Here is a 115,343-nt window from a genome sequence, read left to right as displayed (position 1 = left end):
TCGCCCTCGGCCTGGGCCTTCGCCTGTGCGACCTCCGGAGAGAGCTTCTGCGACCAGTCCGCCAGCAGAGACTCGCGGCCGACGACGACCGGGGTCCCCTCGACGATGCCCTGCACGCCCTTGCCCTCGACATTGGCGAAGTCCTCTGGAGTAGGCAGCTGGCCGACTTCCTGGGTCGCGCCCTTGGCGATCGCCTGCGCAATCGGATGCTCCGAAGAGTCTTCCAGTGCACCGGCGAAACGCAGCAGCTCCGTACGATCCACACCGGGCTCAGTGATCACGTCGGTCAGAGTCATCTTGCCGCTGGTGACGGTGCCGGTCTTATCGAGCACGACGGTGTCGACCTTGCGAGTGGACTCCAGCACCTCCGGGCCCTTGATGAGGACGCCCATCTGCGCACCGCGCCCGGTGCCGACGAGCAACGCGGTCGGGGTCGCCAGACCCAGCGCGCAGGGGCAGGCGATGACGAGCACAGCGACCGCTGCGGTGAACGCGGCGGCGACGGGGAACCCGCCTCCCAGCCAGGCGCCGAGGGTGATGAACGCGACGACGATGACGATCGGCACGAAGATGCCGGAGATACGATCGGCCAGACGCTGCACCTCGGCCTTGCCGGTCTGCGCGTCCTCGACGAGCTTCGCCATCTGTGCGAGCTGTGTGTCCGAACCCACACGAGTCGCCCGCACGACCAGGCGGCCGCCGGCGTTGACGGTGGCACCGGTGACCGAGTCGCCCTCGCGGACCTCGACCGGCACGGACTCGCCGGTGAGCATCGAGGCGTCCACCGCGGAGGAGCCGGAGGTCACGAGACCGTCGGTGGCGATCTTCTCGCCTGGACGGACGATGAACTCGTCGCCGACCGCCAGCTCAGAGGTGGGGATCTTCACCTCTACGCCGTCGCGGAGTACGGCGACTTCCTTCGCGCCCAACTCCAGGAGGGCGCGCAGCGCGGCCCCGGCCTGGCGCTTGGATCGCTTCTCGAAGTAGCGGCCGGCGAGGATGAACATCGTCACGCCCGCGCCGACTTCGAGATAAATGTTCGCCGCGCCATCCGACGGAGCGATCGTGAACTCGAAGGGGTGCGTCATGCCGGGAGTGCCGGCAGTGCCGAGGAAGAGCGCATAGAGCGACCACAGCAGCGCGACGGAGGTACCCATCGAGATGAGCGTGTCCATCGTCGCCGCACCGTGCTTGAGGTTCGTCCACGCCGCCTTGTGGAACGGCCAAGCTCCCCAGATGATCACCGGTGCGGCCAGGGCGAGTGAGGCCCACTGCCAATACGTGAACTGCAGCGCGGGGATCATCGCCATCGCGATCACGGGAACAGTGAGCACGATCGCGCCGATCAGCCGATGCCGCAGCGAGGTGAGCTCACTGTCTTCCTCCTCCCCGGCCTCGGTCTCCGACATGTTCGCCGTAGTGTCCTTGGGCTTGGGCAGTGCGGCCGTGTACCCGGTCTTCTCGACCTCGGCGACCAGCAGTGACGGATCGTAGCCGGCAGGCACGGTGACCTTAGCCTTCTCAGTGGCGTAGTTGACGGTGGCCGCGACGCCATCGAGCTTGTTCAGCTTCTTCTCGATCCGGTTCGCGCAGGAGGCGCAGGTCATCCCGCCGATCTCCAACTCGATGTCCGGCCCACCCGTTGGGGGCGCTGATGTGCTCATCCTCTTCCTTCTTTCTCAGCTCTCGTGCGACGCCAGGCCCTGCGGGTCAGTGGCCGTCGGAATGCGAATCGTCTGTCTTCGAGCCGTCACCGTGCTCGGCGTCGATCACGAACTCGGCGGTGTGCACCTGCCCGTCGACCTGGAAGTCCAGGTAGAGCAGGTAACGGTCGGCGGTCGGGGCCTCCGCTGCGAATCGGATCTCGGGTCCGGCCGTGTCCCCGGCCTGGGGCTCGTCGCCCTCGGCGTGGACGTGCAGGTAGGCGAGGTCACCCTCGCGCAGCGCCACCAGGTGGCCGAACGCGCCCAGGTAAGGCTCCAGCGTGGTCACCGGCTGACCGTCACGCTCGACCGAGATGGTGAGCTCGCTTGAGGTGCCCGCAGTGAGGTCGCCGTTGAGGGAGACGGTGTATCCGTCGACCTCGTCGGTGGTCTGCGCCTCGGTCTCGACAGGGGTGAAGTCGCCCGCGACCTCGATTGCGCGGGTGAGAGTGATGCCTTCGGCTTCCTCGCCCGCGGGTGTGAAGTCGGCGTACACGCGGTAGGTGCCCGCCTCGTCCCAGGTCCACGGCACCGACCAGGTGCCTGTGCTCGTGTCGAGTTCGGGGTGCACGTGCTGGAAACCGGCGCCGTCGGTGCGCACGGCGATCAGATGCAGGTCCTTCTCGTGCGCGGTGGTGTACTCGGTCACCGGTTCGCCGGACTCGTCGAGGATCTGGAAGCTCAGGTCTCCATCCTCGCCTGCGGCCGTGGGGGCCTGGACCGGAGAGAGCACGAAGCCGTCCGCGCTTGCGGAGACCCCGTTCAGAGCGGGCTCCGCGGTTTCCTGCGCAGCGTCGCCGTGCCCTTCACCGTGTGCGTTCACGTTACTTCCTTCTGCCCATGCTGCTGCGAAGCTATCGGGAATGACGGCGCCGGCGAGGCCGAAGGCCCCGCCGAACGCCACCACCAACCCGGCCCCGTAGAGCGCGAGCCGTCCTCCGGCCTTCATCAGACGCGCACCGCCGAGTAGCCGGCCTCCTCGACCGCCGCGAGGACCTTGGCGTCGTCGATCTCACCCTCGGCGGTGACGTTGAGCTTGCCGGTCTGCGCGCTGACTTGGATGTCCTGGACGCCGGGGATCTCGCTGACCTCCTCGCGGATCGACATCTCGCAGTGGCCGCAGGTCATGCCCGTCACCTGGTAATCGTTCGAAGCCATCAGGTATCCTCCTTGTATGTCGGTAGTACCCCTACCGGGTACGTGTACAAGTCAACGCTATACCCCTGTCAGGTATTCCGCAAGGAGGGAGGCGATCGTGTGAGCTGCATCGCGCAAGTGCTGCAAACGATGGTTGGAGCGTCCGAGGTGTGCCTTGTGGTGCACCGATGCTGCGGGGCGATCCGCTGGGTTTTGTCGATGCGCGTCGGAGAGTAGTGACCCCTCGGCTCATCAGAACCGTGGACTGCCTTGCCGCATCGACGAAGGCAGCGAAGACTGGTACGAAACCGACTCCCGCCCCACAGCGATCATGCGCTATTGCTGTTGGTTCGGAACTGGCGAGCTCGTCCGGCTCCACAGGCGTTCGAGATTAGTGAGCGGATCAGACAAGAGCCAGCAAGAGTGCGCGGCCACGCCAGAGGCAGCGAGGCACTCCTGTGATGCACATTGGCGTAGCCCGCTGGTCGCCCAGACGCTTGCCGTCCACCGGCCTGTCGGCCCGGTGGTTTACGACTGCCTCAACATCTTGTTCATTAGGTCGGGCTCGGCAATCATGTTCAGCGAGTTCGGTCGTCAGCCGGTCAGCGTGGGCGATGCGATCCTTCTCGGCCCGAACGTATTGTTCAGCTGCGAGCCCGAGTGCCAAGTGTCGGTGACGTCGATCCGTGTCGATACCGATTTCGCTCTCGATCAGTTCTTCTGGCAGCACTCTGCGGTGCTGCACGATCGGCTTGACGCCCCCGGTTTCGCGGAGAAGATCTACTCTGAACCAGCGCAGATCCTGCGACTCGGCAGAGATCGGGCCGGGATGGTTGTGCCGTGGATTGATGAGATGGTCGCGCTCAGCGTTGAGAGACGGTTCCGAGAGAGATTCAACCGACTCCAGGCACTCTGGTTCGCTGTCATGGATGTGCTCGGACCATTCATCCGGGTCTCGCCTGCGAGGCTGACACCATTGCAGCGTGCACGCGCGCGTCCAGTGCTGCCGCGCAGTCGCAGGTTAGCCCCTCTCCGTCCGGAGGCGCTGCTGGCACGGGAGGCACTGCATGAAAACGTCGCCTATAGGTGGACACTCCACGAGCTGTCCGAGAGGGTGCGGCTCTCCCCGCAGCAATTGACCCGTGTGTTCGTCGATGCCTTCGGGAAGACCCCGATCGCGTATCTGACGATGCTTCGCGTGCAGGAGATGGCCAGGCTGCTGCGCGAGTCCGATCTTTCTGTCGCAGCAGTAGGTCGTTGCGTCGGCTGGTCCAGCCGTTCACGGGCGACGGAGGCATTCATCGAGCACGTCGGGCTCAGCCCGAGTCGCTACCGCTCCATGCGCCCGGTTGTCGCGGATAGATAGCAGCAGAGTCGTCCGGGAAATCATCACTTCGTCCGGCGTCCGACCGGACTCAGCTGCTTCCAGCCCTACGCAGGCTCTGAGGCTGATACGCCAGTAGGTCCACGTCAGGTGCCGCCCGTGTCCTGACGGCCAACCTACCGACTGTTCCGTTCGCTGACCGTCTGACTCGCCGGAAGCTCCTGGCTCACCTCGCTGGTGCAAGGCCAGCCGCGACCTCGCGGCTGGCCTGCCGAGAGGAGGCCGACGATGGCGACGAGGGAGGAAGCCCGCCAACAGCGGGAAGCGAAGCTCGACGAGCTCCACGAGAAGCTCACCGGTGCCGTCGAACGGCTGGTCACCGGTGAGGACTGGGCCGATGCGATGCGGTTCGCTGCCCGGTTCCGGTCGCGGAGCTTCAACAACGTCTGCCTGATCTGGGAGCAGCACCAGGCCGCATTCGAGGCCGGCGGGGTGCCCGAACCGTTCCCCACCCTGGTCGCGGGATACAAGCAGTGGCAGCAGCTGGGCCGACAGGTCGAGAAGGGCCAGGCCGGGTATCAGATCCTCGCCCCGGTCACTGGCAGGTTCGCCTCGACGAACCCGGCCGATCCGGACTCCTGGCGGCGTCTGAACCGGGGTGAGAAGCCGAAGCCCGGTGAGGTCGTGCGCTCCCGCATGGTCGGCGTGCGCCCGGCCTACGTCTGGGACGCCTCCCAGACCAGCGGCGATCCGATCCCCGAACGGCCAGCGCCACGGCTGCTCGCTGGCGAAGCCCCCGAAGGTCTGCGCGAGGGTCTGGCGGAGCAGGTCACGGCGGAGGGGTTCGAGCTGCTGTGGGTGCCGCACGAGGGCATGATCGGCGGCGCGAACGGGCTGACGAACTACTCGACCCGGCAAGTCGCCGTGCGCACGAACATGGACGACGCCGCGCAGGTGAAGACTCTCGCCCACGAGCTCGGGCATGTGCTGATGCATGGGCCGGACCAGGAGGAGGCGCGGCAGCATCGCGGGATCGGTGAGGTCGAGGCCGAATCGGTGGCGCTGATGATCGGCGCCGCCCACGGCATGGACACCACGGGCTACACGATCCCGTACGTGGCCGGGTGGGCGGCGAACGTCGACGGGAAGAACCCGGTCGAGGTCGTGCAGGCCGCCGGTGAGCGCATCCGCAAGACCGCGCTCAGCATCCTCGACGGCCTCGACACGAACCAGGTGCCCGACGGCACACCGCCCGGGCTGGAACGCGACGGCCCGGCCCCGAAGAGCCCACGGCAGGACACGCCCGGTCGGCAAGTGGCGCCGTTGCCGGCGCCGGAGCGGGCCGCTGCGGTCGTGTTGGGGCGGGGGCTGTGATGTCCGAGAGCAGGTTTACTCGGGCGGTCCGGCAGATGGATGCGTCCTGGCCGCTGGGGCGGGCCGCGATGGTGTTCGCGCAGTCCGGGGTGCCGGTGTTCCCGTGCGCGCCGGAGGGCAAGCAGCCGATCACCCGACGCGGCTTCCACGACGCCACCACCGACCCGGCGCAGGTGGAGGCCTGGTGGCGCAGGTTCCCGGCGGCGAACATCGGCATGCCCACCGGCCGAGCCTCGGGCGTCTCCGTGGTGGATGTCGATGTGCACGGCGTCAACGGCTTCGACGCGATCCGCGCCGCGCGGCGGGAGGGGCTGGTGCATGGCTGGGAGACGATGGTGCGCTCACCGACCGGCGGCCTGCACATCTACTTCCCGGCCGCCGACAGTGAACAGCCGTCGTGGCAGGCCGGCCGTGCCGGGGTGGATTTCCGTGGGGATCGCGGCTACATCATCGTCCCGCCCTCGCGCCGCCAGATCGACGGCGAGAGCGTGCTCTACCGCCCCACCTCGTTCGCCCCCACCGACGGGCGGGCGCTGGATGCGCAGCGCCTGCGGGAGTTTCTCACCCCGCCCCGGCCCCGCCCGAAGACCGGCCCGATCTCGGATGCAGGGGCGATGGTGGATGCGGGTCGGATGGCGTCCTGGCTGAGCGGGCAGTCCACGGATCGCAATCTCAAGCTGTTCTGGGCCGCCTGCCGCCTCGCCGAGGGCAATGTGCCGGTCTCCGAGGCGCTGGATGCGTTTGCGAGCGTGGAGCAGCCGGATTTCGGGCAGCGGGAGATCACTCGCACCGTCGAGTCCGCCTACCGCACCATCACCACCGGTGTCGGCACCTCGACCCGGGCCGAGTCCGTGCCGGAGAGATTCGGGCCGGTGCCGGCTGCGACGCGGGCGGGCCGGGGGCTGTGATGGGCGGGCTGTCGGGGCGGCGATGGGCGGTGGTCGCGGCCGCGTCGGGGACGGTGCTGATCGGCGGCGGCGCGTTCTGGCTGAGCTTCGTCGCTCTGGCCGATCTCGCGGTGCGCTCGGGCATCACCAGGAACCAGGCGTGGATCTGGCCGCTCTTGGTGGACGGGCTGATCGTGGTCGCGACCGTCGCGGTCGTCGCCCTCGACGGGCATCGGGCGGCCTGGTACCCGTGGGTGCTGCTGATCGCCGGGGCGCTGATGTCGGTGAGCGCGAACGCCGCGCACGCCCTCGTCGCCGCTGACGCCTCCGTGCCGGGCCTGCTCGCGGCCATCGTCGCCGCGGTCCCGCCGCTCGTGCTGCTGGCCTCCACGCATCTGACGACGGTCCTGACCCGCTCCACCAGAACCCCGGTCCCCACGCCGATCACCCCCACCCCGGAGTCAGGATCGGCGCTGGAGGTCTCCGAGACCGCTGGCGCGCAGGCACAGGCCGCACCGCTCCTTCTGCCGGAGCTTCCCGAGCGGCCACGTTCGGCCACGGGCATCGCGGTAGCGACACCGCCGGCCCCGGCCGCCAAGGTGCTGGGCGAGCAGACAGAGCCTGACCGATCGGATGTGCCCGTGCTGGAGGCGGTGGCCGAAACCCCATCGGCTGAGCCCGACCCGCCAACGTTGGCAGGTGCTGGGCGGCGGGAACGGGCGGCAGTGCTGCGGGGGCGGGGCTGGTCGAACAAGGCGATCGCGCGCGAACTCGGCGTGCACGCCTCGACCGTCGGCCGCTGGTTCCCCCGCACCGATCCCGCGCCCGCCGCAGACCAGGAGACCTCGGCAGTGCCCGAGCACCACAACGAATCAGATGAGGAGAAGGAGCAGAAATCATGAACCCCTACGAGCAGAACAACCCCGGCAGGCAGGACACGCCCCCGCCGGAGACGACCCGCCCTGACCGGGCGGAGACACCGGGTGCTCCGGAGGCGATCCAAGCCGCCGACGTCACCCGCACAACCGGTGCCAAGACTGAGACTGCGGATGTTGATCCGGCACTGCGCAAGGCGCGCGGGGTTGACTGGGTACGCACCTCGGACCTGATGGCGAGAGGCACCGGGCAGATCTCACGCCTGGCGATCGACTTCGAGGCGAACCTCGCACACAAGGCCCACGACGGCCTCGCCCGCGGCGTCACGCGCCTGGGTGCAAAGGAGCGTGAGCTGCCCCCGATCTCGGCGTTCGGCCGCAGTACGAGCCGTGACGGGGCCGGGCGCGGCCCGGTCGGAATGAACTGAGGTGACCGGCCATGACCACGACCATGCCCGGCGCCGAACGCCGAGCACCAGGTGTCGGAGAAGGCGAGTGCACCTGCCTGCCAGGAGGTGCCGAACCCATGACGACCACGACTCACACAGGTTCCCCGCAGCGGGGGCCTGAGAACTACACGACCAGCGCCGGGCTGCGTGCCCTGCTGGCCCGGCTCCACGCGGCCGGGCCCGGGGCATGGGCGCGGGACCCGGTCGCCGGCGAGCTGATGCAGTATGCGGCGCAGAAGTACGCCGCGCTGGCGCGCAAGCACTCGTTGGACCCGTGGGAGGCCGCCAGCGCCGCGTTCGATGTGATGCGCACCCGCTCCGCCCGGGAGGCGATCGACCCGTGGGGCGTGGTCACGCACGCGGTGCGGATCACCTGCATCGCCGAGGAGCGCGCCCAGGGGCTGCTGTGCTCGACCCATCAGGCCCGCCGCCCGCACATCTCCGCGTTCCACGACGCCGAGCGAATCTCCGACAGGGAGACGCCGCTGTCGGAGTATCACCCCGCGTTCCAGGTCACCGACCCCGAACCCGATCCCGACGGCACCGGAGACGCCGGAGACGGTGACGGTGGCGGTGGTGGTGTGGTGGGGGTGGCGATGTCGGCGTCGTCGGCGGCTGAGGACGCGATCGCGCTGGTGACGATGCTCGGCTGGGAGCCCGCGACCGCGCGGGCGTCGGTGGAGCACATCTGCGGGGCGCTGGCGAAGGCCGGGGCGCGGCATACCGCGTTCGAGACCCTGCGACGTGACCAGCACGCCCGCGCGCTGCTGGATCTGCCGGGCCGGTCCTGGACCGGGCTGCTCAAGGCGCTGCTGGGCAACCCGCACCCGGCGCTGGCGGCGACCAGCGCGGGCCGCGGGGTGCTGCTGCGGCTGCTGATCGGCGAGACGATCCCGATGCTGCTGCGCGATGACGATCTCGTGCTCACCATCTGCCTGGCCGCCCCACGACAGGCCCGGAAGTAACCGGGGACCACGAAGAGAGGACTGAGAGGGGTGAGTGGTGATGAGTATCGAACTGCAACGCACCGTGGAGTCGATTCAGGTCGGTGCCCGTCATCGCGCCGACCTCGGCGATATCCAGGCTCTGGCTGACTCGATCCGCGAGCACGGCCTGTTGCAACCGATCACGGTCACCCCCGAAGGGGTGCTGGTGTGCGGGCGACGCCGGCTGGAAGCGATCCGGCTGCTGCACTGGCGCACGGTCAGCGTGTGGGTGCGATCGGGTGTCTCGACCCGGTTGGGGCATCTGCTGGCCGAGCAGGACGAGAATGCGCACCGCAAGCCGCTCAACCAGCTGGAGGCCGCCGCCCTGTACCGCGAGCTCAAGCAGCTCATGACCGAGGACGCCCAGCGCCGCGATGTCGTAACCCGCTTCTCGGCGGAGAATCAGCCCGGTGCTGACGGGGGTGCCAAATTGGCACCCCCGTCAGGGGGTGTCGGTGGGAGGAGCCGCGCGCAGGCCGCGCGGATGGTCACCGGCCGCGCCTCGTACACGACGCTGGAGAAGATCTCGGCGATCCAGGCCATGGCCGAGAACCCCGAGAATCCCGAGGCGCTGCGCGAGCAGGCGACGACGGAGCTGGCGGGGATCGAGGCCGGCGGGCCGGTCGACCCCGCCTATCAGCGCCTGCGCGGCCAGGTCGAGCAAGCGGACGCCTCTCGCCAGGCGTCGCTGCGCGCGATGGCCCAAGAGGCCGTCGCCCGTGTCACCGCCGCTGGACGCACCAAGCCCCGCACGCACACCTCGGCCCGGCCGGCGGTGGTGCCGGGGCGGTGGCCGGTGACGGCGTTCGTGCAGACCTGGACCTCCCTGGCGGAATGGTGGACCCACTACGACGTGGACGAGCTCGCCCGCGACCTCACCGAGGAGCAGGCCGGCATCTTCCTCGACGTCGCCGACGGCACCAGCGCCTTCGCCGCCCGCCTGCGCATCTCCCTCGACACCACCGGCCACGACGTCGAGACGACAACCGAGGAGCCCCGCACCGACGAGGACACCGGCCCCGGCGCTGATGCCGAATCAGGCGAGAGCGTCTCTCGGCAGCATCTGCGTGCTCTGTGACCGGGTGCGTGCACCTGGGCGGCATGAAGACTTTCGCTGACTCCCGCCCGCGCACCCGCCTGATCGTCCTGCTCGCCGCCGGCCTGGTGATCGTGCTCCTGGCCGGCATCGGGATCTACGGCCTGATCCTCGGCCCCGACACCAGCCCACCCCACGACCGTGACCCCGAGCCGGGCGCGTCGTCGAGTCCGGTCGAGTCCGGCACGCCACGGCCGGGGCGGATCGCTGCGGTGGTCGGGTCCGGGGACCCGGAGGAGTTCGCCCGCAACGTCGCGACGGCGGTGTTCGCCTGGGATACCGGGTCGGGGCTGATGCCGCTGGACTACACGAGCGTGCTGATGGAGGTCGCCGACCCGACCGGCACCGAGCAGGCCGGCCTCGCCTCCGATATCGCCGCCTATCTGCCCACGCGGGAGGCATGGGTCGAGCTGCGCCAGTACGCCACCACCCAGCACCTGGAGATCACCGATGCGTTCGTGCCCGGAGCGTGGGCGACCGCGCAGGAGCAGGCGCAGCCGGGGCAGCTGGTGGAGGGGACGACGGCGATCACGATCGAAGGCGTCCGCCACCGTGCCGGGGTGTTGAACGACGAACCCGTCGACTCCGCGCACGAGGTGGCGTTCACCGTGTTCGTGGTCTGCGAGCCCGCCTACGACACCTGTCATCTGCTGCGGCTGTCCGAGCTGGACAACCCCCTGCGCTGACCCGAGAGGTCTGGGGAGAAAGGAGGGGCGTGGTGCTCAAGAAGCTCGCTATCGGACTGCTCGCACTGGCGCTGGTAGCACCGTTCCTGTCGATGGTCGGGATCGGGCTGCTGATGAACCCCGCCGCGACCTGGGCCTGCACCGTGCCCGGCGGCGGACTGCAAGTCGGCGAGGTGCCCGACGAGCTCGCCGTCGAAACGCGCGATGGGGAGTCGTTCACGCTGAACAAGAAGCAACTCACGCACGCGGCCACGATCATCGAGACCGGCTCCGGCGTCGAGGGCGTGAACCGTGACGGACTCCAGATCGCGCTGATGGCCGCACTGACCGAGTCGACCCTGCGGCAGCTGTCGAACACGAGCGTCTACCCGGAGTCAGCGGACTACCCGAACGATGGCGATGGCAGCGACAACGACAGCCTGGGGTTGTTCCAGATGCGCCCGCAGGCCGGGTGGGGGTCGGTCCCAGAGCTGATGGCCCCCGAGTATCAGGCGCGAGCGTTCTTCGGCGGCCCGGACGGCCCGAACCATCCCTCGCCGCGCGGGCTGCTGGACATCCCCGGCTGGCAAGACATGGGCAAAGGCGAGGCCGCCCAAGCCGTGGAGGTCTCGGCGTTCCCCGACCGGTACGAGAACTACAGCCCCGTCGCCGTCACGATCCTCGACACCCTCCTCGGCACCACAGGCACGAACGTCGAAACTGACCCTGGTGTGGTGCCTGCTGTGGCCGGGGCGGCGGAGTCTTCGCGGGTGGTGTTCCCTCTGCCCGAGGGCACGTGGACGGCGACCGACCCGTACGGGCCGCGCACCCACCCGATCACCGGGGAGCAGTCCTTCCACACCGGCAGCGACTTCGCCGCCCCGGACGGCACGCCCATCCTCGCCGCCGCCGACGGCACGGTCACCGTCGCCGAGTACACCGATGCGTGGGGCGGGAAGGTCGTCATCGAACATCAGGTCGGCGGCGAGCAGGTCGCCACCGGGTACATCCATTCCTGGGCCGACGGCATCCACGTCGAGGCCGGCGATAGGGTGCGGGCCGGGCAGCACATCGCCGACGTCGGCTCCTCGGGCCAGTCCACCGGCCCGCACCTGCACCTTGAGGTCTATGTCGGGGGCACCGGCGGTGAGCACACCGACCCCGCCGCCTGGCTGAACGCCCACGACGCCGCGGACCTGCCCGAGGCCGAGACCGGCCCACCGGCCGGCGACTGCGACCCCGACAGCAATGGGCCTGGTGGGGAGCCTGACCCTGCCCCGGCCGGTGACCCGGATGAGCTGGTCGACGACCCGACCAGTAACGGGCAGATCACCCGCCGCACCCTGCACCTGTATCAGCAGACGATCGCGGCGTTCCCCGAGACGACCTGGTCGTGCTACTCGCCACGGCCGGGCACGGTCTCGGAGCACCCGCTGGGTCGGGCCTGCGATATCGCGTTCGGCAACGCCATCGGGCAGATGCCCACGCCCGCGCAGATCGAGGCGGGCTGGGAAGTCACGAACTGGATGAAAGACCACGCCGAGACCCTCGGAGTCGACTACCTCATCTGGCAGGACAAGATCTGGTCCCTCGCCCGTGACGACGAGGGCTGGCGCGACTACACGCGCGGCACCGATATCACCACGAGGCATCAAGACCACCTCCACGTCACCCTCGCCGATTCGGGTGGTGGGGCCTGATGGACGTGTTCCCCGATTTCGAGGGCCTGGGCGGCATCGGCGACCTGGAAGAGGTCATCGGCGCCCTGTTGACGTTCGTGCTCATCATCGCGGTGCTGATGCTCATTATTTCCGGCATCGTCTGGGCGATCGCGTCTGCGTCCGGGAACTACGCCGCCGCCGGCAAGGCCCGCACCGGCGTGCTCGTCGCCCTCGGGGCGGCGATCCTCGCCGGCGCCGGGGTCACGTGGATGAACTGGTTGATCGGCATCGGCCAACAACTCTGAACCCCTGCGCTGAAGCTGCTGCGCCCGCCCCCGGTCTTGTGGGGGCGGGCGCTGCTGCGTGTCTGGCGGGGTCGGGTGCACCTGGTCGAGAGAACACCTCTGTCTCATCTGTCGAAGGAGCGCCCTGCCATGACCATCACGACCCTCGCCACCTGGACCCTCGCCCGCTTGGCGATGCTCCCGATGCAGATCGACATCGACCCCAACGACTCGGGGCTGCCCGGCATCGACCAGCTGCGCACCATCGTCGGTGCCGTCATGACCGTCGGCCTCATCCTGTCCGTCCTCGCGCTGATCGTCTCGGCGATCGTGTGGGGCTTCGGCTCCAACTCCAGCAACCCCCACCTGGCCGGCCGCGGCAAGATCGGCGTCTTGATCTCCTGCGGTGCGGCGGTGATCTGCGGTGCCGCGGTCACGCTGATCAATTTCTTCTGGGGCGTCGGCCAGGCCGTCTGAACCCGCCTATCTGTGTGAGGGAGGTCTGTGATGGCGCTGTGCGATGTTCCCGTCATCTCCACGGTCTGCGACTCCGCCGGTGAAGCGGCCGCGTCGCTGATCGCCGCCCCGTTCGACTGGTTCGCGCAGGCCGTCGGCGGGGCGGCGGGCTGGCTGATCGAGGCCATGTGGACAGTGTTTGACACGACCACGCTGGTCGACGTCACCCAAGAGGGGTACGTGTCGGTGTACAACCTGCTGTTCGGGATCGGCGTGTTCATCGTGCTGATCTTCTTCTGCTTCCAGCTCATCCTCGGCCTGATCCGCCGCGACCCCACCGCGCTGTCCCGCGCCGCCCTCGGGGCCGGCAAGGCCGTGCTCGGCTCCTTCGTGGTCATCACCCTGGCCGCGCTCGCGCTGGAGATCACCGACCAGTTGACCATCGGGATCATCCAAGCCGCCGGCGAGACCACGGCCACGATGGGCGACAAGATCATCCTGCTGGCCGCCGGACTGACCGCCATCAACATCTCCGCCCCCGGTGTCGGGGCGATCGTGACGATCTTCCTCGGCGGGCTCATGGTCGCCGCGGTCGCGATCGTGTGGTTCTCGCTGCTGATCCGCAAGGCTCTGCTGCTGATCGCGATCGTGCTCGCCCCGCTCGCGTTCGCTGGTGCGGCGTGGGATGCCACCCGCGGGTGGATCGGGAAGTGGGCGGCGTTCGTACTCGCCCTCATCATCTCCAAGCTGGTGCTCGTGGTGGTGTTCCTCATCGCGATCACCCAGATGGCAACCCCCATCGAGGCGGACCTGACGGCGATCACCGAGCCAATCACCGGCATCGTCATGCTCGCGATCGCCGCCTTCGCCCCCTACATGGTCTACCGGGTCATCGCGTTCCTCGGCTTCGACCTCTACAACACCATGGGATCGGAACAAGAAGCCAAGAACGCCATGAACCGACCCGTCCCGGTGCCCGGCACACCGCAAGGCGAAGGCCCGAAGAAGATCCTCGACACCAACGGCAACGGCGGCGGAGGAGGTGGGGGCGGGGGTGACGAACCGCCCCCACCCGGAGGCGGAAACCCACCCGGCGGTGGCGGCGGCGGTGGGGGCACGCCGCCACCACCAGGCGGCGGAGCAGATGCCGGAGCAGGTGCGGGCGGTGCGGGCGCCGGCGGTTCGGCGGCCGGTGCGGGAGCTGCCGCGGGACCGGTCGCGGCGGTGGTCATCGGCGCGGAGGTCGCGAAGAAGGCCGCGACGGCCGGCCCCGAGGCCGGCAAGCAGATCGGCGCCCAGGCCGAGGCCGCCACCGACGGCGCCAACCAGAACACCGGCAACACCAACACCAGCGGGAACGGTGAGAGCGGTGGGAGTGGGCCGGGCGCGCAGGCACCGCCGCGCAGCACCCCGCAGCCGAACCTGCCGACCGGCCCGAAGCCCGACGACGGGCCCAGTAAGCCGCCGACCGGTGGGAAGGAGTGATCCTCGTGAGCAACAAGCACAGCGCCGAAGAAGCGCGTACGGGCACCGACCTGGTGCCGGTGAAATTCAGCAGATTGACTCGCCGCGGCATCTTGCTGGGATTGTCCGCGACCCAGCTGGCGACCCTCGCCGTCGGAGTGCTGTCCCTGGTGGGCGCGTTCTACGCCGGCGGGATGCTCATCGCCTACACCGCCCCGATCTGGGTGTCCTCGATCGTGCTGACCTGGATGCCCGTCGCCGGGCGCCCGGTCGTGGAATGGGTGCCCGTGGCCGCCTGGTGGCTGTGGCGGACCACCGGCGGACAGTTGGCCTACCGGCGCCGCATCGTCGCTCCGAGGCCGGCGGGCACGCTCGCGCTGCCCGGTGACATGGCGCGGCTGCGCGAGCACGTCGACCCGCAGAGCGGGGCGGGCATGATCCACGACCCTCACCAGGCGACGCTGACGGTGGTGTGCGAGATCCGCCATCCCGCGTTCGTGCTCCTCGATCCCGGCGAGCAGGCCCGCCGGGTCTCCTCCTGGGGGCGGGTGCTGGCCAGCGTCTGCCGGTCCGGGCGGATCGCGACCGTGCAGGTGCTGGAGCGCACCCTGCCGGACTCGGGCACGGGCCTGGCCGAATGGTGGGCCGCCCACGGCAGCCAGGACGACTCCTTCGCATCGAGGACGTATGCCGAGCTGATCGAGCGCGCCGGGCCCGCCGGGGAGCGTCACGCCACCACGATCAGCCTCAGCCTGGATATGAAGACGGCGGCCCGGCAGATCCGGACCGCCGGCGGCGGGCTGCGGGGCGCGGCCGCGGTGCTGCGCCAGGAGATGAGCACACTGACCGCGGCGCTGCGCTCGGCGGACCTGACCCCTGCCGGGTGGCTGAGCCCGGGGCAGATCGCCGTGATCCTGCGCAGCGCCTACGACCCGGCCGTCGCCGCGACCCTGGAGCGGCACGGGGAGATCGGCCAGTCGCTGGCCACCGCCGGCCCGGTCGCGGTGACCGAGACCTGGACGAGGCTGCGCACCGATACCGGCTACCACGTCGTGCTCTGGATCAGCGAGTGGCCCCGCTCGATGGTGTATCCGGGGTTCCTCGCCCCGCTGGTGCTCTCCTCAGGGATCGGGCGATCCCTGTCGCTGCTCTACACCCCGCTGCGCACCGATCAGGCTGCCCGTGACATCCGCAAGAAGAAGGTCGAGCACATCTCCGATGCCGCGCAGCGCCGCCGGATCGGACAGATCGAGGACGCCGCCCAGACCGCCGAATACACCGACGTGCTCCAGCAGGAAGCTGACCTCACCGCCGGGCACGGCGTGCTGCGCGTGACCGGTCTGGTCGCCGTCTCGGCGCCCACCATCGAGGAACTGGACGCCGCGGTCGCCGCGGTCGAGCAGGCCGCCATCCAGGCCTCCTGCGAAACCCGCCGCCTCGTCGGCCAGCAGGCCGCCGCGTTCACAGCCGCGGCCTTGCCCCTGACCCGGCCCGTATGAGCCGGCTCAGTTGTCCTTCGGGGGCTTCTCCTGTGCTAGGAGTTGGGAGAAGTGCGCGTCGTTTGGGGCGATATCTGGTCGGAGCCAGTGCATGACCTGATACGTGTTGTTCACCAACATGAAGCCGTCCGACGCCATCGCACCGGCGGAGAAGACAACCTGATCATCTCCGAGCGCGTCCAGCAATTCGGCGTTGTCATCGCCATGGACGAGGTCACCGTAGAGGAACATACGTGCGATCTCGTTGTCCCAGGCATTGACACGAACCCCGGCTGCTTCTGGGTCGATCGGGGCCTGCATAATCCGCATTCGGCGAGGCGGGTACTGCGCCCAGTTCTCACGCAACTGTGTCAAATGCTCAGAGACATTGGTGGCGTCCGCCGGCCGAAAGTACTCCAACGCGGCAAGAACCGTTACCCATGCGAGCCGGTCGCCCTTCTTCGTGAGCGTGAGTGGACGGATCAGTGTGAGTGCGTAAGCCACCTGCTCTTTGGGAGGAATGACCTGGCGAATGCCTGCCAGAGACGACTGGCCTGTGGCTTGATCGACAACGAAGTTCATGTGCAGCTGTTGCCCCAGGTTCATCGCATCGTCACGACGTGCGAGCTCGCACGAGAAGAGCTCTTCCGCTCGGCGTTTGAACAGTCGCAGGGTCTGAGTGTGCCTCGCTGCGAGCTGATCGCTGGCCCTATCCTCACCGCTCATGTGCTCCTCCGGCTGGTTCGTGCTCTGAATGCGTACCTCTCGATCACCACAGTCAAGGGGAGGAACCGTGCCTACATTCTACGATCCCGTCGCCGACGCCGAGGAGGCATCGCAGGCGCTGCGCGGCCTGGCGCACGCCAGCCGCGACTTCACCCACCCCGAGGACGCCTACGGGGTGATTGGGGACCTGCTGGCCGGGGTGCGCTCGATGCAGCAGTCGATCCAGCAGCTCGCCACCCGCCACGCCCGCCATGACGGGCGCGCCTTCGACGATGCCGGAGACCCCGCCGCCGGTATCCGTGATGCCCGCCTGGCCGCCGGGGAGCTCTCCGAGGCCGCTGCCGCCCTGGACCGTGTCGAGGAGGGGCTTAACCGTGCCTCGCAGGCTGCCGGTCGCATCGCCTGGCACCCCGCCCCGCCCGCACCCGCCGAGACGGAGATGACCAGGGTTCAGGGGCCGGTGTCGCGGTGGGTGAACATCGTCTTCCTCCAGGGCGGTGAAGCCGATGCGGTGCTGTGGCTGATCGACTGTGACGGCCCGGACGCCGCGATCGAGCACCTGGCCGGCTTCGACTACGGCGAGGAGACCACGGACGCGGCCATGCTCAACGGCTACGTCTACGACACCCCACCGATCGGGGCGCTGGACAAGGAAGCACGCACGGGAGAGTACACGCTGACCTACAACCCGGACCTCGGCCACGTCGCCCTCTACCGCCACCACCAGATCGCGCCCGAGGACAGCCTCGACACCGACACCCCCGCACCGACCATGGACCCCGACATGGGCAGTGCCGGCGGTGCCGCCTCGGCCGGGACTGCGATGGGCGCGGCGGGTGCTGCCGCTGCGGCGCTCTCTGATCGCGGGGTACGCGCCACCGGACGAGAAGCGGGCAGTGCCGCCGGGCGTGGGCCGGTGAGCGAGGGGTCCTGGTTCGAGCATCCGGGCGTCGCGGCGGTCAAGCGTGACCGCGGCCTCGGCCTCTGACCCGACTACCTCCCGTGGTGCCGCCGCCCTGTGGGGTCGGCGGCACCGGCATGTCCGTGACCGGGCGGGTGGGGTGCACCTGCACCACATCCCCGTCGTTCTCGTGCCTGGGAGGCCATCATGTCCGCCGTCTACTATCCCGCCGCGTTCGCCACCGAGGCCGCCCGCAACCTGCGCCACCTCGCCGCGGACAGTGAACTGCAGGCCACGGGTCCCGGCACCGCCACACTGCTGGGCGACCTGCGCGATGCGGCCACGGCGATGCGGGAGGCGATCGACCGGATCGCCGTCGCCCACACCCTCCCCGGCGCCCCGGCCCTCGCACGGGATACCGGGCTGCAGATCGGTGACGAGCTCCATCAGGCCGGCACCGCACTGGAGGAGACCACGACCCGCCTGACCGGTGCCGTCACCGCCATCGAACACCCCACCACCGTTCCGAAGCACACGACGCGGCGTTCCCTGCGCGCGGGGAGGCAGGCGCGGGTCGCGCAGCCGGCAGGGTCGTGGTTCGACCCGCACCCCGCCGGGTCCAGCAGAGGTCAGGGGCGGGGGTTGGGACTGTGAGCGAGAAGGAACGCCTACATACCTCCGTGCTGGTCGCCCCGGCCACCGAGCGGCGACGGCTGCGGGCGCAGCGCCGCCAGGCCGCGGCCCGGTTGCAGGCCGAGCAGCGTCGCCGCGAGGTCGCGGAAGCGAAAGCCAAGGCCGAGGTCGAGCGGGCCGAGCGCAAGGCCACTCGGTATTTGCCCGCCGCCGGGGAGCCCGGCAAGCAAACGTTGCGGACGCCGGGCCGGTTCCGGCTGCCCCGCCACCAGGACACCTCCGCGACCCTGTCGGCCCAGTACCCGTTCCTCGCCGAGGGCGGCCTGGGCTCGGCGGGCGTGTTCGTCGGCCAGGACCTCTACTCCGGGGGCTCGTTCGTCTACGACCCGTGGGTGCTGTATCAGACCGGGGTCATCACCGCCCCGAACGTCGTGGTCGCAGGGATCGTCGGCAGCGGCAAATCCTCCCTCGCCAAGAGCCTGTACACGCGCAGCCTGCCGTTCGGGCGGCGGGTCTACGTTCCCGGTGACCCGAAAGGCGAGCACACTGAGATCGCCCGCGCCGTCGGCGGGCGGGCGATCCAGCTCGGCCACGGCCTGCCCACCCGCCTCAACCCCCTCGACGAGGGCTACCGCCCCTCCGGGCTCAGCGATGCGGAGTGGGAGACGACGGTCGCCTCCCGCCGCCGCGACCTGATCGGCGCGCTCACCGAGACCGTGCTGGCCAGGCCCATGTCGCCGCTGGAGCACACCGCGATCGACACCGCCCTCGCCGAAACGGTACGGGAGAACGAGGTGCCGATCCTGCCGATGATCGTCGACCACCTCCTGTCTCCCTCCCACGACCCTGACGGGCGGCTGGCCGAGGACGGCCGCATGGTCGGACACGCGCTGCGACGACTGGTGGCTGGGGACCTCTCCGGCCTGTTCGACGGCCCGTCGACGGAGGTGTTCGACCCGACCCTGCCGATGGTGTCCCTGGACCTGTCGCGAGTCACCGAGAACTCCACGCTGGTGTCGGTGTTGATGACGTGCTCCAGCGCGTGGATGGAATCGGCGCTGCTGGACCCGAACGGCGGGCAGCGCTGGTGCATCTACGACGAAGCCTGGCGCCTCATGTCCGAACCCGCGTTGCTCAAGCGCATGGATGCGCACTGGCGGCTGGCGAGGGCGTACGGGATCAGCAACATGCTCATCTTCCACAAGCTCACCGACCTGGAAAACGTCGGCGACCAGGGCTCGGCCATGCGCTCGCTCGCGAACTCCCTGCTCGCCAATGCGGAGTCCCGCATCATCTACCGGCAGGAATCCGACCAGCTGGGCACGACCGCGAAGACCCTTGGACTGACCGGCACCGAGCGCGAGCTGCTGCCGACGCTGGGCACCGGACAAGGGCTGTGGCGGATCAAGGAACGCTCCTTCGTCGTCCAGCACCAGCTCCACCCGGCCGAGTACGAGCTCTTCGACACCACCAGCCGCATGTCCGATCCCGGAAAAAACCAACCCCGCGTAGGGTAAGAATCCGCGTGATTCCGCGGATCTCCAGACGTTCTGACCTTGACTGTGGGGTCGCATGTTCGTTACAGATGCAACCGTACGAGCGATCGGATCGATCTTTGTCGAAGCGGTCGTGGAGGGCATGAGCGCTCCCTGTGCTCATCGCTTGTGAGCTTGCACGAGAGTGCGGGACGTAGCGCTCCAAGCAGTGGTGGCGAGGACCGCGCCGAGAATGCCGATACCGACGAGGACGAGAGCCACGGCGGGAAGGCCGATAGCGGCGCCGAGAACACCGGCGAGGGGGTACGTGATGAGGAAGCAGGCGTGGGACAGGGAGAACTGCGCGGCGAACACCGCGGCCCGATTCTCTTCCGTGCTGCCTCGCCGCAGCAGCCTGGCGGAGGGGGTGAGGATCGTGGAGGTTGCCGCCCCCATCAGCGCCCACACGCTCAGCAGCCCGACCCACTGGGGCGTGCCATCGGTCCAGGCGAGCACCCCGGCTCCGGCCAGGAGAAGGACGGGCAGGGCGATGCCGCCGGTGAGCATGACTCGCCGGTCCGAGACGGCTTCCAAGAGCTTGGGCATGGTCAGGGCCACGATCATGGAGCCGCCTCCGTAGGCGGCGAGCAGGAGCGCAGCATCGGACTGGGTGCGGCCCAGATCGCCCAGGACGAGGACAGTGGTGTTGACGATCACCATCGCCGTGGTCGTCGCCACGACGAGGTTCAGCGCCATCAGGCCCTGCAGCTCCCGGCTGGCCCAGAACGCACGGGCGCCGCGGGTGAGGCGATCGAAGAACGGCGCCGGAGCGGGAGCCTCGAAGCGAGGAAAGCGGGAGACAAGCACCAGGGTCGCAGAGGCAAGGAACCCGACCACGGTGCCAGCGAAGAGATTGTGGAAGCTGACGACCGTCAGTAAGGCGGCGGCGAGCATCGGGCTCACCAGCGACTCCAAGTCGTAGGCGAGCCGCGACAGCGACAGGGCACGTGTGTACTGTCCCTCGTCCGGGAGCACGGACGGGATCACGGCCTGAAACGCGGGCGTGAACGTCGCCGATGCGGACTGCAACAGGAAGATCAGCACATAGATCTGCCACACCTCGGTCACGAACGGCAGCGAGAGCGCGACCCCAGCCCGGATGAGATCGGTCCCGATGAGTAGTGGCTTTCTCTTGAGACGGGTGGTGAGTGCCGTCGTGAGGGGGGAGACGGCGACGTAGGCCACCATCTTGATCGTCATCGCCACACCCATCACCACGCCGGCGTCGCCGCCGGCGATTTCGAAGGCGAGCAGTCCGAGCGCGACGGTGAGCAGGCCCGTGCCCAGCAGCGCGATGACCTGCGCGCTGAACAGTTTCGCGTAGGTGGGATTGCGCAGGACAGCAAGCATGAGACGAGGCCTAACGAACGAGAGTTTGTGCGACGAACGGGCTACTACTGCCGGGGTGCGTGGTGGTGGGGCGGGATCTGCCCGTTCGCGACCGCGTGCTCGGCCTGCTTGATCGCCTCGACCACCAGGGCGACCGCGTGTTCGTCGGTGAGGCGGTAGAGCACGCTCGTGCCCTCCTGCCGGGTCGTGACCATCCGCGCCATCCGTAGTCGGGCCAGATGCTGCGACACCCCCGAGGGCTTCTTCCCGACCAGTTCCGCCAGCGCGTTCACCGGCAACTCGTCGGCCTGGCGCAGGGCCAGCACGATCCTGATCCGCGTCGGATCGGACAACAGTCCCAAGACCTCCGCGGCGAGATCGACGTATTCCGACGCGGGATCCATGCCGCACATCTGCTTATCTGCATCCATACGCAGATACTAACAGCGGCGTATGGGTGAGGGAACCCTGCCGTCGTGTGCTGGACGAGGCCCGGCAGCTGCGCCAGCAGCAGCCAGGATGAACGGTGCGGGTACGGGATTGTGCACCTGGCCGGCATGAGACGACATGCGAATCTCCCTGAGCCGGTGCCGGTGTCGATGCGCACCGTGATCCTCGATATCCACGCCGACGGGTCGATGACCGTGATGATCGACGGCACCGTGTATCCGCCCGACGACGACCAGCGGCCGTGGTCGCGGGCCGCGTTCCCGCAGATCATCGACCACGCCAGCCAGGAGCGTGCGGTGCCGGTGCGGGTGGAGGTGCACGAGGCCGACGGCACGAGCTTCACCGAACTCGTCGCCGCACAACCACGCCGCGCCGACCCTGCACCCGAGCCGGCCCCAAAGACGAGACGGCCCAAGGCGGTGCCGGCGCTGATCGAGGTCACCGGGGAGGGGTTCGTCGCCGGGGAGGACATCGCCTGCACCGTGCTCGTCTCCGACACCGACGCGGCCGGCGACGGCACTGCACGGGGGCTGCTCGATCCGCGACGGGTCGGGGATGCCGGAGAGGTGCTGCTGGTCGGGCGCGTCTCCGGCACGGTCGTGGCGCGCAGGCTGCGATGAGCGTCCCGCAGGGCCGCCAGAGCGGCAGCTTCGGCGACGAGCTGACCAACGCCGCGATGATCGGGCTGGTCGGACTGTTCGGCCTCGCCCTGATCCTGCGCGGCGCCGGATCGGTGGCCGCGTTCCTCACCGGCACCGACCAGCCCGCCGCTGGGCCCGCCTCCGGCATCTCGGTGCTGTTCCGGCCCGGTGATCCTGCCGCCGCGCTCGACGCGCCAGGGATGAGCGCGGTCGCCTACTGGGCCGTGACCGTCGTGCTGCTGGCCGGGCTGGTCGCCGGCGGCTGCTGGGTGTGGACGCGGCTGCGCCGTCACGCCCGCAAGACCGAGGTCGACCCGCACACAACCGCCGGAGTCGCGACCCGCCACGAGGTGGCCACGGTCGCCTCACCTACGGCGCTGCTCACCCGCGCCGGGAACTTGCGACCCTCTCTCTCCAAGCCGACCCCGGCGGATGTCGGCTACCGACTCGGGATGTGCCGGGGCCGGGAGGTGTGGGCCAGCGTCGAGGACTCGATCCTGCTCATCGGACCACCCCGCTCCGGCAAGGGCCTGCACGTGGTAATCCCCGCGATCCTCGACGCGCCGGGGGCGGTGATCGCCACCAGCACCCGCCCGGACAACCTCACCGCGACCCTGCGCGCGAGAGAGAAGCACGGCCCGGTCGCAGTGTTCGACCCCCAGCACCTGGCCGAGGGCGTCCCGGCGGGGATGCGCTGGTCGCCCGTGCGTGGCTGCGCCGACCCTCTCACCGCGATGATCCGCGCTACCGGCCTCGCCTCGGCCACCGGCCTGTCTGCCGGCGGGGTGGAGTCTGGCGGATTCTGGGAAGGCAAGACGAGGACTGCGCTGCAGGCTCTGCTGCACGCCGCTGCTCTTGATGGGCGTTCCCCGGCGGAGCTGTTCCGCTGGACCCTGGACCCCTCGGCTGCGGCGGAGGCCGTCGCGATCCTCACCAACAGCCCGGACGCGGCCACGGGGTGGGCGGACTCGCTGGAATCCATGATCGACGCCGACCCCAGGACCCGCGATTCGATCTGGCAGGGCGTCTCTCTGGCCCTCGGTGCTCTCGCTGACCCGCGGGTGCTCGATGCCGTCAGCCCCGGCCCCGGGGAGGAGTTCGACCCCGAAGCGTTCATCCGTGATCGGGGCACCCTGTTCCTCCTCGCGACCGGTGCTGGAGCCGGAGCCTCCGCAGCACTGGTCGCCGCGTTGGTGGAGGATCTCGTGGAGACCGCCCGGCGGATCGCGGCACGCTCACCCGGAGCCCGTCTCGACCCGCCACTGCTGCTGGCGTTGGATGAGATCGGCAACCTCGCCCCGCTGCCGTCGTTGCCGACGCTGATGGCCGAGGGCGGTGGCACCGGAATCACCTGTTTGCCCGTGCTCCAGTCTCTCGCGCAGGCGCGCGACAAGTGGTCGGAGAACCAGGCCGGCGCGATCTGGGACGCCTCCATCGTGAAGATTCTTCTCGGCGGGGCTTCGAACAGCAAAGACCTTCAAGACCTGTCCACGTTGATCGGTGAACGTGATGAGTACACCGACTCGATCACCCTCGGTGATCACGGCACTCGCCAGAACCAGCGCTCCGTGCGCAGGGTCGCGATCTTCCCGCCCGACCGGTTGCGGACCCTCCCGTTCGGCACCGCGGTGACCCTGCTGCGTGCGGCCCCGCCGATCGTCACCGATCTGCGCGCCTGGCCCGCTCGCGCCGACGCCGACCAGCTCAAGACCGACCGGGCCGAGATCGAGGCGCTGCTGCGCCGCCCCGACCCGCCTCGGTAGGTCCGGGACAGCTCGTGTGCACCTGCCTGTCACGACGGCCGCCACGACAGGTGGCCGCATCAGGAAGACAGGAGCAGCACGATGGCCGAGCACGAGAACCCAGGAACCGGCCCCGAGACCCAGCCCGAGCAGGGCGCGGATGTCCGCGAGTCCTTCAAGGGACGCATCAAGTCCGAGCCGACGCTGGGCACCACTCAGAAGGGCAAAGCGGCGTTCTACGCGAAGGTCGAGCAGCGTCATTGGGACTACGAGGACGACGGCACCTACACCCGTCTGCCGAACACCTACCACGACCTCGTCGCCTACAAGGGCGTCGCCGTGCGCGCCTACAAGCAACTCGCCAAGAACGACTTCTTCATCGCCGAGGGGCGCATGGAGGACTACCAGTCCAAGAGCACCGGCGAGACGAAGCAGCGGTTCGTCGCGACCGCGCTCGGTCACGACATGGCCCGCACCACCTACGAGGTCGACCGCACCCCGCGCCGCGAACAGGCCCAGCGACCCACCGTCGAACGTGACGCAGCCCAGCAGTCCGCCGGTTCCGGTGTTCCCGAGCAGCCGGAACGGCAGGTGGCGCAGCAGCAGACGCCTGCCGCGTTCGCCGCGCCCGAGTACCGGCCCGACCGGCAGTCGCCGGACATGGGCCTGTGAGCACCGAGGAGTCCCGATCATGACCGACGACCGCGACCACGAGACCCCCGGTGAGCCCGCCGTGGAGGAGCTGCCCGAGGACGAGCTCGACCTCGACGACGAGGGGATGCTCGAAGACGAGGACGAGGAGGACCCCGGCCCGCCGCACCCAGTGAACTGGTACCTGCTGCGCGCCGACGAACTCGAAAAGGAGTGGTACGCCCTGAACCGGTGGGTCGAGACGACACGCCGCACCTACGGGCTGCCCGCCAGCGTCATCCCACCGTTCTGGCACCGCCACGACGAACTCGTCTGGGAGCTCTCAGCGCTGCATCTGCACTGGCTGTGTGCCTACCACCCCGAGCAGAACGGCAGTGCCCCGTTCGGGTGGCATCGCGACTTCGCCGACGCCCGCGCCAGGCTGCGCGAATGGGTCGCCGCCTCCGGTACCCGCCTGGACCGCGACCGGCCAACCAGGCAGACGACCTGGCCCGGCGAGGACCCCGCCGACCCGGTCGAGGACGTGTTCGTCGCCGACCGCGATGCCGACTTCGTCGAGTACGTCGCCGCACGAGTCGCCGAACGCCGCGCCGCCGAGGACGCCTTCTTCGCAGGCGCCGATCCGCGCACCGGGGAACTGCGATGAGTACCGCAGCTCAGCAGACGAGCGCCGAGCTCTCGCGGCTCCAGGAGCTGGGGCGAGAGCTCGGCGCGTCGTTCCTACCGCCGACTGACCGTCAGGGCGCAGCGGTCAGGACGATTCTGGTCGCCTCCATTGATATGTCTCGGGAACCGAGAACCGAGGAGTGATCTTGATCCGTGCCGGATCAAAGCGGCCGCCCATGGTCTTGGCCTTCTCGATCCGGATGTCGAGCAGCATCTTGAGCATGCGGCGCTTCTCGACCAGGTCGAGAGCTTCCCATGCGGCATCCAGATCCTTCGTCTGGATCAGTGCGAGGAGTTGCCTGTCGGCGACCGGGGGAACGGCGGCTTTCGCGGCACGTTCGATCTCGGGCTTGAGGCGTTCCTCGACATCGGCCAGCATCGTCATGCTGATCCGGCCCTGTGCATACTCGCCCGCTGCGTCGGCGAGGCGCCTGCGCAGTGCTGCGACATGGTCCTGGGCTTCGCGGACCCGCTCGTTCCAGTTGTCGTCCGGGCCCAGAATGACCGCTAGGCTCTCAGGCTTGGACAGCCAACCAAGTAGTGCGCCGGTGACGTAAGCGTCCGTGTAGGGAATGTCGATACTGACCTTCCGGCACCCCACTTTCCCGCAGATGTAGTTGTCTCGAGGCATCCCAGTCCGCTTGCGATCCACGGCACCATGAATGCGCACCAAGGGGTGCGAACAGAAGCCGCACCTGGCAATGAATGACAGCAGCCACCTGGGGTGACTATGGTTGCCTTCCTCCACGTACCGAGTACGGCGAGCCCGGTCCGCAAGGATCTGGTTGACCTTCTCCCACTTTTCGACCGGAACGATCGCCGGCCAGTCCGCTTCACCGATGACCTCGCCCTGATACATGCGCAGGCCCGCAATCGTTGGACTCTTGATGAGTTGGCGCAGGGTTGAGCTCATCCAACCTCGCGACTGGTCGGACGTCGGCTTCATCGGGGTCGGCACCCCCGCGCGATTCAGGCGAGTCACGATGTTGTTGATCGAGACCCCGTCCAGAATCTCATCGACGGCCGTGATGATGATCGAGGCCTTTCCCGGGTCGATCTCCTGACGAACCAGCGCACGCGTCTGCTCGTCATACACCCTGCGGTACCCGTAGGGGAGCCGACCGTGTGGGCGACCCTTCTGCGCGTTGAGCCGCACAGTGCGCAGCTGCCGGTCCCGGATCACCGCGGCGTCCTTCTCCGCAGTGAGGAACTCCAGCCCCATCATGAAGCTGTCGTCATGGCGGGAAAAGTCATAGACCCGGCCCTTCGTCAGGTAGAGCACACCGGCTTCCTGACAAGCCGCACGCAGTTGCACGTACGCCAGTAGCTCACGTCCGGCGCGGGAGGGCTCCCACGTCACGAACGCGTCATACTTCTTGGAGGCGATCAGGTGGAGAGCCTCCTCGAACCCCTCACGCTCGCGGGTGCGCCACTTCGATGCAGATCGATTGGCATCGGTGATGACCCTGCCGACATTCCACGTCTGCTGCGCGCACCAGGCGCGGCAGTCCGTCTCCTGATCGTCGGTCGAGCGCATGAGGTAGTGACGATCCATCGAGGCTCGCGTGTATATGAGAGCCTTGATCTCGGAAGCCGGTGGTCGGGTGGGTAGTCGAGTCTCCATGACAGACAGGTGCTCCTCTTGCATCTGCCATCTAGCTGCTGGGTGAGCCGACCAACGACCTCGACACCGACATGCTCGCCGCGCTCGAGGACCTGCTGGACTCGTGGCCCGGCACGCTGATCGTCGTCTCGCACGACCGATACTTCCTCGAGCGGGTCACCGATCAGCAGTTCGCCGTCCTCGACGGCGGGCTCCGCCACCTCCCCGGCGGCGTCGACGAGTTCTTGAGACTCCGCTCGGCACAGGCGAAGACGTCGGGTTCCGGATCGACGTCGGGCGGATCCGGTGCGAGCGCCACAGCTTCGGGGAACGGCGGCGTGTCGGGCTCCACCCTCAGCGGCGCCGAGCTGCGCGCGGCCAACAAGGAGCTCGCCTCGCTCGAGCGTCGGATCGACAAGCTGCACAGCAAGATCGATGCTGCCCGGACCGCGCTCGCCGACCATGATCAGTCCGACTACCAAGGCCTCGCCGCGGAGACGGAGAGCATCCGCAGCATGGAATCCGAACTCGAGGAACTCGAGGAACGCTGGATGGAACTCGGCGAGAGCGTCGAGTGATCGACTCCGCGAGAACCGGTCGGCCCGACCTCAACGGCCGAACGACTCCCGGATCGCGGCCAGCACGTCCGGCAGCGACTCGTCGACGACGCCGCTGTGATCGACCCGCGCGTAGGTCTTGAGGTCCACATCCGTGCCGGCGTCGCGCATCGCGGACCGCAGCGAACGACTCAGCGGGTACGGCAGCACGGGATCGAGAAGACCATGTGCGAGCGTGACTTTCACCGGGTAGCCAGAGACGGGCACCTCGGCGTACTCCCGCAGGGCGTCCCGGAAGTCCTGCTCCGCAGTGAACGACGACGCCACGAGTGAGCCCGGCGGCACCGACCGCAACGCATCCACGAGATCCCCGTTGCACCGGGCACGCGCGCGGTCGAGAAAACGCTTGCCGTCCGACGTCAGGGAATCGGCGACGCGGAGTTCTGGATTCGCGTGGTCGAGGCCGGCGAGGGTGAACAGGAACGGCGCATTCAGCACATTGAGCGCGCCGAGGCCGGGCACGCGGGGACCGAACAGACCGAACAGGTTCTCCAGCGACGAGACCGGGGCGATCGCGATGATGCCGGCGACCGGCAGTTCCGGTGCGAATTCCGCGGCGAGACGGCCCGCGTGCAGCGCAGCGTGGCCGCCCTGGGAGTGCCCGGTCGACACCCAGCGTGATCCGAGCGAGGCGTCGACCGACCGCGCCGCGCGGATCATGTCGATCACCGAGTGAGCCGCCGCGCGACCGCCGAGGTATTCGGTCTCCCCCGCCGACCCGAGCCCCGCGTAATCGGTTGCCGTGACCGCGAACCCGGCGTCGAGCGCCGCGCGCACCGGGGCCTCGACACCGTCGCCGAGCCGGTGCAGGGTCGGCGCGCACTCGTCGGCCAGGCCGACCGTCCCGTGTGCCCAGGACACGACGGGCCAGCCACCGGCGGGCGGCGTACCCTTCGGCACCCAGTACACGCCGCTCGACATCGCCGGGCGGCCGTTCTGATCGCGCGTCGCATAGGTCAGGCGGGTGCCCGAGCCGGCCGCCGACGGGAGTTCGTCGTCGGGGACCTCGATGGTGGTGAAGACGAAACCGTCGGCGGGTGCGGCGGCCGTCGACGGGCCGGCCGTGACGATGCAGAGCGCGAGCAGCAGAGTGACGACGGCGCTGACCGCGAGCAGTGGGGCGACGACGGCGGCGGGTCTGCGGGACATCAGGCAACCGTAGGCGATCAGTGGCGGACGTCGGCTCCGAGGACGCGCGTACCGGCGGCGGGACCGCTCGCGGTGCGGACCGACCGGGCGACGCCGGCGCCGGACAGTTCGGCGGCGACGTTCACCGCGCCGGTCTCGTCGGCGCACAGGAAGGCACATGTCGGACCGGAGCCGGACACGATGCCGCCCAGTGCTCCGGCGTCGATTCCGGCACGCAGGGTCCGGCGGAGGGTGGGTTGCAGCGAGAGCGCCGCCGGTTGTAGGTCGTTGTGCAGCAAGGGCGCCACCGCGTGCGGGTCACCGGACGCCAGGGCCTGCATGAGTTCGTCGGGGCGGCGGAGGAGGTCCCGCTCGTCGTCGGTGGCGCATTCTCCGGAACGGCTGTCGCGCAGCCGATCCAGTTCGCGGTACACCGCGGGCGTGGACAGTCCGTCGCGTGCGAGCGCGAGCACCCAGTGGAAGTCACCGCGGGAGAGGACCTGCATCAGCCGCTCGCCGCGTCCGGTACCCAGGGCGGTGTTGCCGTGCAACGCGAACGGGACGTCGCTGCCCAGGTCCGCCGCGATCGCGGCGAGGTCGTCGCGGCCGATGTCGAGCTTCCACAGGGCGGCGAGTGCGACCAGCGCCCCGGCGGCATCCGCGCTGCCACCGGCCATGCCCCCGGCCACCGGGATCGTCTTGTCGATGTCGATCGCGACCTTGCCGGGACGGTCCGCCCACTCGGCAAGTGCCAGCGCCGCCCGGACCGCCAGGTTGGACTCGTCCGTCGGGACCGACCCGGCGCCTTCGCCACGAACCGTGATGCTCATCTCGTTGGCCCGGGCGACCCTGATGTCGTCGTGCAGGGACAGCGCCTGGAAGACGGTCACGAGGTCGTGGTAGCCGTCCTCGCGGCGCGGACCGACCCCGAGGTGCAGATTGACCTTCGACGGAGCCCGCGCGGTGACGGAGTCCGACACCACCGACAGCGACGTTCGCGACACAATGATCCAGCCTAGCGCCCCGGCGTCGGCCCCGCGCCCACCGATGCGGTCGGTCCGGCGCTCCAGCCGCCGTCGATCAGGGGCGCCAGCCGCGGTCGACGAGTTCGCCGACGTGCTCGACGACCAGCACCGCGCCCGCGTCGCGCAACTCACCCTCCGCGAAGCCACCGGACCGTACCGCCACGCACTCCGCCGGCAGGCGATGCGCCGACGCCACGTCCCACACGGTGTCGCCGACGACGACAGCCTCTCCACCGCCGGCCTCGGCGAGCGCGACCGACAGGATGTCGGGCGCCGGTTTGGACGAATCGGCGTCGTCCGAGGTGGTCACGGCGGCGAAGTCGTTCCGCGACAATCCCATCGACTCGAGCGCGGCGTCGGTGAACTCCGACTTGCCCGACGACGCGAGCGCCACCCGGTAGCCGGCGTCCAGCAGTCCCCGCACCAAATCGGCCGCGCCGGGCAGGGGCCGCACGTCGGGCAGCAGGCCGCGATAGGCCTCCTCCCACTCGTCGCGCAAGGTGTCACCGAGCGATTCCTCCACGTCGTCGCCGAGCAGCTCGCCGACGAGACGGTCGCCGCCCATGCCGATCGCCCGGTGCACCTGCCACCACTGGGGGATCAGGTCGTGAGCAGCGAAGGCCCGCATCCACGCCAATGCGTGGAGGTAGGTGGAGTCGACGAGCGTACCGTCGACATCGAGAAGCACGGCGTCGATCGACCCATCCGCGTTCTGGTCTGGCATCTGCGCCTCGTTTCCGGGGTCGAGAACCGCGCCCCGTCGTCGAACGTCCGTCGTCCGGGCACCACCGTCTCGAGCGTCCCGGGTTTCGGACCCATGACTCATGGCTACACCGAAGCGACCCATCTCGCAGAGGAGACCTCCATGGCAACACGTTTCGGCTACACCCTGATGACCGAGCAGGCAGGCCCGAAAGCGCTGGTGCGGTACGCCGTCGGCGCCGAAGACGCCGGCTTCGACTTCGAGGTGTCGAGCGACCACTACTTCCCGTGGCTCTCGGCCCAGGGACACGCACCGTACGCGTGGACGGTCCTCGGAGCCGTGGCCCACGCGACCGAGCGGGTCGACCTGATGACCTACGTGACGTGCCCGACGATCCGCTACCACCCGGCGATCATCGCGCAGAAGGCTGCGACGCTGCAGATCCTCGCCGACGGTCGCTTCACTCTCGGCCTCGGCTCGGGCGAGAACCTGAACGAGCACGTGGTCGGCGAGGGCTGGCCCTCGGTCGCCGACCGCCAGGACATGCTCGCCGAGGCGATCGAGATCATCCGCAAACTGCACACCGGTGAGCTCGTCGACTTCCGCGGCGAGTTCTTCCAGGTCGACGCCGCCCGGATCTGGGATCTGCCCGACCAGCCCGTCCCGATCGGCGTCGCAGTGGCGGGCAATGCGGGTATCGAGACGTTCGGGCCACTGGCCGACCACCTGATCGCCGTCGAACCCGACGCCGACTTCATCAAGGCGTGGAACGAACATTCGTCGACCCCGACCGTCGACGGGCAGCGGTCCCGCGCGATCGGGCAGATCCCCATCAGCTGGGATCCCGACCGCGACAAGGCGATCGAGCGCGCCCACGATCAGTTCCGGTGGTTCGCCGGCGGGTGGGATGTCAACGCCGACCTGCGCACCACCGCGGGCTTCGCCGCAGCGACGCAGTTCGTCACGCCGGACGACGTCGCGGGCAACATCCCCTGCGGCCCGGACCTCGACCAGATCGTCGAGGCGGTGAAACCCTTCTGGGAGGCGGGGTTCACCGACATCGCGCTGGTGCAGATCGGGGGCGACACCCAGGACGCGTTCCTGCGCGACGCCGCTCCCGAGCTACTGGAGAAACTGCGCGCCGCGTCGAACTGAGTCCGATTGCTCGAGGTCCCAGGACTGCGGGGTGCGGTCCTCGCCCGCCCGCAGCACGGCGGTGTGCACATCGCCGACGTGGCGACCCGACGGGAGCTGATCGATCTCGTCCTCGGGGCGTCGGCCGGTGTAGCGGAAGCCGGCCGACGCCGCCAGCCGCGCCGAGGCCACGTTGTCGACCAGCGCCCGCCAGATCACGCGATCGAACCCTGCTCCGCCGTCGGCGGGGTCGGCGAAGGCGTGGTCGAGGACCGCGGCGAGCGCCTCGGTGAGGTAGCGATGGCCCCGATGCGACGGCGCACACCAATAGCCCAGTGACGCAACGTTTTTCTCGACGGTTCGCAGTCCGATGGTGCCGACGAGTTCACCGCCGGGGATCTCGATCGCCCACACCGACGACCCGGCGGCCGGGGCGATGTCGCGGACGAAATGTTCGGCGTGCGCACGCGTATACGGGACCGGGACCAGTGTGAAGCGCTGGATGTCCGGGTCCTGGCAGGCGCGGAAGATCGGTTCGATGTCACGGTCGGCGGGTGGGCGCAGCCGCAGCCTCGGCGTCGTCAGAGTCTGTGGTGGAACCATGTCGGACCTCGTCGTCGATGCTGCGGATGCACAACACGGTACGAGCTTCTCCCCGCCGACGGCGAGCGGTTTTGCGCCCGCCCCCACGACGAGCCGCGGTCTTCCCGCGATCAGCGACCCGGCGTCGAGATCAGGTCGTGCGAGCGAGGCGGACGAAGTCGTCGACGTCGAGCTTCTCGCCCCGCACACCCGGATCGATACCGGCCTCACGGAGCCGGCGTTCGGCTTCGGCCGCCGAACCGGCCCAGCCGGCCAGCGCTGATCGCATCGTCTTGCGTCGCTGGGCGAATGCGGCGTCGATCGCGGCGAACACCTGTTGCCGCACAACGGGATCGGTCGAGTGGTCGTCGGTTCGTTCGATGCGGACGAGACCCGACTCCACCTTGGGTTCGGGCCAGAAGACGTTGCGCCCCACCGCACCGGCCCGGCTCACGCGACCGTGGTAGCGCGCCTTGACGCTCGGCACCCCGTAGGTGCGGCTGCCCGGGCCGGCGGCGAGGCGGTCGGCGACCTCGGCCTGCACCATCACGAGGGCGGTGGTGATCTCCGGGAAGAGTCCGAGCAGGTGCAACAGGACCGGCACCGACACGTTGTACGGCAGGTTCGCGACCAGCGCGGTGGGGACCACCGGCAGGTCGTCGCGCGTCACCTGTAGCGCGTCGGCGAGGATGACCTCGAAGTTGCCCTGCCGATTCGGGGCATACTCCGCGATCGTCGCCGGAAGACGTTCCGCGAGCACCGGATCGATCTCGATGGCGACGACCCTGCCCGCCGCCCCGAGGAGGGCGAGGGTGAGCGAGCCCAGCCCGGGCCCGACCTCGAGGACGGTGTCGTCGGGCCCGACCCCCGATGCCGCGACGATCCTTCGCACGGTGTTCGCGTCGTGGACGAAGTTCTGTCCGAGAGTCTTGGTCGGCCGGACGCCGACCTCCGCCGCGAGCTCCCGGATCTGTGCCGGCCCGAGGAGACGCGGAGCCGCGTCGGGCGCGCCGTCGGGTGAACCCGCTGTCGAGTCGCTGATCAGCGCAGCCCCAGCTTGGACGAGCAGGACGGCCATGCGCCCCAGCCCTGGACCGCCTGGGTCTTCTTCGCGATGGCGATCTGTTCTTCGCGGGTGGCGAGGTCGGCGCGCGGCGCGTACTCGAGTCCGCCCCAGCGTTCCCAGGTGTTCTGGTCGAACTGGACGCCGCCGTAGAAGCCGTTGCCGGTGTTGATCGCCCAGTTGCCGGTCGCCTCGCACGCGGCGAGCGCGTCCCACACCGATCCCGGCGGCACGAACGGCGCACCCGGCTTGGTGCCGATGCGAACGGTGGCCGCGACGGGCTCGCTGAGCACCTCGCTGGTCAGCTTGTCGCGCTTGACGACCCGGCCGTTCACGGTGGTCACCTTGTAGGTGACACGCGCCTCGCCGGGCGTGCCCTTCTTCTCGACGACCTTGCGGTCGCGGACGAGGGTCGGGTCCTCTTTCTTGACCTCCGGCGGGGCGACCGGTTCGGTGAGCGTGACGTCCTCGGTCTTGATCCGGGTGACGACGATCTTGAGGTTCGGGGTGATCTTGGTGTCGGCGGCCGGGGTGACCTTGTCTTCGGCGCCCAGCGGGGTGCCGAGCGACTCGAGCAGATCCTTGACGGTGTGCGCGGCGACGGTCGGGCGCTTGCGGGCCGGTCCGTCGACGAGGTTCACCGGCTTGGGCAGCGCGACCTCGATCTGACCGCCGTCGACCGGCAGTTCCTCGCCGAAGGCGGTCTCCTCCGCGGCGTGGGTCAGTCCGCGTTCGGCCATCAACTGGTCCACGGTCGAGGCGTTGGTGACGATGGTCTCGCGCTTGCCCTCGATGTCGAGGGTGAGTTCCTTGAGCTTGTTGACCTTGATGGTCTGGCCTTCGCCGAAGCCCGAGTCGGGTGCCGGGCTCACCTTGTCACCGTCGGCGGGCGCCAGCCCCTCCGACTCGAGGAGACTCTCGACGGACATCGCCATGGTGGACACGTGCCGGATGTCGCCGTCCACGTCGATCGCGACGTTCTTGTGCATGCTGACGCCCATGACCCCGCCGGCCGCGACGGTGGCGCACACGGCGCCGACGGCGACACGGACACGCAACGACTTCGAGCCGTTGATCTTGGCGAACACCGAACCCGACGATGTCGGAGCGGACGGCTCCGGGTTCGACAGTTCGGGGTTTTGCAGCTCTGGGTTGGGCAGAGAAGACAAGGGCACGACATCCTGATAGGCAACACTGGCACCACGCCGGCCGAGTGGATCAGCACGTCGGCCAGCTGGATCACAGTACGATAACGAACCGGCCAGATTATGGCAAAGGGATGCCGTAGACGCGCCGTGCGTTCGCCCCGAGGATGCGAGCCATCTCCTCGTCCGCCACGCCACGCACGGCCGCGAGGGCCCGGGCTGTGTACGGCAGACAATAGGACTGATTGGGCTGGCCACGGTAGGGATGCGGGGTCAGGAACGGCGCGTCGGTCTCGACGAGGATCTGGTCGTCGGGGACCAACTCGGCCGCGACCCGGAGCTCATCGGCGTTGGCGAAGCTCACAGTGCCGGCGAAACTGAGCATGAACCCACGCTCGACACATTCGCGTGCAACATTTCGGTCACCGGAGAAGCAGTGCATGATCACGGATTCCGGGGCGCCCTCGGCGGCCAGGACGTCGAGTAGATCCCGGTCGGCCTCGCGGTTGTGGATCATCAGCGGCTTGCCGACCCGCTTCGCGAGGTCGATGTGCCAGCGGAACGTCTCGTGCTGCACCTCGGGCGACGCACAGTCGTCGGACTTCCCGGGCCAGTAGTAGTCGAGCCCGGTCTCGCCCACCGCGACGACTCGCGGGTGACGCACCATCCGCTCGAGCTCGGTGGCGGTCTCGTCGTTCAGATCGCCGGCATGCATCGGGTGCAGGGCCACCGCCGCGTAGACGCGATCGTCCCACTCCGCGGCGGCGACCGCCCACCGTGCATCGACCATGTCGTCGGCGACGGTGACCACATGGCCGACGCCGACGCCCTGCGCGTGGTCGCAGATCGCGCGGACCGTCTCGGCGTCGCGTCCGCCGCATGCAGCGAGGTGGGTGTGCGCGTCGACGAGGCCGGGCAGCGGCGCCGGGTCCGGTGGCGGTTCGCGTCGACGTCGCTTCTTGGCAGCCTTGTTGCTCAGGGTCTCGCCGCCACCGCTCTCGGCATCACCCGGCGCCGAGTTCTCCGGGGCGTCGGTCATGGCACCCACCTTGGCACAGCGCGCCGACACCATCCGGTGCGGTCCCGACACCACTAGAGCGTCACCGTCCCCTCGATCACCGTCGTCGTGTCGCCGCCGATCCAGATGTGCTCGCCGTCGTCGTGGACGTGGATGCGGCCGGCCCGACCGAGCGCCGCACCTTGCGCGGCGACGTAGGACGCCGGCGCCTGCCCGCTGGCTCGCAACCACATGGCGATGCCGGCGTTGAGACTGCCCGTCACCGGGTCCTCGGGTACCCCGATGCCCGGCACGAACGCGCGCACCTCGCCGAAGACCTCTCCGTCCCCCGAGCCGTACCGCCCGAACAATCCGACCTTGTGATCGCCGAGGGCAGGGATGTCCGGGGTCACCTCGAGCACCCGCTCGCCCGATTCGAGTTGCAACACCATCCATTCCGGCCCGTTGTCGACCCACTCGGCCGCGCGGACCTCGGCCGTGTCGACCCGCAGCGCCGCGGCGACCTCGGTGACGACGGCGGCGTCGACGGGTCCGAACCGCCGCAACGGCGGCGCCGCGAAGGCCAGCCGTGCACCAGTGCGCCGCAGTCGCACCAGGCCGACGCCGCACTCCTGCACGATGTCCTCCCCCGCAGGCCGGCCGCCCGTCGTCAGCCAGGCATGTGCCGAGCCGAGGGTGGGATGCCCGGCGAACGGCAACTCGCCGTCCGGGGTGAAGATGCGCAGACGGTAATCGGCGGCAGGGTCGGTCGGCGGCAGCACGAAGGTCGTCTCCGACAGGTTCGTCCAGCGCGCGAACGCGGCCATCCGGTCGTCGGGGATGTCGGTGGCATCGAGCACCACGGCAACCGGGTTACCACCGGTCCCGGTAGCGGAGAACACATCGATCTGAGCGAATCGTCGAGTCATCGGACCATCGTCTCACCTCCAGTTGTCGCCCGGTCAAAGCCTTTTCGGGCGCGCAGGCGTCGCCGGCGGAACCGCTGTCCGGGACGACGCGTGCGATCGCGCGCCCGCGGCCGGCAGAAAACGCCCGGGGTGGCCACGCAAATCGCGCCGGAGTCGCCCGGGACGGGTAGCGTGGCGAAGCGTGTTGGGATTGCCAGATTCGATCACCGTCGCACTGTTCGACCTCGACGGGGTTCTCACCGAGACCGCGGTGCTGCACCGCAAGGCGTGGAAGAAGGCGTTCGACGCCTTTCTCGCCGCCCGTGCGGGCGGCGCAGACCACGCCGACTTCGTCGAGTTCACCGATCAGGACTATCTGGACTACGTCGACGGACGTCCCCGCGAGGACGGCGTCCGGGCCTTCCTCGCCTCTCGCGGAATCGACGATGTCGACGCGCAGACCGTGACCGCGATCGGAGACGGGAAGAACGACATGTTCCTGGTCAGCCTGGCCGAGGACGGTGGGCAGGCCTATCCGGGGTCCGTGCGATATCTCGAGGCGGCGCGCGACGCCGGTCTCCGGATCGCCGTGGTGACCTCCTCGAAGAACGGAGCAGCAGTGCTGGATGCGGCAGACCTGTCGAAATTCGTCGAGGTCCGCGTGGACGGACTCGACATCGTGTCGAAAGGGCTGAAGGGCAAACCCGCACCCGACTCGTTTCTCCTGGGCGCCGAACTGATGGGCGTCGAGCCCGCCGCGGCGGTCGTCTTCGAAGACGCCATCTCCGGCATCGCGGCCGGCAGCGCGGGCGCCTTCGGCTACGTCGTCGGCATCGACCGGGTCGGTGGCGGCCAGGCCGAGGCGATGCGTGCCGCCGGCGCCGACATCGTCGTTAACGACCTCGTCGAATTGCTCCCCGCATGACCGCCGAGCACGGCCACGACTTCGGCTTCGAGATCCATCCGTGGCAGCTGAAGTGGCGCGGCGGCGTCGATCTGGACATGCTGGGCCGAACCGAGACGCTGTTCGCACTGTCCAACGGGCACATCGGTTTACGCGGGTCCTTCGAAGAGGGTGAGCCGGTCGATCATCCCGGCACGTACCTCAACGGCTTCTACGAGCTGCGCGGCCTGCCCTATGCCGAGAGCGGGTACGGCTATCCCGAATCCGGACAGACCGTCGTCAACGTGACCGACGGCAAGATCATCCGGCTGCTGGTCGAGGACGAGCCGATGGACCTTCGGTACGGGCGTACCGAGGAGCACGAGCGGACGCTGGACTTCCGGACCGGCACCCTGCGTCGTCACACGGTGTGGACCTCACCCACCGGCCGGAAGGTCCGCATCAAGTCCGAACGCCTCGTGTCCTTCACCAAACGCACGATCGCCGCGATCCGGTACGAGGTCGAGCCGGTCGACGAGGACATGAAACTCGTTCTGCAGTCCGATCTCCTGGCCAACGAGCCGGTTCCGGCACCGGGCAACGACCCGCGCCTGGCGGCGGCACTCGACGCCCCGCTTGTCTCCGACCTCGCCACCTGTCGCAACTACTGGGGCATGCTGGTCCACCACACCAAGAAGTCCGGCCTGCACATGGCGGCCGGCATGGACCACGAGATCTACTTCCCCGACAAGGCCGACACCTTCATCCGCGCCGACGGCGACCTGGCCCGGCTCACCATCGCGGCCAACGTGCCGAAGGGCAAGAGTCTCACCCTCACCAAGTACATGGGGTACGGCTGGTCGGCCCGACGCTCGGTGCCGGCGCTGCGCGCCCAGGTCGACGCGGCCCTCGCGATGGCGATGGAGACCGGTTGGGATTCGCTCAAGGCCGACCAGGTCCGGTACCTCGAGGACTTCTGGCGCGACGCCGACGTCGAACTCGACGGCGATCCCGAACTGCAGCAGGCGGTTCGCTTCGCGTTGTTCCACGTCCTGCAGGCCGGCGCGCGCGGTCAGTCCCGCGCGATCCCGGCCAAGGGTCTCACCGGCCCCGGCTACGACGGTCACACCTTCTGGGACACCGAGAGTTTCATCCTCCCGATGCTCACCTACACCGTGCCCGCCGCCGCCGGCGAGGAATTGCGATGGCGCCACTCCACCATGGACAAGGCGAAGTCCCGGGCCGCCGAACTGGGGCAACGCGGGGCCATGTTCCCGTGGCGCTCGATCAACGGCGACGAGTGTTCGGGGTACTGGCCCGCGGGCACCGCGGGCGTCCACGTCTCCGCCGACATCGCCAACGCCACCGCGCGCTACCTGCGGGCCACCAACGACGAACAGTTCGAAACCGAATGCGGCGTCGAACTTCTCGTCGAGACCGCCCGACTGTTCGCCGGTCTCGGGCACCACGATGTGAACGGTAAGTTCCGCATCGACGGGGTCACCGGTCCCGACGAGTACACCGCCGTCGTGAACAACAACACCTTCACCAACCTGGCGGCGCAACAGAATCTGCGCGACGCCGTGGCGGCGGTGCATCGCCGTCCGGATCTCGCCGAGCAATTCGGGGTCACGACCGCCGAGGCGGCGCACTGGGAAGCGTGCGCCGACGACATGACGATCCCCTTCGACGACGCGCTCGGCGTGCACCAGCAGTGTGAGTCGTTCACGTTGTTGGGCGCCTGGGACTTCGAATCCTCGGTGGGACGCTATCCGCTGCTGTTGAACTACCCGTACTACGACCTCTACCGCAAGCAGGTGGTCAAGCAGGCCGACCTGGTCTTCGCGACCTACCTGTTCGGGGACGCCTTCACGCCCGAGCAGAAGCTGCGCAACTTCGACTACTACTACCCGCTGACCGTTCGTGACTCGTCGCTGTCGGCCTGCTGCGAGGCGGTCACCGCCGCCGAGGTCGGTTACCCCGATCTCGCCTACGACCTGCTCGCCGAGTCCGTGTTCACCGACCTGCACGACCTGCACAACAACGTCAGCAGTGGCCTGCACATCGCGGCTCTCGCCGGTGCCTGGACCGACTGCGTGGCGGGTTTCGGCGGTATGCGCGACTTCGGCGGGAACATCACGTTCGCACCGCGGCTCCCGAAGCGGTTGACCTACATGTCCTTCCGCATGATCATCCGGGACTCGAAGATCGTGGTGGCCGTCGACAAGGACAATGCGACGTACCGGTTGTTGTCGGGTCCGCCGATCGACCTGGCGCACCACGGCGAGAAGTTCACGCTCGAATCCGCGCCGATGACCATGCACATTCCGGAACTGGAATACCGCGAACCGCCGAAGGCCCCGCCGGGGTGCGAACCGTATCGCCGGGAGATCTAGCTCTCGGAGCTTGACCTTCTCACTGTGTCAAGCGCTCAGATGGGTGGCGAAGGAGGTGGTCGACGATGACCGACCAGACAACCCACGCGCCCGACCCTGCCCTGCTGGCGGCGCTTGCCGCCGACGACGCCTCGACGAGGCTGCGTGCCGCGATGGCGGCGGGCAGCAACCCCCATCCCGGCTACGCCGAGGAGCTGATCCGACGCTGCGGCGTCGAGCCGGATTTCTTCGTGCGGGACATGCTGACCTGGGCCCTCACGCGGTTGCCCGCCGATCTCACGGTTCCCGGACTCGTGACCGAGCTGGGGTCGGCGTCCCCACAGGCGCGGGCCCAGGCCCTGCACACCCTGTCGAAGATCGGGGATCGATCGGCGTGGACGTCGATCACTTTCGCGCTCCTGCACGACACGGACGACGAGGTGGCGCGCGCCGCGTGGCGGACCGCCGTCGGCCTGGTCCCGTCCGGGCGGGAGACCTGGCTCGCGAACGAACTGGCCGGCGAACTCGGTCGTGGGAGCACGGACGTGCAGCGGAGTCTCAGCCGTGCCCTGGCCGGGCTCGGAGGCTTCGCCGCCGGACCATTGACCGCCGCGAAGAGGCGCGGCGATCTGACGGTACGGGCACACGTGGCCGCCACCGAGCGGTTGATCGACGACCCGGACAGCGACTTCGCCGCTGCGTTGGAGTACGCGACACGGTTGGTGAACAGCAATGCCGCGGCGGAGGATTCGTCGACGATCGAGTCAGAGGACGGTACATAGCGGTGCTGATCGGCGAGGTGGCGCGGCATACCGGCCTGAGCAACCGGATGCTGCGCCACTATGACTCGCTCGGACTCGTCCGGCCCACGGGCCGGACGTCGGGCGGTTATCGCGAATACTCCGACGCCGACCTCGAACGGCTGATGCACGTCGAGAGTCTCCGCTCGCTCGGACTGTCGCTGCGGGAGGTGGGACTCGCGCTCGACGACCCTGAGTTCGCGCCGGACTCGCTCATGGACCGGCTCGTCGACGACACGAAGGCGAGGATGGCCGCCGACGCGCAGCTCCTCGAGCGCCTGCAACATGTCCGGGCGACGGGTCCCTCGGACTGGTCGTCGGTGCTGGGCGTGATCGGTCTGCTCCGTGCGGTCCAGTCCGAGGATGCGGCCCTTCGTCAGCAGGCCGCACTGCTCGCCGGGGAGGTGGGCGTGTCCGGGGATTCGCTGGCCGACGCGCTGCTGGCCGAGACCGATCCCAACGTCGCCGGCGCGCTGCGCTGGGCCCTCGCGCAGCGGCCGGGCGGCATCGAGCGTCTCGCCACCAGCGCGTCGGACCCCGACCCGTCGATCCGACGCCGAGCGGTCACCGCCCTCGCCGCCGTCGACGAGACCCCGGAGGTCGCCACGGTGTTGCGCGGCCTGCTCGACGACCCCGACACCGTGGTCCGACGCATCGCCGCCCTGACCCTCGGGCGTCGCGGCGTCGCCGCTGCGGTCGATGCACTGGTCGAGCTCATCGCAGCCGGCGACCGGGACGTCGAGGCCGCCGAGATCCTCGCCGGCCACGAGGCACATCGAGAACGGATCGTCGACCTGCTCGTCGACCGCCTGGGCGCCGACCCGGACGCGGCCGTCCGATCGAGGCTGGTGCAGGCGCTCGCCGAAATCCCCGGTACCGCATCGACTTCGGCGCTACAGGTGTACATCCATGATGCCGACGACATGGTCGCCCGGACAGCGGTCGTGATTCTGGACCAGCGACCGGTGGACTGAGCGTCAGGTTCCATGAGCCGCAAACCCACTCCATTTCCGTAAACCCACGACCGACCGAATCGGCCGGACCGGAATTGGGTCCGGTCGCGCGCGGTCGGTAGTCTGTTGGGCACTATGGCACCCGATCTGACCAGCCCTGATCCGTCCGGCGCGTCCCACGGCGGCGGACGCCCGTACTACATCACCACCGCGATCGCCTACCCCAACGGCGCTCCGCACATCGGGCACGCCTACGAGTACATCTCCGCCGACGCGCTCGCACGGTTCAAGCGGCTCGACGGGTTCGACGTCCGGTTCCTGACCGGTACCGACGTCCACGGGCAGAAGATGCAGCAGACCGCCGCTGCGGAGGGCATCCCCACCGCAGAACTGGCCAAGCGGAACTCCGACCGATTCCAGGCCCTGCAGGAACGCCTCGGGTCCAGCTTCGAACGCTTCATCCGCACCTCCGACGAGGACCACAAGCGGGCGTCGGAGGAACTGTGGAAGCGGATGAGCGACCGCGGCGACATCTACCTGGACAAGTACTCGGGCTGGTACGACGTCCGGGACGAGACCTTCTACGCCGAGGCGGACACCCGGGTCGACGAATCCGGCGACCGCGTCGCGACCGACACCGGACACGTGCTCACCTGGACCGAGGAGGAGACCTACTTCTTCCGGCTCTCGGCATACCAGGACAAACTGCTGGAGCTCTACGAGTCCCAGCCGGAGTTCGTCGGCCCCGATGTCCGGCGCAACGAGGTCATCAGTTTCGTCAAGGGCGGTCTCACCGATCTGTCGGTGTCGCGCACGACCTTCGACTGGGGCGTCCCGGTGCCCGGCCATCCCGAACACGTCATGTACGTGTGGGTCGACGCCCTGACCAACTACCTCACGGGCGTCGGATTCGTCGACGACCCGGAGGCCTTCGCGCGCTTCTGGCCGGCCGACCTGCACATCATCGGCAAGGACATCATCCGGTTCCACTGCGTCTACTGGCCCGCGTTCCTGATGAGCGCCGGCGTCGAACTGCCGAAGCGGGTGTTCGCACACGGATTCCTGTTCAACAAGGGCGAGAAGATGAGCAAATCGGTCGGCAACGTCGTCGACCCGGAGAACCTCATCGACGAGTTCGGGCTCGACCCGGTGCGGTTCTTCTTCCTCCGCGAGGTGTCCTACGGACAGGACGGTTCGTACTCCGCCGAGGCGATCGTGTCGCGCATCAACGCCGACCTCGCCAACGAGTTCGGCAACCTGACCCAGCGCACCTTGTCGATGATCGGCAAGTACTTCGACGGCACCCTGCCGGCACCGGGCGAACTGACCGACGTCGACACCGCGCTCCTCGCGCGTGCCGACTCCCTGCTCGACGCCGTGCGGGCCCACATCGACAACCAGGCCATCCACCTGGCGCTGGAGACCCTGTGGGCGACGCTGGCCGAGACCAACCGGTACATCTCGGCACAGGAACCGTGGAAGCTGGCCAAGACCGATCTCGAGCGCACCGGCACGGTTCTCTATGTCTGCGCCGAGGTCGTGCGCATCGTCGCACTCCTGAGCCAGCCGGTCATGCCGGAGTCATCCAACAAGATCCTCGATCTGCTCGTCGCCGACGTCGATCGTCAGTTCACCGCGGTCGCGAGCCGGCTGGAACCCGGAACCGTGCTGCCGAAGCCGACTCCGGTGTTCCCGCGATACGAGAACTGACCTCGCACACTCCGTATGGTCGCGTCGAACGGGGTGGGATCTGCGTTGCCCGGCCCGGTCGCGGCAGCGCCTGCGCTCGACGTGCTCCGCGCCCTGCACGCCGAGACCGCCGCCCGTCGCCTGCCGCCACCGGCCGCGCTGATCGGTGACTGGTACGACGCCGACGCGGTCATCGCACCGTCGGTCGCACTGACGCCCGGCTGCCTCCCACCCGACGATCCCGACCGGTTCTGGTTCGGCTACCTCGGGTTCCCGGTGCGGCCGGACGAGGCGTCGTTGCCGGCGAACGTCGGCGGGCACACCGACGGCGTGCTCGTGCTCCGCGACGGCCGATGGGAGTCCGTCGGGACCGGCATCCCCGACTGGGCGATGGCGACCGTCCGTGCCGCCGGCGACCGTTCCTCGGCCCGGCCGAGCGCCACCACCCCATCGTCGGCGACGGAATGGCATGCCCCCGAGCAGGTTCCGCACCTCGCCGCCATCGCGAGATGCCTCGACGCGATCCGGGACGGCGAGGTCTACCAGGCCTGTGTGTGCACCCGTTTCACCGGAACGCTCAGCGGCGACCCCGTCGACTTCTTCACCGAACTCGCGGGCGCCACCGCACCGGCGAAAGCCGCTTTCCTACAAGGTGACTGGGGAACAGTGGCGAGCCTGTCGCCGGAGACGTTCCTGCGCCGGACCGGCAACATCATCACGTCGTCGCCGATCAAGGGCACACTGCCCGCGCACGCCGACCCCGACGCGTTGGCGGCGTCGGCCAAGGACATCGCCGAGAACATCATGATCGTCGACCTGGTCCGCAATGATCTGGGACGGATCGCGGTGACCGGCAGCGTGCGGGTACCCGAGCTCCTGTCGGTCGTGCCCGCCCCGGGCGTCTGGCACCTCGTCTCGCGGGTGGAGGCCATCGTGGCACCGGGCACGGGCAACGACGCCGTTCTCGCGGCGACGTTCCCGCCGGCGTCGGTCACCGGCACCCCGAAGCTGCGGGCGATGGAGTTGCTCGACGACTGGGAGGCCGATGCTCGCGGCGTGTACTGCGGGGCCATCGGCATGGCCGGACCCGACCGCGCCCTCGACCTCAACGTCGCCATCCGGACCGTGGAGATCGCACCCGACGGGGCCCTCGCGCTCGGTGTCGGCGGTGGGATCACCATCGATTCCGACCCGGCTCGGGAATGGCAGGAGTGCCTAGACAAGGCCGCGAGCATCGTGGGGTCGCGCGGATCGGCATGATCGAGTGCCGCTTTGGGTACGATTCCGCCATGACTGTGCCCATCCGGTCGTCCACCGATCTCGCGGTGCTCGATCGTGATCTGCGCCGTGACCACGATGCCTTCATGTCCGGCGGCACCCCACGTGCCGAGGTCCCGGGGGATGTCGTCGAATCATGGGGCCGTGTCCGGTCGGGTCGACACCGGTCCACCGTCGACACGCACAATCCGGGCCACATCTCCGACGACGAACTCGAGACGCGCCGGGCCACGCACCCGCTGCGGGACGCGGTGCAGCCACTGCAGCGTCTGTTCGCCCAGTCCGCGGACGACGCGTCGATGACCCTGGGCGTGTTCGACGCGGACGGCGTGCTGCTGTGGCGGGGAGGTTCCGCGTCCGTTCTCCCGGAGGCCGATCGACTCGACCTCGTCGAGGGCAGCCGCTGGGACGAGAACTCCACCGCGACCACGGCCGTGGGCCTCGCGGTCCATCTCCAGCGCCCGACCCGGCTGTTCGGCGCCGAGCACTACTACAGTTCGCTGCACGGACTGTTCTGCACCGCGGTGCCGGTGCACGACCACCGCACCGGGGACATGATCGCCATCGCCGGCCTGGCGGGCCCGGCCATGGAGATGCAGCCGGCAGCATCGGCATTCACCTCCGCGCTGGCCGCACTCGGCGAACACGAGATCACCCTCGCCCACCAGCGAGAGCTCGCCGAACTCCGGTTCACCGGCCAGGCGCAGTTGGCCGGCCTGCACGGACCGGGACTGCTCATCGACGACGACGGGTGGGTGGCCGAAGGACGCGGCTGCACCCCGCCCGTGCGCGTCGCGGTGCCGACGGACGACATGCGTCAGTTCGTGCCGGGACTGGGGATCTGTGTGGTCGAACGTCTGGGCCGCGGATGGTTGGTGCGTCCGGCGGGTCCGTCCGGCCCGGTCCTGGCCGAGCTCTCCCTCGACGGTGAGCCGACGGTCACGGTGACCGGCGACGGTGAACCGTGGCGCACCGTCCTGACCCGTCGCCACGCCCAGATCCTGCTGTTGCTCGCCGACGCCGGCGAGCAGGGCCTCACCTCACAGCGGTTGAGCCAGCTGCTCTTCGGCGACGACGGCCACACGGTGAGCGTGCGCGCCGAACTGTCGCGGCTGCGCCGGGTGGTCGGCGCGCTCGTCTCGAGCCGCCCCTACCGCCTCGCGCCGCGGGTGGAGTTGCGCGTCAGCCCGGATCAGCTCGACGTCTTTCAAGCACCTGCTGGTAGACGTCGCGTCGAGAGGCAGCGGAACCCTGCGTGACCGCGGCGCAGGCGTCTTTGAGGCGCATGCCGCCGGCCACGAGTTCCTCGGCTCGATCGGCGAGGTCGTCGATGTCGGGTTCGGCCGCGACCGCACCCGCGATCACGACGGTGATCTCGCCGCGGACGCCCCCACTCGCCCATTCCGCGAGTTCGGCGAGTCCGCCGCGCCGGACCTCCTCGTAGGTCTTGGTCATCTCACGACACACCGCCGCGCGACGGTCCGGACCGAGGATCTCGACCGCGGCCGCCAGCGTGTCGGCGAGCCGGTGCGGTGATTCGAAGAAGACCGCGGTCCGGGGCTGGGACACCAGTTCACGCAGCCACGCGGCCCGTGCGCCGGGCTTGCGGGGAGCGAACCCCTCGAAACAGAACCGCTCGGAGGGCAGGGCCGACACCGCGAGGGCCGTCGTCACCGCCGACGGCCCGGGCAGTGCCGTGACCGGTAGTCCCGCGTCCGCGCATGCCACGACGACGCGGTACCCGGGATCGCTGACCGACGGCATCCCGGCGTCGGTGATGAGCAGTACGGTCTGCCCCTCGGCGATCGCGCTGACAAGACCCGGCGTCCGAGCGGCCTCGACCTGGTCGTAATAGCTGACCAACCGTCCGCCGATCTCGACATCGAGCGCCGCGGCCAGCGCACGGGCGCGACGGGTGTCCTCGGCGGCGACGATGTCCGCGGTCCGCAGCGCCGCACGCAGACGCCGCGAGGCGTCGTCGACCTGTCCCATCGGGGTGGCCGCCAACACCAGCCGGCCGCGCGCGTCCGATGAGTGACCGGGACCGGGATCGGCGCCCCCGGTGGCGTCAGGAGACACGGTCGTATCGTCGTCGAGCTGGGGCGAGTCGGACTGGGCGGCGTTCATCGACAGCCAGCTTACGAGGGACCACTAGGATCGATCGGGTGCCACCTCGCCTGGGCCCGGACGTGCCCGCACCGCTCTTCGGTGCCCCCGACCGCGGGCGTGGACTCCTGGTCGGCGTGGTCATCGCATTGCTGGCCACCATCACCCGCTTCTGGGCCCTGACCCACCCCACCGACAAGGGCACACCGGTCTTCGACGAGAAGCACTACGTCCCGCAGGGCTGGCAGGTGCTGACCGGCGGCAACTGGATCGAGGACAACCCGGCGTACGGCCTCGTCGTGCATCCGCCGGTCGGCAAGTGGATGCTGGCCGCCTCGGAGGCGGTCTTCGGTTACGGCCCGCTCGGATGGCGCGTCGCACCGGCCATTTCGGGCGTCCTCATCGTCGTGTTGATCTACTGTGCGGTTCGTCGGCTGACGCGTTCGACGCTCGTCGGAGCGATCGCGGGTGTGTTCGCGATCTGCGACGGCGTGCTGTTCGTGCAGTCGCGGATGGGCATGCTCGACATCTTCCAGACGCTGTTCATCGTGGCCGGCTTCGCCGCGCTCGTCGCCGACCGCGACCAGGTCCGGGCGCGTATGGACCGCGTGTACCGCGAGGGCCGCATCGCCGACAGTCCCTTCGGGCCGCGCCTCGGCTTCCGGTGGTACCGGTTCGTCGCCGGCGTGATGCTGGGGCTCAACTGCGGCACCAAGTGGTCGGGCATCTACTACGTCATCTTCTTCACCGCACTGGCGATCGGCTTCGACGTCGCCGCCCGCCGGGCGTACCACGTGCAGCGCCCCTGGGTGGGCACCCTGGTGCGCGACGTCGTGCCGAGCGGCGCGAGCCTCGCGGTGATGCCGGTCGTCATCTACTTCCTGACCTACCTGCCCTGGTTCAACAGCGAGACGGCCGTCTACCGCTATCAGGTGGGCAACACGATCGGCTCCGACGGACCGTTCGCCTGGGTCCCGGGCGCCTGGCGATCGCTGTGGTACTACGAGTCGGGAATCCTCGAATTCCATTCGGGGCTGACCAATTCGGCGGGCAACCAGCATCCGTGGGAGTCCAAGCCGTGGACGTGGCCGATGAGCCTGCGCCCCATGCTCTACGCGCTCGAGAACGGTCCCGACCAGTGCGGCGCGGGCGAGTGCGTGCGCGCGCAGATGCTGATCGGGTCACCGGCTCTCTGGTGGCTGGCCTTGCCGATGCTGCTGTGGGGACTGTGGTCGTGGATCGTGCGGCGTGACTGGCGGTACGCGGCGGTCCTGGTCGGCTACCTCGCCGGGATCCTGCCGTGGTTCCTCGCCCTGGATCGGCAGATGTACTTCTTCTATGCGACCGTGCTGGCGCCGTTCCTGGTGATGGGCCTCGCGCTGTGCTGCGGCGACCTGCTGCGTTCGGCTGCGGCGACTGCCCGCGCTCGGCCCGAGCGTCGGGCCCTCGCGATCATGGTGGTGGCGATCTACGTGGGTCTGGTCGTCACCAACTTCGTGTGGTTGTGGCCGATCCTCACCGCTTCCCCGATCTCGCCCGGCCTGTGGCGGCAGCAGATCTGGCTGCCGAGCTGGGGCTGAGTAACCGTGACGCGGCCTGGTCCCCTACCGGGAGACGGACACCGGCCGGCCGTTCTCGCCGCGGTATTTCCGGTGGTACTCGGCGTACAGGTCGGCGTTCTTCACACGATCGACGGCGTTGACGAGCTCGGGGTCCAGTCCGTGCTGGACCAGTCGGTAGCGACGGTAGACCCGGTTCAGGGCGATGGAGAAGAACAGGTACGACAGCAGGATCGGCATCGTCATGGTGATCCGCACTCCCCACGGGGCGGGGACGAACAACATCGGCAGCAGGAGCAGGATGCACGGTATCGACCACCGGGCGACCATCCGCACGGACGCACCGGGACCGGCAAGGTCGTTGCCGACCCACTCCGTCATCGAGGCGGGCAGTCGCCCGCCGTACCAGTAGGCAACCTGGCGACCCCAGGTCGGACGGGCGGATTCGGGACTTCGGTTCATGGCGCACAACTCCTGATCTCGGTGCCGTGCGACCACCGTAGCATTTGTCCTAGGACAAAAGAACGTGATCTTGATCAGCAGGGAGGTCGTGGTGAGCGTCGTGATCACCGGGCAGACGGTGCAGGCCATCGTCCAGAGCGTGCGAGACGCCATCGTCTCCGGTCGTCTGCGACCGGGCGACTCATTGCCGCCGATCCGTGAACTCGCAGCCGAGTTGGGAGTCAACCGCAACACTGTGGCCGCTGCGTACCGGCAGCTCGTCTCGGTGGGCGCCGCGGACACCCGCGGCCGGGGCGGAACAGTGGTCGCCGACCGGCTCCACCCCGGCAGTGAACTCGCCGCTCCCGCGGACACCATCGACCTCGCCGATGGCAATCCCGATCCCGATCTCCTGCCCGACCTGCGCGCCGCGATCGCCGCGGCCCCCTACCGACCGACGATGTACGGAACCGCCGCGGTGGCGCCGGCACTGCGGGAGGCGGCGTCGGTGCTGTTCGGTGAGCACCCGCAACGGGGGGAACTCATCGCGACCCACGGAGCCGTCGACGCGATGGAGCGGCTGCTGAACACCCACCTCGTCCGCGGCGACTGCGTCGCAGTGGAGAATCCGTGCTTCCTCGCCAGCGTCGGCACGATCCGCGTCAACGGGTACCGCGCGCTGCCCGTGGAGCTCGACGAGCACGGCATGCGGCCCGATCATCTGGCGCGGGCGCTCGGAGCGGGCGCCCGAGCGGTCATCGTCACCTGCCGTGGCCACAACCCCGGCGGGATCGCCCTCTCCGCGGCTCGTGCCGATGAACTACGCACGGTTCTCGAGCGATACCCCGAGGTGCTCGTCATCGAAGACGACCACTTCTCACTGCTGTCGGTTCGCGACTATCAGCGGGTGATCCCGGACAACAGCCGACACTGGGCGGTCGTCCGGTCCGTCGCGAAATTCCTGGGTCCGGATCTGCGGGTCGCGCTCGTCGATGCCGACCCGACCACGGCCGCCGCGCTCGACGCCCGGCTGCGTTCCGGCCGCCCCTGGGTCAGCCACCTGCTGCAGACCACCGCGGCGCACCTGCTCACCGATCCGGCGACGACCGAGCTCATCGCCACCGCACGCCTCGAATACGCCCGTCGCACACGACTTCTCATCGACGTGCTCGATGCCCGGGGGGTGGCGTCGACCATGGGACCGCCCGACGGGATCAACGTGTGGGTCGATCTTCCGCCCGAGGTGCCCGCGGAGCGGGTCGGCGTCGAACTGGCGCGCCTGGGGTGGGCCGTGCAACCCGGGACGGTATTCGCCGTCGACGGGGCCGAGCAGCGAAATGGTCTGCGCGTCACCACCTCCCGGCTCGACCGGGCGACCGCGAAGACCTTCGGCACAGCGCTCGCCGGGGCGGTCGGACAGGGCTGAGGACCCACCGACCCGACGACGACTCACCCACCGGGATCGGTTGCCGACCCCGGTGGGGGTTGTCACACCGTCGGTCCGGTCAACCGGTCGGTGCCGTGAGTGCCCTTGTCCCGAGGCTCGTCGTCCGGCCCCGGGTCGACCGTCGGCTCGGCGGGGTCCGATCCGTTTGCCTGGTCGACGTAGTCGGGGTCGATCTTCTCGAGGTGGCGTATCGCGTCGGCATCGATCGCCTCGAGCTCCCCGGTCGCGATGGCGTTGGCCTGTTCCCGGACATGCTCGTCGACCTGAGCGGTCAGCACGTGGCGGGAGACGATCAGCGGATCGTGTCGGAGGTCGAGATAGAGCGACAGACACATGCCGATCATCACCACGACGAACGGCAACGCGGCGATGATCGCCATCGTCTTGATGCCGTCGAGGGCGTCGTCGCCGCTGATGGCCAGCAGCAGCGCAGCCACGACACCGGTCAGCACACCCCAGAACACGGTGAGGGGACGCGACGGGTGTTCGACGCCGCGCTGCGAGAGAGTGCCCATCACGAGGGACGCGGAGTCGGCGCCGGAGACGAAGAAGATGCCGACCAGGATCATCACCAGCGCCGAGGCCACCCCGGTCCACGGCAGGTGGGCGAGCACGTCGAACAGCGTGCTCTCACTGGCCGCGGTGGCCGGATCGAACGCCAGGGTGCCCTCGATGTCCTGATGGATCGCGGTACCGCCGAAGACGCAGAACCAGACCAGCGAGACCGTCGTGGGTACCACCATCACACCGATCACGAACTCGCGGATGGTGCGGCCGCGGCTGATCTTCGCGAGGAACAGACCCACGAACGGGGTCCAGGACACCCACCACGCCCAGTAGAAGATCGTCCAGTCCGCCAGCCACTGATGACCCTCCTCGGTCATGATCGTGGCGTCCGAGCGGGCTGCGAAGCTCGTCAGATCGGTGAAGTAGGCGCCGAGGGTCGTCGGCAGCAGGTTCAGGATGAAGATCGTCGGTCCGACGACGAACACGAACAGTGCCAGCACGATGGCGAGCACCATGTTGATGTTGGACAGCCACTGGATGCCGCGCGCGATCCCCGACACGGCCGACGCGACGAACGCGGCGGTGAGGATGGCGATGATCGCGACCAGCAGCATCTTCGTCGGCTCGTTGACCCAACCGAGGGTGTCGAGTCCCGATCCGATCTGCAGCGCGCCGAGGCCGAGTGATGCCACCGTCCCGAACAGCGTCGCGAAGATCGCGAGGATGTCGATGATCTTCCCGCCCGGGCCGTTGGCCACCCGCGGTCCGAGGAGCCGGGTGAACACCGCGCTCATCAACTGGGTCCGGCCCAGCCGGTACGTGCTGTAGGCCAGCGCCAGCCCGACGACCGCGTACATGGCCCACGGGTGGAAGCCCCAGTGGAACATCGTCGTCGCCATGGCCGCGCGGATGTCGTCGGAGCCGATCTCCGGTGGCGGACTGGCGAAGTGGTAGAGCGGCTCGTAGGCACCGAAGAACATGAGGCCGATGCCCATGCCGGCACTGAACATCATGGCGATCCAGCTCACGGTGCGGAACTGCGGCTTCTCCCCGGTGCGGCCGAGCGGAATCCGGCCGTACTTGGACACGGCGAGGAACACCGCGAAGATCACGAAGCCGGTGGCGGAGAGGATGAACAGCCAGCCGAGGTTCTTGGTGATCCAACCCAGCACCTCGGTGGTCGTCGTGTTGAGACTCTCCTTGTCCCCGATCCCCCAGATCACGAACGCGATGACCAGTACCGCGGTGACCGTGAAGACCACCGGGTCCAGTGTCTGCTTCGGACGCCCGGTGATCACATCCTGTTCACTTGTCATTCGTCAAGCCAATCAATCTCGGTTCAGGTATTCAAGTTCGCCCGAGCGCACGGTTGAGTATCTCAACGATCACGGGATCGTCCAGGCCCAGCTCGCGAGCGGTTTCGACGTACTGCTTGGCAGCCGCGAAACCCGCGTCGAGCGCATCGTGGCGACCCGCCTTGATGAACGAGCCCTGCCGCCCGCGGGTCTCGATGACGCCGGCCGCCTCGAGTTCCCGATAGCTCCGCGCGACCGTGTTGGCGGCCACGCCGAGCCGCGAGGCGAGCGCCCGGACCGTCGGCAGACGCTCGCCGCTGAGCAGTTCGCCGGACTCGATGAGCTCGATGATGCCGACTCGTACTTGCTCGAAGGGCGGCCGGTCGGAGGCCGGGTCGATCTGCAGTGCGTCGAGCGCCGCCGGGGTGTCGGGGGTCACCGGATACTCCTCCTCACCGGGGATCACGGGCCAACGGACACGACATGCACCGCGGCCCACCGCGGCCCGATCCCAGTTCCCGACCCTCGATCTCGATGACCTCGATGCCCGAGTCCCGGAGTCGCCGGTTGGTCTCCACGTTCCGGTTGTAGGACACCACCACCCCGGGTGCGAGGGCGAGGGTGTTGTTGCCGTCGTCCCACTGCTCCCGCTCGGCTGTCACCGGATCGAGCCCGGTGTCGATGACACGCAGTTTGGTGATGCCCATCGCCTCGGCGGCGGCGTCGACGAAGGGCCGCTCCCCGGTGATCCGGACCGCGTCGGTCGCTGCGTCGTGCACGAGGGTGAATGCGGACATGGTGTCGCGGATGTTGGGATACATCACCACGGCGTCGGTGTCGACCATCGTGCAGACGGTGTCGAGGTGCATGAAGGCGCGCGACTGCTCGATCGGCACCGCCAGCACTGTGTGCGCCAGGTGGTCGTCGAACAGACTGCGCGCCAGTGCTTCCGCCCCGGCGGGCGTCGTCCGTTCGCCGACCCCGACGGCCACCACACCGGCGGCGAGCAACAGCACGTCACCGCCTTCGATGGGCGCGACCTGCGATTCGTAGGCCCGCCGCGCCCCGGTGAATCGCGGGTGGTGGGCGTAGATGAGATCGGTCAGTGACGTCTCCCGCGCGCGGGCGGGAAGCGCGAGCGAGGTGATCGCGAACCGGCCGCCGATCCAGAACGAACTGTCGCGGGTGAACAGCAGATTCGGCAGCGGTTCGATCGCGAACTCGGGTCCGTGGTGCATCCGACGCACGAGCGAGGACCGCTCGGCAGAGGGTGTGATCGGCAGCTCGTCGAACGTCATGCCGGCCGTCAGCACGTACGCGAGGTCGGTCGGCGACAACCCTCGCAGATGGGTCGCGAGATCTTCCGCGAGGTGTGTGCCCAGCCGCCGCGCGCTCACCGCCGCGGCGATGCCCTGGATGCGGGCCGCACCGCTGTGCGCGATGGTCTCGGCGAGCAGGTCACCGAGGAGATAGACGTCGATTCCCCGCTCGCGCAGCACCTCTGCGAAGGCGTCGTGCTCCTCCTGCGCACGCCCGACCCACGGCAGCCCGTCGAACAGGAGCTGGTCGCTGTTACGCGGGGTGAGCCGGCGCAACTCGTCGCCCGGGCGGTGCAGCATGACCGCTCGCAGGGTGCCGACCTCCGAGTCGGCGCCGAGGGCGTAGTCGTAGGCGGGCGCGGTCATCGCTCAACCGTAATTCGTCGTCCGCCCGCGCACATCACTCATCGTCTGCGCGGGCCTTCGTGTCGGTCGGCGTCATCGTCGGACCGTCGCCCACGATCACCGGCGCGGTCTCGCGCGCGAAGATCCACAGGACCAGCGCCACCGCGGCCACCACCCCGGTCAGCACGAACGCCGGCCCGAAGCCGACCCGATCGGCGACGAATCCGACGATGACCGGACCGGTGACGGCACCGAGGTCCGAAGACATGCCATAGGCCGCCAACGCCGAACCGCCTTGCTGACGGTTGCCGAGGACGTCGGCGAGAGCGGCTTGATGGGTGGGTGCGAACAGTCCCGAGCCCACCCCGGCGACCACCGACAACGCCAGTGCGACGCCCACGTTCGGCGAGAACCCGAGCGCGATGGTGGCGACGACGGTGATGACGAGTCCGGGCAGCATGATGGGCCGCCGTCCGAACCGGTCCGACAGACGGCCCGCGATCAGGATCGCCAGCACGTTGCCCGCGGCGTAGATCGCCAGCACGATTCCCGCCATTCCCGCTCCGGCACCGAGACTCTCGGTGATGAACAGCGGCACCACCGCGACCCGGACCCCCATCGACGCCCAGCCCTGGGTGAAGTTGGACGCGAGGATCGCCCGGTAGGCGCTGTCGCGCAAGGCGGTCCGGAAACCGATCAGCCCGCCCGTCGGGCCGTCGGCCTGATCCGGTGCGATCACTTCCCGCAACTGGGTGGCCACCACCGTCGACGCGACGAGCAGCGCGACCGCGTACACCACGAACGGGACCCGGAGTCCGAAGCCGACCAGCGCCGCCCCGATGAGCGGACCGGTGATGCTGCCGATGAGGAACCCCGCCGAGAAGAAGCCCGACACGCGACCGCGAATGTCGCTCGGCGCCATACGGATCAGCAAGGCCATCGCCGAGATGCTGAACATCGTCGACCCGATGCCGCCGAGACCGCGGAAGATCAGCAGCTGCCAGTAGGACTGGGCGAACGCGCACGCCAGAGTGCTGGCCGCGACGATCAGCAGACCGGTCAAGTAGATGCGCCGCTCGCCGAAGACGGTGACCAACCGTCCCGTTGCGGGCGCGAACGCCAGGCGCATCACCGCGAACGCCGAGATGACCGCGGTCGCGGCGGTGAACGAGACGTTGAAGGTGCGGGCGAAGGTCGGCAGCGCGGGCGCGATGAACCCGTATCCGAGTGCGATGACGACGTTCGCCGACAGCAGCACCCAGATGCCGCGGGGGATCTGCCTCATGGCAGCTCGGGGAGGTCGTCGAGGGCCCGCGCGGTGAGGGTCCGGCCGAGCTCGATCATCTCCGAGGCCTTGTGGAAGTCGAGCGTGCGGACCGTCCGGCGGGGTACCCGGATCAGCACGTCGGGCGGATAGCCGGCGACCTGGTAGCGGGTCAGGGCCTCCTGCATGATGTCGAGCGACCGGCTCAGCACCTCCACGCGTCCCATCCGGGCCGGTTCGTCGACGCCGAACGCGGGCGCCACCTGTTCGGCGGACGGGACGGAGCCGGACTCGGCCGCGGCATCGACCGCGACGGCGCCGCCACCGGTGGCGGCCACCGCCGCATCGGACGCCGCTGCCTCCCCCGAGGGCATCTCGTGGCCGAGCCGGTCACGGACCGCCCGGATGAACTCGTTGTCGAGGATCGGCGCCACGTTGCGTCGCAGCAGTCCCCTGGCCTTCTGTTCGCGCGTGGCGCCCGCTTCCGGGCCACCGTCGGAACCGATGATGACGCCGATGGTCACATCGCTGGGCACCGTCGAGGTGGGTGCCACCGGCAGTGGGTCGAGGATCCCGCCGTCGGCCAGCAGCCGCCCACCGTGCTCGTGCGGGCTGATGACGCCCGGGATCGCGATCGACGCACGCAGGGCGTCGGCGAGGACACCGCGCTGGAACCAGACCGCGCGGCCGGCGTTCAGATCGGTGGCGACCGCGGTGAACGGGACGGGCAGGTCCTCGATCGCGGTGTCCCCGAGGATCTCCCGCACCCGCAGCAGGATCCGCTCGGCCCCGATGACGCCCGGCTTGGTCAGCGAGACGTCGAGCAACCGGACGACGTCGAGCTGGGACAGACCCGAGATCCAGTCCACGTAGTCGTCGAGTTTCCCCGCGCAATACAACCCGCCGACGAGAGCACCCATCGACGAGCCGGCGACGGTGACGATCTCGAACCCCCGCGCCTCGAGTTCGGCGATCACCCCGATGTGCGCGTAACCGCGGGCGCCGCCACTTCCCAGAGCCAGCGCCACGCGCGACGGTCGAGCCATGGGCCAACAGTACCGCCGCCTGTTCTGCTCCCCGACATCGCAACTGGCGGAGACGGCTACTGCTCGGTGAGGAGTCGCCGCGGCCCCGGGCCGAGTTTGTTCAGTTCGTCGCCGGGGTTGAGGAGGTGGCACTCCCCGAGCGACAGGCAACCGCAACCCACGCAGGACCCGATCATGTCCCGCATGTTCTCGAGCAGTGCGATGCGTTGGTTGATGTCGTCCATCCAGCGTTTGGACGCCGCTTCCCACATCGATTTCGGGGGCGACTCGTGGTCGCCCAGTTCGGCGAGCACCTCGCCGATGACCGACAGCGGAATCCCGGCGACCTGCGACGCGCGGATGAATGCGACGCGCCGCAGCATCGCCCGGTGATACCGGCGCTGGTTCCCGGAGGTGCGCCGGCTGAAGATCAGGCCCTGGTCCTCGTAGAAGCGGACCGCCGACGGGGCGATCCCAGCTCGCTGGGCCAGCTCGCCGACCGAGAGCTCCAGCTTCTTCAGCGTCATGGGTCGATGGTATGCGCCACCGACGGCGTCGTCCCCGGTGCGCGACCGGGGACGACGGGCAGCGCTCACCGTGGGGTCAGGTGCGGACGACCATCACCGGGCAGTCGGCGTGGTGCATCACCTTCTGGCTGGTCGAGCCCAGCAGGAGTCCGCGGAAGCCACCGCGGCCGCGACTGCCGACCACGAGCAGCGATGCGTCCGCGCCCGCCTCGTCGAGCAGCGCCTTCGCCGGCTCCTCGGGCAGGACTGATCGTTCGATCGTCACGTCCGGGTAGTCCTGGGCGTATCCGGCGAGGCGCTCGGCGAGTACCTCGACCGCGTCCTGGGTCATCCGTGCCACCTCGTCGGCGCCGATGCCGTACCCGTGGAGCGCGTCCGCGTCGAGCGGGGTCCAGGTGTGTACCGCGCGGAGCGGCACGTTGCGCAGCGAGGCCTGCCGGAACGCCTCGGCGACCGCGGCATCGCTGACCGGTGAACCGTCGACCCCCACGACCACCGGTCCGTCGGGGTTGCCCTCGGCGGCGACGACCGTGACCCGGCCGTGTGCGTGAGCGGCGACACTGGTGCTCACCGAACCCAGGAAGAGGCCCTTGACGCTGCCGAGACGGCGCGTGCCGACGACGATCATCGCGGCGTCCTTGCCCAGCTCGAGCAGCACGCGCGCGGCGTCGCCGTCGACGATCGAGGTGGCGACCGTCACGCCGGGTGCCGCTTCTTTGGCGGCGTCGGCGGCCGCATGGACCGCGTCGGAGGCGTCCTGGCGGATGGCGTCGACGACGTCCTGCGGGATGATCAGGCCGGGGGCGTAGTCACTCGTGCTGGCGTCGTACGCACCGACGACCTTGAGGTCGAGACCTTCGGCAGCGGCCGCCCGCGCCGCCCAGCGCACCGCGCCCGTGGCCGCGTCCGACCCGTCCACGCCGACGAGTATCGCATTCATGTTGTGGCTCATCTCCTCTGATCGCGACGGCCCCTGGCGGGGTCTTCGGTTCGGCCGCGGGTCGGCCCGGGCTCGCCCCGGACGGCCCGGTATCGGCCCCGGCCCCCATCCTGCCCCGGCGCCGTTGCCGCGGCAATGAGTACGAGGTCCCGACCACCGTCGCTTTCTCCACGATTCGGGCGCCGTGTAACCTGGCGGACACCATGACGTCACCCCTTCCGCAGAACGGCACCAACGACTTTCGCGCAATCATGATCCACATCGGGATCACCGTCGCACTCGGACTCGGCCTGCTGTTCTTCGCGCATGCGTCGTCGGATCCCCTCCAGACCGTGTTGGTCGTCGCCTCTCCCGTCGTGGTTCTCCTGGGCGCGAGCACCATGCTGTACCGCACGTACCGGGTCTGGAAACGCAACGGTCGCTGGCAGGTGTGGCAGGGGGCGGCGTGGTTCCTGTTGTTCTTCTTCATCGTCATGCTGTTCAACTCCGCGCCGGTCCTCTTCGAATGACCCGGGCGGGGTCGCCCGGCGCCTGTTCGCGCCGGTGGACGCCCTCTGACCGGTAGAGTCGGTCCTTTCACGTGAGGTGAGGGAGGCGCCGTGTCCGTCGGTCCGACCCACGACGAACCACTTCCTCCGGGCGCTCTCGTCGGGCGTCACCGCATCGAGCGCCTCCTGCGCAGACGCGTCGCCGGCGCCGACTACCTGGCGACGGCCCCCTATCCGGGGGCGCCCGCCGAACGCGTGCTGCTCACCGTCGTGGACCGGGCCGCCTCGATCACTCCCGCGTACGGCAACTGGTTCCGGGATGCGATCGAAAAGGCCTCCGCGATGGCGCATCCCGGGATCGCGCGCATCACCGGACACGGCATCGCCGACGGCCGCGCCTGGGTGGCGGTGGCTCCCGTGCCCGCCTCCGACGCCGCCCTGCTGATCCGGCGCCACCCCGACGGCATCGACATCGATCTGGCGGTGCGCGTCGTCACCGTCGTCGGCGAGGCGCTCGACGCGGCCCATCGCCGGCGCCTGGTCCACGGCAACGTCTCCCCCGCCGACATCCTGTTCAACGGCTCCGCAGACCCGACCGTCGCCGGGGCGTCGGGGCCCGGCGCCGTCACGCTCACCGGTTTCGGCCTCACCGCACCGATAGCGGGCGACGAGATGCCGCACCCGGCAGCCGATGTCGCCTCGTTGGGACGTACCCTCGTCGAAATGCTCACCGGCGCCGGGAGCGAAGCGAGCGGGCCGAATGTGACCGGCACAAGCTCGGTCGCTCGGCACCGGGTGTCGGGAGCAGTGTCGCCGGCGTTCTACGCCGTGCTGGCACGGGCGCTCGACGCCGATTCAGAACACCGATACCGCACCTGCGCGGAATTCGTCCGAGCGGCCGAGCTCGCCCTGCACCTCACCCACTCCGACGGCGAACCGCCGACCGAGGTCATGCCCGCGAGCCACCTTGACTCCGAATATGAGTTCGCCGCAACCGATTCCGACACGACGGAGGTCGTGGACGCGGGGCCGGCCGCCGGCGTCCCGCGCGTGTTCCAACCCGCCGGTCATCCGGATCGGCCGACCGAGGTCGTCACCGACCGTCCGCGGGGGGCCGGGCCGGTGAACCGGCCGTCGACACCCCCACCGTTGGCGCCCCCGCCGACGGCCTCCCCGTCGATGCGTCGACGACGGCTGATCGCGCCGTTCTTCGTCGCCACGGCGATCGTTGCGGTCGTCGTCGGAACGGTGATGCTGCTCGGCGCGCGCACCACACCGCCGCCGTGGCCGGCGGGCGTCGCCCCGATCGCCGCTGCCTTCCCGCAACTCCTGCCGGAGACGCCCGAGGCGCCGGGATGGGGAGATGCCGACTGTGAGGCCGTCGTCCGCAACGGCATCGACGGGATCTCGTGCACCGACGCCACGAACGTCGGATTCGTGGTGTGGCACACACCGACGTCACCATCACGCGCTGCCGTCACCACCGGCCTCAAGGGCTACCCCGGGGATGAGATCAGCTGGCGCGACGGTCCGGCGTCGGCGAGCCGGGACAGCGTCGTCGACGGTTGGGTCGTCACCAATTTCACCGGGCCACCGCATGCGCAGTACACCCTGGTGACGACGTGGCCCGGACACACCGGCCGCGAGATCCTCGACGACTGGTGGCGCACGGCGCCGCTCGGCTGACGACCGTGACCGAGACGAAGGCCGACCCTTCGTGACGCAGGGAGCAGGGGGCGCGAACCGCCCGATGACGTCTGTCGTCAGCGCCCGCGCAGCCCGTCGATCCGGACGGCGACCTCCATCGCGGTCGAGGGACGGGAGCCGGCGAGGGCGAGACAGTTGGCGATGAGGGTGCGCTCGTCGCGGTCCAGGTTCTCCGAGAGGGCCGGCGGCGTCGACAGCGCCGCCCGGATCGCCAGCAGCGGCTGGGTGTCCGGCACCTCCCCGTACACCCCGTCGCCGGTGAGGGCACGGTGCAGACACGCCCCGAGCGACCAGATGTCGGTCGCCCGCGACGGCACATCGCCGGCCAACAATGCGGGGTCCATGTACTGCACCGCCCCGGGCTGGGCGAAGCTCGTGATGGGCTCGTCGGCCGCCAGCACCCGGGCCAGACCGAGATCGGAGATCTTGCCGCCGGTCTCGGTGACCATGATGCTCGACGGCGTGACGTTGGCGTGCGCGATACCGGCTTCGTGCAAGGCGTCCACGCCGCGCGCCGCGTCCGCGATCGCCGCCAGCTTCTCGTCTCGACTGAGCTCGCGCGCCGGACTACCCAGCGAGCCGAGCGGGAAATACTCCATCGCATACATGAACTGGCCCTGCAGCACGGCGTCGTAGAGCCCGGCGAGGTAGGGCGACACGACGGCGGCGAACGCCCGCAATTCGCGTACCCCGCGGCGGTAGGCGTCATCGCTGCAGACGCCGCCGAAGACCTTCACCACGACGCGGTCGGTGGCCAGGCCCAGTCGCGCGGGGGGTACGGCGAGATAGAACGTGCCGTTGCCCCCCATGCCGAGCTTCTCGAGCACCGTGAAATCCGCCAGCTGCTGCGGGATCTCGACTTCTGGCATGTCAGTGCCTCTCCGATGATGAACCGATGTTCGGACTGGACGGATCGTCGGCCGCCCTCGTGGGTGCGGATGGTGCGGCCGGAGACGGGTAGAGCATCGCGACGCGGTCGCCCAGCGATTCCTCGCTCGTCTCGGTGTTGTCGACGACGGTGACCGGAACGGGTACGGCCGGATCGCCCTCGTCCGCTCCGGCGACAGTGAACGACACGGCGTTGTCGCGGTGTCGGCGGGGATCCTGCACCGACACCGAAACCCCCTGTTCGGCAACAGCGTTGAGGTCGGCCAGCCACCGACGCCGAGAGCCGGATGCGACGACGGTCAGCGACCGCGACCCGAAGAGCGCCAGACCCGCGGCCATCAGCGCAGCGGTCCGCCCACTGCGATCGTCCGCGGCGATACAGGTGATGGTGCTACGACTCGGTGCCACGGTCTCGTCGGCGGTCTCGTCGACGACGGCCACCGGAGCCGATCGCAGCGACTCCCCCAGGGGCCGGTCGTCACTGTCCACGAGGACGAGGTCGGCATTGGCGTTCTCCGACATGGCCTCGAGGTCGGCTGCGGGATCGGCGCTGAACCGGCACAGCACCGACACCGCACCCGCGCCGGTCAGCGACGAGCCCAGCTCGTTGAGGCGCTCGACGGCCGATGCGATCGCCGCGAAGTCCGGTACGACCGGAATCCCGACCTCGAGCGGACGCACGGACCGGTCCGGGGCGGTGAGCAACCCGGCCAGGACGACGTCGAATCCCGTGGTGCAGTCCAGCATTCGCCGATGCCGCGCCCGCAGGTCGGCGGTCGTCCCGACGGGATCACGCATCAGCACCAGAACCCGCGGGGCAGTGGCGGTGGCCAGGGCGCGACGTTCGGCGGCGGCGATGTCATTGGCCACCACCTTGTCCGGATACACCACGCGCAGCAGGGGTTCGGTCAAGATCGTGGTCACGAGCGCCATCACCACGAGCATCGCGAACAGTTCGTCACTCAGCACACCGAGTTCGCGCCCCGCGGCCAGGATCACCAGCTCGGTGAGTCCCCGCGTGTTCATGAGCACCGCGATGGCCGCGCTCTGTCTGGTGGGGATGGCGCTCGCCCGCGCGCCCGCATAGGCGCCGAGGAACTTGCCCGCGATCGCGACGAGCAGGACCAGCAGCAGCTGCCCCATGCCCGCGACGCCGATCTGGGTGAGGTCGACGTTGAGGCCGGTGACGACGAAGAACATCGGCAGCAGGAGCAGCACGCTCGCCTGCTCGAGCCGTTCGAGGATCTCCCGGTGCAGCTGTTCGGCTCCCACCTTCGGCATCACCGCGCCGAACACGAAGGCGCCGAAGATCTGATGGATGCCGATGACGTCGGTGGCCGTCGCCGACAGGAAGAGTCCGATCAGGATGACCGCCAGGATGTCCGGCGTGAGCCGGCCGGCGCTGTCGCGCCAGGCGATCAGCTTCGCCAGCAGTGGACGGACGACACCGAACATCACCGCGGCGTAGACGAGCGTGAGTCCGACGATCTTGGCGACCTCGAGCGGACTGCCGCCCTGGATGATGGCGATGATGAACGCCAGCAGCGTCCAGGCGAGGATGTCGTCGATGGCGGCCGCGGCCAGGCTGAACACCCCGGGAATCGTTCTCATCATCCCGCGGTCGGTGAGGATCCGCGCCAGCACCGGGAAGGCGGTGATGGACATCGCGACACCCATGAACAGCACCATCCCCAGCCGCTCGATCTCCATTCCCCCGACCATGTCGTGCGAGGGATAGAGCAGCAGGCCGAGGGCCGCGCCGAGGGCGAACGGCAGCGCGATCGAGAATGCCGAGATGCTGGCCGCCGCGCGTTCACGCCCTTTGGTCAGCCGCATGTCCAGTTCGAGGCCGACGATGAACATGAACAGCACGAGGCCGATCTGGGCCAGTGCTCCCAGCAGCGGCCGGACGTCGTCGGGGAAGAGCCACTGGTCGGGATTGCCGGGCAGGAGCCCGAGCAGGCTGGGACCCAACGCGATCCCGGCGGCGATCTCGCCCACCACGGCCGGCTGACGGCAGGCGCGCGCGATCATCCCACCCACCCGGGCGGCGGCGATGACGATCGCGACGTCGAGCAGCAGGAAGGCGACCGTGTGTTTGTCCATGACCTCGGATCCGTTCTCAGATACGGGCGTGGTGTGACTCGAAGATGAAGTGGCGCCCCCCGATCCGGACATGCGACCCCGGCACCAGCACGTGGGCACGATGCGGGAGCAGCCGGGTCTCCCGGTTGCCGCTGCTCGGATCGGCGACGAAGGTGCCGTTCGCCGACCCGAGGTCGACCAGCTGCACCGTCCACTCCACCAGCCGGATCTCCACGTGGCGGCGCGAGAGCTGACCTGTCTCGTCCTGCACGCGAATCGGTTTGGGCGAACCCGCCGGTCCACCGCCGGCCGAGCCCGGTTCCCGGCCGATCACCAGGTCCTCGTCGAGGAGGAAGGTGAACCCGTTGTCGAGCAGCAACCAGCCCAGCGGGGGCCGCTCCCCCTCGACGAGGAACGTCGTCAACTGGTCCATCCGGATTCCGCAGACCCCGCACAGCCACGACTGCGGATGGTTCAGATGGCCTCGCGAACAACGGATGCCGTGCACCATGGCCCGCGACGCCTCGATCTTGACGACCTCGGTCGCGGGTTTCTGATGCTCCTCCTTGGGCAGCGGCGCGCGCGGTTCGAGCGGTTCGGCGAACGGATTCGGCGCGGGAGCCGGCTCGACGCGAGGCTGGCCGCTCGGCGGGGTGGCGTCCCGCGGCGGCCGCTCAGGTGGGTGGGAAACGTTCGAGGACAACGGTTCCGACCCGAACGGACCGCCCAGCGGAGTCGAGGTGAACGGCAACGGATCGGGTGCCGGCAGGTCGGCACCACCATCGGCGCCGGGCGCCATCCGCTCGGTCGTGCCCATCGGGTCCGGCTCCGGCGGCAAGTCGTCGAAGGGTGACCGTTTCCGGATGGGCTCGGGCGCCGGGGGCTCCGGCGCCCCGGGTGCCGGCTTGTCGAGATCGTCCAGGGCCTCGGTCGGTGGACCCGCGTCCGGGTCGGGTCGGGACGGTTCGACGGCCGGTTCCGGCCGCGCCGCCGCCGGTTCCGGCCGCGGTTGCGCCGGTCGCTCCGCCAGGGAGTGGAATTCGGTGCCGCGCAACCCCAGCGGGGTGTGCAGCAGCGCGCCCGCGGCAGGCACCGTGCCCTGGACCAGGTCGAAGCGCTCGTCACCGACCTCCGCGGGCTTCGTGCCGGCGAGGTAGAGCCCGAGACCCTCGAACGGCCACGGCACGGCGCGGTCATAGGAATCGCCCGCGGGCGGCTCGATCCGCTTGCCGTCGGTCTCCCCGTACACCCGGCCCGAGAGGAAGATCGCGATGCCGGCATTGTCGGGAGCCGCGAAGGCGATGTCGACCGGGTCGTCGGCGGTGGCCACCAGCTGAGCCAGCGCCCGTACCAGGTGCCGGCCCCGCCGCGGTGCCGAATCCGGCACGACCACCGCAGATTCGATGTCGAGCAGATCGGTGAGGAAGGACACGGGCACCGCGTCGTTCGTCAGGCACAGGAACGCCGGGGTACGGATCACGATCCCCGCACCGGGGATCAGCGTCACCGTCGGTGTGACGCTCGGGATGTCGCCCGGACCGGTCACAGGAACCGTCCTCCCTGGAATCGCCAGTGGGGGAAGACGGCGCGTAGTGGACCGTTGACCGCCACCCACACCAGCAACCAGGTGGTGACGAACTGGACGGTGAACACGACGGGCGACGGTTGCAGCGACTCCGGGATCAGTCCGGTGCCGTCGATCACGATCCACACCAGGATGCCCTCGTTGATCGCCGTGAGGAGCCCGAAGAGCGTCGGCCAGTCCTTCTCCCAGCGGAACTGCTGCAGGAAGTGGTACAGGAATTCCCAGAGCACCCCGAGGACGATGACGGTGACGAGCACGGTGAAGGCGACCCGGTAGACGTCGAGGATCGACGGGTCCCCCGAGGAGATGAGCCACAGGAACGGGACGAGCACGATGGTCCACAGGCCGCCGAGGATGCCGAGCACCAGCACGCGGGTCTGGATTCGCCCCCACAGGGTGGGCAACATGTCAGTCGACTCCCTTGTTGTTCATCCAGCGCCACCACTGGGCGGTCGATCGCCAGGGCGTCAGTCGTCGACAGAACCCCTGGCGGGCAAGGTCGTCGACGATCTCGAGGGCGGCGATCTGCAGACCGAGGAAGGTGTCGACGCCGGGAAAGTAACCGCCGAGCGTCGCGCTGCCCGAGGCGTACAGCTTGCCGTTTCCGCTGCGCGTCCCCTTCAGCTCGAAGTCGCGTTCGACGTCCATGCGGCCGACCGGGTTGATGCCGGCGCCGGTGTGGTCCAGCAGATCACGCAGCAGGCGGTGCTCGCGGACGTCGGCTTCGAGTCCGGTGCAGTCGATCACGTAGTCGGCGTAGATCTCGAAGGTGCCGTCGGGCCGGTGGTCCTGCCGGATCGGTGCATGCGGGTCGACCCGCACGGTGGTCACCACCCCCTGCCCGCCCGCAGCCGGCAGCAGACTCTCCGCCTTGCCGACGGCGACGCGGTACCAGCCCTCGCGCCGCCCACGGGCCAACTGCTCCTGCCAGTCGTCGCGGACAGGGGTGTTCGTCCCGCCCATCTGCTTGTACGCCTCCGCGCGCTCGTGTCCTTCGAGCTTGCGCATGCGGGCCTTGAGCTGCCCGCCCCAGACCGACTTCGGATAGTTGAAGCCCTGGTAGGCCCAACCGTCTTTGCCCTTGCGCCGCATGAAGATGTGTGGGCCGTGGGGTTTGTCGTAGTACGTGCGGAAGAGGTGCACGATCTGCGTCTGGAGCCCGCACGCGTCGCGATCGTCGATGAGCCGCTGCAGGACCCGCGACGCGACGATCCCCGCTCCGCGGATCACCACGGTGCCGGGTTTGCGTTGCAGCGACTGGTAGATGTGCTCGTGCGACTCGTAGGCGTTGACGACCTTGCTGGCGTCGCGGTAGGTCTCGCGGAACGCCTGGAGATCGGGCAGGAGCTTGATCCCCGGGTATCCGATCGCGACATGGACCCACTGGCTGCGGAAGGCCACCCGCTTGGTGGGCGAAGTCCCCTGCGGCGGTGTGAGAATCGTGAAGTAGCCACCGGCGGCGCGGCGTCGGATCATCCGGACCTGACCACGGTGCAGGCACTTGAGGTAGCCGATCCGTTCGCATTCCTTCTGCATCGACTCGAACGCCTGCCCGGCCCTCGGCGTGTAGAAGTTCGCGAAGACGGGCTCCACCAGCACATTCCACAGCGGCTTGAGCTTCTTGTCCGCCCAGGCCTCCCGCACCGCGTACGACGGGAAACCCCAGATGTTGTCCGGGGTCGACGCCGAATCCGAACGCAGGCGCTCCGTGCGCGGGATCTGCGACACCCGGGTCAGGTACTCGTAGCTGTGCCAGGGCACGTCCTGGGGGCCGAGCACCGCGATCCGGTCCAGCGGCACCCCGCAGATGCGCAGGTAGTCGACGGTCACGAATGACCCGATGCCCGAGCCGACCGTGACGAACGGGACGTCGACGATCGGGATGCCCGCGGCCTCGACCATCGCATCGGTCCAGATGTCGGTGTCGACCAGCCCCGGTGTCAGATCGCCGACGGCGCCCGCGGGCCCGGGAGCGCCTCGTCCGGGCGCCGGAACAGGCCCAGGGCCCGGCCGCGGCGCGGGGGGCGCCTGGCCGGGCATCGGTCCGGGACGAGGCGGAACGGGCGGTGGGGGTCCCGGGCGACGCGGGGCGGGCCCCGGTGGCCGCGGACCCGGTGCGCCCGGCAGGGGCCCGCCGGGGTCGGGGACGACACGCGTCGGACCGTGCGGCGGCTGGGTCACGACCGGACCCGGGTGCGTGGTACCGCCGGCAGGCCGCGTCGACCGACGCGGGCGGCATGCGTCGCGCCCCGAGAATGCCGGGACGCGTGCGGAACACGACGGGACATCGCTCCTCCAGGTGAGCAGACGCGGGCACGGATGGTGCGGTAACTCTAACCCGCGGCGATGCTCGCGACGGGGTTATATAACCCGAACGAATTACACCCGTCGCACCAGGTCAGCCCCTGAACTGCGCAGAGTCGGGCAGGCCTGCCGGTAAACGCACCGATGCATTGTGCCGGTATCGAACGTGACATCGAGTGTTGACAAATAGCGGCCGTTCGAAATACGTTCGAGTCATCCGCTGTGGTCTGTTTCACCGGCCGAGCCGCCCACCCCGAAGGGATGCGACGATGACGAAAGCACTGACCCCGACCGACCGGGAGCACGAGGCCCCCGCCCGCTACGTGCCGCAGCACGACAAGTCCGGCAGCGACCACGATTACGACCAGGTCCTCGACGACCTGTCCGCGGCGTCGGTCCATCGCAACTTCGACCCGTACGTCGACATCGACTGGGACGCGCCGGACATGGCGATCGTCGAGAACGATCCCCGGTGGATCCTGTCCTATGAGGTCGACCCGATCGGCCGCCACCCGTGGTACCAGCAGTTGCCGCAGGAGAAGCAGATCGAGATCGGCATGTGGCGTCAGGCCAATGTCGCCAAGGTCGGCCTGCAGTTCGAGTCGGTCCTGATCCGCGGCCTGATGCAGTACAGCTTCCAACTCCCCAACGGCGCCCGCGAATTCCGCTACACCACGCACGAATCCAAGGAGGAGTGCAACCACACCCTGATGTTCCAGGAGTTCGTCAACCGAACCGGCATGGACGTTCCCGGGGCCAAGCTGGGCTATCGCCTCATCTCTCCTCTCGTTCCGCTGGTCTCGACGGTCTTCCCCACCGTCTTCTTCTTCGGTGTGCTCGGCGGCGAGGAGCCGATCGACCACATCCAGAAGGACTTCCTGCGCACCCGGGCGAGCCTGCACCCGACCATGGCCGCGGTGATGCAGCTGCACGTCGCCGAGGAAGCACGCCACATCTCCTTCGCCCACCACCTGATCCGCGAGCAGGTGCCGCAACGCGGACGCGTCCAGCGTTTCCTGTTGTCGCTGATGCTCCCGCTGACCATGCGCATCCTCTGCGGCGCCATCGTGGTGCCCCCGCGGAGCTTCGCCAAGCGGTTCGACGTGCCCGACGCGGTCATGAAGGACATCTTCTGGCGGTCGCCGGAGTCGAAGCGGTTCCTGCGCAACGTCTTCGGCGACGTCCGCATGCTCGGCGAGCAGAGCGGACTGATGAACCCGGTCTCGCGTCTGCTGTGGCGCGCGCTCGGCATCAGCGGCCGGCCGTCACGGTTCCGCAGCGAACCCACCTACACCGCGGCCTGACCCGAACCCCGAACGCAGGTAGAACCCGAGACCATGCCCCACGTCGTCACCCAGGCGTGCTGCGGCGACGCGTCGTGCGTGTACGCATGCCCCGTCAACTGCATCCACCCCACACCTGAAGAGCCCGATTTCGGCATCGCCGAGATGCTGTACATCGACCCCGCGACCTGCGTCGACTGCGGCGCATGTGTCAGTGCGTGCCCGGTCGGCGCCATCGTCCCGGGACACCGCCTGCCGGCTGGACAGGAACGGTTCCTCGAGGTCAACGCGACCCAGTACCACGATCCGGCCGACGGAGCCGCGCGCTTCCCCGTCGACCCGGCCCGTCGGCTGCCCCTCGCGCCCATCGATCGTCCGCGGCAGCTGGCCGTCGACACCTCGATCTCGATCGGCATCGTGGGTTCGGGCCCGTCGGCGATGTACGCGGCCGACGAGCTGCTGCGGCAGCCACAGGTCTCGGTCACCATGTACGAACGTCTCGACCGGCCGTTCGGGCTGGCACGGTTCGGCGTCGCGCCCGATCACCTGCACACCCGCAAGGTGATGAAGCTGTTCGACGACATCGCGCGCAACCCCCGACTGGAGATCCTGCTGAACACCGAGGTCGGGCGGGACCTCACCCTGGCCGACCTGCGCGACCGTCACCAGGGCGTGATCTGGGCGGGCGGGGCACCCACCGACCGGCAACTCGCGCTGCCGGGATTCGATCTCCCCGGAGTGTCCAGCGCGACATCCTTCGTGGGTTGGTACAACGGCCATCCCGACTTCGCCGACCTCTACGTCGATCTCGACACCGAGCGCGTCGTGGTCGTGGGCAACGGCAACGTCGCCCTCGACGTCGCACGCATCCTCGTCGCCGACCCGCGCACCCTCGCCGCCACCGACATCTCCCGTCCGGCACTGGCGAAGCTGCGGTCCTCGTCGGTCCGCGAGGTGGTGGTGATGGGCCGTCGCGGACCCGCGCACGCGGCCTTCACCCTGCCCGAACTCATCGGACTGGTCGACTCGGGGGTCCCGGTCACCGTCGACGCCGCCGACCTCGAAGCGCTGCCCGCACCCGCCGACCTGGACACCACGACTCGTGCCAAGCTCGATCTCCTGGCCGAGTGCGCCGCCCGCCCCGAACCCAAGGGCCGTCGAATCCGATTGGCGTTCTTCGCCTCTCCGATGAAGGTGACCGCCGGTGCGGACGGCCGCGCGAGCACGTTGACCGCGGGCCGCAACCGCCCGGTCACCGACGACTCCGGAGCCGCGGTCGGCATCGAACCCACCGGCGAGACGGTGGGGCTCGAGACCGGGCTCGTCCTCACCTCGGTCGGTTACCGCGGTGTCGCGGTCCCGGGTCTCCCGTTCGACGACGCGGCCGGGATCATCCCGCACCTCGACGGCCGCGTGCTCGACGGGACCGAGCCCGTCCCCGGGATGTATGTGACCGGCTGGATCAAGCGCGGTCCGTCGGGCTTCATCGGCACCAACAAGACCGACTCGGCGCAGACCGTCGCCTCATTGCTCGACGACCTCGAGTCGAACGCGACCGAGGCCTCGGCACCGCGTCGCCGTCGGTTGCTCGGCCGACGCCTCGGCGTCGCGTCGTCCGTCGCCGGCCTCGATTGACGGACTGCTGCGCTAGATTTCAGCCATGGGGCTCCCCGCGTACCAGCGCACCACCGTGCGCGCCGATCTGTCCGATCTACCCGCCGACGTCGCCGCCACGCTGCGCGACCATGCCGACTCGACACAGCTCACCGTCACCGACGACCTGCCGGCGTGGATCACCCGGAGCATCAACCCGCCGTCGACCACGTTCTTCGGCAAGCTCTTCGGACGACGCAGCAACCCCGTCGACCCCGATTACGAACACCAGACGCTCATCGTGCTGCATCCGACCCACCTGATCGTCGTGGTGTCCGGGGCCGAACGTGGGGTGTCGGCGCTGTCGTGTCCGCTCGCCATCGCGTCGATGTCGTCGACCCCGTATGTCCCGGAGTCGGACGGATTCTCGGTGACCGGGTTCGCCGGTCATGAAGGGCGCCCGGGCAGCTTCTACCTCGGAACGGGTGAGCCGGCGGGCACGGAATGCCGGGAGGCCGTTCGCTCGGCCATCGTCGCCGCCAAGAATCCGTGAGGACCGCGGACCGCACTGCCCCGCTCTCGCGACCCGCGCTGGGTCTCACACTCGCGCTGATCTCGTCGGCCTGTTTCGGCATCTCGGGGGTGCTCGCCCGGGCCATGATCGAGGCGGGATGGACGGCCGGTGCGACCGTCACCGTCCGCATCGCACTAGGCGGTCTGGTCCTGGCCATTCCCGGCTTCCTCGCCTTTCGCGACCGTCGGCAGCCGCTGCCCGAGCAACCGGGCCGACGGTCCTGGACGGTGCTCGTCGCCTACGGACTCCTCGCGGTGGCCGGCTGTCAGCTGGCCTACTTCTATGCCGTGACCTACCTGCAGGTCGGCGTCGCGCTGCTCATCGAATACACCGCCCCGGTCGCCGTGCTGGTGTGGATGTGGCTGCGCCACGGTCAGCGTCCGGGTCGCGTCACCGTGCTCGGCGCGGCACTCGCGATCGGGGGACTCGCGCTCGTCCTCGACCTGACCGGCGACGTCCCGATCAGCGCGATCGGGGTGCTGTGGGCGCTCGCCGCGATGGTCGGGGCCGCCGCCTACTTCGTGATCTCCGCCGACGACCGCACGGGCTGGCCGCCCCTGAGCCTGGCCGCGGGTGGCCTGCTCATCGGCGCACTGGCCCTCGTCGTCGCCGGGCTGACCGGGATCCTGCCGATGACCATGGCCACGGACCCGGTCGAGGTCGGTGCGCTCGAGGTGGCCTGGTGGATCCCGCTCGTGCTGCTGGGTGTGGTCTCGGCCGCCATGGCCTACGGCTTCGGCATCGCGGGCGGCCGACTGCTCGGGGCCCGGGTGATGTCGTTCGTGGCGTTGTCCGAGGTGCTGTTCGCGGTGGTCTTCGCCTGGCTCGTGCTCGACGAACTGCCGGCACCGATCCAACTCGCCGGCGGCCTGCTCATCGTGCTCGGCGTCGTCTGCGTGCGGCTCGGCGAAGCCGTCCCGGCGGTGTCGCGCGACTGAGAATCACGGTGCACGTTTGTGAATAGTGTTGCGCACCTTGCACATCTGTCCACAGGTTCGACGTGTCGGCACGGAATGTGTCGCACGTCGCAACGGGCCGGGGTAATCTCGTGCCCCATGTGGGGGGAGGAACCACGCGCGACGGGGATGTTCTCGAGGTTTGACTACATCGACGCGGCGCTCACGACTGCGGATCGGTTCACCGATCTCGTGCTCGGTGTCGGCGACCCCGACACCCGGCTCCCCGGCACCCCCGCCTGGACGTTGACCGATTGTGTCGGCCATGTCGCGATGGCGCCGTCGCGCTTTCTCGAACTCGCGCGCGGCAAAGGTGAGTGGTGCTGTTCGGCGGTCGACGTACCCGACTTCAATGCCAAGCAGATCGCCAACTTGCCGACGCGCGACGTGGCAGTGCTCTGCCGACGATTGACCGACGACCTCCGCGAACTCGTCGACGAGGTGTCGCATTTCCACGCGCAGGTGCCGAAGATGCACTTCGACGGCGACCGCGTCATCCGGGCCGACGCCGCTCTCGGCCTGCTGATCGGCGAGTTCGTGGTGCACGCCCACGACATCGCTCGCGCTGTCGGGGCCCGCTGGTGGGTCGAACCGGACGTGGTGCTGATGATCATCCGGGCACGCCAACACATCCTGCCCAGTTGGGTCGATCCGCTGCACGCCGCCGGGCACTCCGGCACCTACGACATCCGGCTCCGCGGGTGCGGCGAACGGCACGTCTACGAATTCACCGACGGCGAGCTGCACATCGATCCGCCGGAGCCACGCCGGCCCGATGTCCACATCAGCGTGGACCCCGCGACCGCTCTCCTCGCCGGTTACGGTCGCCTGTCCCCGGGGTGGGTCGGCCTCACCGGGAAGGGCATCGCCTGGGGTGCCCGGCCGTGGCTCGCACCGCGACTCGCCCAGCGGTTCCTGCCTGCCTGATCGCCGCTGCAGATCGCGCGACCACCCAGCTCCCTGAGCCGAGAAAACAACACAACCATTGCTCCCTGAGGTGCGAGGAGCGATAGCGACGAGCCACGAAGGGCTGGCGAGCGTTGCACCTCGCCCTTCGTGGCTCGCTTCGCTCGCACCTCAGGGAGCATGAATCTGGACGCTCACGGGTGTTCTTTCGTAGTCCACAACGGCGCCGCCAGGCCTCAGATACTCCCGGCGCGCAATAACGTCGAGCGCCCCTGCCCCCTGAGGTGCGAGGAGCGAAAGCGACGAGCCTCGAAGGGCGGCAACCGTGGTCACCGGCCCCTCGAGGCTCGACATCGTTCTTCAGTTGTTTCGCGTCTGATCCTTGTCAGCGACCGGTCGGCGAACCCGCCGGACGGCTCGCCCGGCGTCCCTGCCCGCGGGCGCCCGCCCGCTGCTGGTCACCGCCGCGCGACTGCCCGGCGCCGCGTCCCTGGCCTCCGGTGCGCGCGTCCGACGAGCGCGAACCGCCCGCGCGCGAGTCGCTCCGAGCCGGACGGCCGCGGCCCTCGCCGCGAGTGCCGCGCGAGTCACCGCCGGTGGCGTTCCGGCCGCCGCCGGTTCCGGCGCTCCGGCTCTCGCCGCGAGCGCCGCCGTTGCCGCCCTGGCCTCGACCACGACCGCCGCGTCGACTCCCCTGAGAGCGACCGCCCTGCGCACGACCGCCCTGGGAACGACCGCCCTGTGCACCGCCGCCGCGAGCGGCCTCGGCGGCTGCCCGTGCCGCAGCGGACACGCGGGGGGCGCGCTCGCCGACGAGCTCGTCGACGGCTGCCGACGATGCGTCGACAGCGATGGGTGTCACCTTGATCTTGGCCTTGCGCAGTAGCTGTGCGACCTCACGACGCTGCTCGTGCAGGCAGACGGTCACGACGTCGCCGGCCGACCCGGCACGGGCGGTGCGGCCCGAGCGGTGCAGGTACGCCTTGTGCTCGGCTGGCGGATCGACATGCACGACGAGTTCGATGCCGTCGACGTGCACGCCACGGGCGGCGACGTCGGTGGCGACGAGGACGCGGACCTCACCCTCGCCGAATGCGGCCAGGTTGCGGTCGCGCTGCGCCTGGCTGAGATTGCCGTGCAGGTCGACGGCCGGGATCCCGGCCTCGGTCAGCTTCTTGGCGAGCTTCTTGGCCTGGTGCTTGGTGCGCATGAACAGTATGCGTCGACCGGTGCCGGAGGCGAGCTCGGCGACGAGATCCTGCTTGCCCGCCGAGGAGACCTCGAACACGTGGTGGGTCATGGCGGCCACCGGCGACTCCGCCGAATCCACCGAGTGGAGCACCGGGTTGTCGAGGAACCGCTTGGCCAGTTTGTCGACGCCGTTGTCCAGCGTCGCCGAGAACAGCATCCGCTGACCGTCGGCGGGGGTCGCGGCGAGGATCTTGGTCACGACGGGCAGGAAGCCGAGGTCGGCCATGTGGTCGGCCTCGTCGATCACGGTGATCTCGACCTCGTCGAGCCGGACGATGCCCTGACGCATCAGGTCCTCGAGACGTCCGGGACACGCGACGACGATGTCGACACCGCGCCGGAACGCCTGCTCCTGGCGGGTCTGCTTGACGCCGCCGAACACGGTGGTGACGGTGAGTCCCACGGAGGCGGCGAGCGGCTCGACGACCGCGGCGATCTGGGTCGCGAGTTCGCGGGTCGGCGCCAGGATCAGCCCCGTGGGTGCCCCCACGTAGCGCTTGACCTGCATCTCGGCCAGGCCGGCGACGAGCGGGATGGAGAAGGCGAGGGTCTTGCCCGAGCCGGTCTTGCCGCGGCCCAGGACGTCCTTGCCGTCAAGGGTGTCGGGGAGGGTGTCCTTCTGGATCGGGAAGGCGTCGGTCTTGCCCTGAGAGGCGAGAACCTTGACGAGTTCGGCTGGGACACCGAGGGATTCGAACGACACACCAGGCGCCGACGCAGCAGCATCGGTGGAGGTGGCCGGGTTTTCGAGGACAGCAGTCATGTGGTGTGCAGGTTTCTTCCTGTGCTTGGCACGCGAACAGCACGACTGACGTGCAGGGGCGGTGCCGGTGGCGAACACGCGGGTGCGCGAGCTCGTTCGCCGTATGAAGTCAATGGCAGGTGGCCGACCGGTGTCGGATGCCCGGACCTGCGAGAGAGGCGTTCTACGACGCTAGACGCGGCCTGTACGGGCGCATCACTTCTGGCAACAGTACGCGTCGGTGATCGATACCGCGAATCGCTGTGATGCACGTCGCGTTTCGCCCACACCGGCAGGGTCGTCGAAAATCCGACCGAAGACCGCCCAGGACGGTGCTTCCGACGGCACGCGGTCGACGCTGCGCCGCCCGAGGGCGGTTTCAGCGGCGCTTCCCGGGCCTGCACGAACTTGAAAGGTTGTGTCCCGCAACCTCAGAACGCCTCACTGAGCATCACGGCAACAGTGCCGGGCTCGAGCGCGTCGAAGACGTGCTCGACATCGCCGGGATACGAGATGTAGTCACCGGCCGACAGCACCTCGGTGGCCTCGGTGGGTCCGAGACGCGCTCGGCCGCAACTGATCACGACGTGTTCGATGATCCCGCGCGCATGTGGTGCCGACACCCTCGGCTTGCCCGGTTCGGCGCGGATGACATACATGTCGCGCCGCGACCCCGGCGACGCGGTGGACAACAGGGTTGCCGAGTAGTCGGCGTCCGCGGCGGGGATCACGGGCCCCTCACCGAACCGGATGACCTCGACGGTTGGCGTGGGCGAGTCCAGCAACGCCGAGAACTGCACACCGAGCGCCGTGGAGAGCGCCCACAGCGTCTCGACACTGGGGTTCCCCTCCCCCGATTCGAGCTGGGACAACGTCGACTTCCCGATCCCGGCACGACGCGCGAGCTCGGTCAGCGACAGACCCGCTCGTGTGCGTTCCCTCTTCAACGACGCGGCGACCAGCTCTTTGGGGTTCACCGACCGAGCCTCGTTCATCAAACCGTCCGATCGTCCATCTTGACGAACACACTTCTCTTGTTCACTATGATAGTCATGCGTTCGGCTTGGAGAACACTCGACACGGCGACTTTGCGCGCCGTCGTGGTGATGTCCCTGTCCGTTCTGGTCATCGGGACGTCGTACGGGGTGGCCGCGCACGGCGCGGGTCTCGCCCTCTGGCAGATCGTTGTGATCGCCACGGTTGTCCTCGCCGGATCGTCGGAGTTCGTCTTCGTCGGCATCCTGGCCGCCGGCGGCGCGCCGATCCTCGCCGCACTGGCGGGTTTGTTGGTCAACACCCGCAACTTCGGGTACGGCCTCGCCGTCGGGAAGCACCTGCGCGGCACCCCCGAGATCGTCCTCGGCGCCCACCTCATCAACGACGAGACGGCCGCGCTGGCGACCGCCGAATCCGACCCGCGTCGGGCACGGGCCGCTTTCCTGTTGTGCGGACTCGGCGTTCTGGTCTCGTGGCCCGTCGGCGCAGCACTGGGTGCCACGCTCGGCGGTGTGGTCGCCGATCCCGCGAGCCTCGGGCTGGACGCTGCCTTCCCCGCTCTGCTGGCCGCGCTGGCCATCCCGGCCCTGCGCGACGGCGCCACCTGGGCGGCCGTGACCGTCGGCGCGGCGGTGGCCGTGGCCTCGACGCCGTTCCTACCGGCCGGGTTGCCCATCATGGGAGCGCTTGTAGGCTTCGCCGCCGTGGAGTCACTCCGCCGGATTCGGCGGACCCCACCGAGCGCACCGGCCCTACCCGGCACGAGGACGGACACCGTGAACGAGACCGCATCGTCGCGAGAGGCGCTCCAGAACAACAGCGCTCCGGGTTGTCGATGAGCACCGGCATCTCCCTCGCCGTCGGCATCACGGTTCTCGCGCTCGGCACCTATGCGATGCGCGCCGCCGGACCCGTTCTGCGAAACCGCATCTCGGTCTCGGACGGGGTCGAGAAGCTGATGGATCGGGCGACCGTTGTCCTGCTCGTCGCCGTCGCGCTGACCGGCGCGTTCTTCATCGACCACGACTTCGCCGGCTGGGCGCGGCCCGCCGGCGTGACGGTCGGGGTGATCGCGGCGCTGTTGAGGGCACCCCTCGCGGTCGTGGTCATCCTCGCCGCGGCCACCGCCGCCGGCCTGCGGGCCCTCGGCGTCGCGTGAGTGACGGCGAGAAAGTCACCGCACGACAGCCGGATTCGCGCAACTGTCCGGCACCGCCACGAGCGAACACGTCACCGGCATCCGCGTCGGGCGGTACCCCGGGCGAACGCCGTTGTCGCGAGTGATCTCACGGTAGGCGGCGACTGCATCGGTCGGGTGACGGGTCAGAGTCGGGTCACGCTCCGCATCGACGGTGTACAGGCCGAAGCGCGAATCGAAGTCGCCCCATTCGTAGTTGTCGGTGAGACTCCAGTAGTTGTAGGACGCCACGTCGATGCCGTCCTGTCGGGCGCGCTGCAACCAGTAGACGGTGTCGCGAAGGTGATCGGCCCGGCGGTAACCGTCGGGCCGCCGGCCCTGCGGGTCGGTGGCCAGTCCGTTCTCGATCACCCGGATCTGCTTACCCGGGAACTGTTGCGCGACATGACGTAGCACGTAGTAGATGCTCTCCGGTGCCTGCGAGCTCTTCCAGAACTCACCGGAGGCACCGTTGGCGACGGAGGCGTCGGTGACCGAGAACGAGTAGTAGTGGTCGACGCCCACGAAGTCGAGCGTGTCGCGCATTCGCTGCGGGAAGACCGATTCCAGCCATGTCTGCAGGCCGGCGATCGGGTAGTACGCCATGTTCGACGACACCTGGGCGCCCGGCTGCACGCGGTGGATGTATCGGTGGACCGCCCGGTGCGCGGCGACGATCCCGTCGGCCATGAGACCCACGTTCTGCGGTGCCACTCCCCCGTACATCAGTTCGCGCCGAACGTATTCGGTGGGTTCGTTGAAGGTGATCCACAGCGGGTCGGCCCAGGAGTACCGGTCGACCACCCGCTCGGCGAAACGCACGAGGTCTGCGGACATCTGCGGACGGTTCCAACCGCCGAGGTCGACCGCCCAGCCCGGGTGCACCCAGTGGTTGAGGGTGATCATGGGTCGCATCCCGGCGTCGACGACCGCGCGGATCACCCGATCGTAGAACGCCCAGCCGGCCGGATCATCCCGGCCGCGTGACGGTTCCACCCGCGACCACTCGACCGAAGTCCGATAGATGCCGACGCCCAGACCTTTTGCGCGGGCGATGTCCTCGGTGTGGCGATGGTGGAAGTCGACGGCGTTGCCGACACGGTGGGCGACCCGGCCCTGGTTTCCGTAACGGACCCAGTTGGAGTCACGGTTGTATCCCTCGGACTGGAAACCGGACTGGGCGACGCCGAACTCGAAGGCGGGGCCGAGCGGCGGAACGGACGCCGACGCGGTTCCGACACCGCCGAGACCGCAGATCGCGAGCAGCATCGCGGCGCACGACATGGCCACGACGCCGGCCCGCACCCGCCGACGGCCACCACCGAGACGTCGCCTGCTCACGTCAGAACGGGCTCCCGGTGAAGGGTGCGGCGCGATCGCACGGAACCGGTCGTGGATTCGCCGGATCGAGCGCGTTGAGCACGAAGAACGCCGCGCGACGCGACCCGGCGATACCGGCATGCTCGGTGTAGTCGACCGAACACCCGTCCTGCACAACGATGTTGCGCACGTTCGATCCGCCCGGCGGCAATCCCAGCGTGTACGGCACCACGAGCTCGTCGTAGCGGGTGGCGATATTGGTGTACCGGATCGACGGCAGGTAGTAGCCCCCGGCGGCGATCTTGCGCAGCACCGCCGCGCCGGGATCGAGCTGGGCACAGGCCTGACAGAACGGCACCTGCTCGGGCCGCAACCCGAGAGACCGGACGATCGGCATGATCACGTCGTTCCCGCCGACCCCAGAGCCCCGCCACGCCGGAGCCAACGACACATAGTTGCCGATGGCGTCCCGTCCGCCGAGGTACTTCGCGTAGTACGCGGGCACCACCGTCCCCTGGGAGTGGCCCACGATGTCGACCTTGGACGCGCCGGTCGTCCGGCGGACCCTGTCCACGAATACACCGAACTGGGCGGCGCTGGCGGACATCTCACCCATGCCGCCGATCGCGCTGATCGGCCACGGGGTTCCCTTCACCGCGCCATAGGTCAACGCGAACACGCAGTACCCCTCGTTCTTCAGCAGGGGGACGTAGGTGCCCCAGTTGGTCTGCTGCGATCCGCCGGTCCCGTGCACGAGGATGACCGGGTTGGGATGACGCGCCGACGGCTTGCAGTTCCAGTCGTTCGACCCCGGAAGCGAATCCCCGGGTTTCGCGAGCTCGTTCGGTATCCCGGCCAGGAAGTTGTAGGTGACGGGCAGCGGGTCGGCGCGCGCCGGTGCCACGGTCACGACCAGCACCCCGATCACGGCGACGACCAGGCCCCACACGATCCTCGGCGATCTCATGGACGGAAACTAACAAACCGTCTCAGGGCACGATGTGTGTTTCACAGGACCCACTGTGAAATGGCAGATCCCAGCGCGACAGACCTCGGCTTCCGGGAGCGGAACGTCGTCAGTTGGACGCGGCTTCCTCGTCGTGACGGTGCCGGATGTCGCGGATGGTGGCCACCACCGAGGCGAAGACTAGGACGAATCCCAGCACGAGAAGCGTGACCGCGACGTAGTGCATGATCTGCTCGTAGTGCCCGACGTCGAATTGCTCGGCCGCGATGCGCAGGCCGACCACCACGAGCCAGGCCAGTAACGCCATGGTGAGTGCCCGCCGCTGGAAGACCGCGCTCCGCCGCCGGTGTTCGTACTCCGCGAGTTCGTCGATGGCGTCGAGGACGATTCCGCTCATCCGCGCATGTGCCCCGAGTCGTGCGGCAGCTTCGCCAGGATGTCGACCTTCTGCGACAGCTTCTGGTGCCGGTCGTTGGCGTCGAGCCGCGCGATGACCGCGCCGATCATCGCGACGAGCAGCGTTCCGGCGAACGTCAGCATCGCGGCGGTCATGCGCGAAATCTACAACGACGCCCGCGGTGATGCGGCCGTTAGCGAGTGGATGGACTACGAGAAAACCCGCCCCGGCGAGCGCCGGAACGGGTTGTCGGTGGAGCTATGGGGAATCGAACCCCAGACCTACTCGATGCGAACGTGTCGCGCTACCGACTGCGGGCAAGAGTGCGGACCCTACGCGTGGCTCTCACCTCGAACGTCGCCGGCTTCACGGTCGAACTCGGCGAGAAGGCGCTCCAGCACCGGTATGAGCGCGCATACGTCTTTGGTTGCCGCCGTCCACACGATCGAGCTGTCAACCTGCGCGTAGCCGTGAACGAGGATGTTTCGCATCCCGATGATCTTGTGTACATGCGGTAATCGCTCAGCAAGAACCTCATCCCGACGTCTGAGACCGCGAAGGGCTTCACCGACGATCTCGATCTGACGTTCCGTCGCTGACTCGACCAGGAGGTCACCGATGTACTGGTCCAAAGACACGTCGGCCACGATGAGCCGGACGTTTCGTGCGGCGGTTAGTGCCTCCCAGATGTAGGCAGCCCGATTCTTCTCAGGCCGCATAGACATCTTCGGCATTGTCGAGTATCGACTTCGCCACGAACGGATTCTTCACCGCGTTGGCCATCACCAGGTCGACGTCGCGCCCCACGATCTGTTCGAGCGCCGCCTCAAGGTCGAAGTAGTCATGGAAGACGTTGTCACGATCCCCCCTGAACTCCACGAGAAAGTCGACGTCGCTGCTGGGATCGAAACTCTCGGTGAGTACCGAACCAAAGACTCGTAACCTGGCAACGCCGAAACGCGCACACACCGCACCGATCGCATCGACGTCGAGCGGGATCGCGGTGATCATGTTCACCAGTCTCTCAGATTGTTGGCCTTGGCTCGACGACCAGCGCGTCAGAACGAGAGGCCCCGTACACCTACTCGGGCGTACGGGGCCTCTCGTGCGGTGGAGCTATGGGGAATCGAACCCCAGACCTACTCGATGCGAACGAGTCGCGCTACCAACTGCGCCATAGCCCCGGGAGGCCTTGCGACCAACCGCGAGCCACTTTATCAGCCCGGGGCCGCCGACTCCCAAACGGCTAGGCTGGTCGGGTGCCTCAGATGTCTGATCAGCAGTTGGCCGGTGTTCTCGACAATGTCGTGGGGGTGATCAACCCGGTGCTCGATGCACTCGCCGAGCGCGATCCGCTCGGCTTGAAGGGCCACACCTTCCACGATGACGACCATTCCGACTCGCGCCTGCAGCAGGCTCAGCACGCTGCGTCGAAGCTGCTCGACGTCGCGGAGTGGCCCGGCACGAAGGGCTGGTCCGAGCGGTCGATGCACAAGCGCGCGAGCTGGTGGGTGACCCGGATCGGCACCCTGAACACCGGCGCCGTGGCGTTCCCGGGCGTCTTCGGGGTGTGGGCGAAGCGTCTGCCGATCACGCCCTATCTCGGGTTCGCCAACCAGGCCATGGTGCTGGTCGCGATCGCCCGGGAGTACGACGTCACCGATCGCAAGCGACAGGTGCAGTTGCTGGCGTCGGTGCTGTGCAAACGGGACCTCACGAACCCCGATGTCACCGCCGAGTCCGGCAAATCCCTACCGTCCGAACCCAAGGAGCGGGAGAAGTCGCTGTTCGCCGCGATCTGGGATGCGGCGAAGTTGCTTCGCGCCGTCGACGACGAGTTCGAGAAGCGTCCGCAACCGATGGCCTTTTTCCGCATGCTGGCCTACATCCCCGTGATCGGGGCCCCGGCGACGTACCTCGGCGAACGTTTCGCACTGTCGCGGGCCGCGAAAGCCGGTCAGGCGTGGCTCGATGCGCATGGCAAGCCGGCACTCACCAAGTAGGCCCCCAACGCGTCAGCAGTGGGTGTCGCCGGGCGACACCCACTGCTGAACGGATCTGCTGCCGAAGTGCTCTCGACGAGTCAGCCGACGCGGCGGTACTGCAGGTCCTCGCGGTCCATCCGTCGACGCTGGAACGGCGGGATGTGATCGAACACGGGATCTTCGTCGTCGATCTCGAGAACCGTTGCGCCACCTGGTCGCCGAAGTCGCGGAGGGGGCGGGGCGGCGGCGAACTCCGGAACCGCGGCGGCGCGTCGACGACGCTCCTCCTCGGCGCGCGCCGACCGCTTGGCACGGGCGAGTCGCTGTGCCCGGATCTGCTGCTCCGTCTTCACCGCGCGCCGCAGGTACGCGAGGTAGCCGACCAGTAGCAGGCCGAGGACGCCGGTGGCCACCCAGCCGGGCGTCCCGACGACGACGCCGGCCACGACCGACAACAGCACCAGCACGAACAGACCCACCGTGACCCGTTGGCGTTCGCGGTATTTGAGCTCGCGTTCCTTCTCCGACGAGTAGACACTGCGCCCCGTCCGCCGGCTGCTCGCCGTCCGCGCCGCCGGGCGGCTGTCTGCCACCTCGTCGAAGTCGGTGTCGGCGGCGTCGTCGACGTCATCCTCCTCGGACTCCGCGACGGGAGCCGACGACGATTCGGTGCGACGCGACCCGCGGGCGTAGTCGTCGTACTCGTCCTCGTCGAGTTCGTCTGTCGCGTCCTCGTATTCGGAGTCGTCCTCGTATTCGGAGTCGTCCTCGTATTCGGCGTCGTCGTCGTATTCGGCGTCCTCGAGCTCGCCGTTCTCGACTTCTCCGTCGACGTCGGCGAAGTCGTCCTCGTACTCGTTGTCGAGCTCGTCGGTGTCATCGACCTCGGCGGCAGGGGTGCTGTCCGCGTCCGCGGTCGCCTCGTCGTCGGACTCCGCATCGAGGTCCCGGTCGGTGTCCGCGTCGGCGTCGGCGGAGATGTCACCGTTCACGGAGTCGTCGTCGGAAGCCGCGTCCACCGTCTCGGAGTCGGTGTCGCCATCCACGGATTCCACCGTCGGCTTCTCGACCTTCGCGCTGCCGGCACGTCGGGTCGAAGGCTTGGCCTTCTCGGCGTCGACATCGTTCTCGGCGTCGGCGTCGGCGTCGGCCTCGAGCGTCGCGGTGGCGCTGCGGCGCGAGGACTTCCAGGACGGATCGTGCGGGTGACGCGCCGACGACCGGCGGCGGTTCTTCGTCGCGGTCGTGGCACGCGATCCTCCGCGATGCAGCAGTCGCGTCTTCCGTGCCGCGTCGGTGGACTTCAGGATCTGCGGGCGTCCCTTGATGACCATCGGGACCAGCACGAAGAGCCAGACCGCGACGAGACAGACCCACAGGACGGAGTTGGGCATGCGACTCTCCCTTCATTCACTCTGGTCACACGAGGCCACTCCATAATCTAGGGCTGCGAGCAGTCACGCCCGGGTAGACGCGCCGTGGGACAACCGAATCGGCGTGGTTTCACACGCGCCTCTCAGCAACACCGGCAGCAGAAGCGGGTCAGGCCGTGCGGAAGCGCGCGTCGACCGCGACGCCGATCTCGATGTCGTCGGTCCGCAGTTCCAGTGACGGCGGGGGCGGGCCGGCCGCGACCGCCATCGGCATGGCCCGACGAGATGCCTGCGGCACCCGCGGCGCCATGTCCGGATCGGACAGGAGGACGGGAACCACCGGCCCTCGACCCACGGCGTCGGAGTAGGCCTGCGCCTTGACGATCGCGTCGTCGACCGCGGCACGACGCAGCTCCCGTTCGCGGTCCCGCCGGGTCTCCGCGCGGAGGTCCCAGTCGACGTCACCGATCTCGACGGCGTCGACCGACGCCCAGACGTCGATGAACTCCGACAGCCGCTCGAAGTCGACGAACTCCGCTTCGACGCGGATACGCGTGTTGTAGACCGGGTCTCGTAGATCACCGGTCTCCGAGTACGGGCGGTACGAGTACACTCGGACCGAATCGGCGGACCAGCCGGCCACCGCGCCGGCCGTCTCGTGATCGGTCAGCGCGCGCGTCAGGTCTGCGTGGACCTCGACCGCCCGCGTGTAGACGGCCGACTTGTCCGCACCCTCCACTCGCACGGCGAGGTGGATGATCCCGCGTTCGGGCCGGTAGCGCCCGCGGGCGGAGCCACGGACGACGATCTCGAGATGGTCGGTGTGCTCGGTCATGCGAAGAGCCTATGCGTCGGCGAGCCGGCGCGGACTATCGTACAAATCGGACATCGTTCAAGTGCCGTGAAGGGACGATCGCGGTGCGGATGAGAAGACTGATTGCGTTGTTCGCGACAGCGATGTCGGCGTGCGCGGTCGCCGGGTGCGGGTGGATCGCCGAGGTCGTCTCGACGCGCGTGGACGCGGCCGACTACTTCACCGCCCCCACCGTTCGATTACTCGACGCCGCCCGGCGGGACGACCGGGCGCAGATCGAATCCCTTCTCGCACAGGGCGCTGACCTCCACGAACACGGCGGCGATCCGGACACCGACCCGCGCCGCGTGGACATCACGCCGCTGCAGTGGGCAGTGGAGTTCGAACCGCCGGCGGCGGTGTCGGCACTGCTGCAGGCGGGTGCCGACCCGCATCTCCCCGGCGCCGGCCGATACAACGCAGTTGCCTACGGCGTGTTGCTCGACCGTTTCGCCGCCTTCCGCACCCTGATCGAGTTCGACGCGGGACTGGTCGAGGCATCCGACCGGATCGGCGGCAACGTGGTCCACACCGCGATGCGCCATCGTCGCGACGATGCGTTGCGCCTGCTGATCGACCGCGGCGCCGACCTCGACTCCGTGCAGCCCCTGGCCGGCCGGACACCACTGTTCACCGCGGCCGACGTACTCAACATCGACCACTGCCTCGCCCTGCTACAGGCGGGAGCCGATGGTGCACATCGTGATCAGCGAGGTGCGACCTTCATGCCGTCGCTGTACACCGCCGACGACTCGATTCGGACGAGTTCGTACCTCCGGACGCGCGCCGCGATCGAAACCGAAATGCGCGCACGGGATTTCCCGGTCGAAACCGGGCGGTGACGCCGCCGCGAACTCAGGGCGACCGCCGTATCGCCAGCGGAGGGTCAGTGGAACGACGCACGACCCGCCCGGACGAGCGCCTCGGCCGCACTGCCGACGACCTCCTCGGCCGTGAGCGCGAACAGCATGTGGTCACGCCAGCGTTTGTTGACGTCCATGTACCGTTGCAGCAGTCCTTCTTGCCGGAATCCGATGTTGGTCAACACCTTCTGCGATGCCTCGTTGGCGGGCTGGACCGTCGCGTCGAGCCGGTGCAGGCCGACGGCCCCGAAGCAGTGGTCGACCCCGAGTGCCACCGCGGCGGTCGCGATGCCGTTGCCGGCGACGGCCGAGTCGACCCAGTAGCCGATCCACGCGGTCCGCACCGCGCCGCGCTGGATGTTGCCGACCGTCAGCTGCCCGACGTAGCGGCCGTCGAGTTCGATCACGAACGGGAGCAGCGCACCTCGTTTGGCCTCGGACTTCAGCACCGCGAACAGCGGTGGCCACGACCCCGGCTGATGGCGTTCGGCCCAGCTCCCCACACCCGTCGGTTCCCAGGGCAACAGGGCGTTCTGGTTGCGGATCCGCAACTCGCTCCACGGCTTGGCATCACGCACCTTCACGGGCCGCAGGGTGACCGCGCCGGTCCGGGTGCGCAGCGGCCCGAGGGTGGCCGGCCATCCCGGACTTCCCTGACTGCCGCTCAACCACCTGAACACGAGAAGAAGTTTATGCGCTGTCACAGTGCCGACGGCGTGAGACCTGGATCTCGCGTCGGGGTGGTGGCTTCGACTCGGCGCCTCGACCTCGACGCGCTCCTTCGTCGCTTGCTCGGCCCGGCGGCTGCGCTCGGTGCCGGCTCAACCAGCGGGGGTGAGCTCACCCGCGCTGCGCGAGGAACGCCACTTCGACCTCGTCGCCCGTGCCCATCTCCTCGACATCGGGGTCGACCATGATCAGGCAGTTCGCCTCGGCGAGTTCGGCGAGCAGGTGCGACGACCCAGTCGGTGAGGCGCCGAGCACCTGCACCAGGTAGTCCCCCGACCGTTCGTCCCGCATCAGCTGCCCACGCAGGTAACCCTTGCGGCCGCGCACCGACGCGATCGGTCCGATGGTGCGCGCCTTGATGATCCGCCGCATCGGTTGCCGTTTGCCCAGCGCGATCCGGATGAGCGGCCGGACCATCACCTCGAAGGTCACCAGAGCGCTCACCGGGTTGGCGGGGAGCAGGAACGTCGGCACCTCGTCGCGTCCGAGGCGCCCGAAGCCCTGGACCGACCCGGGGTGCATCGCCACCCGCACGATCTCCAGGTCGCCGAGGTCGGCGAGGGCGTCGGCGACGGCGGTCGACGCACTTCCCCCGACGGCACCGCAGATCACCACGATCTCGGAGCGGATGAGCTGCGCCTCGACGACCTCCCGCATCCGCGACGCCTCGCGCTCGGCGATGCCGACGCGGTTCACGTCGGCGCCGGCGTCGCGGGCGGCCGCGGCCAGCGCGTAGCTGTTGACGTCGTAGATCTGACCGGGACCGGGTGTGCGGTCGATGTCGACGAGCTCACTGCCCACCGAGATGACCGACAGGCGCGGGCGCGGGTGCACCATCACGCGTGCCTGACCGACCGCGGCGAGCAGCCCGACCTGGGCCGGGCCGATGATCGAGCCCGCGCGGACCGCGACATCGCCCGGCTGCACGTCGTCGCCGACCCGCCGGACGTAGTTGCCGCTCTCGACGCCGTGTCCGATCTTGACCTTCTGGTCGCCACCGTCGGTCCAGCGCAACGGGACCACGGCGTCGGCGAGCGTCGGCATCGGGGCCCCGGTCTCGACGCGCACCGCCTGACGCGGTTGCAGCCGCGTCGGTGTCCGCGAGCCCGGCCCGACCTCGCCGACCACCGGCAGGGACACGATCATCGGTTCGCCCGGTTCGAGGTCGACGAGCTCGGCGCCGTTGGCGTCGAAGTCCTCCAGGTCTTCGGGTGCGAGCACCCCGGCCAGACCGACGTCGACCGCACGCACCGCGTAGCCGTCGATGGCCGCCTGGTCGAAGCCGGGCATCGGGTGCTCGGTGACGACCTCCTCGGCGCACATCAGGCCCTGCGCCTCGGAGATCGCGACGCGCACCGGACGCGGCGCCACTGCCGCCGCGGTCACCAGCGTCAGATGATCTTCGACAGACCGCATCTCACCGCTCTTCCCGTCTCAACCGGTCAGTGCACCGGGACGTGCGGCCGACAGCGCTCGGCACGTCGTGCACTCGATACAACACAGGAGAACGTTATCGAGCGCGCCCGCGGCAGCGTGCGAGGCGCGCGGATGCGACCGGTGATCGCCCGTGCGGAAATCAGCCGTCGGCGAGACGCTTCTCGAGCCATTCGCGCAGATCGGGACCGTAGTCGTCGCGGTCGAGCGCGAAGTCGACGGCGGCCTTGAGATAGCCGCCGGGGTTGCCGAGATCGTGTCGGGTGCCGTGGTGGACGACGACGTGGACCGGCTCGCCCTCCTCGATGAGGAGCGCGATGGCGTCGGTGAGCTGCAGTTCGCCACCGGCGCCGGGTTCGATGCGGCGCAGCGCGTCGAAGATCTTGCGGTCGAGGATGTAGCGACCCGCTGCGGCCAGATTCGACGGCGCATCCTGCGGTTCGGGCTTCTCGACCATGCCCTTGAGCCGCATCACGTTGGGGTTGTTGGCATCGGGCAGCGGCTCGACGTCGAAGACGCCGTACGCGCTGATCCGGTCCTCGGGCACCTCGATGGCACACAGCACGGACCCGCCCCGGCGTGCACGCGTGCGGGCCATGACCTCCAGGACGCCCCCGGGCAGGACAAGATCGTCGGGCAGCAGCACCGCGACGGCGTCCTCGTCGTCGTCGAGATAGCTTTCGACGCACCCGACCGCATGCCCCAGGCCCAACGGCTTCTCCTGCACGACCGACGCGACCTCGAGCAGGTTGGGCGCCTTGCGCACCTTCGCCAGCATGGACTCCTTGCCGCGCGTGGCGAGCGTGTTCTCCAGGACGAGGTCCTCGACGAAGTGGGCGACCACGCCGTCCTTGCCCGGCGAGGTCACGATGAGCAGACGCTCGGCGCCGGCCGCCTTGGCCTCTTCGGCGACCAGCTCGATGCCGGGGGTGTCGACCACCGGCAGCAACTCCTTGGGCACCGTCTTGGTCGCCGGCAGGAACCTCGTTCCCAACCCGGCTGCCGGGACGACCGCGGTACGCGGGATCGGCGGAGTGTTGGGTACACCTTCGTACTCACTGAAACCAGCTTTATCCGTCGCACTCATGAATCCACCCTAGGACAGGTGCCGGTTCTCGGCCGGACAGACGGCGGTGACCGGGACCTCACCACGCTCGTTCCGACGGTCGGATACAGTGCGGGCGTCCCGGCTGTCCCGGCCGGGGTGCACATGCCACCGGTCTCGAGACGACGCGAAGGACGGTCGGGTCTTGACAACGCTGAAACAGCAACTGCGACAAGAGATCGAGGATCGACGATCGCGTCGGTCCGCCGACGAGCGGGACCGGTCTGCCGCGGCCCTCGCCGAATGGATGTACTCATGCCCGTTCCGGCTCGAATACGACGTCACGGTCGCCGCGCATGTCCCCGTCGGCACCGAACCCGGCTCGAATTCGATGCTCGACGCGCTTGTCGACCGAGGCGTGTCGGTTCTGGTCCCGGTGGTCCCCGACGGCGATCCCGCACCGATGGACTGGGCGCCGTACACGGGGCCGGACTCGCTGGCTCCCGGACGCTGGGGACTTCTCGAACCGACCACCGACCGCGTCGGGGTGACCGCGATCCGCGCGGCGTCGGTGATCCTGGTCCCGGCGCTCGCTATCGACAAGAGCGGTGTGCGGCTCGGACGCGGCGCCGGATACTACGACCGGACCTTGCACGGTTTGTCGGCCGACCTCGTCGGCGTGGTCTATGACGACGAGGTCGTCGACTCACTGCCGTCCGGCGACCACGATGTCCCGGTCGGTTGGACTCTCACTCCCGGAGACGGGTTCCGCCGACTCGGCTGACCCGGGGTACAGCGGAACCCGGGCGGTGTCGGGTGACACCGGCCCGGGGTCGGCATATGACGTTGTCGTCGTGGGACGCGGGTCAGGCGGGAGTCGCGGCCTTGGTCTCGCTCTTGGTCGACGACGCCGAGCTCGCGGAGTCCGACTTGGAGCTGCTCGACGAGCTGTCCGACGACGAGGAACTCGACGACGACGAGCTGTCCGAGGAGGACGTCGAGGTGTCCGAGGACGAGCCGGGACGCGAGTCCGTGCGGTAGAAACCGCTGCCCTTGAACACGATGCCGACCGAGTTGAACAGCTTGCGCAGGCGGCCTGCGCACTGCGGGCACTCGGTCAGCGAGTCGTCGGAGAAGGACTGGACGATGTCGAACTTGTTGTCGCACTCCGTGCAGGCATACGAGTAGGTGGGCACCGCGAAACCTCCGAATGTCAGTAAACGATGACCAGTGTAACCGACTTTGGCACTCCCTCATTCCGAGTGCTAAGCGTGGCTCCCGGCCGGCGGATTTCGCACCTTGGCGCGCACCGCCGCGTGCAGTCGTGCAAAGTGTTCCCCTAGCTGAAGCAACCAGTTCACCGCTCGATCACCGGGTCGGACCGCCACGAGCGGCCGATCCCACCATCGCTGGAGCCGCCATGACCGACTTCCTCAACGACCTGAACAGCATCATCTGGAGCAATCCGTTGGTGTACCTATGCCTCGGAGTGGGGGTGTACTTCTCCATCCGCTCGCGGTTCCTGCAGATCCGGCACATACCGGAGATGATCCGGGTGATGCGCCACGGTCAGAGTTCGCCCGATGGCGTCTCGTCCTTCCAGGCGTTGATGATCTCGCTGGCCGGTCGCGTCGGCACCGGGAACATCGCCGGTGTGGCGACGGCGATCGCGTTCGGCGGTCCGGGTGCACTGTTCTGGATGTGGGCGATGGCGTTCCTCGGGGCCTCGACCTCGTTCGTCGAGTGCACGCTCGGCCAGATCTACAAGACCCGCGATCCGCTGACGAACGAGTATCGCGGCGGCCCGGCCTACTACTTCAGCAAGGCGCTGGCCCACACCAAGGAGGCCCCGTTCTTCAAGGTCTACGGGCTCATCTTCGCCGCCGTGACCGTCCTCGCCTGCGGGCTGCTGCTCCCGAGCGTGCAGTCCAACTCCATGGCCCTGGCGATGAACCAGGCGTGGGGTATCGCGGACTGGGCCGTCGCGATCGGCGTCGTCATCGTGCTCGCCTTCGTCATCATCGGCGGGGTCAAGCGCATCGCTACCTTCGCCACCGTTGTCGTGCCGTTCATGGCGGTCCTCTACATCCTCTTCGCGCTGGTGGTGGTGTTCCTCAACGCGTCCGAGATTCCCGAAGTCCTCCGGATGATCTTCGCCAGCGCCTTCGGGATCGACTCCGTCTTCGGTTCGGTGGTCGGCGCTGCGGTCATGTGGGGCGTCAAGCGCGGCATCTACTCCAATGAAGCCGGCCAGGGCACCGGACCGCACGCAGCCGCGGCCGCCGAGGTCTCGCATCCGGCGAAGCAGGGCTTCGTGCAGGCGTTCGCCGTCTACATCGACACCCTCTTCGTGTGCTCGGCCACCGGCTTCCTCATCATCTCGACCGGTGCGTACCGGGTGTTCGAGGGCGAGAGTGCCGACGGCGCGGTGATCGCCGACGGCGGACTGCTGCCGACGGCCACCGACGTCGGACCCACCTTCGTCCAGATCGGCTTCGACAGCATGTGGAGCGGCGCCGGTTCGACCTTCGTCGCGGTGTCTCTGATGTTCTTCTGCCTGACCACGATCATCGCCTACTACTACATGGCCGAGACCAACCTGCGGTTCCTGATGGGGAAGGCGGCGACCATCTACATCGGTCCGCTGCGCAGCACGCTGGGCTCGAACCTCACGATGCTCCTGCAGGCACTGATCCTCGTATCGGTGGCCATCGGATGCGTCTCGACCGCCAGCGAGGCGTGGACCCTCGGCGACATCGGAGTCGGGCTGATGGCGTGGCTGAACATCGTCGGCATCATCATCCTGCAGCAACCCGCGTTCAAAGCGCTGCGCGACTACGAGAAGCAGAAGAAGGAAGGCAAGGATCCGATCTTCGACCCGATCGCTCTCGGAATCGTCGGGGCGACGTTCTGGGAGTCCTACGGCCGGGCCGACGAACGCACCGACGAGGTCACGGTCGCGAAGTAGGACCGTCGACCCGCGACCCGCGGGCCTCGGACCGAGGCTCGCGGGTTCATCCCCCGATGACGTCCTTGTCGATGTCGGGGATGTTGTCGCGGTTCATGTCCGGATCGCGGGCCTGTCGAGCGTCCCACCGCAGCAGGAACGCGGCGAGCACTGCCGAGACGACAGATCCGACGAGGATGGCCGCCTTGGCCGCGGCGGCGTGGTCGTCGGAGCCGCCCTCGAAGCTCAACTCGGCGATCAGCAACGCGACGGTGAAACCGACTCCGGTGAGGAATCCGACGGGCAGCAGATCGCGGATGCCGATCGCGTCTGGTAGGCGCAACGGCGTGAACCGGGTCATCAGCCACGTCGAACCCATCACACCCACGACCTTGCCGACGACGAGACCGACGACGATTCCGATCGACACCGGTTGGACGATCGAACCATCACCACCCACGACGGTGACGCCCGCGGCCGCGAAGGCGAACACCGGCAGGGCGAGCGCCGAGGAGTACGGGCGGACCGCGTCGTCGAGTCGCTCGGTGCGCGGCTCCTCCTCACCACGGATCGCAACGGCCGGCACCACGAACCCGAGGAGTACGCCCGCAACGGTCGCGTGCACCCCGGACGCGTGCATCAGACCCCACGCGACGACGGCGACCGGGATGAGGACCGGCCACCACCGCCACGCCTGCCGCACCAGCACGGCGAAGAGCGCCACCGCGGCAAGGGCGGCCGCCAGCATGACGAAGTCGATCTTCTCGGTGTAGAAGGTCGCGATGACGATGATCCCGAGCAGGTCGTCGACCACTGCGAGCGTCAGCAGGAACGTCCGCAGGGCGAGCGGGAGACCGCGGCCGAAGATCGCGAGAACTGCGAGAGCGAAGGCGATGTCGGTGGCGGTGGGGATCGCCCAGCCGTGCAGCCCGTCCGGGTCGCCGATCGCCACCACGACGACGTAACAGAGCGCGGGCGTGACCATGCCACCCACCGCGGCCGCAATGGGAACACCGGCGAGTTTGAGATCCCGGAGGCTCCCGGCCACGAACTCGTGTTTCAGTTCGACTCCGACGACGAAGAAGAAGATCGCCAACAGCCCGTCGGACGCCCAGTGCGCCAGCGACAGATGTAGGTGCAGCGCCTCAGGCCCCACCTCGACATGGAGCAGAGAATCGTAGGCCTCCCGCCACGGCGAGTTCGCCCAGAACACTGCAACAGCGGCGGCCACCAGAAGCAGCGCCCCACTGGTCGTGTCTAGCGCCGCCCAGCGCCGGATGCGATCGGCCTTGCGTGCGCTGTCTGCTGTCGGTTGCTCATCGGCCATAGGCTCTCCTCTGCTCGATCGCACGCGGTGCGCCGGAAGCCGCCCGCGCGACGAGCGGCCGACCAGACTTCCCGGCACAGAACATCGATTCTCCCCCACCGCAATGCCGCGGGCCATTCCGGGCCCACGGCCGGACCGCTGTCCACACCGGTCGACGGCCCGATTGATGTTGTCCACAGACGAGTTCCACGGGCCGATCACCCGGGCAGACGGACCTAGCCTTCGTCACATGTCTCCCCCGTCGAAGCTTCCGTCGAAAGCCTCACTCGGGCCTCGAATTCGTGACCGGGTGAGTTCGGCGCTGCGACCGGGGTGGACGCGCAGCGTCCTGATCCGACGTGTCGCCGCGACAGGACTGGTCGTCGCGGCCGTGGTGGTGGGGGTTGCCGGAACACGCGCCGACGGCGACGTCGAGGTCATGGTTGCCGCGCATGACCTGCTGCCGGGACAGGTGGTCGAGATAGACGATCTGGCGCCGCGGAGCGTCGCGGAAGCCACGGTTCCCGACGGTGTCCTCACCGAGGCGGCACCCGCACTCGGGCGAACCGTGACCGGGCGTGTCCGCGGAGGAGAAATCCTCACCGATGCCCGCCTGCTGTCGTCACGTCTACCCGCCGACCTGACCGGGGACGACGATGCCCGGCTCGTACCGATACGACTGTCGGACGAGGCCGTGACCGCGCTGCTGCGACCCGGCGACGTTGTCGACGTGTTGACCGAAGAGGCGGAAGTGCTGGCCCGCCGCGCCGTCGTCGCACTTCACGCTGCCGAATCACAGTCGGGTGGTATCGCTCCCGGCGGGACCGCGGCCACCCCGGTGCTGCTCGCGATGGACGCCGCATCCGCTCATCGGGTCGCGGCGGCGGGGCTCGATACGGCGCTCGCGGTGGTCCTGCACTGACGAACGGGCGGGTCACGGCATCACGACACAGCCGGGGAAATCAAGTCAAATGGATTGGTTCGTTCGCGATCGTGGATAGGGTAGTACGAGCTCGCCAAGCTGCATGTCGGATTTGCTCCGATCGTGCACAGAATCGCCGGACAAGAGCAGGACATCACCGAAAAGAGGCCGCACACCGTGCTCAAGGGATTCAGGGACTTCATACTCAAGGGCAATGTCGTCGAGTTGGCGACAGCGGTCATCGTCGGCGCTGCGTTCACCGCGATCGTCACCGCGTTCACGGATGGCATCGTCCAGCCGATCATCAACTCGATCCCCGTCGGCTCCGACGCGGCGCAGGGACTCGGCTTCCAGATCACCGACAACCCATCGACATTCGTCGACCTCGGCAGTGTCATCACCGCGGTGATCAACTTCCTGATCATCGCCGCGGTGGTGTACTTCATCATCATCCTGCCGTACAACAAGCTGGCCGAGCTGGGCGGTTTCGGCAAGAAGGCGGAGGTCACCGAGATCGCCCTGCTGTCCGAGATCCGCGACCTGCTGGACCCCGACGGCACCTCGAAGGCCAAGGCAGAGGCCGAGAGTGATCTGCCGGCGCATCTCTCCGATCCGTCCGGTTCGGCCGGCGACTCCTACGGTCCGCCGTCGGGCTCCTTCGCCCCGTACGAAGCACCCGCCGGAGCCGGTACGACGCAACGTATCTCGACTCCGCCGGCACCGCAGGGCCCGCCGTCGCACCCCACTCCCCCGCAATCGATTCCGCCGCAGAACGTTCCGTCCCAGTCCGTCCCGCAGAATCGTCCTCCGCAGGGCCCGCCGCCGGGAAGCCCGTCGGGTCAGCCGTATCCGACGCCGCAGCCGGCACCCGGTAGCTACCCGCCGCCCGGGAACTACCCCGGCCCGGGCAACTACCCGCCTCCTGGCCCCGGAAGCGGTTATCCCGGTGAGCAATACCCGGGCGACTTCCCGGGTGAGGGCCCGGACGCGCCGGGGCGTCACTCGCGCTGACACGCGGGCCCCGTCTCCCAGGAAGCTGACAGCGGGAGCCATCCGAACCCGAAGGTCGGCCCCCTACTTTGGGATTCGTCGCCGGAACGTGCGACCGCACCGGACCTGAAAGACCGGTGCGACCGAACGAGAACAGGATGAACGAATGCCGAACAAGCCCGCACCGAACCGTCAGTCGCAGACCCAGAACCGGCGTCCGGCGCGTCCGCAGCAGCGCACCCAACCGCGTGCGCAGGCCCGCCCCAGGACGTTCCCGTGGTTCTTCGGTAGCTGAGTAACCCCGCTCCCAATCCGAAAGTCTGCACAATTCCTGCTCCCTGAGGTGCGAGGAGCGCAGGCCACTGCCCTCTGCTCCCTGAGGTGCGAGGAGCGCAAGCGACGAGCCACGAAGGGTTAGGCGACTTACCTCGTCAGCCCTTCGTGGCTCGCTTCGCTCGCACCTCAGGGAGCTGGGGAGGGCGCTTCGCTCACACCTCAGGGAGCATGGGGAAGGGCGCTTCGCTCGCACCTCAGGGAGCATGGGGAGGGCACCTCAGGAGCAGTGCCAGTTCACGCCGGCGGATCGACGCGCTGCACCCAGACGGTCGGCCCGTCGGTCAGGGTGAACTGAGCCCGTACCTGCGCGTCCCACCGGCGGGCGTAGAGGGCCGACAGTCGTTCGTCACTCGTGCTGCACGTGACCGGCAGGCCTTCGCGCTGGCCACGCTCGATGACCGGGTCGACCAGCCCGGCGAGGGTCCCGCCTCGCCGATGATCGGGGTGGACGAGCGCGAAGATCACCTTGATCGGATTCTCCGCGACCTGCGCTTCCTCCGACTTCCGCTGCAACTCTGTGAAGCGGTGGATGAAGCCGTCTAGCTCCTGCACGATCTGCTTGGTCCGCTCCTTGAGGTCATCGTCAATTCGCCCGGCCTCGTCGGTGGGGGCCGAGACCGCGATCAGAGCGATCAGCTCTCCGTTCTCGTCGAATACACCCCGCAGACCAGGTAGGTACTCGATGAACAGGATTTCGCCGTACCAGCGGTACGCCTCGGCGGCCGCGTCAGCGCCGATGAGCCAGCGGTAGACCGGGACCTCGCGCAGGCCTTGTTGAAGCAGATCGAGGGCTGTCTCCCGGTCCGATTCGACAAGCTGTCGGGTCGTCGTGCCACCTGCCTCCACACGTCGCGTCATCAGCACATCCCAGCACACTACAGACTTCCCAATGCGAGCCACCGCGTAGGGACCGGAATGTTCGTGCTCGCTCTGATCGAGAGTCAGTGGTCGATGGGTCGATGTGTTCACCGAGAATTCAACTTCGCTGCAGAAGGACAGCTACCACTCCTTGCGGTATCGTCAGCCGCGTTGCCGTCCTCGGGCGGAACGACCATGCAATCGACGAGTTCGTCGACGACCAGTTAGGAGACAAATCGTGGCTGAAGGAATCGTCAACATTTCTTGGATCCGCCTGTACATCGAGGAATTGGTCACCGCTTCTGACGGTGGCTCGGATGAGCCACCGCCCACCACGACCTCCGGCTAGTAGCTGACTACCAGAGTTTCAACGGTGTGAAGGTGAAACTGAACAAGTTGCGCACTCGCGGCCAATCAGTCACATTCAGTCCAGTTGATTTCCAGTTCAACCTTATCAACGACCCGAGGAGGGCACCCATGGGTGAAATCGTCGAAGGTAGCATCGAGGACGCAATCAAGGCGTTGCTGTCCGGCTCACTCGAGGGAGAAGAGCCTACCGCTCCCCCGAAATAGACGACGCCGATCGCTCAGCGCACGCATTCCGGCGGACTCATCATCACGCCGGCCAAGAGACACGGAGAAACCCAATGGCTACCGGAATCGAAATCAACCTCAGCGAACTCTTCCGCCAGCTCGACAGCGCGTCGGACAGCACCGAGACTGACTAGTCTCCGCTCTCACCATCCGCCCCCGGCTGAAGCCGGGGGCGGTTTGCTGTCTCGCGCACGTGCCAACCCGCACCGACCAAGGCTTCAATCGTTCGGACGAAGTTCAACGGTTTTCCACTTGTTTCACCTCGAGGACATCGGCTCATGTCGTACTGTCTGCGTCGTGATCGTCGACGCCCTGCGTTCGACGTTCCACCTCTCGCAGTCTCACCGAATCAGGAGATCCCATGGCTGACGCAATCCAGGGCGCAATCACCGACGCAATCACCGCCGCGATCGTCGAGACCATCACCGGGTCGCTCGAATCCGGCTCGGAACAACCGACCACCTAGTCACGCGAATACAAACCCGCCCCTCCGACTTTCGCGGAGGGGCGGGTTTGCGTTCCCGGCACAATCGCTGCATCAAGGCGATTTTCGATGCCAACCGCGCGTAGATCGGGCCGCCTTGTAGTATTCGGAACACCTCGCCGCCGCGCCATCGGTCGCCTGCAACGATGGCTTCCGCGCCGGGTTTGGACGCCGTTTCCACCACCGGGAGTAGCCTCACCTGATGCCCGTCACCCGCTCGCTGAGCAAGGATGAGGTACGCGCGTTGCTCGCGCTCCTGTTCGACGCACTCCGGGCAACCCGCTGGGCCTGCGCCGGTTTCGTCGTCTTCCAGCTCGCGTCGGTGTTCACCACGCTCGCCCAGCCCGCTCTCAACGCCGCGATCATCGACGACGGGATCCTGCGCGGTGACGTGGCGACCATCAAGCGCGTCGGCGTGCTCATGGTCGTGGTGGCCGTGCTCAACCTGGTGGTGTCGATCGGTGCCACCTTCCTGGCCTCCCATATCTCGGCGACCGCGGCGCGCGACCTCCGCACGCGCGTACACGGTCGGATCAGCGCCTTCAGCGATCCGCAGGTCCACTCCATCGGACTGTCGAGCCTGCTGACGCGCTCCACCGGAGATGTGGGCCAGATCCAGGGATTCCTCTTCATCAGCCTGACCGTCGTAGTGACCGCGCCGTTGATGCTGTTCGGCGCGCTGGTGTTGTCGCTGGCGCAGGGCTGGCGGATGGCGCCCGTGCTGGTGGTCGCCGGGGCGGTGCTGGTCGTCCTGGTCGCCGTCCTCGTCCGGCGTCTAGTGCCGTGGGCTGCGCAGTTGCAGCGTCGTCTCGACGTCGTCAACCGGGTGCTGCGCGAGCAGCTGCGTGGGATCGCGATCATCCGCACCTTTCGGCGAGAGGACCGGGAGCGCGCCCGGTTCGCGGTGGAGAACGACGAGCTCACCCACGTGGCCCTGCGCCTCGGCCGTCTGCAGGTCCTGATGCTGCCGTTGGTCACCGTGGTCTCGAACCTCGCCGTGGTCGCGGTGACCGCACTGGGTGCGATCTTCGTCGACCGCGGGGAGATGCAGATCGGCCAGATCACCGCGACGGTCGGCTATCTCGCCCAGATCCTGCTGGCGGTGTCGCTGCTGACCATGATCGCCGGGGTCATCCCGCGTGCGGTGACCAGCGCCGGACGAATCACCGCGGTACTCGACACCGAGCCGCTCGACCCCGGCGACCCCGGTGACGGCCGGGCGCCCGCACCGCCCACGATCGTCTTCGACGCGGTGTCGGTCGCCTATCCGGGCGCCGAGTCCCCGACCGTCGACCAGGTCTCCCTGTTCTGCGCACCCGGTACGGTGACCGGCGTCCTCGGCGGAACCGGAAGCGGCAAGTCGACGCTGCTGTCCCTACCCCTGCGGTTCGCCGACCCCACGTCGGGCGTGCTCCGATGGGATGCCGCCGACGTGACCGCTCTAGCGCCCGCCTGGGTTCGCGCACGCAGTGCCTTCGTGGGTCAGGGTGCCGAGCTCATCACCGGGACGGTCGCCGACAACCTCCGGATCGCCCGATCGACCGCCACCGACGACGAGCTGTGGGACGCCCTGGACGTCGCCGCCGCGGCCGACTTCGTCTCGGCTCGCCCCGGCGCTCTCGACGCCACGGTGGCGCAGGAGGGACGCAACTTCTCCGGTGGTCAGCGCCAACGGCTCGCACTCGCGCGTGCCGTGCTCCGCCGGCCCTCGCTGTACGTGCTCGACGACCCGTTCAGCGCTCTCGACGTCGACACCGAGGCCCAGATTATCGAACGATTGCGCCGGACCGATCCGGATGCGACGGTCCTGATCGCCGCGCAGCGTGTGTCGTCGGTCCAGCACGCGGACGTCATCGCGGTGCTCGACGCGGGACGGATCGTCGGCCTCGGAACCGATTCGGAGTTGCGGGCACACAGTGACATCTATCGGGAGATCGCCTACGCGCAGGCGGTGACCAATGCTTGACCAGAGGTCGCAGGCGCCGGCGGCCGGGCCGAGAAAGACCCAGAAGCCGGCGACCCAGCCGACGGCTCGACGGCACGATGGATCGCTGCGCTGGATCGTCCGGCAACTCGACCTGAGCAGAGGACGCGGGTTTGCCATCTCCCTCTTCGCGATCCTCGCCGCGGTCGGCGGCGTCGTCGCGCCGATCCTGTTCGGTGCGGTCACCAACGTGATCGTCGACGGCACGGTCGGCGACGCGACGATGAACTGGGGACTGCTCTGGACGCTCCTGGCGATCCAGGTCGGGGTGTTCGTGGCGGCCGCGGTCTGCAGCCTCGCCCAGGGCCAGTTGCTGACCGTCGCCGTGCAGCGGTCGGTGGCCGGATTGCGCGCACGCATCGAGGACAAGATCCACCGTCTTCCGTTGCGCTACTTCGAGAACACCACACGTGGTGTGTTGGTGAGCAAGCTGACAGCCCACACCGACAACGCCGCGACGGTGATCGCACCGGTGCTGGTGACCGTTCCGACGAATGCCTTGACGCTTGTCGTCGTCACCGCCGTCCTGTTCGTCATCTCCCCGGTGCTGGCTTGTGTCGCCCTGGTCGCAGCACCCGTGTCGGCGCTGGCCGCGGTCCTGCTCGCCCGCCGGGCACGACCGCACCTCGAGTCCCGCTGGACGACCACGGCCGCCCTCACGGGGCACATCGAAGAGGAACTCAGCGCGCGCCGGATGTTGCAGGCGTACAACGCCGAACCGACCGCCGCGCGCCGCTTCGACGACCTCAACGACAAACTCTTCTCGTCGGTCCGCTCTGCCCAGTGGATCGGCGGTTCCCTGCCCTCGGTCCTCACCGCGGTCAACGCCCTGGTGTTCCTGATCCTGGCGGTCCTCGGCGGGATCATGGTGGTCGACGGACACCTCAGTCTCGGGGCGGCTCAGGTTGTGGTGGTGTTCGCACAGCAGCTGACGAGCGCGGTTCGCGAACTCGCCGGGTTCGTCGCCAAGGTGCAGTCCGGCACCGTGTCGGCGAGCAAGGTCCGCGAGGTGCTCGAAGCACCCGAGGACGCCGGCGCCGACACCGGCTCGCCGGTGCCCGTCTCGTCCGGCCGGCACCAGCTCCCACCCGAGATCGTCTTCGACGACGTGGGCTTCGCCTACGAGGAGGACAACCCCGTTCTCGACTCGGTGAGCTTCCGGATGGCGCCCGGCACGACCACCGCCGTGGTGGGGACCACCGGGTCGGGCAAGACCACGCTGACCAATCTCCTGCAGGCGTTCTACGCACCCAGTCGGGGCTCGATCACCATCGACGGCGTCGATCTCGTCGAACTCGGACCGCACCGGGTACGGGCGAACATGGCCGTCGTCACCCAGGAACCGTGGCTGTTCACCGGGACAGTCCGCGAGAACATCGCCTTCGGCATCGAGGACGGCCATGCGGTCGATGCGGCTCTCACGGACAGCCACGTCGCGCAGATCGTCGCCGCACTACCCGAGGGCATCGACACCGTGATCGGCCAGGAATCCGAGAATCTCAGCGCCGGCGAGAAACAGCTGGTCACCGTCGCGCGCGCGATTGCCGCGTCGCCCAAGATCCTCATTCTCGACGAGGCGACCAGCGCCGCCGACCCCCGCACCGAGTTGCTCGTTCAACGTGCCCTGCACCGTCTGCGTGCGGGGACCACCACCCTGCTCATCACCCACCGCATGGCGACCGCGGCGTTGGCCGACGAGATCGTCGTCCTCGACGATAGGGTGATTGCCGAGGCAGGGACCCACCAGGAGTTGCTCGCCGCGGGCGGGATCTACGCCCGACGGTGCGGACTGGCGCCGGTGGACGCCACGGCCGGCGACGACGACAGTGTGAGCGGCAGCAGTCCCAGCGGTCCGGACGCGAGGTCGGACCCGTGACAGAAGGCAGGAGCCAGCGCGAGTCGGACCACCGGCCCGTCGTCTCCCGATCAGGAGGAAACGTGTACAGAGGTTTGCGCAAACTCGGGATGGCAGCGGCGGTCGCCCTCAGTGTCTCCCTCGTCGCTCCGATGACCGGCGGGGCGAGCGCCACACCACGACTCGTCGACGCCGGATCGCCCGGGCGCGTGACCGACATCGTCGTGCATTCCGACGCCATGAACCGTGATGTACCGCTGACCGTGATCAAGCCGGCCGACGAGACCAAGCCGCGCGGGGTGCTCTACCTCCTCAACGGCGCCGGCGGCGGCGAGGATCGCGCCAACTGGCTGGAGAAGACCGACATCGTCGAGTTCACGCGCAACAAGAACCTGTACGTGGTCATCCCGAACGCCGGCCAGTACAGCTACTACACCGACTGGCAGAAGCCCGATCCGGTTCTCGGCGTGCACAAGTGGTCGACCTTCCTGGGCAAGGAACTCCCCGCGGTCGTCGATGCCACCTACAACACCTCCGGGCGCAACGCCATCGGCGGGATCTCCTCGTCGGCGACGTCGGTGCTGAATCTCGCCATCGAACATCCCGATCTCTATCAGGCCGTCGGCTCCTACAGCGGATGTCCGACGACGTCCGACCCGTTCGGTCAGGAGTACATCCGACTCGTCGTGGAGATCCGCGGGGACGGCGACGCCACCAACATGTGGGGTCCGTACGGCGGCTCCGGCTGGCGCGCCCACGATCCCGTGGTCAACGCCGCCAAGCTGCGTGGCCAGAAGCTGTACATCTCCAACGCCGGCGGTCTGCCCGGGCAGTACGACAATCCTCGCTACGTGAAGGATTTGGACACCCTGGCCGACCAGATCGTCGTGGGCGGAGTCATCGAGGGCGCCACCCTGGGCTGCACCGTCCAGCTCCTGAATCGTCTCGGGCGGTTGAACATCCCGGCGACGGTGGACCTCCCGCCGGCGGGAACCCATTCATGGCTGTACTGGCAGGACCAGCTGCACCGTTCGTGGTCGTTCTACGAGCGCGCCCTCGCCTGACCGCGGCGCCACCGGAGCCGCATCGGCGAACCGTCCGTCGCGCAACTCGACTGTCCGGTCGGCGAGCTCGAGCACACGCGGATCATGGGTGATGAGGATAGTGGTCCGCAGTGACGCGACCCTGGCGAGTGGTTCGAGGATCCCGCTGACGGTCTCGTCGTCGAGACCCGTGGTCGGTTCGTCGAGGACGAGTACCGGGCGGTTTCGAAGGATCGTGCGCGCCAGTGCAATTCGCTGCTGCTGACCACCGGACAGGTTCTCCCCACGTTCGACGACCTCGGCGTCGAGGCCGCCGTTCATCCGCGAGATGAATTCGGCGGCACCTGCGGCCCGCGCGGCAGCTGCGATGTCCGCTCTGGTCGCCGCGGTGCAGCCGAAACGGATGTTGTCCGCGATCGTGCCACGCATCAACGCCGGCCGTTGATGCAGCACCGACAGATGCTCTCTCAGGTCGCTCACGTCGAGGTGGCGAATGTCGGTGCCGTTCAGCCGGATCGACCCCGCGACGGGGTCGTACAGACGCAGCAGCAGACGGGTCAGGGTGCTCTTGCCGGCACCACTGGGACCCGTGACCGCCACTGTCTCGCCCGCACGGATCTCCAGGTGGGCGTCCTCGAGGACTCGGGACCCGTGGTCCGGGTATGCGAAGGACACCCCGGCCAACGACAGACGAACCGAGGCGGGCGCGACCGGACGACGGGCCGGAATCGGGTCGAAGGCCACCGGTTCGGACGAAATCGACTCGGACGCAATCGGTTCGGCGACACCAGCCGATGCGTCGAGGACCTCGGCCACCCGTTCGGCGCTCGCGGTCGCGGACGTGACCTCGACGAGCAGACCGCCGAGTGCCTGGATCTGCGGGTAGAGGTACCCGAGATATCCGGTCAGGGCGATGAGCGTGCCCAGTTGCGCATCACCGCCGGCGATGAGCCACGCCCCGAACGCGATGACGACGATCATGCAGAGCACTTCGACGACCGTGACCGCCTCGGCGAACGCCGCCCCGGCGCGGGACTCCGCCATCCGGGCCGCCCGCCATCGGCGGTTCTGCTCCAGGACCCGGGCTCGGTGGTGCGAGGTCTGATTGTCGGCCTGCAACGCCACCATGTTGCCGATCCCCTCGGCGACCAGTGAACTGATCCGGCCGGCAGCCTGCCGCTCGCGACGCGACGCACGTTTGACCACGGCGCCGAATCGGCGGGCCGTCGCCCAGAGCAGCGGCGCGAGAACGGCGGCGACGAGGGCCAACTGCCAGTTGGTCGCGAAGGCGGCGGCACCGTAGACGAGGAGGCTCACGGTGGCGACGACGCCGGAGACCACACCCGACGACACGAGACTGTCGACCGCCTCGACGTCGGAGGTGGTGCGCGACACCAGGTCTCCGTCACCGAACCGGTCCCGCGTGTGCGGCGCGAGTCGCTGGATGTGCGCGTACAGCTGACCGCGGAGACGCAGCAGTACCGTCTCGGTGACGCCCGCGGTCAGGATCCCGCCCGCATACGACGACACGGCGCCGAGAAGGGAGACACCCACCCAGATCATCATCGGGGTGGACAGCGCGCTCAGATCGCCGGTCACCAGCACGTCGTCGACGATGTGCGCGAACAGCGCGACGGTGACCACCGTGGTGCCGACCTGCACGAGGTGGCAGATGACAGCCACCGCGAGACGCCGTCGCAGTCCGACGACCAGGGGCGCGAAACGGCGGATGGTCGCCGGCACGGTGAGAGTCGCCGGACGGGACTCCGACGTCGGGACCCGTGGCCCCACGCCTCCCGCGCTCGGATCGTCAACCGGTCGCAGTTCGGTGGCGGTGGACATGTCGATGGCTCCTCACCGGCGGGACAATATCCGCCGGCACCGAGACTACGACCGAGAACTGATGAGTTTCACTGTCAGGCAGCCTAATACAGCAGACTCACAGCGACACCGAACCGACCCCACAACAACGACCGCGGGGCGGGAATCCATTCGGATTCCCGCCCCGCGGCGTGATGGAAGTCGATCAGCCGAGGCTGAAGTGCTTTCCGTTGAGCACCACAACACCCTTGACGGCGTCGGTGCTGACCGTCACCTGGACGAAGGCGCGAGCAGCGGCGTAACCGGCGCAGCTCTCGACCTTGAACTGCTGCTGGCTGTAGGCCACGCCACCCTTCTGTCCCTTGAAGGAGTAGGCGTTCAGCTCGTAGTCCTTGTAGGAGGTGTCCGAGCCGGAGGTCTCGTTAATGAGCCACTGACGCTTGACCTCGCCCGGGCCGAGCGAGACACCAGCGCCGACCGAGTCGCCGTCGAGGCCGGCCCCCGCAGTCACATCGCCCGGTGCATATTCGATCCCGCCGGTAACGCCGGGAACGCTGACGTCGGGTCCGCCGAAGTTGACCTGGCAGCCGACGTCGTAACCGACCTTGATCGAGCCGCCCTCGGCCTTGCCGCCGACGGTCACGCGGACCTTGCCCGACAGCCACACCTCACGGGTGGTGGGGACATTGCTGATCGGGCGCTGGACGTTGACGAACTCGTCGAACAGCTGGACGGTGACGGGGGTGCCGTCGACCAGGGTCTTGGTGATGGTGCCACCCGGCAGCGGGCCGGCAGCGGCGCCACCGGCACCGAGGCTGGTGAGACCCATCGCGACGGCACCGGCGAGACCGGCCGCCGCAACCACGCGACGCGTGATGTTCTTCTTCATGATTCCCCTTCGTGGAATATCGATCTGCTCAGGGCAGATAAGTCAGGTAGAGCTTGTTATCTGCGCCCGGATCAACCGATGGTGAAGGGCTTGCCGTACAGGGTGGACTGGATGAGGGTGCCCTCACCGCTCAGCGAACCGTCGTCGGTGCTGTAACCCTTGGCGCCGATGGTCTTGACGGCCGAGCGGGCCGAGGCGTAGCCACCGCACTGGTTGAGGTTGAACGACAGCTGCGACAGCTGAATGGCGGCGACGCCCGAGTCGGAGAAGTCCTTGTCGGTGATGTCGACGACGGCGACCTGTCCCGGTGCGAGCGGCAGGCCGAGCTCACCGGACAGCGTGGTCGCGGAGAGGCTGATGGCGCCGCTCAGGTCCAGCGTGATGCCGCTGACGTCGACCTGGCAGCCGACGATGTACTTCACGGCCAGGTTGCCACCGACGCCGGCGGATGCCTTGGCGGTGTAGGTACCCGAGATCACGAAGCCACGCGACGCGGGGTTGTTCGCCACGGTCGGGATCGGGTACGAGTTCTCACCGGTCCGCCACGTCTGGATGGACTCGCCGTCGATGCCGGTGGCGTTCTTGTAACCGTTCGGCAGCGGCGCACCTGCCGCTTCGCCGACGCCCATGCCGGCCAGGCCCACGACCGCGGCCGAGGCGATCGCGACCGCGCCCGCGGCGCGGCGCAGCCCAAGCTTGCTGAACTTGCTCATTCGTTCCCTCTCACAGGATTCGGCTGTTACCCCGCGGAATGCACTCACACCCGCAAGTCATGACCCACGACGTTCGATGGGCTTCCACACAGTTACCACCAAGCCAGCTCTTACGCATGTCTTAGCTCTCGTTAAGAATCCATCGAATTCCTGGTCACTGCTGCGTTGTCACTCGCGACAGATCGCAGGACTCCCCCCGGTCCCCGACTCTGGGGACCGCGCGTCGTCGAGCCGAACGTTATCGGAGGGGTCTCAACTCGGGCAACAGGAGGACTCGGCCGTGTCACGAACAGGGCACGCACCAGCGTGAATCTCGGATTCGCCAACGATAGAACGGCGAAAGTTAACGACAGGAAAACACGCTGATGTGACTACGTGCGTAAAGAGCGAAATCACTCGTGATGCGGCGGCCGCTGCGCCTCGTACCAATCCTTAGAGCGCCCTGTGTGATGTTCGTCACTCTCGTCTGAAGTCAGTTCAGGAAGGGTGTTTCCGAACACCGCATCGAGACGACGACGCCGCGCAGCTCGGTGCTGCGGGGCGTCATCATTGCTGCTCATCGGCAATTTCCGAGGTTCTGAAGACTCTGTTCCCACCGGTCGGATATCCCATCGAAAGTGGCCCGTCACCCTGTTAACCAGGAGTTTTCTTTGTATTGCTGAACAGATTTCGGGGTCGCTCGGAGGTCTCGCGGAGCGACCGGCTCAGAACTCGCTGATCGACTCGATCACGTATTTGGCGAGGGGTGCGGCGGTCGCCATGCCGTCGCGCACCGCAGCCCGCGAGTTGGCCAGGTTCACCACGAGTGTCTGTCCGGAGATTCCAGCCAGCCCGCGCGAAAGTCCGCCGTCGGTGGCTCCCGCCGCCAGACCGGAGCTGCGGACGGCCTCTTCTATACCCCGCAGACGCCGATCCAGAAGGGGTTCGGTGGCCTCGGGCGTCACATCCCGGGCGCCGACGCCGACGCCGCCCACCGAGACCACGAGGTCCACTCCGCCGATCACCGCGGTGTTGAGCGCATTGCGGATTTCCACCTCGTCCCCGGAGACGACCACGGCGGCGTCGACGTGGAACCCAGCCTCGGCCAGCAGTTCGCTCACGAGCGGCCCGAGCAGGCGCTGGTCCTCACCGTGGGCCGCCTCGTCGTCGACGACGACGACCAGCGCACGGCCGATCTCTTCGCCCTGGGGGCGGTGAGCGGCCTGTTCGTGGCGCGCGACGAATTCCCGTGCCGCGGCGTCGGCCGCGACCACGTCGGCGGGGTCGACCGGACCCGGCCCGCCCGCGAGGCGGACGTCCAATGAGTTCTCGTCGAGATCGGTCTCGGCGGAGACGGAGGTGGTACCCGGGTTGCGCGGAGCAGCGTCGGACATGACAGGCCCTTTCTTGATGGGTGGGACCGTCGAAACGGTCGTTCGTGCTGCGCTGAGCCGGCGCCCGCGGTGGGCGCCGGAACAGCCTCCTCGATGCAGTTGTGGTGGTCGGTCAGCCGGCCGCGAGCGTGCCGAGCTTCACCTGGGCGGTCTTGGTGGCACCGTTGTCCACGTAGGTCACGGTGACCGTGTCGCCCGGTGCGTGCGATCGGACCGCGGCGACGAGGGCGTCCCCGGAGGAGATGACGCGGTCGTCGACCTTCGTGATGACCGCGTCCTCGGGGATGCCCGCATTCGCAGCCGGACCGCCGGGCGTCACCGCGGTGACGACGGCCCCGGGTGCGTCGGACGCGCCGCTCGGCCGTACCGACACACCGATGTTGGCGTGGCTGGCCTTGCCGGTGGCCTCGAGTTCCCTGGCCACCCGGATGGCCTGGTCGATCGGGATCGCGAACCCGAGTCCGATGCTGCCACCGGCCTGTTGTTCACCCCCACCAAGGGTGGCGATCGCGGTGTTGATCCCGATCAGCGCGCCCCGGGCGTTCACCAGGGCACCGCCGGAGTTGCCCGGGTTGATCGCCGCGTCCGTCTGGATGGCGTCGATGACCGAGGTGGTGTTGGTCCCGGGGTCACGCGAGGTCAGCACGGGACGATTGAGCGCGCTGATGATGCCGGTGGTGACGGTACCCGCCAGTCCCAGGGGCGAACCGATCGCGATCACGTCCTGCCCCACGGCGAGGTTGTTCGAGTTGCCGACGGTGATTGGTGTGACGTCGTCGCGGTCGACCTTGATGACCGCGATGTCGGAGATCGGGTCAGCGCCCAGGACACGGGCCTCGGCCCGCGAACCGTCGGCGAAGTTGACCGCGACCCTCGACGCCGGGCCGTCGCCGCCGGCGCTGACGACGTGGTTGTTCGTCATAATGACGCCGTCCTCGCTGAGGACGACGCCCGAGCCGGAACCCATGGCCCCGCCGGACGCGACCTCGATGGAGACCACCGACGGGGTCACCCGTGCCGCGACCTCCTGCACGGAACCGGCCGGCGCGGCGACCGGCGTCGTGTTGTCGTTGCCGGGATCGCCGCCCAGCGGACCGTTGCTGGAACTGGAACCACCGTCGGACTCGGCGAGGTTGTATCCGGCCACGCCACCCACACCGCCCGCGACCAACGCCAGGACGAGTCCGGCCACCCCCAGCGCCACGAGGCGTCCGCCACTCTTCTTCTTGGCGGGTGCGGCCGAGGGGCCGTCCGGGCCCTGGTTCCCGAAGCCGGGCTGGGAGCCGAACGGCGGCTGGCCCGACTGTCCGTATGAGGGACCCGGACCGTAGTTGCCCTGAGGCGGGAACGGGCTCGTCCCGGGCCTGCCGTACGACGATGTCGGCGCGTTGGCACCCGGATAACCCTGACCGCCCGGTGCGGGGAAGGAGCCCGACGGCGGACCGAACGGACCGCCCTGTCCCGACGCCTCGTTGCCGGACGCCGCGCGGTGGCCCCCGCCCGGCTGACCACCACCGAGTTGGCCCCCACCGTGCTGACCACCGCCGTGTTGACCACCGCCGTGCTGACCGCCCCCGTAGGAGCTGTCACCGTGCGAACCGCCAGTCGTCATCTTCGTCTCTTCCTCGTCGGCCCGGCCATGCGCCGGTGCTTGTTGTCAGTGGCCGGGCCGGGACCGCAACACCTCGGCATCGTCGTACCCGAACTGCGCCTTCGGTCAACCCTAGGTGATCCGAGACCAGGTCACACCGGGCGAGTTCAAGGCTGTTCGCAGTCGTCGACAACCGAGTCGTCGGCTTGGCGCCACCCGCTTCTCCTCTACTGACGAATCACCTGCGGGGATGGTTCCGCCGCAGTTGCCCGGCCCGGCAGGGTCATCCGGATCAGCGCTCCCCCGAGCGGCGACGTGTCGGCGACCACGGTGCCGCCGTGTCGTTCGACCACCTGACGCACGATCGCCAGTCCCAGACCCGATCCCGGCATCGACCGCGACTGCGTCGACCGGTAGAACCGCTCGAAGACGAGACCTCGGTCCTCCTCGGGGATTCCGGGACCGGCGTCGGCGACGGTGAGCTCCGCGGTCGACATCCCGATCTGGGTCAGGCCGACACGCACCGTGCGGCCCGGGGGACTCCACTTCGCCGCGTTGTCGAGCACGTTCAGCACCGCGCGCGACAGTCCATGTGCCTCGCCGAACACGAACCACGGGGCGAGGTCGACCTCGAACTCGACGTCGTTGCGGCGGCGTCGAACTCGTTCGAGGGCTTGCTCCACGATTTCGGCGAGATCGACCTCCTCGTAGACCACTTCCGGCGCGTCCTCGCGGGCGAGGTCGACGAGATCGCCCACGAGCGTGGACAATTCCTCGATCTGCGCCATCACATCGGCACGGAGATCGACCATGTCCTCCTCCGGTACCGCCCGCGCCCCGGGACGACTCGCGGCGATCAGCAACTCCAGATTGGTCCGCAACGAGGTCAACGGGGTCCGCAGCTCGTGTCCGGCGTCGGCGACCAGACGTGCCTGCCGATCCCGGGACTCGTCGAGGGCGCGCAGCATGGCGTTGAAACTGACCGTGAGCTTGGCGAGTTCGTCGTTGCCGGTCACCGGGATGGGCGTCAGGTCGTTGGTCCGCGCGACCCGCTCCACGGCGCGGTTGAGACGCGAGACCGGCCGCAACCCGGCTCGCGCCACCGTCGTCCCGGCCAGGGCGGCGAGGGCGACCCCGCCGCAACCGACGACGAAGAGCACCCAGGCCAGACGCTTGAGCACCCGGTCGGTCTGGATGAGGCTCTGTGCGAGCACGAGGGTGTTGCCGTCGTCGAGTTTGCGGGTCAGGACACGCTGATTGCGCGTGGTGCGCAGGCTCTGCTGCGTGGAACCGGGTACGGACGGCGACCGGACGATGCCGCGCTCGACGTCGTCGAACGGCACCTGACCGATGAGATACGTCTCGCCGCTGGGGGTCACCAGCGCGATGGAGATGTTGGTGGAGAACACCGTTCCGGCCACCAGTTGCTCGGGTTGCGTACGCAGGACCCCCGCGCGGGCGAGCGCGGCCATCCCGTCGGCGCGACTCTCGAGCTGCTGGTCGACATCGTTGTACATCGCGCGATACACGACGAAATACGCGGCCGCGGCCATCAGACTCACCGAGACCAGCACGACGGTCGCCGACAGGATCGTCACGCGGGTACGCAGCGACACCGCGCGCATCAGCGGCATCGGCGCCCGCATCTCCTTTTCGTCCGACCCGACACCGGTGGTGTGCCCCGTGATCGCCCGGGTGAGGCGGTCGCGGAAAAGATCCCGGGTCTTCGGGTGTCGCGACGTCGAGTTCGACGACTTGCCGATCACTAGGGCGGCGTCTCCCGCAGGACGTACCCGACGCCGCGCACGGTGTGGATCAGTCGGGGCTCGCCGTCGGCCTCGGTCTTGCGCCGGAGATAGCCGACGTACACCTCGAGCGCATTCCCCGACGTCGGGAAGTCGTAACCCCAGACCTCTTCGAGGATGCGGCTGCGCGACAACACCCGGCGCGGATTGGCCATGAGCATCTCGAGCAGGGCGAACTCGGTGCGCGTCAGACTGATCGAGCGCTCGCCGCGGGTGACGTCGCGGGTGACGGGATCGAGCGACAGATCCGCGAACGTCAGGGTCTCCGAATCCGCGTCCTCGTCCGGCGAGGCACGGCGCAACAGCGCCCGCAACCGGGCGAGGAGTTCCTCGAGGGCGAACGGCTTGGGCAGGTAGTCGTCGGCTCCGGCGTCGAGGCCCGACACCCGCTCGGACACCGAGTCGCGTGCGGTCAGCACCAGGATGGGGAGGTCGTCACCGGCAGAGCGGAGCCGGCGGCACACCTCGAGGCCGTCGAGCCGAGGCATCATCACGTCGAGGATCGCCACGTCGGGCCGGTCGGCCAGGATCTTCTCGAGTGCCTCGATGCCGTCGCCCGCGGTCTCGACGCTGTAGCCGTTGAAGGTGAGCGACCGTCGCAACGACTCCCGGACGGCCCGATCGTCGTCGACCACGAGGATGCGCATGGCTACAGTCTTATCCACCCCGGCTGAGATCCGGCTGAGCAACGCCGAAACCCACCCGTTCAAGTGACGGAGTCGGCGTTCACCTGCGGTTCCGGCGGCCTTTCACATCGGGGACCGAGTTCTGTGAGGTCAAGTTGATGGATGCGTAACGCCGGGCTTCGGGTCGCGAAACATCGACCTCCGACGCTGGAACCCGTGACCCTGTCTGCCCCGACTCGATCTGTCGTGTCCCGATCGGTGATGTCGCTGTGCGCCTATTGCGGTGTCGGTTGCGGCATGGAGATGAAGCTCGACGACGATTCCGACCGCGTCACCAAAACGATCGGCCGGCCCGATCATCCGACGAACTTCGGGCGACTGTGCACCAAGGGGTCCACCACCGCGGACATGCTCGCCGCCGGCGGGCGCCTGTCCACCGCGCTGGTCCGAGACGATCGGGGCGGCCAGCTCCGGCCCGACGCACTCGACGCCGTCGTCACCGACACCGCGCGACGCCTGCGCGACATCGTCGACGAGCACGGGCCCGACGCGGTGGCCCTGTATGTGTCGGGCCAGATGTCTCTGGAGGCGCAGTACCTGGCGAACAAGCTGGCCAAGGGATTCCTGCGCACCAACCAGATCGAGTCGAACTCGCGACTGTGCATGGCGAGCGCCGGGACCGGATACAAACTGTCGCTCGGCTCCGACGGGCCGCCCGGGTCGTATCAGGACTTCGACCACGCCGACGTCTTCCTGGTCATCGGCGCCAACATGGCCGACTGTCACCCGATCCTGTTCCTGCGCATGATGGACCGGGTCAAGGCCGGGGCGAAGCTGATCGTCGTCGATCCTCGACGCACGGCGACGGCCGACAAGGCGGACCTGTTCCTGCAGATCCGATCCGGGACCGACCTCGCCTTCCTCAACGGCCTGCTGCACCTGCTCATCGAGAACGGCCACACCGACACCGAGTTCATCGAGTCGTTTACCGACGGCTTCGACCAGATCCCCGACTTCGCCGCCCAGTACCCGCCGGATGTCGTCGAATCGATCACCGGGATCGCGGCGTCGGACCTGCGGGCCGCGGCCGAGCTCATCGGCAACGCAGCCAACTGGATGAGTTGCTGGACGATGGGCCTCAACCAGTCCACCCACGGGACCTGGAACACCAACGCGCTCATCAACCTCCACCTCGCCACCGGCGCGATCTGCCGGCTCGGCAGCGGACCGTTCTCACTGACCGGACAGCCGAACGCCATGGGCGGACGCGAGATGGGGTACATGGGCCCGGGCCTGCCCGGCCAGCGCGCCGTCGTATCCGCGGCGGATCGCGAGTTCGTAGAGGACGTCTGGGGTGTTCCGGCCGGGACCCTACGCACCGACGTGGGCGGCGGCACCATCGACATGTTCCGCCGGATGGCCGACGGCGAGATCAAGGCATGCTGGATCATCTGCACCAATCCCGTTGCCTCGGTGGCCAATCGTCGAACCGTCATCGAGGGACTCGAGCGCGCCGAGCTCGTGATCACCCAGGACACCTTCGTCGACACCGAGACCAACCAGTACGCCGACGTGGTGCTGCCCGCGACGCTGTGGTCGGAGTCGACCGGTGTGATGGTCAACTCCGAACGCAACCTCACCCTGTTCGAACCCGCGCTCGATGCCCCCGGACAGGCGATTCCGGACTGGGAGCTCATCGCGCGCATCGCCGCCGAGATGGGGTACGCCGACGCCTTCGACTATGCGAGCGCCGAGGAGGTGTTCGAGGAGATCAAACGGTTCGCGAACCCGAACACCGGTTACGACCTGCGCGGGGTGACCTACGACCGGCTCCGCCGCACGCCGATGCAATGGCCGTGCCCGCCGGCCGGAGACGGCGAGCCCGATCCGGTGGACACCGGTGCCCGCAACCCGATCCGGTATCTCAACGACGGTCGCAGTCAGACGCTCCACCGCCTCGACGACGGGTCGACGCCGCGCCTCGCGTTCGCCACGCCCAGCCGCCGCGCCCAGTTCTTCGCCCGTCCCCACCTCGACCCGGCCGAGATGCCCGACGACGACTACCCCTTCCTGCTGAACACAGGCCGGTTGCCCCATCAGTGGCACACCATGACCAAGACCGGCCGGGTGGCCAAGCTCAACAAACTCAACCCGGAGCCCTTCGTCGAGATACATCCCGACGATGCCGACCGGTTGGGCATCACCGCGGCGGACAAGGTCGAGGTGGCCTCCCGTCGCGGCCGGGCGGTGTTGCCCGCGCGGATCTCCGACCGGGTGCGACCCGGCAACTGCTTCGTACCGTTCCACTGGAACGACGTCTTCGGTGAACACCTGGCGATCAACGCCGTCACCTCCGACGCGGTGGATCCGTTGTCGCAGCAGCCGGAGCTGAAAGTGTGTGCGGTGACCCTGATCCGGGTGCCCGGTTCGCGCGGTGACGTCGACGATGCGCCGGTCGTCGCCGCGGGTTCACCTAAACTTGCTGAGGCACTGGGGGTCTCGGGAGTCAAGGCGCCTGCGATGACCCCCGCCGAGCGCCTCTACCTGGCCGGTCTGGTGGCCGGCGTGGGCGACTCACCCGCGGGCAGTCCAGTGCTCCCGGCCGATGCGCCGCTGGGTGCCGAGCTCCGCGTCTGGGTGTCAGGTGTTCTCGCCGGCCTGTACTCCCGCGCGGCCGCCGCACCCGATCCCGCTGTCCCCCGGTCCGACTCATCGTCGTCGGAACCGGACGCCGACACGGTGACCGTGCTGTGGGCGTCGCAGATGGGCAACGCCGAGGAGCTCGCCGCAGAGGCAGCCGAGCGCGTCAAGGCCAGCGGCCTCCGGGTGGACGCCCGGTCGATGGACGAGGTCGAGGTGGGCGAACTGAAGGGCACGGCCCTGTTCGTCACCTCGACCACCGGGGACGGCGATCCGCCGGACAACGGTACGTCGTTCTGGGACGCGCTGAACTCCGAGGACGCACCCGACCTGTCCGGCGTCGACTACGCGGTGCTGGCGCTCGGCGACTCCAATTACGACGACTTCTGCGGCCACGGACGCAAACTCGACACCCGCATCGGTGAACTGGGTGGTCGTCGCCTGCTCGATCGCGTCGACTGCGAACCCGACTTCGAGGAAACGGCGGGCGGCTGGCTGACCGAGGTGATCCGGGCGATCAGCATGTCGAACCGGGCACCCACCTCGGGGGTGACCGGTGACCGGGTGACCGTGGTCAGTGAACCGGCCGACTCCGCAGCGGCACCCTCGGTGCGTTCCGCGCCGGCCTATTCGCGGAAGAAGCCGCTGCTCACCTCACTCGTGCGGAACGTCAAACTCAACTCCGAGGGGTCCGGCAAGGACGTGCGCAACTTCGGGTTTCATTTGCCCGCGGGCACGCTCTCGTACCAGGCCGGGGACGCGCTGGGGGTCTGGCCGCGCAACGACCCGACGCTCGTCGAGGAGTTCCTCGACCGCACCGGCCTCGACGCCGACGCGTCGGTGACCGTGGGCGGCGATGAGGTCGCGTTGCACATCGCCCTGCGCGACCGCATCGAATTCGCTCGTGTGACATCGGATCTCATTCGTTTCGTCGCCGACCGTACCGGTTCCGCCGATCTCAGGACGCTCATCGCACCGGGGAACAAACAGCAGTTCAACGACTGGGCATGGGGGCGACAGTCGGTCGACGTGCTGGCCGATCATCCCGTCACCGCCGACGCCTCGGAGTGGATGCAGGTCCTCAAACCGATGGTCCCCCGGTCGTATTCGATCTCATCGAGTCCCCTGGAGAGTCCTGACGAGATCCAACTGACGGTGTCGGCCGTGCGCTACAACCTGTTCGGCACGCCGCGCGGTGGTGTCTGCTCGACCTTCCTGGCCGACCGCGCCGACGACGAGATCGGCGTGTTCGTCACCTCCACGAGCCACTTTCGGCCGCCGGCCGATCCCGACACCCCGATGATCATGATCGGCCCCGGCACCGGCATCGCCCCGTTCCGCGGTTTCCTCCGCGAACGCGAGGCCCTGGGGCACACCGGGAAGAACTGGCTGTTCTTCGGCGAGCAGTACTCGGCGACCGATTTCTACTATCGCGACGAGTTGACGACCATGCTCGGCGACGGACTGCTCACCCGCCTCGACGTCGCGTTCTCGCGCGATCAGGATCGCAAGATCTACGTCCAGGACCGGATGCGCGAACACGGCGAGGAGCTCTACCAGTGGCTGCACGACGGCGCTCACGTCTACGTCTGCGGCGATGCGACACGGATGGCCAAGGACGTCGACGCGACACTGAAAGGCATTGTCGCGCAGCATGGTCGCCGATCCCCCGCGAGCGCGGAGTCGTACGTCAAGGCACTCGCAGCCGACAAACGCTATGTGCGGGACGTGTACTGAAGGGCGAGCCCCGGACGGCGCCTGGCCGCAGATCTGCGCTGCGGCGCTACCATATGGCACCCTGAGGTTTGACGCTTCCCTATGCTCCCTGAGGTGCGACGCTTCCTTATGCTCCCTGAGGTGCGACGCTTCCCTATGCTCCCTGAGGTGCGAGGAGCGCAAGCGACGAGCCACGAAGGGCAACGCAAGTCGGAGTACCCAGGCGACGCGAGCTGCCGCGAACTCTCCACAGGCAAGGGTACATACGTTCCACGGGCTGCCAGAACCCTCGACGATACTGCGATGGCATGGGTGTATATCCTCGAGTGCGCGGACGGGAAGTACTACGTCGGAAGCACGCGCGACCTCGACAATCGGTTACGCCAACACAGCTCGGCGCAGGTTGGTTTCACTGCTCACCGCCAGCCGGTGAGGCTGGCGTGGTCGGTTGAACTGTCACTGGACGACGCCTACGCGATCGAGCGACGAATTCACGGCTGGTCTCGTGCGAAGAAGAAGGCACTGATCGACGGCGATATCGATCTACTTCGCGCCCGGGCAGGGCGCAGGGGCGGTCGCCCACGCTGACATTGACACGAGGCTTTGTGAACAAACGTGCAGGAGGACTTTCAGTGCCGTCACCAGCCCCCGTGGCTCGTAGCTATCGCTCCTCACAGATCAGGGTCTCCGGCCTGACGGCCGTCGTAGGCCACGAAAGACCACTCCTGGGCGACTGAACTCATGCTCCCTGAGGTGCGAGCGAAGCGAGCCACGAAGGGCACCGCAACGCGTCTCACCAGGCCCTTCGTGGCTCGTCGCTATCGCTCCTCACACCTCAGGGAGCATTCGTTTGTCACCAACGCCCGCAGGAGCACCCAACCAGACGACGATGTCCCCGTCCCGGTCCTCGACGCGGTAGACGCCGATGGAGTCGATACCGTCCGAGGTGCATCGGCCATCGGCCAGTTCGAAGGCGTACTGGTGCAACGGACAGACGACCTTGCCCAGATCGAACTGACCGTCGGCGAGCGGTCCCCCGCGGTGCGGGCAGACGGCGTCGGTGGCGCGCAGGGTCCCGTCGGTCAGGCGGAACACCGCGATCTGCCTGTCTTGCAACGCATATGCTCGGCTCTCGCCGATCTGCAGGTCGTCCAGTTGCCCCACGACGACGCCGGCGTCCGCCGACACGCTGGTCATCGGACCGGCACCCGGGGCAGCGGCAGCAGCGGAAGCGCCGAGGTGAACTGCGCGGGCGATTTGGGTTCGGCGCGGTCCAGCCAGGGATCGACGTAGGCCTCGACCGCGGCGTCGATCCCCTCCTGCAACCCGGCAACCAGTCCGTCACGGTCGTCGACGATGATCGCGCGGAGTTCCTCGATGCCGATGCGCGGTACGAATGCGTACGTCCGCTCCAGCCACTTGCCCTGCTCGCGGTAGTACTGGATGAAGATGCCGCACAACCGGATCACCTCGTCGGCCGAATCCACGGTGGCCAGCAGGTCGCCCTTGCGGATGTGCGCGCCCGCGGCGCCACCGACGTAGATCTCCCACTTGCCGTCACCGATCGCGACCACGCCGAAGTCCTTGCACAGGGCCTCGGCGCAGTTGCGCGGGCACCCGGTCACCGCGAGCTTGAGCTTCGCCGGTGACTCCAGACCCTGGTAGCGCGTCTCGATGTCGATGCCGAGCTGCGTCGAGTCGCCGAGACCGAATCGGCAATAGTCGGTGCCGACACAGGTTTTGACCGTCCGGAAGCTCTTGCCGTACGCGTACCCCGACGGCATGCCGAGATCTTCCCAGACCTTCGGCAAGTCTTCCTTCTTCACGCCGAGCAGATCGAGTCGCTGCCCACCGGTCGCCTTGATCATCGGGATCGAGTACTTCTCCGCGACGTCGGCGATCTTGCGCAACTGCTCGGGTGAGGTCACCCCGCCCTTCATCTGCGGCACCACCGAGAAGGTGCCGTCACGCTGGATGTTCGCATGCACTCGGTCATTGACGAACAGTGCACCGGGTTCGCGCTTCCACGCCGAACCCCAGATGATCCGTAACAGTGAGGCGAGCGGCATCTTCGCCGTCGCGTCCTCGCCGTCGGGCGCGAGTTTGTCGAACACCTCGCTGACCGACCGCAGGTCCTGCCGTCGGATGGCGTCTATCAGTTCGGGTTTCGTCAGTGGGATGGCCGGGACGTACCAATCGGCGGACGCGTCGGCGGTGAGCTCGTCCCCCGCTGCGAGTTCGACGATGTCGGCGACGAGCCCCTTGCAGGAACCACATCCTTTGCCGGCGCGGGTCTTCGCGCACACCTCGCCGACGCTCGTGCATCCCGATGCCACGCAGGCCACGATGTCGCCCTTGGTGACCCCGTTGCAGTTGCACACCTGCACGTCGTCGGCGAGCTCGGCCGCCCCGGTCTCGGCGCTGGGGGTGCCCAGGTCGAACAGCATCGAGATGCGTTCGTCGGGAAGCGGTACCTTGTCGTCGAAGGCCTGCGTGAGGAAGTTGACCTTCGAGATGTCGCCCAGCAGCATCGCTCCGATTAGCTTGTTGTCACGGACCACGACGCTCTTGTAGACGC

Annotated in this window: 105 protein-coding genes, 1 tRNA gene and 1 pseudogene (2 of these 107 cut by a window edge); 52 read left to right on the top strand and 55 right to left on the bottom strand. The window is 68.5% G+C overall.

Annotated features, from left to right (window positions below; all coding sequences use genetic code 11):
• The 3 genes in view from LEL84_RS22355 to LEL84_RS22345 are tightly spaced (at most 46 nt apart) and all read right to left on the bottom strand, a layout consistent with a single transcriptional unit that may run on beyond the window.
• Positions 1–1,664, bottom strand: partial view of a heavy metal translocating P-type ATPase gene (locus LEL84_RS22355; protein ID WP_040560307.1) — the 5' portion only. The gene continues 607 nt to the left of window position 1, outside the view; the window shows 1,664 of its 2,271 coding nt (coding positions 1–1,664); its start codon is at positions 1,662–1,664; its stop codon lies beyond the left edge, outside the window.
• A 46-nt stretch (positions 1,665–1,710) separates the two neighbouring features.
• Positions 1,711–2,652, bottom strand: a complete 942-nt coding sequence (locus tag LEL84_RS22350; protein WP_040560308.1) for a hypothetical protein — start codon at positions 2,650–2,652, stop codon at positions 1,711–1,713.
• A complete protein-coding gene (locus LEL84_RS22345; RefSeq protein ID WP_006213359.1) occupies positions 2,652–2,861 on the bottom strand; it encodes a heavy-metal-associated domain-containing protein in 210 nt (69 codons plus the stop codon). Before LEL84_RS22345 ends, LEL84_RS22350 begins: the two co-directional genes overlap by 1 nt.
• Positions 2,862–3,414: 553 nt before the next feature.
• On the opposite strand from LEL84_RS22345, the gene LEL84_RS22340 reads away from it, so the two are divergent.
• From LEL84_RS22340 to LEL84_RS22280, 13 genes are all read left to right on the top strand, one after another.
• A complete protein-coding gene (locus tag LEL84_RS22340; protein WP_225984163.1) occupies positions 3,415–4,206 on the top strand; it encodes a helix-turn-helix transcriptional regulator in 792 nt (263 codons plus the stop codon).
• A gap of 246 nt (positions 4,207–4,452) precedes the next feature.
• Complete coding sequence (locus LEL84_RS22335) at positions 4,453–5,538, top strand: ArdC-like ssDNA-binding domain-containing protein (protein ID WP_006213361.1); 1,086 nt, start codon at positions 4,453–4,455, stop codon at positions 5,536–5,538.
• A gap of 35 nt (positions 5,539–5,573) precedes the next feature.
• Positions 5,574–6,446 carry a bifunctional DNA primase/polymerase gene (locus LEL84_RS22330; protein ID WP_100244604.1) on the top strand — a complete coding sequence of 291 codons (873 nt, stop codon included), beginning with the start codon at positions 5,574–5,576 and terminating at the stop codon, positions 6,444–6,446.
• Positions 6,446–7,327 (top strand): DUF2637 domain-containing protein, encoded by an 882-nt coding sequence (locus tag LEL84_RS22325; protein ID WP_179861206.1) that lies wholly within the window; start codon positions 6,446–6,448, stop codon positions 7,325–7,327. The genes LEL84_RS22330 and LEL84_RS22325 overlap by 1 nt, the downstream gene beginning before the upstream one ends.
• A complete protein-coding gene (locus tag LEL84_RS22320) occupies positions 7,324–7,728 on the top strand; it encodes a hypothetical protein (protein WP_006213364.1) in 405 nt (134 codons plus the stop codon). Before LEL84_RS22325 ends, LEL84_RS22320 begins: the two co-directional genes overlap by 4 nt.
• Before the next feature lie 98 nt (positions 7,729–7,826).
• A complete protein-coding gene (locus LEL84_RS22315) occupies positions 7,827–8,714 on the top strand; it encodes a hypothetical protein (protein WP_040560311.1) in 888 nt (295 codons plus the stop codon).
• A 40-nt stretch (positions 8,715–8,754) separates the two neighbouring features.
• Complete coding sequence (locus LEL84_RS22310; protein WP_040560312.1) at positions 8,755–9,813, top strand: ParB N-terminal domain-containing protein; 1,059 nt, start codon at positions 8,755–8,757, stop codon at positions 9,811–9,813.
• Between the two features lie 23 nt (positions 9,814–9,836).
• A complete protein-coding gene (locus tag LEL84_RS22305) occupies positions 9,837–10,517 on the top strand; it encodes a hypothetical protein (protein ID WP_040560323.1) in 681 nt (226 codons plus the stop codon).
• A gap of 29 nt (positions 10,518–10,546) precedes the next feature.
• Positions 10,547–12,196, top strand: coding sequence for a M23 family metallopeptidase (locus tag LEL84_RS22300; protein WP_006213368.1), 1,650 nt, complete (start codon positions 10,547–10,549; stop codon positions 12,194–12,196).
• Positions 12,196–12,462 (top strand): DUF6112 family protein, encoded by a 267-nt coding sequence (locus tag LEL84_RS22295; RefSeq protein ID WP_006213369.1) that lies wholly within the window; start codon positions 12,196–12,198, stop codon positions 12,460–12,462. Before LEL84_RS22300 ends, LEL84_RS22295 begins: the two co-directional genes overlap by 1 nt.
• Positions 12,463–12,591: 129 nt before the next feature.
• Entirely contained in the window at positions 12,592–12,918 is a 327-nt protein-coding gene (locus tag LEL84_RS22290; protein WP_006213370.1) for a DUF6112 family protein, read from the top strand.
• Positions 12,919–12,948: 30 nt separating this feature from the next.
• Entirely contained in the window at positions 12,949–14,382 is a 1,434-nt protein-coding gene (locus tag LEL84_RS22285) for a hypothetical protein (RefSeq protein ID WP_006213371.1), read from the top strand.
• Between the two features lie 5 nt (positions 14,383–14,387).
• Positions 14,388–15,860 (top strand): SCO6880 family protein, encoded by a 1,473-nt coding sequence (locus tag LEL84_RS22280; protein ID WP_006213372.1) that lies wholly within the window; start codon positions 14,388–14,390, stop codon positions 15,858–15,860.
• 6 nt (positions 15,861–15,866) lie between these two features.
• Here LEL84_RS22280 and LEL84_RS22275 read toward each other — a convergent pair whose 3' ends face one another.
• Positions 15,867–16,565 carry a hypothetical protein gene (locus tag LEL84_RS22275; protein WP_040560313.1) on the bottom strand — a complete coding sequence of 233 codons (699 nt, stop codon included), beginning with the start codon at positions 16,563–16,565 and terminating at the stop codon, positions 15,867–15,869.
• 67 nt (positions 16,566–16,632) lie between these two features.
• Between LEL84_RS22275 and LEL84_RS22270 the strand changes: the two genes are divergently transcribed.
• The 3 genes from LEL84_RS22270 to LEL84_RS22260 all read left to right on the top strand — a co-directional run bounded on the left by LEL84_RS22270 (position 16,633) and on the right by LEL84_RS22260 (position 19,616).
• Positions 16,633–17,553, top strand: a complete 921-nt coding sequence (locus tag LEL84_RS22270; RefSeq protein ID WP_006213374.1) for a hypothetical protein — start codon at positions 16,633–16,635, stop codon at positions 17,551–17,553.
• Positions 17,554–17,673: 120 nt separating this feature from the next.
• Positions 17,674–18,120 (top strand): hypothetical protein, encoded by a 447-nt coding sequence (locus LEL84_RS22265; protein ID WP_006213375.1) that lies wholly within the window; start codon positions 17,674–17,676, stop codon positions 18,118–18,120.
• Entirely contained in the window at positions 18,117–19,616 is a 1,500-nt protein-coding gene (locus LEL84_RS22260) for a hypothetical protein (RefSeq protein ID WP_006213376.1), read from the top strand. Before LEL84_RS22265 ends, LEL84_RS22260 begins: the two co-directional genes overlap by 4 nt.
• A 138-nt stretch (positions 19,617–19,754) precedes the next feature.
• On the opposite strand, the gene LEL84_RS22255 is transcribed toward LEL84_RS22260, so the two are convergent.
• Positions 19,755–20,984, bottom strand: coding sequence for an MFS transporter (locus LEL84_RS22255; protein ID WP_006213377.1), 1,230 nt, complete (start codon positions 20,982–20,984; stop codon positions 19,755–19,757).
• Between the two features lie 44 nt (positions 20,985–21,028).
• Positions 21,029–21,394 (bottom strand): ArsR/SmtB family transcription factor, encoded by a 366-nt coding sequence (locus LEL84_RS22250; RefSeq protein ID WP_197464170.1) that lies wholly within the window; start codon positions 21,392–21,394, stop codon positions 21,029–21,031.
• 126 nt (positions 21,395–21,520) lie between these two features.
• Here LEL84_RS22250 and LEL84_RS22245 point away from each other — a divergent pair, with 126 nt between their 5' ends.
• The 4 genes from LEL84_RS22245 to LEL84_RS22230 all read left to right on the top strand — a co-directional run bounded on the left by LEL84_RS22245 (position 21,521) and on the right by LEL84_RS22230 (position 25,093).
• Complete coding sequence (locus tag LEL84_RS22245) at positions 21,521–22,033, top strand: hypothetical protein (protein ID WP_040560327.1); 513 nt, start codon at positions 21,521–21,523, stop codon at positions 22,031–22,033.
• Positions 22,030–23,817 (top strand): type IV secretory system conjugative DNA transfer family protein, encoded by a 1,788-nt coding sequence (locus tag LEL84_RS22240; protein ID WP_063249311.1) that lies wholly within the window; start codon positions 22,030–22,032, stop codon positions 23,815–23,817. Before LEL84_RS22245 ends, LEL84_RS22240 begins: the two co-directional genes overlap by 4 nt.
• 81 nt (positions 23,818–23,898) lie before the next feature.
• Positions 23,899–24,468 carry a single-stranded DNA-binding protein gene (locus LEL84_RS22235; protein ID WP_006213381.1) on the top strand — a complete coding sequence of 190 codons (570 nt, stop codon included), beginning with the start codon at positions 23,899–23,901 and terminating at the stop codon, positions 24,466–24,468.
• 19 nt (positions 24,469–24,487) lie between these two features.
• Positions 24,488–25,093 (top strand): hypothetical protein, encoded by a 606-nt coding sequence (locus LEL84_RS22230; RefSeq protein ID WP_006213382.1) that lies wholly within the window; start codon positions 24,488–24,490, stop codon positions 25,091–25,093.
• Between the two features lie 105 nt (positions 25,094–25,198).
• Here LEL84_RS22230 and LEL84_RS22225 read toward each other — a convergent pair whose 3' ends face one another.
• Entirely contained in the window at positions 25,199–26,737 is a 1,539-nt protein-coding gene (locus LEL84_RS22225) for a recombinase family protein (RefSeq protein ID WP_006213383.1), read from the bottom strand.
• 35 nt (positions 26,738–26,772) lie between these two features.
• Between LEL84_RS22225 and LEL84_RS22220 the strand changes: the two are divergent.
• Positions 26,773–27,294, top strand: a pseudogene (locus LEL84_RS22220) (ABC transporter ATP-binding protein); the annotation flags it as partial.
• A 30-nt stretch (positions 27,295–27,324) separates the two neighbouring features.
• Here LEL84_RS22220 and LEL84_RS22215 read toward each other — a convergent pair.
• The 3 genes from LEL84_RS22215 to LEL84_RS22205 all read right to left on the bottom strand — a co-directional run bounded on the left by LEL84_RS22215 (position 27,325) and on the right by LEL84_RS22205 (position 30,210).
• A complete protein-coding gene (locus LEL84_RS22215; RefSeq protein WP_226512801.1) occupies positions 27,325–28,482 on the bottom strand; it encodes a lipase family protein in 1,158 nt (385 codons plus the stop codon).
• A 17-nt stretch (positions 28,483–28,499) separates the two neighbouring features.
• Positions 28,500–29,465 (bottom strand): 4-(cytidine 5'-diphospho)-2-C-methyl-D-erythritol kinase, encoded by a 966-nt coding sequence (locus LEL84_RS22210; RefSeq protein ID WP_058251444.1) that lies wholly within the window; start codon positions 29,463–29,465, stop codon positions 28,500–28,502.
• A 76-nt stretch (positions 29,466–29,541) separates the two neighbouring features.
• Positions 29,542–30,210 carry an HAD family hydrolase gene (locus tag LEL84_RS22205; protein ID WP_226512800.1) on the bottom strand — a complete coding sequence of 223 codons (669 nt, stop codon included), beginning with the start codon at positions 30,208–30,210 and terminating at the stop codon, positions 29,542–29,544.
• A gap of 141 nt (positions 30,211–30,351) precedes the next feature.
• Between LEL84_RS22205 and LEL84_RS22200 the strand changes: the two genes are divergently transcribed.
• The gene (locus LEL84_RS22200) at positions 30,352–31,344 is read left to right on the top strand and encodes an LLM class F420-dependent oxidoreductase (protein ID WP_226512799.1); all 993 of its coding nucleotides are present in this window, start codon (positions 30,352–30,354) and stop codon (positions 31,342–31,344) included.
• Here LEL84_RS22200 and LEL84_RS22195 read toward each other — a convergent pair.
• The 5 genes from LEL84_RS22195 to LEL84_RS22175 form a co-directional block, all read right to left on the bottom strand.
• Positions 31,312–31,926, bottom strand: a complete 615-nt coding sequence (locus LEL84_RS22195) for a GNAT family N-acetyltransferase (protein WP_226512798.1) — start codon at positions 31,924–31,926, stop codon at positions 31,312–31,314. The genes LEL84_RS22200 and LEL84_RS22195 overlap by 33 nt on opposite strands.
• A 130-nt stretch (positions 31,927–32,056) precedes the next feature.
• Entirely contained in the window at positions 32,057–32,983 is a 927-nt protein-coding gene (gene rsmA, locus LEL84_RS22190; RefSeq protein ID WP_226512797.1) for a 16S rRNA (adenine(1518)-N(6)/adenine(1519)-N(6))-dimethyltransferase RsmA, read from the bottom strand.
• Positions 32,947–34,098: a resuscitation-promoting factor gene (locus LEL84_RS22185; protein WP_226514390.1), complete on the bottom strand. Its 1,152-nt coding sequence runs from the start codon at positions 34,096–34,098 to the stop codon at positions 32,947–32,949. Before LEL84_RS22185 ends, rsmA begins: the two co-directional genes overlap by 37 nt.
• 136 nt (positions 34,099–34,234) lie before the next feature.
• Positions 34,235–35,152 (bottom strand): TatD family hydrolase, encoded by a 918-nt coding sequence (locus tag LEL84_RS22180; protein ID WP_226512796.1) that lies wholly within the window; start codon positions 35,150–35,152, stop codon positions 34,235–34,237.
• Positions 35,153–35,205: 53 nt separating this feature from the next.
• Complete coding sequence (locus LEL84_RS22175) at positions 35,206–36,039, bottom strand: PhzF family phenazine biosynthesis protein (protein ID WP_226512795.1); 834 nt, start codon at positions 36,037–36,039, stop codon at positions 35,206–35,208.
• A 181-nt stretch (positions 36,040–36,220) separates the two neighbouring features.
• Here LEL84_RS22175 and LEL84_RS22170 point away from each other — a divergent pair, with 181 nt between their 5' ends.
• From LEL84_RS22170 to LEL84_RS22140, 7 genes are all read left to right on the top strand, one after another.
• On the top strand, positions 36,221–36,943 hold the full coding sequence (locus LEL84_RS22170) for an HAD family hydrolase (protein ID WP_058251450.1): 723 nt from the start codon (positions 36,221–36,223) through the stop codon (positions 36,941–36,943).
• Positions 36,940–39,297, top strand: a complete 2,358-nt coding sequence (locus LEL84_RS22165; RefSeq protein ID WP_058251451.1) for a glycoside hydrolase family 65 protein — start codon at positions 36,940–36,942, stop codon at positions 39,295–39,297. The genes LEL84_RS22170 and LEL84_RS22165 overlap by 4 nt, the downstream gene beginning before the upstream one ends.
• A gap of 65 nt (positions 39,298–39,362) precedes the next feature.
• Positions 39,363–40,058 (top strand): HEAT repeat domain-containing protein, encoded by a 696-nt coding sequence (locus LEL84_RS22160; RefSeq protein WP_226512794.1) that lies wholly within the window; start codon positions 39,363–39,365, stop codon positions 40,056–40,058.
• A 2-nt stretch (positions 40,059–40,060) separates the two neighbouring features.
• Positions 40,061–41,050 (top strand): HEAT repeat domain-containing protein, encoded by a 990-nt coding sequence (locus tag LEL84_RS22155; RefSeq protein WP_226512793.1) that lies wholly within the window; start codon positions 40,061–40,063, stop codon positions 41,048–41,050.
• Positions 41,051–41,164: 114 nt separating this feature from the next.
• Positions 41,165–42,739, top strand: a complete 1,575-nt coding sequence (gene metG / locus LEL84_RS22150) for a methionine--tRNA ligase (protein WP_159370382.1) — start codon at positions 41,165–41,167, stop codon at positions 42,737–42,739.
• Positions 42,740–42,754: 15 nt separating this feature from the next.
• On the top strand, positions 42,755–43,978 hold the full coding sequence (locus LEL84_RS22145; protein ID WP_226512792.1) for an aminodeoxychorismate synthase component I: 1,224 nt from the start codon (positions 42,755–42,757) through the stop codon (positions 43,976–43,978).
• 29 nt (positions 43,979–44,007) lie between these two features.
• Positions 44,008–45,255, top strand: a complete 1,248-nt coding sequence (locus tag LEL84_RS22140; RefSeq protein WP_226512791.1) for a helix-turn-helix domain-containing protein — start codon at positions 44,008–44,010, stop codon at positions 45,253–45,255.
• Here LEL84_RS22140 and rsmI read toward each other — a convergent pair.
• Positions 45,179–46,123, bottom strand: a complete 945-nt coding sequence (gene rsmI / locus LEL84_RS22135; RefSeq protein WP_226512790.1) for a 16S rRNA (cytidine(1402)-2'-O)-methyltransferase — start codon at positions 46,121–46,123, stop codon at positions 45,179–45,181. The two genes, LEL84_RS22140 and rsmI, sit on opposite strands and share 77 nt — an antisense overlap.
• A 29-nt stretch (positions 46,124–46,152) precedes the next feature.
• Between rsmI and LEL84_RS22130 the strand changes: the two genes are divergently transcribed.
• Positions 46,153–47,682 carry a dolichyl-phosphate-mannose--protein mannosyltransferase gene (locus tag LEL84_RS22130; RefSeq protein ID WP_137808968.1) on the top strand — a complete coding sequence of 510 codons (1,530 nt, stop codon included), beginning with the start codon at positions 46,153–46,155 and terminating at the stop codon, positions 47,680–47,682.
• A gap of 24 nt (positions 47,683–47,706) precedes the next feature.
• Here LEL84_RS22130 and LEL84_RS22125 read toward each other — a convergent pair whose 3' ends face one another.
• On the bottom strand, positions 47,707–48,123 hold the full coding sequence (locus LEL84_RS22125) for a DUF5313 domain-containing protein (RefSeq protein WP_068972385.1): 417 nt from the start codon (positions 48,121–48,123) through the stop codon (positions 47,707–47,709).
• Positions 48,124–48,214: 91 nt separating this feature from the next.
• Between LEL84_RS22125 and LEL84_RS22120 the strand changes: the two genes are divergently transcribed.
• Positions 48,215–49,528 carry an aminotransferase class I/II-fold pyridoxal phosphate-dependent enzyme gene (locus LEL84_RS22120; protein WP_226512788.1) on the top strand — a complete coding sequence of 438 codons (1,314 nt, stop codon included), beginning with the start codon at positions 48,215–48,217 and terminating at the stop codon, positions 49,526–49,528.
• Positions 49,529–49,590: 62 nt separating this feature from the next.
• On the opposite strand, the gene LEL84_RS22115 is transcribed toward LEL84_RS22120, so the two are convergent.
• From LEL84_RS22115 to LEL84_RS22085, 7 genes are all read right to left on the bottom strand, one after another.
• Positions 49,591–51,372 carry a BCCT family transporter gene (locus tag LEL84_RS22115; RefSeq protein ID WP_226512787.1) on the bottom strand — a complete coding sequence of 594 codons (1,782 nt, stop codon included), beginning with the start codon at positions 51,370–51,372 and terminating at the stop codon, positions 49,591–49,593.
• A 31-nt stretch (positions 51,373–51,403) separates the two neighbouring features.
• Positions 51,404–51,790, bottom strand: coding sequence for a GntR family transcriptional regulator (locus tag LEL84_RS22110; protein ID WP_065630240.1), 387 nt, complete (start codon positions 51,788–51,790; stop codon positions 51,404–51,406).
• A gap of 13 nt (positions 51,791–51,803) precedes the next feature.
• Positions 51,804–53,036: an arginine deiminase gene (locus LEL84_RS22105; RefSeq protein ID WP_058251461.1), complete on the bottom strand. Its 1,233-nt coding sequence runs from the start codon at positions 53,034–53,036 to the stop codon at positions 51,804–51,806.
• A gap of 34 nt (positions 53,037–53,070) precedes the next feature.
• Entirely contained in the window at positions 53,071–54,300 is a 1,230-nt protein-coding gene (locus tag LEL84_RS22100) for an MFS transporter (protein WP_058251462.1), read from the bottom strand.
• Positions 54,297–55,325, bottom strand: a complete 1,029-nt coding sequence (locus LEL84_RS22095) for a patatin-like phospholipase family protein (protein ID WP_226512786.1) — start codon at positions 55,323–55,325, stop codon at positions 54,297–54,299. Before LEL84_RS22095 ends, LEL84_RS22100 begins: the two co-directional genes overlap by 4 nt.
• A 56-nt stretch (positions 55,326–55,381) precedes the next feature.
• Positions 55,382–55,831, bottom strand: a complete 450-nt coding sequence (gene soxR / locus LEL84_RS22090; protein WP_065630178.1) for a redox-sensitive transcriptional activator SoxR — start codon at positions 55,829–55,831, stop codon at positions 55,382–55,384.
• 76 nt (positions 55,832–55,907) lie between these two features.
• A complete protein-coding gene (locus LEL84_RS22085) occupies positions 55,908–56,771 on the bottom strand; it encodes a universal stress protein (RefSeq protein WP_058251664.1) in 864 nt (287 codons plus the stop codon).
• 203 nt (positions 56,772–56,974) lie between these two features.
• Here LEL84_RS22085 and LEL84_RS22080 point away from each other — a divergent pair, with 203 nt between their 5' ends.
• Both LEL84_RS22080 and LEL84_RS22075 read left to right on the top strand, forming a co-directional pair.
• Positions 56,975–57,280 carry a hypothetical protein gene (locus LEL84_RS22080; protein ID WP_058251465.1) on the top strand — a complete coding sequence of 102 codons (306 nt, stop codon included), beginning with the start codon at positions 56,975–56,977 and terminating at the stop codon, positions 57,278–57,280.
• A 90-nt stretch (positions 57,281–57,370) separates the two neighbouring features.
• Positions 57,371–58,945, top strand: a complete 1,575-nt coding sequence (locus tag LEL84_RS22075; protein WP_226512785.1) for a serine/threonine protein kinase — start codon at positions 57,371–57,373, stop codon at positions 58,943–58,945.
• Positions 58,946–59,022: 77 nt separating this feature from the next.
• On the opposite strand, the gene LEL84_RS22070 is transcribed toward LEL84_RS22075, so the two are convergent.
• Genes LEL84_RS22070 through LEL84_RS22050 form a run of 5 tightly spaced genes read right to left on the bottom strand, consistent with a single transcriptional unit; the run spans position 59,023 to position 65,564 of the window.
• Positions 59,023–59,835 carry a protein kinase domain-containing protein gene (locus LEL84_RS22070; RefSeq protein ID WP_078112162.1) on the bottom strand — a complete coding sequence of 271 codons (813 nt, stop codon included), beginning with the start codon at positions 59,833–59,835 and terminating at the stop codon, positions 59,023–59,025.
• A gap of 1 nt (position 59,836) precedes the next feature.
• The gene (locus tag LEL84_RS22065) at positions 59,837–61,960 is read right to left on the bottom strand and encodes a cation:proton antiporter (protein WP_226512784.1); all 2,124 of its coding nucleotides are present in this window, start codon (positions 61,958–61,960) and stop codon (positions 59,837–59,839) included.
• A gap of 16 nt (positions 61,961–61,976) precedes the next feature.
• Positions 61,977–63,485: an FHA domain-containing protein gene (locus tag LEL84_RS22060; protein ID WP_226512783.1), complete on the bottom strand. Its 1,509-nt coding sequence runs from the start codon at positions 63,483–63,485 to the stop codon at positions 61,977–61,979.
• Positions 63,482–63,931 carry a hypothetical protein gene (locus LEL84_RS22055; RefSeq protein WP_058251470.1) on the bottom strand — a complete coding sequence of 150 codons (450 nt, stop codon included), beginning with the start codon at positions 63,929–63,931 and terminating at the stop codon, positions 63,482–63,484. Before LEL84_RS22055 ends, LEL84_RS22060 begins: the two co-directional genes overlap by 4 nt.
• A 1-nt stretch (position 63,932) precedes the next feature.
• Positions 63,933–65,564, bottom strand: coding sequence for a hypothetical protein (locus LEL84_RS22050; protein WP_413466892.1), 1,632 nt, complete (start codon positions 65,562–65,564; stop codon positions 63,933–63,935).
• 533 nt (positions 65,565–66,097) lie between these two features.
• On the opposite strand from LEL84_RS22050, the gene LEL84_RS22045 reads away from it, so the two are divergent.
• The 5 genes from LEL84_RS22045 (at position 66,098) to LEL84_RS22025 (ending at position 71,161) form a co-directional block, all read left to right on the top strand.
• A complete protein-coding gene (locus LEL84_RS22045; protein ID WP_226512782.1) occupies positions 66,098–67,132 on the top strand; it encodes an AurF N-oxygenase family protein in 1,035 nt (344 codons plus the stop codon).
• Positions 67,133–67,165: 33 nt separating this feature from the next.
• Positions 67,166–68,746: a 4Fe-4S binding protein gene (locus tag LEL84_RS22040; RefSeq protein ID WP_226512781.1), complete on the top strand. Its 1,581-nt coding sequence runs from the start codon at positions 67,166–67,168 to the stop codon at positions 68,744–68,746.
• Positions 68,747–68,771: 25 nt separating this feature from the next.
• Positions 68,772–69,257, top strand: a complete 486-nt coding sequence (locus LEL84_RS22035) for a hypothetical protein (RefSeq protein ID WP_137808887.1) — start codon at positions 68,772–68,774, stop codon at positions 69,255–69,257.
• Complete coding sequence (locus tag LEL84_RS22030) at positions 69,254–70,216, top strand: EamA family transporter (protein ID WP_226512780.1); 963 nt, start codon at positions 69,254–69,256, stop codon at positions 70,214–70,216. The genes LEL84_RS22035 and LEL84_RS22030 overlap by 4 nt, the downstream gene beginning before the upstream one ends.
• 117 nt (positions 70,217–70,333) lie before the next feature.
• The gene (locus LEL84_RS22025) at positions 70,334–71,161 is read left to right on the top strand and encodes a maleylpyruvate isomerase N-terminal domain-containing protein (protein WP_226512779.1); all 828 of its coding nucleotides are present in this window, start codon (positions 70,334–70,336) and stop codon (positions 71,159–71,161) included.
• A 364-nt stretch (positions 71,162–71,525) separates the two neighbouring features.
• On the opposite strand, the gene LEL84_RS22020 is transcribed toward LEL84_RS22025, so the two are convergent.
• Together LEL84_RS22020 and LEL84_RS22015 are read right to left on the bottom strand one after the other, a co-directional pair.
• Entirely contained in the window at positions 71,526–73,154 is a 1,629-nt protein-coding gene (locus LEL84_RS22020; protein WP_226512778.1) for a DEAD/DEAH box helicase, read from the bottom strand.
• A gap of 410 nt (positions 73,155–73,564) precedes the next feature.
• Complete coding sequence (locus LEL84_RS22015) at positions 73,565–74,128, bottom strand: helix-turn-helix domain-containing protein (protein WP_065630190.1); 564 nt, start codon at positions 74,126–74,128, stop codon at positions 73,565–73,567.
• 57 nt (positions 74,129–74,185) lie between these two features.
• On the opposite strand from LEL84_RS22015, the gene LEL84_RS22010 reads away from it, so the two are divergent.
• Positions 74,186–74,968 (top strand): AzlC family ABC transporter permease, encoded by a 783-nt coding sequence (locus tag LEL84_RS22010; RefSeq protein ID WP_226512777.1) that lies wholly within the window; start codon positions 74,186–74,188, stop codon positions 74,966–74,968.
• A complete protein-coding gene (locus LEL84_RS22005; RefSeq protein WP_065630192.1) occupies positions 74,965–75,288 on the top strand; it encodes an AzlD domain-containing protein in 324 nt (107 codons plus the stop codon). The genes LEL84_RS22010 and LEL84_RS22005 overlap by 4 nt, the downstream gene beginning before the upstream one ends.
• A gap of 15 nt (positions 75,289–75,303) precedes the next feature.
• Here LEL84_RS22005 and LEL84_RS22000 read toward each other — a convergent pair whose 3' ends face one another.
• The 7 genes from LEL84_RS22000 to LEL84_RS21970 form a co-directional block, all read right to left on the bottom strand.
• On the bottom strand, positions 75,304–76,590 hold the full coding sequence (locus LEL84_RS22000; RefSeq protein ID WP_226514388.1) for a family 1 glycosylhydrolase: 1,287 nt from the start codon (positions 76,588–76,590) through the stop codon (positions 75,304–75,306).
• 58 nt (positions 76,591–76,648) lie between these two features.
• Entirely contained in the window at positions 76,649–77,593 is a 945-nt protein-coding gene (locus LEL84_RS21995) for an esterase/lipase family protein (protein ID WP_226512776.1), read from the bottom strand.
• A 109-nt stretch (positions 77,594–77,702) separates the two neighbouring features.
• Complete coding sequence (locus LEL84_RS21990) at positions 77,703–77,990, bottom strand: hypothetical protein (protein ID WP_226512775.1); 288 nt, start codon at positions 77,988–77,990, stop codon at positions 77,703–77,705.
• The gene (locus LEL84_RS21985; RefSeq protein WP_226512774.1) at positions 77,987–78,145 is read right to left on the bottom strand and encodes a hypothetical protein; all 159 of its coding nucleotides are present in this window, start codon (positions 78,143–78,145) and stop codon (positions 77,987–77,989) included. The genes LEL84_RS21990 and LEL84_RS21985 overlap by 4 nt, the downstream gene beginning before the upstream one ends.
• A gap of 177 nt (positions 78,146–78,322) precedes the next feature.
• Positions 78,323–78,709, bottom strand: a complete 387-nt coding sequence (locus tag LEL84_RS21980) for a DUF86 domain-containing protein (RefSeq protein WP_226514387.1) — start codon at positions 78,707–78,709, stop codon at positions 78,323–78,325.
• Positions 78,699–79,001 (bottom strand): nucleotidyltransferase family protein, encoded by a 303-nt coding sequence (locus LEL84_RS21975; RefSeq protein ID WP_065630245.1) that lies wholly within the window; start codon positions 78,999–79,001, stop codon positions 78,699–78,701. The genes LEL84_RS21980 and LEL84_RS21975 overlap by 11 nt, the downstream gene beginning before the upstream one ends.
• Before the next feature lie 100 nt (positions 79,002–79,101).
• Positions 79,102–79,174: transfer RNA gene (locus LEL84_RS21970), tRNA-Ala, on the bottom strand.
• Between the two features lie 75 nt (positions 79,175–79,249).
• On the opposite strand from LEL84_RS21970, the gene LEL84_RS21965 reads away from it, so the two are divergent.
• Entirely contained in the window at positions 79,250–79,993 is a 744-nt protein-coding gene (locus LEL84_RS21965; RefSeq protein WP_065630195.1) for a hypothetical protein, read from the top strand.
• A gap of 80 nt (positions 79,994–80,073) precedes the next feature.
• On the opposite strand, the gene glpR is transcribed toward LEL84_RS21965, so the two are convergent.
• Positions 80,074–81,369 carry a gephyrin-like molybdotransferase receptor GlpR gene (gene glpR, locus LEL84_RS21960; protein ID WP_226512773.1) on the bottom strand — a complete coding sequence of 432 codons (1,296 nt, stop codon included), beginning with the start codon at positions 81,367–81,369 and terminating at the stop codon, positions 80,074–80,076.
• Between the two features lie 148 nt (positions 81,370–81,517).
• A complete protein-coding gene (locus LEL84_RS21955; protein ID WP_065630197.1) occupies positions 81,518–82,183 on the bottom strand; it encodes an SIMPL domain-containing protein in 666 nt (221 codons plus the stop codon).
• Between the two features lie 89 nt (positions 82,184–82,272).
• On the opposite strand from LEL84_RS21955, the gene LEL84_RS21950 reads away from it, so the two are divergent.
• Positions 82,273–83,043, top strand: a complete 771-nt coding sequence (locus LEL84_RS21950; RefSeq protein ID WP_226512772.1) for an ankyrin repeat domain-containing protein — start codon at positions 82,273–82,275, stop codon at positions 83,041–83,043.
• Positions 83,044–83,087: 44 nt separating this feature from the next.
• Here LEL84_RS21950 and LEL84_RS21945 read toward each other — a convergent pair whose 3' ends face one another.
• The 3 genes from LEL84_RS21945 to LEL84_RS21935 form a co-directional block, all read right to left on the bottom strand.
• Positions 83,088–83,744 carry a GNAT family N-acetyltransferase gene (locus tag LEL84_RS21945; RefSeq protein ID WP_159370361.1) on the bottom strand — a complete coding sequence of 219 codons (657 nt, stop codon included), beginning with the start codon at positions 83,742–83,744 and terminating at the stop codon, positions 83,088–83,090.
• A gap of 160 nt (positions 83,745–83,904) precedes the next feature.
• Positions 83,905–85,209, bottom strand: coding sequence for a gephyrin-like molybdotransferase Glp (gene glp / locus LEL84_RS21940; protein WP_058251484.1), 1,305 nt, complete (start codon positions 85,207–85,209; stop codon positions 83,905–83,907).
• Between the two features lie 160 nt (positions 85,210–85,369).
• Positions 85,370–86,314, bottom strand: coding sequence for a UTP--glucose-1-phosphate uridylyltransferase (locus LEL84_RS21935; RefSeq protein WP_068970887.1), 945 nt, complete (start codon positions 86,312–86,314; stop codon positions 85,370–85,372).
• A 163-nt stretch (positions 86,315–86,477) separates the two neighbouring features.
• Between LEL84_RS21935 and LEL84_RS21930 the strand changes: the two genes are divergently transcribed.
• Entirely contained in the window at positions 86,478–87,056 is a 579-nt protein-coding gene (locus LEL84_RS21930; RefSeq protein ID WP_068970888.1) for a 5-formyltetrahydrofolate cyclo-ligase, read from the top strand.
• A gap of 82 nt (positions 87,057–87,138) precedes the next feature.
• Here the strand turns inward: LEL84_RS21930 and LEL84_RS21925 are convergent, their stop codons facing one another.
• On the bottom strand, positions 87,139–87,468 hold the full coding sequence (locus LEL84_RS21925; RefSeq protein ID WP_159370360.1) for an FmdB family zinc ribbon protein: 330 nt from the start codon (positions 87,466–87,468) through the stop codon (positions 87,139–87,141).
• Between the two features lie 224 nt (positions 87,469–87,692).
• On the opposite strand from LEL84_RS21925, the gene LEL84_RS21920 reads away from it, so the two are divergent.
• Positions 87,693–89,240 carry an alanine/glycine:cation symporter family protein gene (locus LEL84_RS21920; protein ID WP_226512771.1) on the top strand — a complete coding sequence of 516 codons (1,548 nt, stop codon included), beginning with the start codon at positions 87,693–87,695 and terminating at the stop codon, positions 89,238–89,240.
• Between the two features lie 46 nt (positions 89,241–89,286).
• Here the strand turns inward: LEL84_RS21920 and nhaA are convergent, their stop codons facing one another.
• Positions 89,287–90,546, bottom strand: coding sequence for a Na+/H+ antiporter NhaA (gene nhaA, locus LEL84_RS21915; RefSeq protein WP_159370358.1), 1,260 nt, complete (start codon positions 90,544–90,546; stop codon positions 89,287–89,289).
• 229 nt (positions 90,547–90,775) lie between these two features.
• Between nhaA and LEL84_RS21910 the strand changes: the two genes are divergently transcribed.
• The 3 genes from LEL84_RS21910 (at position 90,776) to LEL84_RS24785 (ending at position 92,732) form a co-directional block, all read left to right on the top strand.
• Positions 90,776–91,447, top strand: coding sequence for an SAF domain-containing protein (locus LEL84_RS21910; RefSeq protein ID WP_159370357.1), 672 nt, complete (start codon positions 90,776–90,778; stop codon positions 91,445–91,447).
• Between the two features lie 177 nt (positions 91,448–91,624).
• Positions 91,625–92,458 (top strand): large conductance mechanosensitive channel protein MscL, encoded by an 834-nt coding sequence (gene mscL, locus LEL84_RS21905; RefSeq protein ID WP_226514386.1) that lies wholly within the window; start codon positions 91,625–91,627, stop codon positions 92,456–92,458.
• Between the two features lie 145 nt (positions 92,459–92,603).
• Positions 92,604–92,732 carry a hypothetical protein gene (locus LEL84_RS24785; RefSeq protein WP_259937705.1) on the top strand — a complete coding sequence of 43 codons (129 nt, stop codon included), beginning with the start codon at positions 92,604–92,606 and terminating at the stop codon, positions 92,730–92,732.
• Between the two features lie 275 nt (positions 92,733–93,007).
• Here the strand turns inward: LEL84_RS24785 and LEL84_RS21900 are convergent, their stop codons facing one another.
• Positions 93,008–93,631, bottom strand: coding sequence for a hypothetical protein (locus tag LEL84_RS21900; protein ID WP_226512770.1), 624 nt, complete (start codon positions 93,629–93,631; stop codon positions 93,008–93,010).
• 1,280 nt (positions 93,632–94,911) lie between these two features.
• Here LEL84_RS21900 and LEL84_RS21895 point away from each other — a divergent pair.
• The 3 genes from LEL84_RS21895 (at position 94,912) to LEL84_RS21885 (ending at position 99,612) form a co-directional block, all read left to right on the top strand.
• Positions 94,912–96,675 (top strand): ABC transporter ATP-binding protein, encoded by a 1,764-nt coding sequence (locus LEL84_RS21895; protein ID WP_226512769.1) that lies wholly within the window; start codon positions 94,912–94,914, stop codon positions 96,673–96,675.
• Positions 96,668–98,569, top strand: a complete 1,902-nt coding sequence (locus LEL84_RS21890) for an ABC transporter ATP-binding protein (RefSeq protein ID WP_226512768.1) — start codon at positions 96,668–96,670, stop codon at positions 98,567–98,569. The genes LEL84_RS21895 and LEL84_RS21890 overlap by 8 nt, the downstream gene beginning before the upstream one ends.
• 89 nt (positions 98,570–98,658) lie before the next feature.
• On the top strand, positions 98,659–99,612 hold the full coding sequence (locus LEL84_RS21885; protein WP_413466993.1) for an alpha/beta hydrolase: 954 nt from the start codon (positions 98,659–98,661) through the stop codon (positions 99,610–99,612).
• On the opposite strand, the gene LEL84_RS21880 is transcribed toward LEL84_RS21885, so the two are convergent.
• The 7 genes from LEL84_RS21880 to LEL84_RS21850 form a co-directional block, all read right to left on the bottom strand.
• Entirely contained in the window at positions 99,547–101,433 is a 1,887-nt protein-coding gene (locus tag LEL84_RS21880) for an ABC transporter ATP-binding protein (protein WP_226512766.1), read from the bottom strand. The two genes, LEL84_RS21885 and LEL84_RS21880, sit on opposite strands and share 66 nt — an antisense overlap.
• Before the next feature lie 184 nt (positions 101,434–101,617).
• Positions 101,618–102,301, bottom strand: a complete 684-nt coding sequence (locus LEL84_RS21875) for an MspA family porin (protein WP_226512765.1) — start codon at positions 102,299–102,301, stop codon at positions 101,618–101,620.
• 71 nt (positions 102,302–102,372) lie between these two features.
• The gene (locus LEL84_RS21870) at positions 102,373–103,014 is read right to left on the bottom strand and encodes an MspA family porin (protein WP_226512764.1); all 642 of its coding nucleotides are present in this window, start codon (positions 103,012–103,014) and stop codon (positions 102,373–102,375) included.
• 704 nt (positions 103,015–103,718) lie between these two features.
• A complete protein-coding gene (locus LEL84_RS21865) occupies positions 103,719–104,387 on the bottom strand; it encodes a molybdenum cofactor biosynthesis protein B (RefSeq protein ID WP_226512763.1) in 669 nt (222 codons plus the stop codon).
• 112 nt (positions 104,388–104,499) lie between these two features.
• Positions 104,500–105,999 carry a S1C family serine protease gene (locus LEL84_RS21860; RefSeq protein ID WP_226512762.1) on the bottom strand — a complete coding sequence of 500 codons (1,500 nt, stop codon included), beginning with the start codon at positions 105,997–105,999 and terminating at the stop codon, positions 104,500–104,502.
• Positions 106,000–106,205: 206 nt separating this feature from the next.
• Entirely contained in the window at positions 106,206–107,744 is a 1,539-nt protein-coding gene (locus LEL84_RS21855; RefSeq protein WP_226512761.1) for a sensor histidine kinase, read from the bottom strand.
• Positions 107,744–108,430 (bottom strand): response regulator transcription factor, encoded by a 687-nt coding sequence (locus LEL84_RS21850; protein ID WP_058251501.1) that lies wholly within the window; start codon positions 108,428–108,430, stop codon positions 107,744–107,746. The genes LEL84_RS21855 and LEL84_RS21850 overlap by 1 nt, the downstream gene beginning before the upstream one ends.
• A 240-nt stretch (positions 108,431–108,670) precedes the next feature.
• Here LEL84_RS21850 and LEL84_RS21845 point away from each other — a divergent pair, with 240 nt between their 5' ends.
• Together LEL84_RS21845 and LEL84_RS21840 are read left to right on the top strand one after the other, a co-directional pair.
• Positions 108,671–112,786, top strand: coding sequence for a bifunctional nitrate reductase/sulfite reductase flavoprotein subunit alpha (locus LEL84_RS21845; RefSeq protein ID WP_226514385.1), 4,116 nt, complete (start codon positions 108,671–108,673; stop codon positions 112,784–112,786).
• A 282-nt stretch (positions 112,787–113,068) separates the two neighbouring features.
• Positions 113,069–113,353 carry a GIY-YIG nuclease family protein gene (locus LEL84_RS21840; RefSeq protein WP_065630217.1) on the top strand — a complete coding sequence of 95 codons (285 nt, stop codon included), beginning with the start codon at positions 113,069–113,071 and terminating at the stop codon, positions 113,351–113,353.
• Between the two features lie 240 nt (positions 113,354–113,593).
• Here the strand turns inward: LEL84_RS21840 and LEL84_RS21835 are convergent, their stop codons facing one another.
• Both LEL84_RS21835 and nirB read right to left on the bottom strand, forming a co-directional pair.
• Positions 113,594–113,962 (bottom strand): Rieske (2Fe-2S) protein, encoded by a 369-nt coding sequence (locus LEL84_RS21835; protein WP_226512760.1) that lies wholly within the window; start codon positions 113,960–113,962, stop codon positions 113,594–113,596.
• A protein-coding gene (gene nirB / locus LEL84_RS21830; RefSeq protein WP_226512759.1) for a nitrite reductase large subunit NirB crosses the window boundary here: on the bottom strand, positions 113,959–115,343 show its 3' portion. 1,123 nt of this gene lie beyond the right edge of the window; the window shows 1,385 of its 2,508 coding nt (coding positions 1,124–2,508); the start codon falls outside the window, past its right edge; its stop codon occupies positions 113,959–113,961. The genes LEL84_RS21835 and nirB overlap by 4 nt, the downstream gene beginning before the upstream one ends.

The organism is Gordonia sp. WA4-43 (genome assembly GCF_020520305.1).
GTDB classification, from domain to species: Bacteria; Actinomycetota; Actinomycetes; order Mycobacteriales; family Mycobacteriaceae; genus Gordonia; species Gordonia hongkongensis.
Note: the sequence above shows the minus strand (reverse complement) of the source record. Positions and strands in the feature narration are given on the sequence as shown.

Coding starts and splice junctions, on each gene's coding strand:
- LEL84_RS22160 (WP_226512794.1), top strand. CDS start 39,363: ATGACCGACCAGACAACCCACGCGCCCGACCCTGCCCTGCTGGCGGCG.
- LEL84_RS21860 (WP_226512762.1), bottom strand. CDS start 105,999: ATGACGACTGGCGGTTCGCACGGTGACAGCTCCTACGGGGGCGGTCAG.
- LEL84_RS22040 (WP_226512781.1), top strand. CDS start 67,166: ATGCCCCACGTCGTCACCCAGGCGTGCTGCGGCGACGCGTCGTGCGTG.
- LEL84_RS21835 (WP_226512760.1), bottom strand. CDS start 113,962: ATGACCAGCGTGTCGGCGGACGCCGGCGTCGTCGTGGGGCAACTGGAC.
- glpR (WP_226512773.1), bottom strand. CDS start 81,369: ATGCCCAACTCCGTCCTGTGGGTCTGTCTCGTCGCGGTCTGGCTCTTC.
- glp (WP_058251484.1), bottom strand. CDS start 85,209: ATGCGGTCTGTCGAAGATCATCTGACGCTGGTGACCGCGGCGGCAGTG.
- LEL84_RS21975 (WP_065630245.1), bottom strand. CDS start 79,001: ATGATCACCGCGATCCCGCTCGACGTCGATGCGATCGGTGCGGTGTGT.
- LEL84_RS22245 (WP_040560327.1), top strand. CDS start 21,521: ATGAGACGACATGCGAATCTCCCTGAGCCGGTGCCGGTGTCGATGCGC.
- LEL84_RS21985 (WP_226512774.1), bottom strand. CDS start 78,145: ATGACCGCCGCGATGCTGACGTTCGCCGGAACGCTGCTCGTCGCGATG.
- nhaA (WP_159370358.1), bottom strand. CDS start 90,546: ATGGCCGATGAGCAACCGACAGCAGACAGCGCACGCAAGGCCGATCGC.
- LEL84_RS21880 (WP_226512766.1), bottom strand. CDS start 101,433: ATGTCCACCGCCACCGAACTGCGACCGGTTGACGATCCGAGCGCGGGA.
- LEL84_RS22275 (WP_040560313.1), bottom strand. CDS start 16,565: ATGAGCGGTGAGGATAGGGCCAGCGATCAGCTCGCAGCGAGGCACACT.
- LEL84_RS22350 (WP_040560308.1), bottom strand. CDS start 2,652: ATGAAGGCCGGAGGACGGCTCGCGCTCTACGGGGCCGGGTTGGTGGTG.
- LEL84_RS21935 (WP_068970887.1), bottom strand. CDS start 86,314: ATGAGTGCGACGGATAAAGCTGGTTTCAGTGAGTACGAAGGTGTACCC.
- LEL84_RS22340 (WP_225984163.1), top strand. CDS start 3,415: ATGTTCAGCGAGTTCGGTCGTCAGCCGGTCAGCGTGGGCGATGCGATC.
- LEL84_RS21890 (WP_226512768.1), top strand. CDS start 96,668: ATGCTTGACCAGAGGTCGCAGGCGCCGGCGGCCGGGCCGAGAAAGACC.
- LEL84_RS21955 (WP_065630197.1), bottom strand. CDS start 82,183: ATGACCGAGCACACCGACCATCTCGAGATCGTCGTCCGTGGCTCCGCC.
- LEL84_RS22325 (WP_179861206.1), top strand. CDS start 6,446: ATGGGCGGGCTGTCGGGGCGGCGATGGGCGGTGGTCGCGGCCGCGTCG.
- LEL84_RS22000 (WP_226514388.1), bottom strand. CDS start 76,590: ATGTCGTGCGCCGCGATGCTGCTCGCGATCTGCGGTCTCGGCGGTGTC.
- LEL84_RS21995 (WP_226512776.1), bottom strand. CDS start 77,593: ATGAGATCGCCGAGGATCGTGTGGGGCCTGGTCGTCGCCGTGATCGGG.
- LEL84_RS21900 (WP_226512770.1), bottom strand. CDS start 93,631: ATGACGCGACGTGTGGAGGCAGGTGGCACGACGACCCGACAGCTTGTC.
- LEL84_RS22305 (WP_040560323.1), top strand. CDS start 9,837: ATGAAGACTTTCGCTGACTCCCGCCCGCGCACCCGCCTGATCGTCCTG.
- LEL84_RS22055 (WP_058251470.1), bottom strand. CDS start 63,931: ATGTTGCCCACCCTGTGGGGGCGAATCCAGACCCGCGTGCTGGTGCTC.
- LEL84_RS21875 (WP_226512765.1), bottom strand. CDS start 102,301: ATGAAGAAGAACATCACGCGTCGCGTGGTTGCGGCGGCCGGTCTCGCC.
- LEL84_RS22010 (WP_226512777.1), top strand. CDS start 74,186: ATGCGTTCGGCTTGGAGAACACTCGACACGGCGACTTTGCGCGCCGTC.
- LEL84_RS22020 (WP_226512778.1), bottom strand. CDS start 73,154: ATGACTGCTGTCCTCGAAAACCCGGCCACCTCCACCGATGCTGCTGCG.
- LEL84_RS21895 (WP_226512769.1), top strand. CDS start 94,912: ATGCCCGTCACCCGCTCGCTGAGCAAGGATGAGGTACGCGCGTTGCTC.
- LEL84_RS21865 (WP_226512763.1), bottom strand. CDS start 104,387: ATGTCCGACGCTGCTCCGCGCAACCCGGGTACCACCTCCGTCTCCGCC.
- LEL84_RS22315 (WP_040560311.1), top strand. CDS start 7,827: ATGACGACCACGACTCACACAGGTTCCCCGCAGCGGGGGCCTGAGAAC.
- LEL84_RS21885 (WP_413466993.1), top strand. CDS start 98,659: ATGGCAGCGGCGGTCGCCCTCAGTGTCTCCCTCGTCGCTCCGATGACC.
- LEL84_RS22215 (WP_226512801.1), bottom strand. CDS start 28,482: ATGTCCCGCAGACCCGCCGCCGTCGTCGCCCCACTGCTCGCGGTCAGC.
- LEL84_RS22195 (WP_226512798.1), bottom strand. CDS start 31,926: ATGGTTCCACCACAGACTCTGACGACGCCGAGGCTGCGGCTGCGCCCA.
- LEL84_RS21845 (WP_226514385.1), top strand. CDS start 108,671: ATGTCGCTGTGCGCCTATTGCGGTGTCGGTTGCGGCATGGAGATGAAG.
- LEL84_RS22345 (WP_006213359.1), bottom strand. CDS start 2,861: ATGGCTTCGAACGATTACCAGGTGACGGGCATGACCTGCGGCCACTGC.
- LEL84_RS21870 (WP_226512764.1), bottom strand. CDS start 103,014: ATGAGCAAGTTCAGCAAGCTTGGGCTGCGCCGCGCCGCGGGCGCGGTC.
- LEL84_RS22095 (WP_226512786.1), bottom strand. CDS start 55,325: ATGGCTCGACCGTCGCGCGTGGCGCTGGCTCTGGGAAGTGGCGGCGCC.
- LEL84_RS22045 (WP_226512782.1), top strand. CDS start 66,098: ATGACGAAAGCACTGACCCCGACCGACCGGGAGCACGAGGCCCCCGCC.
- rsmI (WP_226512790.1), bottom strand. CDS start 46,123: ATGAACGCCGCCCAGTCCGACTCGCCCCAGCTCGACGACGATACGACC.
- LEL84_RS22005 (WP_065630192.1), top strand. CDS start 74,965: ATGAGCACCGGCATCTCCCTCGCCGTCGGCATCACGGTTCTCGCGCTC.
- LEL84_RS22175 (WP_226512795.1), bottom strand. CDS start 36,039: ATGACTCGACGATTCGCTCAGATCGATGTGTTCTCCGCTACCGGGACC.
- LEL84_RS21990 (WP_226512775.1), bottom strand. CDS start 77,990: ATGAGCGGAATCGTCCTCGACGCCATCGACGAACTCGCGGAGTACGAA.
- LEL84_RS22205 (WP_226512800.1), bottom strand. CDS start 30,210: ATGCCAGACCAGAACGCGGATGGGTCGATCGACGCCGTGCTTCTCGAT.
- metG (WP_159370382.1), top strand. CDS start 41,165: ATGGCACCCGATCTGACCAGCCCTGATCCGTCCGGCGCGTCCCACGGC.
- LEL84_RS22225 (WP_006213383.1), bottom strand. CDS start 26,737: ATGGAGACTCGACTACCCACCCGACCACCGGCTTCCGAGATCAAGGCT.
- LEL84_RS22015 (WP_065630190.1), bottom strand. CDS start 74,128: ATGAACGAGGCTCGGTCGGTGAACCCCAAAGAGCTGGTCGCCGCGTCG.
- LEL84_RS22290 (WP_006213370.1), top strand. CDS start 12,592: ATGACCATCACGACCCTCGCCACCTGGACCCTCGCCCGCTTGGCGATG.
- LEL84_RS22025 (WP_226512779.1), top strand. CDS start 70,334: ATGTGGGGGGAGGAACCACGCGCGACGGGGATGTTCTCGAGGTTTGAC.
- LEL84_RS22180 (WP_226512796.1), bottom strand. CDS start 35,152: ATGACCGACGCCCCGGAGAACTCGGCGCCGGGTGATGCCGAGAGCGGT.
- LEL84_RS22265 (WP_006213375.1), top strand. CDS start 17,674: ATGTCCGCCGTCTACTATCCCGCCGCGTTCGCCACCGAGGCCGCCCGC.
- LEL84_RS22235 (WP_006213381.1), top strand. CDS start 23,899: ATGGCCGAGCACGAGAACCCAGGAACCGGCCCCGAGACCCAGCCCGAG.
- LEL84_RS22310 (WP_040560312.1), top strand. CDS start 8,755: ATGAGTATCGAACTGCAACGCACCGTGGAGTCGATTCAGGTCGGTGCC.
- LEL84_RS21910 (WP_159370357.1), top strand. CDS start 90,776: ATGTCTCCCCCGTCGAAGCTTCCGTCGAAAGCCTCACTCGGGCCTCGA.
- LEL84_RS22285 (WP_006213371.1), top strand. CDS start 12,949: ATGGCGCTGTGCGATGTTCCCGTCATCTCCACGGTCTGCGACTCCGCC.
- LEL84_RS21950 (WP_226512772.1), top strand. CDS start 82,273: ATGAGAAGACTGATTGCGTTGTTCGCGACAGCGATGTCGGCGTGCGCG.
- LEL84_RS22230 (WP_006213382.1), top strand. CDS start 24,488: ATGACCGACGACCGCGACCACGAGACCCCCGGTGAGCCCGCCGTGGAG.
- LEL84_RS22080 (WP_058251465.1), top strand. CDS start 56,975: ATGACGTCACCCCTTCCGCAGAACGGCACCAACGACTTTCGCGCAATC.
- LEL84_RS22070 (WP_078112162.1), bottom strand. CDS start 59,835: ATGCCAGAAGTCGAGATCCCGCAGCAGCTGGCGGATTTCACGGTGCTC.
- LEL84_RS22140 (WP_226512791.1), top strand. CDS start 44,008: ATGACTGTGCCCATCCGGTCGTCCACCGATCTCGCGGTGCTCGATCGT.
- LEL84_RS22165 (WP_058251451.1), top strand. CDS start 36,940: ATGACCGCCGAGCACGGCCACGACTTCGGCTTCGAGATCCATCCGTGG.
- LEL84_RS22100 (WP_058251462.1), bottom strand. CDS start 54,300: ATGAGGCAGATCCCCCGCGGCATCTGGGTGCTGCTGTCGGCGAACGTC.
- LEL84_RS22320 (WP_006213364.1), top strand. CDS start 7,324: ATGAACCCCTACGAGCAGAACAACCCCGGCAGGCAGGACACGCCCCCG.
- LEL84_RS22145 (WP_226512792.1), top strand. CDS start 42,755: ATGGTCGCGTCGAACGGGGTGGGATCTGCGTTGCCCGGCCCGGTCGCG.
- LEL84_RS24785 (WP_259937705.1), top strand. CDS start 92,604: ATGCCGAACAAGCCCGCACCGAACCGTCAGTCGCAGACCCAGAACCGG.
- LEL84_RS21920 (WP_226512771.1), top strand. CDS start 87,693: ATGACCGACTTCCTCAACGACCTGAACAGCATCATCTGGAGCAATCCG.
- LEL84_RS22255 (WP_006213377.1), bottom strand. CDS start 20,984: ATGCTTGCTGTCCTGCGCAATCCCACCTACGCGAAACTGTTCAGCGCG.
- LEL84_RS22085 (WP_058251664.1), bottom strand. CDS start 56,771: ATGAATGCGATACTCGTCGGCGTGGACGGGTCGGACGCGGCCACGGGC.
- LEL84_RS22125 (WP_068972385.1), bottom strand. CDS start 48,123: ATGAACCGAAGTCCCGAATCCGCCCGTCCGACCTGGGGTCGCCAGGTT.
- LEL84_RS22050 (WP_413466892.1), bottom strand. CDS start 65,564: ATGCCCGGCCAGGCGCCCCCCGCGCCGCGGCCGGGCCCTGGGCCTGTT.
- LEL84_RS22200 (WP_226512799.1), top strand. CDS start 30,352: ATGGCAACACGTTTCGGCTACACCCTGATGACCGAGCAGGCAGGCCCG.
- LEL84_RS22240 (WP_063249311.1), top strand. CDS start 22,030: ATGAGCGTCCCGCAGGGCCGCCAGAGCGGCAGCTTCGGCGACGAGCTG.
- LEL84_RS22105 (WP_058251461.1), bottom strand. CDS start 53,036: ATGACCGCGCCCGCCTACGACTACGCCCTCGGCGCCGACTCGGAGGTC.
- LEL84_RS22330 (WP_100244604.1), top strand. CDS start 5,574: ATGGATGCGTCCTGGCCGCTGGGGCGGGCCGCGATGGTGTTCGCGCAG.
- LEL84_RS22335 (WP_006213361.1), top strand. CDS start 4,453: ATGGCGACGAGGGAGGAAGCCCGCCAACAGCGGGAAGCGAAGCTCGAC.
- rsmA (WP_226512797.1), bottom strand. CDS start 32,983: ATGGCCGTCCTGCTCGTCCAAGCTGGGGCTGCGCTGATCAGCGACTCG.
- LEL84_RS22295 (WP_006213369.1), top strand. CDS start 12,196: ATGGACGTGTTCCCCGATTTCGAGGGCCTGGGCGGCATCGGCGACCTG.
- LEL84_RS21980 (WP_226514387.1), bottom strand. CDS start 78,709: ATGCGGCCTGAGAAGAATCGGGCTGCCTACATCTGGGAGGCACTAACC.
- LEL84_RS22065 (WP_226512784.1), bottom strand. CDS start 61,960: ATGGACAAACACACGGTCGCCTTCCTGCTGCTCGACGTCGCGATCGTC.
- LEL84_RS21850 (WP_058251501.1), bottom strand. CDS start 108,430: ATGCGCATCCTCGTGGTCGACGACGATCGGGCCGTCCGGGAGTCGTTG.
- soxR (WP_065630178.1), bottom strand. CDS start 55,831: ATGACGCTGAAGAAGCTGGAGCTCTCGGTCGGCGAGCTGGCCCAGCGA.
- LEL84_RS22035 (WP_137808887.1), top strand. CDS start 68,772: ATGGGGCTCCCCGCGTACCAGCGCACCACCGTGCGCGCCGATCTGTCC.
- LEL84_RS22250 (WP_197464170.1), bottom strand. CDS start 21,394: ATGGATGCAGATAAGCAGATGTGCGGCATGGATCCCGCGTCGGAATAC.
- LEL84_RS21840 (WP_065630217.1), top strand. CDS start 113,069: ATGGCATGGGTGTATATCCTCGAGTGCGCGGACGGGAAGTACTACGTC.
- LEL84_RS22115 (WP_226512787.1), bottom strand. CDS start 51,372: ATGACAAGTGAACAGGATGTGATCACCGGGCGTCCGAAGCAGACACTG.